The 115,343-nt window shown below is 38.4% G+C and carries 115 protein-coding genes, 1 tRNA gene and 1 pseudogene (1 of these 117 running past the window's edge); 56 read left to right on the forward strand and 61 right to left on the reverse strand.

Going from position 1 to position 115,343, the window contains the following annotated elements; translation table 11 throughout:
• Positions 1 to 201: 201 nt before the first annotated feature.
• Positions 202 to 663, forward strand: a complete 462-nt coding sequence (locus VB715_RS12510) for a hypothetical protein (RefSeq protein ID WP_323301551.1) — start codon at positions 202 to 204, stop codon at positions 661 to 663.
• A 143-nt stretch (positions 664 to 806) separates the two neighbouring features.
• Positions 807 to 1,187: pseudogene (locus VB715_RS12515) on the forward strand (IS66 family transposase); the annotation flags it as partial.
• 200 nt (positions 1,188 to 1,387) lie between these two features.
• On the opposite strand, the gene VB715_RS12520 reads toward VB715_RS12515, so the two are convergent.
• Positions 1,388 to 1,810, reverse strand: coding sequence for a DUF29 family protein (locus VB715_RS12520; protein WP_323301552.1), 423 nt, complete (start codon positions 1,808 to 1,810; stop codon positions 1,388 to 1,390).
• 280 nt (positions 1,811 to 2,090) lie between these two features.
• On the opposite strand from VB715_RS12520, the gene hemH reads away from it, so the two are divergent.
• Positions 2,091 to 3,254, forward strand: a complete 1,164-nt coding sequence (gene hemH / locus VB715_RS12525; RefSeq protein WP_323301553.1) for a ferrochelatase — start codon at positions 2,091 to 2,093, stop codon at positions 3,252 to 3,254.
• Here hemH and VB715_RS12530 read toward each other — a convergent pair.
• Positions 3,249 to 6,800, reverse strand: a complete 3,552-nt coding sequence (locus VB715_RS12530) for a HEAT repeat domain-containing protein (RefSeq protein WP_323301554.1) — start codon at positions 6,798 to 6,800, stop codon at positions 3,249 to 3,251. The two genes, hemH and VB715_RS12530, sit on opposite strands and share 6 nt — an antisense overlap.
• A gap of 282 nt (positions 6,801 to 7,082) precedes the next feature.
• Between VB715_RS12530 and VB715_RS12535 the strand changes: the two genes are divergently transcribed.
• The 5 genes from VB715_RS12535 to VB715_RS12555 all read left to right on the forward strand — a co-directional run bounded on the left by VB715_RS12535 (position 7,083) and on the right by VB715_RS12555 (position 10,045).
• Positions 7,083 to 7,283, forward strand: a complete 201-nt coding sequence (locus tag VB715_RS12535; RefSeq protein WP_323301555.1) for a hypothetical protein — start codon at positions 7,083 to 7,085, stop codon at positions 7,281 to 7,283.
• 435 nt (positions 7,284 to 7,718) lie between these two features.
• The gene (locus VB715_RS12540; protein ID WP_323301556.1) at positions 7,719 to 8,222 is read left to right on the forward strand and encodes a late competence development ComFB family protein; all 504 of its coding nucleotides are present in this window, start codon (positions 7,719 to 7,721) and stop codon (positions 8,220 to 8,222) included.
• 390 nt (positions 8,223 to 8,612) lie between these two features.
• Positions 8,613 to 8,891 (forward strand): hypothetical protein, encoded by a 279-nt coding sequence (locus tag VB715_RS12545; RefSeq protein ID WP_323301557.1) that lies wholly within the window; start codon positions 8,613 to 8,615, stop codon positions 8,889 to 8,891.
• A complete protein-coding gene (locus tag VB715_RS12550) occupies positions 8,891 to 9,739 on the forward strand; it encodes a prephenate/arogenate dehydrogenase (RefSeq protein WP_323301558.1) in 849 nt (282 codons plus the stop codon). Before VB715_RS12545 ends, VB715_RS12550 begins: the two co-directional genes overlap by 1 nt.
• Positions 9,740 to 9,835: 96 nt before the next feature.
• Positions 9,836 to 10,045 (forward strand): hypothetical protein, encoded by a 210-nt coding sequence (locus VB715_RS12555; protein WP_323301559.1) that lies wholly within the window; start codon positions 9,836 to 9,838, stop codon positions 10,043 to 10,045.
• 375 nt (positions 10,046 to 10,420) lie between these two features.
• Here the strand turns inward: VB715_RS12555 and VB715_RS12560 are convergent, their stop codons facing one another.
• The 3 genes from VB715_RS12560 to VB715_RS12570 form a co-directional block, all read right to left on the reverse strand.
• Positions 10,421 to 11,884: a glycoside hydrolase family 13 protein gene (locus VB715_RS12560; protein WP_323301560.1), complete on the reverse strand. Its 1,464-nt coding sequence runs from the start codon at positions 11,882 to 11,884 to the stop codon at positions 10,421 to 10,423.
• 156 nt (positions 11,885 to 12,040) lie between these two features.
• Complete coding sequence (gene argC / locus VB715_RS12565; RefSeq protein WP_323301561.1) at positions 12,041 to 13,099, reverse strand: N-acetyl-gamma-glutamyl-phosphate reductase; 1,059 nt, start codon at positions 13,097 to 13,099, stop codon at positions 12,041 to 12,043.
• A gap of 149 nt (positions 13,100 to 13,248) precedes the next feature.
• Positions 13,249 to 13,746, reverse strand: coding sequence for a DUF427 domain-containing protein (locus VB715_RS12570; protein WP_323301562.1), 498 nt, complete (start codon positions 13,744 to 13,746; stop codon positions 13,249 to 13,251).
• Between the two features lie 139 nt (positions 13,747 to 13,885).
• On the opposite strand from VB715_RS12570, the gene VB715_RS12575 reads away from it, so the two are divergent.
• Positions 13,886 to 14,320: a VOC family protein gene (locus tag VB715_RS12575; RefSeq protein ID WP_323301563.1), complete on the forward strand. Its 435-nt coding sequence runs from the start codon at positions 13,886 to 13,888 to the stop codon at positions 14,318 to 14,320.
• 75 nt (positions 14,321 to 14,395) lie between these two features.
• On the forward strand, positions 14,396 to 15,991 hold the full coding sequence (locus tag VB715_RS12580; protein ID WP_323301564.1) for a GTP-binding protein: 1,596 nt from the start codon (positions 14,396 to 14,398) through the stop codon (positions 15,989 to 15,991).
• A gap of 7 nt (positions 15,992 to 15,998) precedes the next feature.
• Here VB715_RS12580 and VB715_RS12585 read toward each other — a convergent pair whose 3' ends face one another.
• The 6 genes from VB715_RS12585 to VB715_RS12610 form a co-directional block, all read right to left on the reverse strand.
• The gene (locus VB715_RS12585; RefSeq protein ID WP_323301724.1) at positions 15,999 to 16,577 is read right to left on the reverse strand and encodes a Uma2 family endonuclease; all 579 of its coding nucleotides are present in this window, start codon (positions 16,575 to 16,577) and stop codon (positions 15,999 to 16,001) included.
• Positions 16,578 to 16,668: 91 nt separating this feature from the next.
• The gene (locus VB715_RS12590) at positions 16,669 to 16,896 is read right to left on the reverse strand and encodes a hypothetical protein (protein WP_323301565.1); all 228 of its coding nucleotides are present in this window, start codon (positions 16,894 to 16,896) and stop codon (positions 16,669 to 16,671) included.
• Positions 16,897 to 16,927: 31 nt separating this feature from the next.
• Entirely contained in the window at positions 16,928 to 17,542 is a 615-nt protein-coding gene (locus VB715_RS12595) for a pseudouridine synthase (protein WP_323301566.1), read from the reverse strand.
• 70 nt (positions 17,543 to 17,612) lie between these two features.
• Complete coding sequence (locus tag VB715_RS12600) at positions 17,613 to 17,876, reverse strand: type II toxin-antitoxin system RelE/ParE family toxin (RefSeq protein WP_323301567.1); 264 nt, start codon at positions 17,874 to 17,876, stop codon at positions 17,613 to 17,615.
• An 8-nt stretch (positions 17,877 to 17,884) separates the two neighbouring features.
• Positions 17,885 to 18,121: a hypothetical protein gene (locus VB715_RS12605; protein WP_323301568.1), complete on the reverse strand. Its 237-nt coding sequence runs from the start codon at positions 18,119 to 18,121 to the stop codon at positions 17,885 to 17,887.
• A gap of 47 nt (positions 18,122 to 18,168) precedes the next feature.
• The gene (locus VB715_RS12610) at positions 18,169 to 18,678 is read right to left on the reverse strand and encodes a hypothetical protein (RefSeq protein ID WP_323301569.1); all 510 of its coding nucleotides are present in this window, start codon (positions 18,676 to 18,678) and stop codon (positions 18,169 to 18,171) included.
• Positions 18,679 to 18,851: 173 nt separating this feature from the next.
• On the opposite strand from VB715_RS12610, the gene VB715_RS12615 reads away from it, so the two are divergent.
• The 3 genes from VB715_RS12615 (at position 18,852) to VB715_RS12625 (ending at position 20,178) form a co-directional block, all read left to right on the forward strand.
• Positions 18,852 to 19,421 (forward strand): hypothetical protein, encoded by a 570-nt coding sequence (locus VB715_RS12615; protein WP_323301570.1) that lies wholly within the window; start codon positions 18,852 to 18,854, stop codon positions 19,419 to 19,421.
• Positions 19,422 to 19,530: 109 nt separating this feature from the next.
• Positions 19,531 to 19,917, forward strand: coding sequence for a DUF6883 domain-containing protein (locus tag VB715_RS12620; protein WP_323301571.1), 387 nt, complete (start codon positions 19,531 to 19,533; stop codon positions 19,915 to 19,917).
• A gap of 15 nt (positions 19,918 to 19,932) precedes the next feature.
• On the forward strand, positions 19,933 to 20,178 hold the full coding sequence (locus VB715_RS12625) for a hypothetical protein (protein ID WP_323301572.1): 246 nt from the start codon (positions 19,933 to 19,935) through the stop codon (positions 20,176 to 20,178).
• Here VB715_RS12625 and VB715_RS12630 read toward each other — a convergent pair.
• The 5 genes from VB715_RS12630 to VB715_RS12650 form a co-directional block, all read right to left on the reverse strand.
• The gene (locus tag VB715_RS12630) at positions 20,175 to 20,432 is read right to left on the reverse strand and encodes a type II toxin-antitoxin system HicB family antitoxin (RefSeq protein ID WP_323301573.1); all 258 of its coding nucleotides are present in this window, start codon (positions 20,430 to 20,432) and stop codon (positions 20,175 to 20,177) included. The two genes, VB715_RS12625 and VB715_RS12630, sit on opposite strands and share 4 nt — an antisense overlap.
• A gap of 66 nt (positions 20,433 to 20,498) precedes the next feature.
• The gene (locus VB715_RS12635; RefSeq protein WP_323301574.1) at positions 20,499 to 21,083 is read right to left on the reverse strand and encodes a transposase; all 585 of its coding nucleotides are present in this window, start codon (positions 21,081 to 21,083) and stop codon (positions 20,499 to 20,501) included.
• Between the two features lie 131 nt (positions 21,084 to 21,214).
• Positions 21,215 to 21,466, reverse strand: coding sequence for a hypothetical protein (locus VB715_RS12640; protein WP_323301575.1), 252 nt, complete (start codon positions 21,464 to 21,466; stop codon positions 21,215 to 21,217).
• Between the two features lie 19 nt (positions 21,467 to 21,485).
• Entirely contained in the window at positions 21,486 to 21,878 is a 393-nt protein-coding gene (locus VB715_RS12645; RefSeq protein WP_323301576.1) for a hypothetical protein, read from the reverse strand.
• Positions 21,879 to 22,080: 202 nt separating this feature from the next.
• Complete coding sequence (locus tag VB715_RS12650) at positions 22,081 to 26,073, reverse strand: magnesium chelatase subunit H (protein WP_323301577.1); 3,993 nt, start codon at positions 26,071 to 26,073, stop codon at positions 22,081 to 22,083.
• A gap of 402 nt (positions 26,074 to 26,475) precedes the next feature.
• On the opposite strand from VB715_RS12650, the gene VB715_RS12655 reads away from it, so the two are divergent.
• Genes VB715_RS12655 through VB715_RS12670 form a run of 4 tightly spaced genes read left to right on the forward strand, consistent with a single transcriptional unit; the run spans position 26,476 to position 27,585 of the window.
• Positions 26,476 to 26,703, forward strand: coding sequence for a type II toxin-antitoxin system HicB family antitoxin (locus tag VB715_RS12655; protein ID WP_323301578.1), 228 nt, complete (start codon positions 26,476 to 26,478; stop codon positions 26,701 to 26,703).
• A 24-nt stretch (positions 26,704 to 26,727) separates the two neighbouring features.
• Complete coding sequence (locus VB715_RS12660) at positions 26,728 to 26,970, forward strand: type II toxin-antitoxin system prevent-host-death family antitoxin (RefSeq protein WP_323301579.1); 243 nt, start codon at positions 26,728 to 26,730, stop codon at positions 26,968 to 26,970.
• The gene (locus VB715_RS12665) at positions 26,967 to 27,353 is read left to right on the forward strand and encodes a type II toxin-antitoxin system VapC family toxin (RefSeq protein ID WP_323301580.1); all 387 of its coding nucleotides are present in this window, start codon (positions 26,967 to 26,969) and stop codon (positions 27,351 to 27,353) included. The genes VB715_RS12660 and VB715_RS12665 overlap by 4 nt, the downstream gene beginning before the upstream one ends.
• Before the next feature lie 25 nt (positions 27,354 to 27,378).
• Positions 27,379 to 27,585 (forward strand): HicB family protein, encoded by a 207-nt coding sequence (locus VB715_RS12670; protein WP_323301581.1) that lies wholly within the window; start codon positions 27,379 to 27,381, stop codon positions 27,583 to 27,585.
• Positions 27,586 to 27,780: 195 nt separating this feature from the next.
• Here VB715_RS12670 and VB715_RS12675 read toward each other — a convergent pair whose 3' ends face one another.
• From VB715_RS12675 to VB715_RS12690, 4 genes are all read right to left on the reverse strand, one after another.
• Positions 27,781 to 28,305, reverse strand: coding sequence for a lecithin retinol acyltransferase family protein (locus tag VB715_RS12675; protein WP_323301582.1), 525 nt, complete (start codon positions 28,303 to 28,305; stop codon positions 27,781 to 27,783).
• Between the two features lie 396 nt (positions 28,306 to 28,701).
• A complete protein-coding gene (locus tag VB715_RS12680) occupies positions 28,702 to 29,271 on the reverse strand; it encodes a Uma2 family endonuclease (protein ID WP_323301583.1) in 570 nt (189 codons plus the stop codon).
• 89 nt (positions 29,272 to 29,360) lie between these two features.
• The gene (locus tag VB715_RS12685; protein WP_323301584.1) at positions 29,361 to 30,806 is read right to left on the reverse strand and encodes a diguanylate cyclase domain-containing protein; all 1,446 of its coding nucleotides are present in this window, start codon (positions 30,804 to 30,806) and stop codon (positions 29,361 to 29,363) included.
• Positions 30,803 to 33,361: a CHASE domain-containing protein gene (locus VB715_RS12690; protein WP_323301585.1), complete on the reverse strand. Its 2,559-nt coding sequence runs from the start codon at positions 33,359 to 33,361 to the stop codon at positions 30,803 to 30,805. Before VB715_RS12690 ends, VB715_RS12685 begins: the two co-directional genes overlap by 4 nt.
• Positions 33,362 to 33,658: 297 nt before the next feature.
• Here VB715_RS12690 and psb34 point away from each other — a divergent pair, with 297 nt between their 5' ends.
• The gene (gene psb34 / locus VB715_RS12695) at positions 33,659 to 33,847 is read left to right on the forward strand and encodes a photosystem II assembly protein Psb34 (protein WP_323301586.1); all 189 of its coding nucleotides are present in this window, start codon (positions 33,659 to 33,661) and stop codon (positions 33,845 to 33,847) included.
• A gap of 98 nt (positions 33,848 to 33,945) precedes the next feature.
• On the opposite strand, the gene folE is transcribed toward psb34, so the two are convergent.
• The 3 genes from folE to accA all read right to left on the reverse strand — a co-directional run bounded on the left by folE (position 33,946) and on the right by accA (position 36,718).
• On the reverse strand, positions 33,946 to 34,659 hold the full coding sequence (gene folE / locus VB715_RS12700; protein ID WP_323301587.1) for a GTP cyclohydrolase I FolE: 714 nt from the start codon (positions 34,657 to 34,659) through the stop codon (positions 33,946 to 33,948).
• Positions 34,660 to 34,686: 27 nt separating this feature from the next.
• On the reverse strand, positions 34,687 to 35,415 hold the full coding sequence (locus VB715_RS12705; protein WP_323301588.1) for an SDR family oxidoreductase: 729 nt from the start codon (positions 35,413 to 35,415) through the stop codon (positions 34,687 to 34,689).
• 304 nt (positions 35,416 to 35,719) lie between these two features.
• Positions 35,720 to 36,718 carry an acetyl-CoA carboxylase carboxyl transferase subunit alpha gene (gene accA / locus VB715_RS12710; protein ID WP_323301589.1) on the reverse strand — a complete coding sequence of 333 codons (999 nt, stop codon included), beginning with the start codon at positions 36,716 to 36,718 and terminating at the stop codon, positions 35,720 to 35,722.
• A 116-nt stretch (positions 36,719 to 36,834) separates the two neighbouring features.
• On the opposite strand from accA, the gene VB715_RS12715 reads away from it, so the two are divergent.
• Both VB715_RS12715 and VB715_RS12720 read left to right on the forward strand, forming a co-directional pair.
• Positions 36,835 to 38,769: a serine/threonine-protein kinase gene (locus VB715_RS12715; protein ID WP_323301590.1), complete on the forward strand. Its 1,935-nt coding sequence runs from the start codon at positions 36,835 to 36,837 to the stop codon at positions 38,767 to 38,769.
• A gap of 368 nt (positions 38,770 to 39,137) precedes the next feature.
• Entirely contained in the window at positions 39,138 to 39,521 is a 384-nt protein-coding gene (locus VB715_RS12720; protein WP_323301725.1) for an alkaline phosphatase PhoX, read from the forward strand.
• Positions 39,522 to 39,638: 117 nt separating this feature from the next.
• Here VB715_RS12720 and VB715_RS12725 read toward each other — a convergent pair whose 3' ends face one another.
• The gene (locus VB715_RS12725; RefSeq protein ID WP_323301591.1) at positions 39,639 to 40,823 is read right to left on the reverse strand and encodes a lipid-A-disaccharide synthase-related protein; all 1,185 of its coding nucleotides are present in this window, start codon (positions 40,821 to 40,823) and stop codon (positions 39,639 to 39,641) included.
• Positions 40,824 to 40,975: 152 nt separating this feature from the next.
• On the opposite strand from VB715_RS12725, the gene VB715_RS12730 reads away from it, so the two are divergent.
• The 8 genes from VB715_RS12730 (at position 40,976) to VB715_RS12765 (ending at position 49,658) form a co-directional block, all read left to right on the forward strand.
• Positions 40,976 to 43,876: a glycerol-3-phosphate acyltransferase gene (locus VB715_RS12730; RefSeq protein ID WP_323301592.1), complete on the forward strand. Its 2,901-nt coding sequence runs from the start codon at positions 40,976 to 40,978 to the stop codon at positions 43,874 to 43,876.
• 27 nt (positions 43,877 to 43,903) lie between these two features.
• A complete protein-coding gene (locus VB715_RS12735) occupies positions 43,904 to 45,391 on the forward strand; it encodes an Ig-like domain-containing protein (protein ID WP_323301593.1) in 1,488 nt (495 codons plus the stop codon).
• Between the two features lie 77 nt (positions 45,392 to 45,468).
• Entirely contained in the window at positions 45,469 to 45,666 is a 198-nt protein-coding gene (locus VB715_RS12740) for a hypothetical protein (RefSeq protein WP_323301726.1), read from the forward strand.
• Between the two features lie 10 nt (positions 45,667 to 45,676).
• Entirely contained in the window at positions 45,677 to 46,447 is a 771-nt protein-coding gene (locus VB715_RS12745) for a cobalt-precorrin-6A reductase (protein ID WP_323301594.1), read from the forward strand.
• Between the two features lie 9 nt (positions 46,448 to 46,456).
• Positions 46,457 to 46,741, forward strand: a complete 285-nt coding sequence (locus VB715_RS12750) for a DUF2470 domain-containing protein (protein ID WP_323301595.1) — start codon at positions 46,457 to 46,459, stop codon at positions 46,739 to 46,741.
• 201 nt (positions 46,742 to 46,942) lie between these two features.
• Positions 46,943 to 47,278 carry a killer suppression protein gene (locus VB715_RS12755; RefSeq protein ID WP_323301596.1) on the forward strand — a complete coding sequence of 112 codons (336 nt, stop codon included), beginning with the start codon at positions 46,943 to 46,945 and terminating at the stop codon, positions 47,276 to 47,278.
• Positions 47,271 to 48,392 carry a HigA family addiction module antitoxin gene (locus VB715_RS12760; RefSeq protein WP_323301597.1) on the forward strand — a complete coding sequence of 374 codons (1,122 nt, stop codon included), beginning with the start codon at positions 47,271 to 47,273 and terminating at the stop codon, positions 48,390 to 48,392. The genes VB715_RS12755 and VB715_RS12760 overlap by 8 nt, the downstream gene beginning before the upstream one ends.
• Before the next feature lie 123 nt (positions 48,393 to 48,515).
• Positions 48,516 to 49,658, forward strand: coding sequence for a quinone-dependent dihydroorotate dehydrogenase (locus tag VB715_RS12765; RefSeq protein WP_323301598.1), 1,143 nt, complete (start codon positions 48,516 to 48,518; stop codon positions 49,656 to 49,658).
• A 25-nt stretch (positions 49,659 to 49,683) separates the two neighbouring features.
• On the opposite strand, the gene VB715_RS12770 is transcribed toward VB715_RS12765, so the two are convergent.
• Both VB715_RS12770 and VB715_RS12775 read right to left on the reverse strand, forming a co-directional pair.
• Positions 49,684 to 50,169 (reverse strand): hypothetical protein, encoded by a 486-nt coding sequence (locus VB715_RS12770; protein ID WP_323301599.1) that lies wholly within the window; start codon positions 50,167 to 50,169, stop codon positions 49,684 to 49,686.
• Positions 50,170 to 50,196: 27 nt separating this feature from the next.
• Positions 50,197 to 52,149 carry a dynamin family protein gene (locus VB715_RS12775; protein WP_323301600.1) on the reverse strand — a complete coding sequence of 651 codons (1,953 nt, stop codon included), beginning with the start codon at positions 52,147 to 52,149 and terminating at the stop codon, positions 50,197 to 50,199.
• A 159-nt stretch (positions 52,150 to 52,308) separates the two neighbouring features.
• Here VB715_RS12775 and VB715_RS12780 point away from each other — a divergent pair, with 159 nt between their 5' ends.
• Complete coding sequence (locus VB715_RS12780; RefSeq protein ID WP_323301601.1) at positions 52,309 to 53,601, forward strand: hypothetical protein; 1,293 nt, start codon at positions 52,309 to 52,311, stop codon at positions 53,599 to 53,601.
• Positions 53,602 to 53,651: 50 nt separating this feature from the next.
• Here VB715_RS12780 and VB715_RS12785 read toward each other — a convergent pair whose 3' ends face one another.
• The 3 genes from VB715_RS12785 to thiO all read right to left on the reverse strand — a co-directional run bounded on the left by VB715_RS12785 (position 53,652) and on the right by thiO (position 56,510).
• A complete protein-coding gene (locus tag VB715_RS12785) occupies positions 53,652 to 53,879 on the reverse strand; it encodes a hypothetical protein (protein WP_323301602.1) in 228 nt (75 codons plus the stop codon).
• A gap of 34 nt (positions 53,880 to 53,913) precedes the next feature.
• Complete coding sequence (locus tag VB715_RS12790; protein WP_323301603.1) at positions 53,914 to 54,480, reverse strand: glutathione S-transferase family protein; 567 nt, start codon at positions 54,478 to 54,480, stop codon at positions 53,914 to 53,916.
• Positions 54,481 to 54,542: 62 nt separating this feature from the next.
• Entirely contained in the window at positions 54,543 to 56,510 is a 1,968-nt protein-coding gene (gene thiO / locus VB715_RS12795) for a glycine oxidase ThiO (RefSeq protein ID WP_323301604.1), read from the reverse strand.
• A 151-nt stretch (positions 56,511 to 56,661) separates the two neighbouring features.
• Here thiO and VB715_RS12800 point away from each other — a divergent pair, with 151 nt between their 5' ends.
• The 6 genes from VB715_RS12800 to gmk all read left to right on the forward strand — a co-directional run bounded on the left by VB715_RS12800 (position 56,662) and on the right by gmk (position 61,642).
• A complete protein-coding gene (locus VB715_RS12800; RefSeq protein ID WP_323301605.1) occupies positions 56,662 to 57,063 on the forward strand; it encodes a DUF4332 domain-containing protein in 402 nt (133 codons plus the stop codon).
• Between the two features lie 134 nt (positions 57,064 to 57,197).
• Entirely contained in the window at positions 57,198 to 58,241 is a 1,044-nt protein-coding gene (locus tag VB715_RS12805) for a glucokinase (RefSeq protein ID WP_323301606.1), read from the forward strand.
• Between the two features lie 45 nt (positions 58,242 to 58,286).
• A complete protein-coding gene (proB, locus tag VB715_RS12810; RefSeq protein ID WP_323301607.1) occupies positions 58,287 to 59,408 on the forward strand; it encodes a glutamate 5-kinase in 1,122 nt (373 codons plus the stop codon).
• 21 nt (positions 59,409 to 59,429) lie between these two features.
• On the forward strand, positions 59,430 to 60,554 hold the full coding sequence (locus VB715_RS12815; protein ID WP_323301608.1) for a glycosyltransferase: 1,125 nt from the start codon (positions 59,430 to 59,432) through the stop codon (positions 60,552 to 60,554).
• A 243-nt stretch (positions 60,555 to 60,797) separates the two neighbouring features.
• Complete coding sequence (gene remA / locus VB715_RS12820; protein WP_323301609.1) at positions 60,798 to 61,067, forward strand: extracellular matrix/biofilm regulator RemA; 270 nt, start codon at positions 60,798 to 60,800, stop codon at positions 61,065 to 61,067.
• A gap of 23 nt (positions 61,068 to 61,090) precedes the next feature.
• Entirely contained in the window at positions 61,091 to 61,642 is a 552-nt protein-coding gene (gene gmk / locus VB715_RS12825; RefSeq protein ID WP_323301610.1) for a guanylate kinase, read from the forward strand.
• A gap of 279 nt (positions 61,643 to 61,921) precedes the next feature.
• Here gmk and rlmN read toward each other — a convergent pair whose 3' ends face one another.
• The 4 genes from rlmN to VB715_RS12845 form a co-directional block, all read right to left on the reverse strand.
• Positions 61,922 to 62,959, reverse strand: coding sequence for a 23S rRNA (adenine(2503)-C(2))-methyltransferase RlmN (rlmN, locus tag VB715_RS12830; RefSeq protein WP_323301611.1), 1,038 nt, complete (start codon positions 62,957 to 62,959; stop codon positions 61,922 to 61,924).
• An 87-nt stretch (positions 62,960 to 63,046) separates the two neighbouring features.
• Positions 63,047 to 63,247 (reverse strand): four helix bundle protein, encoded by a 201-nt coding sequence (locus VB715_RS12835; RefSeq protein WP_323301612.1) that lies wholly within the window; start codon positions 63,245 to 63,247, stop codon positions 63,047 to 63,049.
• Between the two features lie 409 nt (positions 63,248 to 63,656).
• Positions 63,657 to 64,094, reverse strand: a complete 438-nt coding sequence (locus tag VB715_RS12840; protein ID WP_323301613.1) for a DUF4079 domain-containing protein — start codon at positions 64,092 to 64,094, stop codon at positions 63,657 to 63,659.
• Between the two features lie 130 nt (positions 64,095 to 64,224).
• The gene (locus VB715_RS12845; RefSeq protein ID WP_323301614.1) at positions 64,225 to 64,608 is read right to left on the reverse strand and encodes a DUF1830 domain-containing protein; all 384 of its coding nucleotides are present in this window, start codon (positions 64,606 to 64,608) and stop codon (positions 64,225 to 64,227) included.
• A gap of 400 nt (positions 64,609 to 65,008) precedes the next feature.
• On the opposite strand from VB715_RS12845, the gene VB715_RS12850 reads away from it, so the two are divergent.
• The gene (locus tag VB715_RS12850; RefSeq protein ID WP_323301727.1) at positions 65,009 to 66,589 is read left to right on the forward strand and encodes a photosystem II high light acclimation radical SAM protein; all 1,581 of its coding nucleotides are present in this window, start codon (positions 65,009 to 65,011) and stop codon (positions 66,587 to 66,589) included.
• 99 nt (positions 66,590 to 66,688) lie between these two features.
• Here the strand turns inward: VB715_RS12850 and VB715_RS12855 are convergent.
• The 4 genes from VB715_RS12855 to VB715_RS12870 all read right to left on the reverse strand — a co-directional run bounded on the left by VB715_RS12855 (position 66,689) and on the right by VB715_RS12870 (position 69,104).
• Positions 66,689 to 66,760, reverse strand: a tRNA-Thr gene (locus tag VB715_RS12855).
• A gap of 202 nt (positions 66,761 to 66,962) precedes the next feature.
• Complete coding sequence (locus VB715_RS12860) at positions 66,963 to 67,622, reverse strand: response regulator transcription factor (RefSeq protein ID WP_323301615.1); 660 nt, start codon at positions 67,620 to 67,622, stop codon at positions 66,963 to 66,965.
• A gap of 120 nt (positions 67,623 to 67,742) precedes the next feature.
• A complete protein-coding gene (locus tag VB715_RS12865) occupies positions 67,743 to 68,270 on the reverse strand; it encodes a ferredoxin (RefSeq protein WP_323301616.1) in 528 nt (175 codons plus the stop codon).
• A gap of 57 nt (positions 68,271 to 68,327) precedes the next feature.
• The gene (locus tag VB715_RS12870; RefSeq protein ID WP_323301617.1) at positions 68,328 to 69,104 is read right to left on the reverse strand and encodes a tetratricopeptide repeat protein; all 777 of its coding nucleotides are present in this window, start codon (positions 69,102 to 69,104) and stop codon (positions 68,328 to 68,330) included.
• A 157-nt stretch (positions 69,105 to 69,261) separates the two neighbouring features.
• Here VB715_RS12870 and VB715_RS12875 point away from each other — a divergent pair, with 157 nt between their 5' ends.
• Positions 69,262 to 69,588 (forward strand): septal ring lytic transglycosylase RlpA family protein, encoded by a 327-nt coding sequence (locus tag VB715_RS12875; RefSeq protein WP_323301618.1) that lies wholly within the window; start codon positions 69,262 to 69,264, stop codon positions 69,586 to 69,588.
• A gap of 75 nt (positions 69,589 to 69,663) precedes the next feature.
• On the opposite strand, the gene VB715_RS12880 is transcribed toward VB715_RS12875, so the two are convergent.
• The 5 genes from VB715_RS12880 to VB715_RS12900 form a co-directional block, all read right to left on the reverse strand.
• Positions 69,664 to 70,632, reverse strand: coding sequence for a heme o synthase (locus tag VB715_RS12880; protein ID WP_323301728.1), 969 nt, complete (start codon positions 70,630 to 70,632; stop codon positions 69,664 to 69,666).
• Positions 70,633 to 70,665: 33 nt separating this feature from the next.
• Positions 70,666 to 71,598: a heme A synthase gene (locus VB715_RS12885; protein ID WP_323301619.1), complete on the reverse strand. Its 933-nt coding sequence runs from the start codon at positions 71,596 to 71,598 to the stop codon at positions 70,666 to 70,668.
• Between the two features lie 378 nt (positions 71,599 to 71,976).
• Positions 71,977 to 73,974: a molecular chaperone HtpG gene (gene htpG / locus VB715_RS12890; protein ID WP_323301620.1), complete on the reverse strand. Its 1,998-nt coding sequence runs from the start codon at positions 73,972 to 73,974 to the stop codon at positions 71,977 to 71,979.
• Between the two features lie 146 nt (positions 73,975 to 74,120).
• A complete protein-coding gene (locus VB715_RS12895; RefSeq protein ID WP_323301621.1) occupies positions 74,121 to 74,513 on the reverse strand; it encodes a hypothetical protein in 393 nt (130 codons plus the stop codon).
• Positions 74,514 to 74,603: 90 nt separating this feature from the next.
• Entirely contained in the window at positions 74,604 to 79,553 is a 4,950-nt protein-coding gene (locus VB715_RS12900; protein WP_323301622.1) for a hypothetical protein, read from the reverse strand.
• A gap of 86 nt (positions 79,554 to 79,639) precedes the next feature.
• Here VB715_RS12900 and VB715_RS12905 point away from each other — a divergent pair, with 86 nt between their 5' ends.
• From VB715_RS12905 to VB715_RS12920, 4 genes are all read left to right on the forward strand, one after another.
• On the forward strand, positions 79,640 to 79,903 hold the full coding sequence (locus VB715_RS12905) for a hypothetical protein (RefSeq protein WP_323301623.1): 264 nt from the start codon (positions 79,640 to 79,642) through the stop codon (positions 79,901 to 79,903).
• A 56-nt stretch (positions 79,904 to 79,959) separates the two neighbouring features.
• Positions 79,960 to 81,198 (forward strand): lipid-A-disaccharide synthase-related protein, encoded by a 1,239-nt coding sequence (locus VB715_RS12910; RefSeq protein WP_323301624.1) that lies wholly within the window; start codon positions 79,960 to 79,962, stop codon positions 81,196 to 81,198.
• Positions 81,199 to 81,267: 69 nt separating this feature from the next.
• On the forward strand, positions 81,268 to 83,010 hold the full coding sequence (locus VB715_RS12915; protein ID WP_323301625.1) for an ABC transporter ATP-binding protein: 1,743 nt from the start codon (positions 81,268 to 81,270) through the stop codon (positions 83,008 to 83,010).
• A 287-nt stretch (positions 83,011 to 83,297) separates the two neighbouring features.
• Positions 83,298 to 84,299, forward strand: a complete 1,002-nt coding sequence (locus VB715_RS12920; RefSeq protein WP_323301626.1) for a PEP-CTERM sorting domain-containing protein — start codon at positions 83,298 to 83,300, stop codon at positions 84,297 to 84,299.
• A gap of 90 nt (positions 84,300 to 84,389) precedes the next feature.
• Here VB715_RS12920 and rimM read toward each other — a convergent pair whose 3' ends face one another.
• A complete protein-coding gene (gene rimM / locus VB715_RS12925; protein ID WP_323301627.1) occupies positions 84,390 to 85,016 on the reverse strand; it encodes a ribosome maturation factor RimM in 627 nt (208 codons plus the stop codon).
• 144 nt (positions 85,017 to 85,160) lie between these two features.
• Between rimM and VB715_RS12930 the strand changes: the two genes are divergently transcribed.
• On the forward strand, positions 85,161 to 85,928 hold the full coding sequence (locus VB715_RS12930; protein WP_323301628.1) for a Tab2/Atab2 family RNA-binding protein: 768 nt from the start codon (positions 85,161 to 85,163) through the stop codon (positions 85,926 to 85,928).
• Between the two features lie 577 nt (positions 85,929 to 86,505).
• Here VB715_RS12930 and VB715_RS12935 read toward each other — a convergent pair.
• The 4 genes from VB715_RS12935 to VB715_RS12950 all read right to left on the reverse strand — a co-directional run bounded on the left by VB715_RS12935 (position 86,506) and on the right by VB715_RS12950 (position 89,946).
• Positions 86,506 to 87,156, reverse strand: a complete 651-nt coding sequence (locus VB715_RS12935) for an MAE_28990/MAE_18760 family HEPN-like nuclease (RefSeq protein WP_323301629.1) — start codon at positions 87,154 to 87,156, stop codon at positions 86,506 to 86,508.
• Positions 87,153 to 88,262, reverse strand: a complete 1,110-nt coding sequence (locus tag VB715_RS12940) for a DUF262 domain-containing protein (RefSeq protein WP_323301630.1) — start codon at positions 88,260 to 88,262, stop codon at positions 87,153 to 87,155. Before VB715_RS12940 ends, VB715_RS12935 begins: the two co-directional genes overlap by 4 nt.
• 108 nt (positions 88,263 to 88,370) lie before the next feature.
• Positions 88,371 to 89,573, reverse strand: coding sequence for an argininosuccinate synthase (locus VB715_RS12945; protein ID WP_323301631.1), 1,203 nt, complete (start codon positions 89,571 to 89,573; stop codon positions 88,371 to 88,373).
• A 178-nt stretch (positions 89,574 to 89,751) separates the two neighbouring features.
• On the reverse strand, positions 89,752 to 89,946 hold the full coding sequence (locus VB715_RS12950; RefSeq protein ID WP_323301632.1) for a DUF2949 domain-containing protein: 195 nt from the start codon (positions 89,944 to 89,946) through the stop codon (positions 89,752 to 89,754).
• A gap of 278 nt (positions 89,947 to 90,224) precedes the next feature.
• Between VB715_RS12950 and VB715_RS12955 the strand changes: the two genes are divergently transcribed.
• From VB715_RS12955 to VB715_RS12970, 4 genes are all read left to right on the forward strand, one after another.
• Entirely contained in the window at positions 90,225 to 91,328 is a 1,104-nt protein-coding gene (locus VB715_RS12955) for a TRAP transporter substrate-binding protein (protein WP_323301633.1), read from the forward strand.
• A 10-nt stretch (positions 91,329 to 91,338) separates the two neighbouring features.
• Positions 91,339 to 92,124 (forward strand): DUF6816 family protein, encoded by a 786-nt coding sequence (locus tag VB715_RS12960; protein WP_323301634.1) that lies wholly within the window; start codon positions 91,339 to 91,341, stop codon positions 92,122 to 92,124.
• Between the two features lie 64 nt (positions 92,125 to 92,188).
• A complete protein-coding gene (gene ftsY / locus VB715_RS12965; RefSeq protein ID WP_323301635.1) occupies positions 92,189 to 93,583 on the forward strand; it encodes a signal recognition particle-docking protein FtsY in 1,395 nt (464 codons plus the stop codon).
• 153 nt (positions 93,584 to 93,736) lie between these two features.
• Positions 93,737 to 94,228, forward strand: a complete 492-nt coding sequence (locus VB715_RS12970) for a DUF29 domain-containing protein (RefSeq protein WP_323301636.1) — start codon at positions 93,737 to 93,739, stop codon at positions 94,226 to 94,228.
• Positions 94,229 to 94,271: 43 nt separating this feature from the next.
• On the opposite strand, the gene VB715_RS12975 is transcribed toward VB715_RS12970, so the two are convergent.
• From VB715_RS12975 to VB715_RS13010, 8 genes are all read right to left on the reverse strand, one after another.
• Positions 94,272 to 95,216, reverse strand: coding sequence for a F0F1 ATP synthase subunit gamma (locus VB715_RS12975; protein ID WP_323301637.1), 945 nt, complete (start codon positions 95,214 to 95,216; stop codon positions 94,272 to 94,274).
• 71 nt (positions 95,217 to 95,287) lie between these two features.
• Complete coding sequence (atpA, locus tag VB715_RS12980; protein ID WP_323301638.1) at positions 95,288 to 96,799, reverse strand: F0F1 ATP synthase subunit alpha; 1,512 nt, start codon at positions 96,797 to 96,799, stop codon at positions 95,288 to 95,290.
• A 45-nt stretch (positions 96,800 to 96,844) separates the two neighbouring features.
• Positions 96,845 to 97,402 (reverse strand): ATP synthase F1 subunit delta, encoded by a 558-nt coding sequence (gene atpH / locus VB715_RS12985; RefSeq protein WP_323301639.1) that lies wholly within the window; start codon positions 97,400 to 97,402, stop codon positions 96,845 to 96,847.
• A gap of 2 nt (positions 97,403 to 97,404) precedes the next feature.
• Positions 97,405 to 97,941, reverse strand: a complete 537-nt coding sequence (locus tag VB715_RS12990; RefSeq protein ID WP_323301640.1) for a F0F1 ATP synthase subunit B — start codon at positions 97,939 to 97,941, stop codon at positions 97,405 to 97,407.
• A 29-nt stretch (positions 97,942 to 97,970) separates the two neighbouring features.
• Positions 97,971 to 98,402: a F0F1 ATP synthase subunit B' gene (locus tag VB715_RS12995; RefSeq protein ID WP_323301641.1), complete on the reverse strand. Its 432-nt coding sequence runs from the start codon at positions 98,400 to 98,402 to the stop codon at positions 97,971 to 97,973.
• An 85-nt stretch (positions 98,403 to 98,487) separates the two neighbouring features.
• Positions 98,488 to 98,733 (reverse strand): ATP synthase F0 subunit C, encoded by a 246-nt coding sequence (gene atpE, locus VB715_RS13000; protein WP_323301642.1) that lies wholly within the window; start codon positions 98,731 to 98,733, stop codon positions 98,488 to 98,490.
• Between the two features lie 261 nt (positions 98,734 to 98,994).
• The gene (atpB, locus tag VB715_RS13005) at positions 98,995 to 99,753 is read right to left on the reverse strand and encodes a F0F1 ATP synthase subunit A (protein ID WP_323290442.1); all 759 of its coding nucleotides are present in this window, start codon (positions 99,751 to 99,753) and stop codon (positions 98,995 to 98,997) included.
• A gap of 51 nt (positions 99,754 to 99,804) precedes the next feature.
• Complete coding sequence (locus tag VB715_RS13010) at positions 99,805 to 100,224, reverse strand: ATP synthase subunit I (RefSeq protein WP_323301643.1); 420 nt, start codon at positions 100,222 to 100,224, stop codon at positions 99,805 to 99,807.
• Positions 100,225 to 100,488: 264 nt separating this feature from the next.
• Between VB715_RS13010 and VB715_RS13015 the strand changes: the two genes are divergently transcribed.
• The 5 genes from VB715_RS13015 (at position 100,489) to VB715_RS13035 (ending at position 104,695) form a co-directional block, all read left to right on the forward strand.
• A complete protein-coding gene (locus VB715_RS13015; protein WP_323301644.1) occupies positions 100,489 to 100,800 on the forward strand; it encodes a hypothetical protein in 312 nt (103 codons plus the stop codon).
• Positions 100,801 to 100,943: 143 nt separating this feature from the next.
• The gene (locus VB715_RS13020) at positions 100,944 to 102,335 is read left to right on the forward strand and encodes a malic enzyme-like NAD(P)-binding protein (RefSeq protein ID WP_323301645.1); all 1,392 of its coding nucleotides are present in this window, start codon (positions 100,944 to 100,946) and stop codon (positions 102,333 to 102,335) included.
• Positions 102,336 to 102,376: 41 nt separating this feature from the next.
• Positions 102,377 to 103,159, forward strand: a complete 783-nt coding sequence (locus tag VB715_RS13025; protein ID WP_323301646.1) for a M15 family metallopeptidase — start codon at positions 102,377 to 102,379, stop codon at positions 103,157 to 103,159.
• A 1-nt stretch (position 103,160) separates the two neighbouring features.
• Positions 103,161 to 104,030 carry an SWIM zinc finger family protein gene (locus VB715_RS13030; protein WP_323301647.1) on the forward strand — a complete coding sequence of 290 codons (870 nt, stop codon included), beginning with the start codon at positions 103,161 to 103,163 and terminating at the stop codon, positions 104,028 to 104,030.
• A 137-nt stretch (positions 104,031 to 104,167) separates the two neighbouring features.
• Positions 104,168 to 104,695, forward strand: coding sequence for a hypothetical protein (locus VB715_RS13035; RefSeq protein ID WP_323301648.1), 528 nt, complete (start codon positions 104,168 to 104,170; stop codon positions 104,693 to 104,695).
• Positions 104,696 to 104,792: 97 nt separating this feature from the next.
• Here the strand turns inward: VB715_RS13035 and VB715_RS13040 are convergent, their stop codons facing one another.
• Positions 104,793 to 105,779, reverse strand: coding sequence for a flagellar biosynthesis protein FlgM (locus tag VB715_RS13040; protein WP_323301649.1), 987 nt, complete (start codon positions 105,777 to 105,779; stop codon positions 104,793 to 104,795).
• 529 nt (positions 105,780 to 106,308) lie between these two features.
• On the opposite strand from VB715_RS13040, the gene VB715_RS13045 reads away from it, so the two are divergent.
• Complete coding sequence (locus tag VB715_RS13045; RefSeq protein WP_323301650.1) at positions 106,309 to 107,121, forward strand: phytoene/squalene synthase family protein; 813 nt, start codon at positions 106,309 to 106,311, stop codon at positions 107,119 to 107,121.
• A 145-nt stretch (positions 107,122 to 107,266) separates the two neighbouring features.
• Here the strand turns inward: VB715_RS13045 and VB715_RS13050 are convergent, their stop codons facing one another.
• The gene (locus tag VB715_RS13050) at positions 107,267 to 107,503 is read right to left on the reverse strand and encodes a DUF167 domain-containing protein (RefSeq protein WP_323301651.1); all 237 of its coding nucleotides are present in this window, start codon (positions 107,501 to 107,503) and stop codon (positions 107,267 to 107,269) included.
• 42 nt (positions 107,504 to 107,545) lie between these two features.
• Positions 107,546 to 107,983, reverse strand: a complete 438-nt coding sequence (locus VB715_RS13055) for a pentapeptide repeat-containing protein (protein WP_323301652.1) — start codon at positions 107,981 to 107,983, stop codon at positions 107,546 to 107,548.
• 174 nt (positions 107,984 to 108,157) lie between these two features.
• On the opposite strand from VB715_RS13055, the gene VB715_RS13060 reads away from it, so the two are divergent.
• Entirely contained in the window at positions 108,158 to 109,816 is a 1,659-nt protein-coding gene (locus VB715_RS13060) for a cation:proton antiporter family protein (RefSeq protein WP_323301653.1), read from the forward strand.
• Here VB715_RS13060 and VB715_RS13065 read toward each other — a convergent pair.
• Complete coding sequence (locus VB715_RS13065) at positions 109,802 to 110,320, reverse strand: N-acetyltransferase (RefSeq protein ID WP_323301654.1); 519 nt, start codon at positions 110,318 to 110,320, stop codon at positions 109,802 to 109,804. The genes VB715_RS13060 and VB715_RS13065 overlap by 15 nt on opposite strands.
• A gap of 101 nt (positions 110,321 to 110,421) precedes the next feature.
• Here VB715_RS13065 and VB715_RS13070 point away from each other — a divergent pair, with 101 nt between their 5' ends.
• Together VB715_RS13070 and VB715_RS13075 are read left to right on the forward strand one after the other, a co-directional pair.
• Positions 110,422 to 112,122 carry a mechanosensitive ion channel family protein gene (locus VB715_RS13070; protein WP_323301655.1) on the forward strand — a complete coding sequence of 567 codons (1,701 nt, stop codon included), beginning with the start codon at positions 110,422 to 110,424 and terminating at the stop codon, positions 112,120 to 112,122.
• A gap of 167 nt (positions 112,123 to 112,289) precedes the next feature.
• Positions 112,290 to 112,607: a 2Fe-2S iron-sulfur cluster-binding protein gene (locus VB715_RS13075; RefSeq protein WP_323301656.1), complete on the forward strand. Its 318-nt coding sequence runs from the start codon at positions 112,290 to 112,292 to the stop codon at positions 112,605 to 112,607.
• A 54-nt stretch (positions 112,608 to 112,661) separates the two neighbouring features.
• On the opposite strand, the gene lipB is transcribed toward VB715_RS13075, so the two are convergent.
• On the reverse strand, positions 112,662 to 113,336 hold the full coding sequence (gene lipB / locus VB715_RS13080; RefSeq protein ID WP_323301657.1) for a lipoyl(octanoyl) transferase LipB: 675 nt from the start codon (positions 113,334 to 113,336) through the stop codon (positions 112,662 to 112,664).
• Positions 113,337 to 113,904: 568 nt separating this feature from the next.
• Between lipB and hpf the strand changes: the two genes are divergently transcribed.
• On the forward strand, positions 113,905 to 114,504 hold the full coding sequence (gene hpf / locus VB715_RS13085; protein ID WP_323301658.1) for a ribosome hibernation-promoting factor, HPF/YfiA family: 600 nt from the start codon (positions 113,905 to 113,907) through the stop codon (positions 114,502 to 114,504).
• Positions 114,505 to 114,565: 61 nt separating this feature from the next.
• Here the strand turns inward: hpf and VB715_RS13090 are convergent, their stop codons facing one another.
• Positions 114,566 to 115,343: the 3' portion of an adenosine kinase gene (locus tag VB715_RS13090; RefSeq protein ID WP_323301659.1), read on the reverse strand. Its footprint extends 212 nt past the window's final position; only the last 778 of its 990 coding nucleotides appear in the window; its start codon lies off the right edge, out of view; the stop codon is at positions 114,566 to 114,568.

The following is a 115,343-nucleotide window of genomic DNA, read 5'->3' on the forward strand; positions in this document are numbered from 1 at the left end:
ACGCTCACAACTTCCCCTTAGACTTAGCTTCTGCTGAGCCTATTTCTGCTCCTGCTATCAACGGTTAATTCCTTGATTACAACTAAATATTAGCAAAAAAGCACTCTCAGAAATGGGGGTGCTTTTTGCTGTTGAAATAAGGTTTGTTAGTTCCGAGAAAGTTGTGGGCATTCTAGCTTATAGATGTTCCGGTTTATTTTTATGACTAATCAGAGTATATCTATACATATTCATTCAGACGTTGAAGCCTTTTTAAAAGATTGTCAAGATCAGGCTTTGTACACAAGCACATGGGAGTGTATTGACAAAATTGCTCAAAGGCAATTTGATGGAGGATTAAGGGTCAAAAAACTCAAAGGGATCTCTAGAAAAATTTGGGAAGCTCGAATTACTCAAGCCAGTCGTTTACTTTTTACATATAGTCCAGAGGGTGTCATTATTCAAGATGTTTGTTTGGATCATGATGATGTTGCAAGACGGGCAAGAGCGAGAACAAAAGCTGATGACAGAGAGTTGTTAGATAGGATAGATGAAGAAATTATCGGAGATTTAGATCAAGATCGTGCTTCATTAACTGATGAAGAAAAAGACAAAATAGAAATGGCAAGAGAAGAAGACTTAAATCTTCCAGAAGATTTTGGCTCTCCCGACATCTTGGTATAAAATGTATAATCAGCTACAATACTTAAGATGGTGGGTTACGACGCGGATTAAAACTTATTAGTTTTTCATCAAAATCATAGCCGCGTCTAACCCACCCTACGAATTATAAGCTTTACTTATCACCACAAGTACGGGAGAGCCATTTGTTGGGAGAAAATTTTGAGGGTATATGGGGGAGCGATCGTTTAGGTAGTTACAACTGGGTGGATGTGAAGCGAAGACAGTTATGTTGGGCGCATCTAAAACGGGAGTTTCAGATGTTGAAGGTGGAAACAGCCTTGTGGTTATTTGTGGAAGTAGAAGATGTGGAACCGACTAATAATTCGGCGGAAAGAGCGATTCGCCCTGCTGTATTGTGGAAAAAGAACAGTTTTGGTTCTCAAAGTGAGAATGGCAGTATATTCGTGGCGAGAATGCTGACGGTGGTAAGTAGTTTGCGGTCTCAAAATCGTAGTGTTTTGGATTTTATCCGAGAAACCATCATCGCACATCGACAAGGATTTTCAACACCATCTTTAGTTCCAACAGCGATCTACTCTGAAGATCGAGAAGATGCGAGCGTTACTTCCAATCTTGAAAGAAAAGATGAGTCTATGCCTTTAGTTGCCTAACCCTCTGAACGCTTACAATAATTCAGATATTTTCCATTTTCAACAATCCTCTCATCTTTAGGTTCTCGGTAATTATTCATTATTCATTATTCATTGGTGAAAATTCTATCCCATTATTCCCAAATCAACCCCATCGCTTGATCAATAATTGCTATTTGATCAACCATAGCGGCAATTTCTTCTGCTTCATATTTACCATCTAAAGCCTCCTTTGCTGCACCTTTCAACCCCAATTCATAGGCATCCTCTAACGTCTCTCGCAATTCCTCCTTTGTTAGATATATTCCCCCCGTTTTGCGCCTTTTATTAGTGCGTTGAATCTCTTTGGTGGCATTAGCAATAGACAAATCCCATGATCTTGTTGTCCGCTTTTCTGCTGCTTGTTTAATCAGATGTAAGACCAAAATCTTACCAAAACTAAAAATTTTGTTAAGCTTATCATCTTTGCTCATTTCCGTCATTTCCTCTACTAGCAACAAAGCATCATTGATATTTCCCGCTAGTAGTAAATCCTTGAGTTCTAGTAATTCTTCCATTTTGCACCTTCTTCTCAATTTGTTAATTCTTCAGGTAAGAATTGTATCAATTTATTCTGAAGTAAATTACACGAATATTTTTTTTGCTAACGTCGATGACCGCTTTTAATATTAACACAATTGGCTAATTAATCTAATTAGGGTTGAATATCTTCACCTCAAGAAATTGGGGCCCCAGGAAATAAAAAATCCTCAGACAAAGCAAAGGGACGTGCATGGGGGCCATCAATCAGTTAAAATTAGTAAAGAATCACAAAATGTTAACTCTTTATTTAAAACTATGGATCGCGTTGGGATCTTATTACTCAATTTAGGGGGCCCAGAACAGTTAGAGGATGTTCGTCCCTTTCTATTTAATCTGTTTTCTGATCCAGAAATCATTCGTTTACCCTTTCCTTGGCTACAAAAACCCTTAGCTTGGCTCATTTCTACCCTAAGAAGTGGCAAATCCCAGGAAAATTATCGCCAAATTGGGGGAGGCTCTCCCTTAAGAAAGATTACGGAGGCACAAGGGGAAGCTCTAGAACAGCGACTGGCAGAAATTGGCCAAGAAGCCAGTATCTATGTTGGAATGCGTTATTGGAATCCCTTTACAGAAGAAGCCATCGCTCGCATTAAACGCGATCGCCTGCAAAAATTAGTAATTCTTCCCCTTTATCCCCAATTTTCCATCAGTACCAGTGGGTCTAGTTTCCGTGTTCTGGAAGAAATGTGGCAACAGGATTCATCCCTGAGACAAATTGAATATACCTTAATTCCCTCTTGGTACGATCATCCAAGCTATTTGGGGGCCATGGCGGATTTAATTGCTCAAGAATTAGACAAAATTGCTGACCCTGACCAAGTTCATATCTTTTTCAGCGCCCATGGGGTTCCTCAAAGCTATGTAGAAGAAGCGGGTGATCCTTATCAAGCAGAAATTGAAGCTTGTACGCGCTTGATCATGAAAACCCTGAACCGTCCCAACCCTCATACCCTCGCTTATCAAAGTCGGGTGGGCCCGGTGGAATGGTTAAAACCCTATACAGAAGACGCTTTACAAGAATTAGGGGAACAAGGAATCAAAGATTTATTGGTAGTTCCCATTAGTTTTGTTTCAGAACATATTGAAACCTTACAAGAAATTGATATTGAGTATCGAGAATTGGCTGAAGAAGCGGGCATTACTAATTTTCAACGGGTTCCTGCTTTAAATACCCATCCTCTTTTTATTGACTCTCTCGCTCAGTTAGTGGTGCATTCTTTGCAAGAACCCCCCATTACCTTTGATTGTGTCACTCATCCCAAGAAAAACATGAAAATGTATCCCCAAGAACGTTGGGCCTGGGGGATGACGACGGCCGCTGAAGTCTGGAATGGACGGTTAGCGATGGTGGGATTTCTGGGTTTATTAATTGAGTTAATTAGTGGCCATGGCCCCTTACATTTTGTCGGTATTTTATAGGGGTGAATGAACTTGTTTAGTCATCCATTCTAATAATGTGGGGATTAACTGAGGATCATCTGGGGAAAAAATCGGGATAGCGGACGATGTTTGCTGACTGATGACACCAATAACCCCTTTAAATTTACCCAAGATTTCTAAGAAATCAGTGGATAAATGAGGAGTGTGAGCATCATCATAAAACAATAAAATTAATTGAGTTTTTGATGAGTTTCGCTGTAAAAGATGCCAATAAAGACGTAATTTTGCTAGGTTTTCTGGCAACCCATGTTCAAAGGGTTGACATTGTTGTTCTAACATTTGATCGTAAATATCAATCGCAGGATTTCCTGGATCAATAAAGCGACTACTTTCAATCCACACTAACTTAATTGAATTGAATTGAGGAATTTTTTCTGTCTCTTGCCCTAATTTTTCAAGGACCGTTAAAGATGAATTGACAACAGGCGGAATAAGAGGTTTCGGGAGATTTTTAGACGAGAGTAAGGGAGTCGGTAAAGCCCGTTGATGCCAAGCTTGATAAAACTCTCGATAAGATAAATATTGGGCGCAATGCCACATTACTTTGTAACAAGCAGAGGATTCGGAATCAGGTTCTTTTAATAAAGAATCCCGTAATTGAATCACGATCTGAGGCATTTGTTTCAAGGGCAAAATATCGATTAAACTCTCAGCAATTTCTATTCCTAGATTGGAATTATTTACGGTTTGGAGAAGTTTCACAAAAACGGCGATCGCTTCTTTATTTCCTGGGGCAACTTTTCCCAAACTTTTAGCAGCACATCGGAGGTTTTCAAGATTGGTACTGGTTTCTAATAATCGAATTAAAGTAGCCATTGCCACCGGATTTCCTGGGCCAATATCTCCCAAACTTTCAGCCGCTAACCCTCGAATATCGGCATCATCCGTAGACTGAATCAGATTAACTAATACCCTCAACGCTTCTAAATTGCCTGGATTAATTTTACCTAAACTTGCTGCGGCTTGACGAAGGGTAAATTCATCCCGTGAGGTTTGTAAAATTTGGGTTAACCCATTAATAGCCCCTGGATTTCCAGGATCAAGCTTACCTAAACTTTCCGCAATTTCTCGATAGGTTTCCTCATCTTCCACCTGTTTCATTAATTCAAGAGAAACTTGCATAATGGCGGAATTTTTGGGAGCAATTTTGCCTAAACTATCTAAGGCTTCTTTACGAAGTAGTAAGGATTCCCCAGAGTGCATAAGGTTTTCTAAAATAGCGATCGCCTGTTCATTTCCTTCGCCAATTTTGCCTAAACTACTAATGGCAATCCAACCCAGATAAACATCATTATTTTGTTGTAAAAGAGTGACCAAAGCCATAATGGCCTGAACATTACCCGGACAAACTTCTCCTAAACTATAAACCGCCTCTTGACGAATGGTTGGGTTGTTAGCTGTTTCCAGTAATTGTACCAAAACAGTAATGGCGGTGGGATTGCCGGGATCAATTTTTTCCAAACTTTCGGCCGCTTGCCGTCGAATGCCAATTTCTTTAGTTGTCCGAATGAGTTGCACCAGAATAGCAATAGCTGTAGCATTGCCCTGGCCAATGATTTCTAAGGCTTGAAACGTCCGTCGTCTTAGGGAAGGAGAAGATTGACTGTGGAGTAAATGAATGAGGGCTTTGATCCCTTGAAGATTACCTTGGGCAATTTTTTCTAACCCTAAAAAAGCCATTTGACGAGTTTCGTCCGTTGTGGCAGTTTCTAGCAACTCAACAAAAATAGCGATCGCTTGTGCATTCCCCGAATCAATGGTTCCGAGGGTTTCCGCGATTTGCCAGCCAAGAGATGGAGAGGTGGCCGTTGTGAGAAATTGAGTTAAAGCCGCGATCGCCACAGCATTGCCTTTTGCCAGTCGCCCTAAAAATTGTAGTCTCTCTTTTTGTTCCTCTTCATCTGTAGAATTCTCAATTAGAGTGATAAGGGCAGCGATGGCCAAGGGACGATAAAGGGTATGAAGACTCTCTTTTGCTGCCAATGAGCGTAAACTTAAAGCAACAGTCTGAGAGGAAGATGGCACAGATGTAGTCTCAAATCCCCAATCCAGAAGTTGTTCCACCATTTGCGTCCCGTAGGAACAATTAGGAATTTCTCCTAATCCCGTGGTTGCGATGAAATAGGCCCTCAGTCCATAGAAATTGGCTGGGCCACATTGGTCATCAATCGTCATCAAGGCTTTTATTAAGGTTTCTTTGTCGTCTGTAGAAATATCTTCCCTTCCTAACCAAAAGCGAAAACTATTCTGCCATTGGTAGCTAAAAATGGGATAGGTCGTATTATGACTATTTAAAAAACACTGCCAGTCATCAATGGCGAGGGCAGCAAAGTAGTCTCGAAAGGTCTGATCGCAAAAAGTATAATAATTGTTCTCCTCATTTTCTGTGACCATTCCCACGGGAATCAGCCATTTTAATTGAACCGCTAAGGAAAATAGAGGAAGATTTTCCCCAAAACTATCCACAATCATCTCATAGTCAATGATCGAAGAAGTTTCACTGTGGGACTGATTTTTTAGAGCTAAGATAGCCAGTAAATGACTTAATTGTTGCTTTTGTTGAAGGGTTGTCGAGATGTTTTCTGCTTGCCATTGATAGAATTCATTGACTAACCCCTGATAGAGTTGCGCGGAGGTTTTAGGGAACTGATTGGGATTTTTCAGCCAAAAACGGCATAACAACGCTAAACGTTGCGGATTTTTCAGCCATCGTTGCAGGTGTTGGGTTTCGGGTTCCTCTAAAATCCGACATAATTGCTGATCTAAATGTTCTTTGAGGGGTTTTCGTTGTTCGAAGAGCAAGCTAGGAAGAAACCATTGCTGAATAAACTGTTTAATGTGATGGTGATTTTCTAAGGGTTGAGTTTGATAGACTTCAAATTTGGGTAAAAGACGGGGTTTATTTCCCCAGGTTTGGGTTTGACAGGTTAAGATGATTGGTAGTTGATCTGTCATGTCTTGGCGTTGTTCTATCAACCATTCCAGAGGAGAGGACGCAACCCGATCGACAGATTCATCAAACCAATAATCCATGCCATCGCACAATAACCAAACTTTTTGATGGGCTAATAATTGCTCAAATTCTCGTTGCCAAACTTCTCTGGGAATAGAGTCTTGGGTGCGGTAGCGATTTGACCCTTGAATCAGCCATTTTTCCCATAAATATTCCTGTAATTTGTTTTTTCTAAGTTGATGAGGCCCTATCCAAATGGGTATTTTATCCGTTTGCTCTAGTATCAGATGGGCAATTTTTTGTAAGAAAAGGGTTTTACCCATACCGGATTCTCCGATAATGGCAATGTTTTGCGGAAGGTTGTGAGCATTATCTGAGAGGAATATCTTTTGAAAAAATTGTTCTTGTTGGTAGATTCTATCCTTGGAAATATCAAGGCTTAAATCTGGGGATAAGTTTGTTCCTGGGGTTTGATGGGGAGGATAATGGGTAGAATCAGGTTCAAATCCCAGGGCTAAGGAAATCGATGCTTGTTGCTCATCTGTTCCCATCTCGTCAGGTTGGGTATTCATGGGATTGATGGGCAATGAATATTTAAGCATGACACGGCCAACTTCTCTCCAGTTAATACTGAACCGTGAGGAGGGAGGAAAAGACGTATCCTTCGGAGATAAGTGGCTTGGGGACATACTTATTGTTACCTGCTTTGACTATAATTTTACCAAAAATATGGATTTTTCTCATTTTCGATCATTGACTGAGTTTGAAAGTAACAGCAATGACAAAGGGTTGTGGCTTTCTTGAGTTAACATGATGACGGTTTGAGCCGGGAAAATTTGAAGGTAGAGCAAATTATGGAAAATTCCGTTAACTGTCAAATTGATTGTGTGAATGGTTGCATTTTAGGAGAACAATGTCCTCATCGAGAACACGCCGAAGAAGCGACAAAGTTTATTCAAGAAACTTCCTTAGATAAAATTTTGGCAATGGCCGAGGAAGCCAGGCGAAAGAAACTCACTCAGCCGCCTCAATGGGTGATTCCTGATGATTTTTAAGGCAATTAGTGGGGGTAATTCCTGAATTCCCCCTACCATCGCCTACCGATAGTTTAAATTTTTAAGGGTTTCTACTGAACTTCTTCAATAACTCTCCCAAAATTTACTGATTAATTGCGAAAATTTTCAGTTATTTTTTAATGATTTAGTTAGACTACTTAAGTATTTATTTAAAGTTTTGATAAAGTAAACTTTTAAAAAAATATTCGACAATTATCTTCTTTTTGCGTATAATTAAGGAGATTATATTCCTGAAACCTTGGCTGGCATCCGTGTTTTTCCGCTAGTATGGTCACAAACTAGACTAGGTGGTTATTATTCTGGGGTTTTGAAGAGGTTTTTTGGTGGTTAGTGTTTTATTTGCTTTTGATTAATATCGAGGATTTTCCCATGAGCAACACCAGAGAAAATGCGTCTCAGGTTCATATCAATATCATGGAATTATTGGTAAAAGAAGAACTGGAAAAACAACTCAAATTTTATCCTAAAAATCTCAAATGTTATCTTAACAAAATTGAAGTTTCAACCTATGCCCTTAATCGCCTACCGCCCCTTTATGCTTCTAGTGTAATTGGAAAAGAGCAACAAAAACGCATAGGAAAAGAAAAATATAAAGCACAGATTAATTTAGCAGTTCGTCGTGCTTTAGCAGCTATTGAACGTGATCCCTTAAGAAAGTCAATGCCATTGGTTTCAGAAACATCTGCTGAATATCAAATGGCTAATCTTGCACTAAAAAAATTACAAAATTTTCTGCAAGAACGTTCTTTATTGCCTGTAAATCAGACCCTATCTTGGCATAATCTGACGATGGTTATGCAGCAGGTTTTTAGAAAAGTTTCTGCTAAAAATTTTTCATATTCTCCAATTTCAGCAGCTAATCATGATCTGAATAATCAATTTTTAAATCTACCTAAAAGCCATAAAAAATCAGAATAAGCCTTCGTTTAATTTCAGACAAACTGATTTAAAGTTACTGGTTGACCACTTTTAGTTAGCCTTTTTTTATTAGAAATCAAAAAATTATGATCTAAAATTCTCCACAATTTCTTAATGTTAAGAGTTACAAAAAATCTGATTAAATAGGTGACTTTTAAGTAAAATAGGACTAAGTGGGAGTCCTATTTTCACCAATCAAATAGGCTCTATTGCCGGGCTATTTCATTCTCCCTGATGCTGACACCCTAAAGGGTTTAGCTATTATCGCCAAGCCCGTGAAGGCGGGCTTCGTTAGTATAACCCTAGGCTTTAGACTGAGGGAATGAGAAAGAATAAAATAGCCTTGGCTCTATGGCCATAACCAAAACAGTTCTAAACTCCTAGAAATCTGTGTTACACCTTCTCTACACCTCAAGGGAAATCCTACAGGGGATTCTTGTTCCCCTTTGCTTTATTACTGCTTGGACATTCCTGATCATGTTAGTATTAACCCTAGGGAGTGCCATTCAGGAAACAACAAATCGAGCTAAGTTAATGCACAAAATTCCCTGTAGCACCTGTCAATATTTCACGAATGATTATCGTCTAAAATGTCCTGTTAACCCTGATCAAGCGAATACAGAACAAGCAATTAATTGTCAAGATTATCACCCTAGATCAAATTATTAATGAAAATTGGTATTATTGGATTAGGATTAATTGGTGGTTCCCTCGGTCTAGATTTGCGCCATCTTGGCCATGAAATTCTGGGGGTTTCTCGTCAAGAAAACACCTGTCAACGAGCCAGAGAAAGAGGTGTGGTTGACCAAGCTGATACGAATATAAGTTTACTTGCTTCCACCGATATTATCTTTATTTGTACGCCTATTGGCTTAATTTTTCCAACTTTACAACAATTAAAACCCTATTTAAAGAAAGACACAATTATTACAGATGTCGGGTCAGTAAAAACGCCAATTGTCCAGGAATGTGCAGCTTTATGGCAAAACTTTGTGGGAGGACATCCCATGGCTGGAACAGCCGAACAAGGCATAGAAGCAGCGCAAACTAACTTATTTAAAAATGCTCCTTATGTCATTACGCCTATAGAAAATACACCAAAAGATGGAGTTAAAATTTTAGAAGATTTGGCTCAATCTCTGGGTTCAATTGTTTATCATTGTTCCCCGGAAAATCATGATCAAGCTGTTGCTTGGATCTCCCATTTACCCGTGATGATTAGTGCTAGTTTAATCGCTAGTTGTGTCAGAGAAAGTGATCCCATTGTCCTCAAATTAGCACAACAATTAGCCAGTTCTGGTTTTAGAGATACCAGTCGCGTTGGAGGGGGAAACCCCGAATTAGGGATGATGATGGCTCAATATAATCAAAGGGCTTTATTGCGATCGCTGATGACTTATCGTCAACAATTGGATCAGGTTATTGAACAAATAAACACAGAAGACTGGGACTCCCTAGAAAAATTACTCAACGAGACTCAACAAGGGCGATCGCCATTTACCACACCTCCCCATTAGTTCTGCTTTTTTTCTGGAATCTTTACGCAAAAATACTTACCTTGCTTTATAATCAAGAGAATTTAAAGAGTAGAGTTAACAACCATGAAAAATGAGATGACATTGACAACCCCCCACAAAGTTTTCTTTAATTTCAGCTTAATTATGTTAGGGGTTTGCGCTAATGGCGCATTTTTCTCGATCATGGCAACTTTATTAGTTGGAACAGCTATTTTAGGGTTTTTGAAAAATCAACCTGAGCGGGTTTTATTAACCCATGATCAAACCCTAAAAGGAGAGGAAAAATTACCAGTCACCCGTTTCTAAGTCTTCTCCTCATGACTCATAAAAAAAACGGCATTAGCTAGGTGACTACGCCGTGATTTTATATTTCTTGGGTTGGCTTTTCGGGGGCTTATTTGATAGCTTCTTCGATGTTAGAACCTTTTGTTTTGGCTGCCTCTAAATTAGATAAATTAATTTATATACTTGTAGAGATCAACGGTTGTTGACCCCTAGGATGTTTCTGAAAAAACCTCAAGAGTTGACCCTTGATTAATTGGTTCTACCGAACTTGCCATGTAAAATTAATAAATGAATACAGGCTAAAGCCTTATTCTATAAGCGCCAAGGCTGTCTACACAGCCTAATTTTAAGCCTGTAATTTTTAATGGTTTTACATCCTAGGTTCGGTAGAGCCGATTAATTAATAGTAATTATTAATCCAGAACGAGAAGGAATGGTTAAGCTTAAATAATCTTGACCCCATTCAATGGTTCCTTCTCCATACACAACTTGACTCGGTTGTAAAGCTAAAATTGATTGACAATTCTCGAATTCTGTTACTTTAATATTATTAGCTTTCTCTCCTTTATTTAGAGCAATAATGAATATTTGATTGTCTAAAATACGAGCGAAACTATAAATATTTCCTTGAGCATATAAAGTGTGATATTCTCCCGTGCGTAATGCTGTATATTTTTGACGTAATTGTATTAATTTACGATGATAACTTAATACTTCTTGATTCCAATTTTCTGGAGAAGGAAATCCATAACGACAGTCAGGATCATGACTTCCTTCTAAACCGATTTCATCCCCATAAAAGATATTAGGAGTACCAGGAAAGGTAAATAATAAGAGAGTCGCTAATTTAACTAAATTATGATCGCCTCCTGCCATGGTAATTAATCTGGCTGTATCATGACTATCTAACAGGTTTAATTGGGTTAATTGAATTTCCCAAGGATGGCGTTTTAATAATTGATTAATTTCTGTGGCATAATCAGCCGCATCTAGGGCAGGATAGGGTTTATAGAAACCAGGAACGGCTGTTTTGTCCAAGCGATCGCCAACAATAAAAGCAATAGTTGCGCGGCCAAAAGGATAATTCATTACCCCATCAAATTGCTTTCCATCTAACCATTGAGTGGCATCAAAAGCAATTTCTCCAACAATATAAGCATCAGGATTAATAGCTTTTACCCGTTGCCGAAATTCTTGCCAAAAACCTGGAGTTTTGATACAATCTGGTACATCTAAACGCCAGCCATCAATTCCCTGTTTTAACCAATATTCACCCACCTGCATAATATATTCCCTGACGGCGGGATTATCATGATTAAACTGGGGTAAAGCGCGATAATCAATCCAAGAAACATAATTGGCGGGAAGACTGCCATCATAGGCGGAAAGGGGCCATCCTTCAATTTTAAACCAATCTAACCAGGGGGAATTAGGGCCGTTTTCCAAAATATCATTAAAGAAGAAAAAGCCCCGACTAGCATGATTAAAAACCCCATCTAAAACCACTTTAAACCCTCGTTCATGGGCCGTTTTTAACAAGATATCAAAGGCTTTATTTCCCCCTAATAAGGGGTCAATTTGATAATAATCATGGGTATGATAACGATGATTACTAGCAGAACGAAAGATCGGGGTAAAATAAAGGGCCGTTACCCCTAAATCTTGTAAATAATCTAACTTATCGATTACTCCCCAAAGGTTTCCCCCTTTATATCCTTGATAAGTGGGGGAAGCATCCCAGTTTTCTAAGGGGATATCCAATAACCATTGTTGGTGAGAGGGGATGCTTCTAGCGAAAGCATCGGGATAAATTTGATAAAAAACGGCGTGTTTTACCCAGTCGGGGGTTTGAATTAGCATGAAATTTCTCAATGATTCGGTTATCAGTCATCAGTCAGAAGTAAGGGCGCAAGGCTTGCGCCCCTACATTCATCAGATGCGGGGGAGGCTTTCATCTTGCTGGCAGTGATTTCATAATATGAAATTGAGATGGGTATTACCTTATTTTCGTTAATTTTAAGGGTAGAAACACAAATTCGGTAAACCGAGGGTTTCCTCCCATCCCATCATCAGATTTAAACATTGTATCGCCTGACCTGCTTGACCTTTAATTAGGTTATCAATGGCCGAGAGAACAATCACGCGATCAGTGCGAGGATCGGTTTCGATGCCAATGTAGCAAAGATTTGTGCCAGCAGCCCATTTAGTTTGTGGATAAACCCCATTAGGCAAGATTTTGACAAAAGGAGAGGAACGATAAAAGGCACTGTAAATGGTCAAAATATCGTCTCTAACTAACCCAGGATCTCTTAAGGTTGCGTAGACGGTGGCAAGGATACCTCGTACCATAGGCAGTAAATGGGGGGTAAATTGTACCCTGACTTCATGACCGGCTAATTCAGAACAAACTTGCTCAATTTCTGGGGTATGACGGTGTTTTCCTACCCCATAGGCCCCAAATGATCCTTCTGCTTCCGCTAACAAAAGGTTAATTTTTCCCTGTCTACCTCCCCCTGAAGTGCCTGATTTTGCGTCAATAATCGCGGTTTCTGGCACGATTAATCCTTGTTTCAGTAAGGGGGAAAGGGCCATCAAACTCGCCGTAGGATAACACCCAGGACAACCAATAAGAGAAGCTGATTTAATCTCCTCACGGTACAATTCTGGCAGTCCATAAACTGCTTTTGATGCGGTTTCTGTGTCTTTTCTTTCTGTATGATACCAACTACTATAGGTTTGTAAGTCTCTAAAGCGATAGTCAGCAGAGAGATCTAAGACTTTACAGCCTTTTTCAATTAGTTGGGGGGCCAGATCGCAAGCGAGGCCATTGGGAAGACCTAAAAATACTACCTCACAGCGAGCCGCGATCGCATCTGTGTCAATGGGTTCAATGGTCAAATTAACTTGATGCCCTAAATGGGGATACAATTCAGCGTAGGGCTTCCCGGCACTGCCTTTCCCTCCCAAATACACCACTTCTGCCTTGGGATGTTCTTGCAGTAATCTCACTAACTGTACACCACCGTATCCCGAAGCTCCGATAATTCCAACTGAGATTTTTTCTGACTCACCCATATAAGTTACTTCCTAACCCTTTTTTTCATCAATCTAACGTTGGCCGAATTGTAGTATTAAATCTTAACTTTGAATCAGAAGCTTTTGTAAAGTCTCTTATGTTGATGGGGTAATAAGAAAATTTTCTCCTCATCTCCTCACTGAAACCGTTACCACCCCCAACTCCCTGCAACACCCTTAAAGGGGCCAACAATATCAGAGGTGATCCAACCGCCATAAAAACCGCCAGGTTGAGGGGTTACTTTTTCTCCATTGACCAAACATTCATCCATCGGACTCACATAAAAAGCCAGATAATCTTTAATGGGGGCAAACTCTGGAGTTGGGTTAGGATAACACCAAGCCACATTAACCGCTTGTTTATCCCCAACCATTATAGTGTAATAATTTGCGGGCCCTTTCCATTCACAAAAAGACTGTTGATTTGTCGGGTGTAAATATTCCATTTTAATATCTTCGGGAGGAATGTAATAAGATGGGGGATGACTGGTTTCTAAGACTCGATAACTCCGCCGACTTTCCACTAGAGTGATCCCATTAAAAATAATGATAATTTGTTGATCACAGGGTTCTAAACGGGGAGGACGGGGATAGTCCCAGACAGACTCTTGACCAGGTAATGGTGCAATAGGTTGGGGTCGAAACATAGAAGATAGTATTTATAATTGAGAGGTAAACAGTAACACAGCCTTCTAGACTGTCACAAATAAGATACTTATTGTAATCAATCGGTTATTACTCAAAGATTATAGCAATGTTCATCAAACTTTGGTAGCTTAGTAAATTATGACAATTCGACCCTTTCATATTGCTTTCCCTGTAACTAATTTGGCTGAAACTAGATATTTTTATGAAACTATTCTAGGTTGTCCTGTTGGTAGAACTTCTGAGACATGGATTGATTTTAGTCTCTTTGGCCATCAAATTACTGCCCATCTTTGTTTAACGGAGTCTGAAACAATACCCGTTAATACTGTGGATGGAAAACAAGTTCCGGTCAGACATTGGGGGGTTATTTTAGAGATGAAAGAATGGGAAACTTTAGCCGATCGCTTAAAACAACAAGGAATTGATTTTGTCATTGAACCTTATCTTCGGTTTAAAGGAGAAGTTGGAGAACAAGCAACGATGTTTTTTCTTGATCCAAGTGGCAATGCGTTAGAATTTAAAGCGTTTAACAATGATGAAATGATCTTTCAACCCACAAGCTTTGAGCAATAATTGATAAAATGGTGAATGAGGGCATTTTTAGGAATGCTGAAACTCATAAATAAGTTAAGGGTTAATTGCTGATCTATGCCGCTTCCTCGTCTAATGATTTTGGTTATTGGTCTTAGTATCATTCTAGGGCTAATTATTTGGTTAATTAATTCTATTTACAGACTTTATATTCAAGTTTCTTTTACGGCCCCTCTTCTCGCTAATTTTTTGATTTTTCTGATTATGGGGTTGTTAGGTTTATCAATTTATGGGTTTATTTATTATTTTAATTTAACCACATCTCGGAAATCTCGAAAAAGTAAACGTCGTCAGCTAAAATTACCTGAACAAAAAACCGAAGCAGCAGAAGAAAACTTAAAAGCTGTCCGTCGTCAAGTCCAACAAATTCAGGATAAAGTTGCCCAAAAAGCACTATTAAATCGTTCCCAAGAAATTGCACAAAGTTTAATCAGAGGTGAGTTAAAAGTAATTGTTTTTGGGACAGGTTCAGCCGGAAAAACATCTTTAGTTAATGCTTTAATTGGGGAGATTGTTGGTCAGGTAGATGCTACTATGGGAACGACTAAAATTGGGGAAACTTATCATTTAAAATTAAAGGGAATTTCACGAGAAATTTTAATTACTGATACCCCAGGTATTTTAGAAGCAGGAATAGAAGGAACGGAACGAGAAACTCTAGCTAGACAGTTAGCAACAGAAGCAGATTTATTGTTGTTTGTGGTGGATAATGATTTGCGTCAATCAGAATATGAACCTTTACACATTCTGGCAGATATTGGTAAGCGATCGCTATTAATTTTTAATAAGATTGACCTTTATACCGAAGAAGAACAAGAGCAAATCATGCAGCAGTTACGGCAAAGAGTTAAAGGATTTATTGCTGCTTCTGATGTCATTTCTATTGCTGCTAACCCCCAACAATTTAAACGCACAACGGGGGAAATTATGCAACCTGAACCTGATATTATTCCCCTCATTAAACGCTTAGCTGTGGTATTAAGAGCAGAGGGAGAAGATTTAATCGCTGATAACATTTTACTACAATCACAACGCTTAGGAGAAGAAGCAAGAAAAATTATTGATCGTCAACGCAAAAGACAAGCTGATCAGATTATTGATCGTTATCAATGGATCGGTGCAGGTGTCATTGCTGTTACCCCTTTACCTGTGGTTGATATGTTAGCAACTGCCGCAGTTAATGCTCAAATGGTAGTAGAAATTGGTAAAGTTTATGGGTGCGAATTAAACAGTGATAATGGGAAAGATTTAGCCCTTTCTTTAGGCAAAACTTTAGTCAGTTTAGGAGTAGTTAAAGGGGCCGTTGATTTATTAAGTAGGGTATTACAATTAAATATGGCAACCTATCTCATTGGTAAAGTCATTCAAGGAGTAACAGCAGCTTATTTAACTCGCATTGCTGGCAAAAGTTTTGTTGAATATTTCCGTCATGATCAAGACTGGGGAGATGGGGGAATTACAGAAGTTGTACAAAGACAGTTTCAATTAAGTCGAAAAGATGAATTTATTAAGGGATTTGTTAAAGATGCGATCGCTAAAGTAGTGCAACCTTTAACAGATACTTGGGAGGAAGAAACAGAAGAACTTCCAGAAGAATTTAAACAACCACCCATTCAACAAAAAGCAGTATTAGAAGAAGAAGATGACTGGTAAGATAAATTTACCAAATTGATGTTAAGTCTAAGATAAAATCAGGTAAGATATCTTCTCCTGATAATGTCTTGGGATTATCTAATATTGCCAAGTCTTTTCCTTGTCTATAAATCTCTACTTTTTTTGTTTCTAAATCAATTAACCATCCTAAACTTGTTCCGTTTTCTAGATACTCTCGCATTTTTGCTTGTAACCGAGATAGTTTATGCTGTTTTGACTGTAATTCAATGATAAAATCAGGAGATAAAGGAGCAAATTTTTCTCTTTCATTTTGATTTAATGCTTCCCATTTTTCTTGTTTTATCCATGCAGCATCAGGGGAACGAACTGCACCATTAGGTAAAGTAAATCCGACATCTGAACCAAAAACAATACCTAATTTATAATTTTTATTCCAGGTTCCTAATTGATATGTAATATTACCATTAATATTACTGGTTAATGCACCAACTAATGGCATTAAAACCATTGTTCTGTCTGCATTTCGTTCAAAGTTAACTAATTCGTGTTCTTGACAGAGTTGAAAAAATTGCTCATCAGTTAAATTAATCAAGGAACTAAGATCAAGGTTAACAGAGTCCATTATGGGTATAACATTGGGTATCTTAATTAACTATTATAGGTGATAAATGGGTTCAACAACCATCTTATATACAATCTTGAACTAGAGATCTTTTTTAAATAGACAATTCGCTGACATATTGATCTTCATAATTTTCAATTAATACCCCTATTACTTCCATTAATGAAGCTAAGGGATGAGATTCATCCTCACCTACAATATCAATTAATTCGTCAAGAATCGCCACTAATTTTTTATATTCTGCTTCAGTATGAGGAACGAAAATATTATCTTCAAGATTAGACCAAGAATTAACCGTTTGATTTAAGTTAGTTGTCAGCATATCTTATTCCTTTAGAATGTTTCAATTGTCATTATTGATAACTTAGATTTTCTAGGCTATGTCTTTCTAGTTTAGTTGCTTCGCGCCATTCTCCAGGTTTTAAGTCTCCTAAACTCAATTTTTCTAGGGTTTTACCTGTTTTAAAACCGATAGAAACCCGCACTAATCTTAAGGTAGGATAGCCTATAGCAGCAGTCATCCGTCTAACTTGTCGGTTTCTTCCCTCAGTTAAGGTTATTTCTAACCAAGAGGTAGGAACGGTTTTACGGTAGCGAATAGGGGGGTTACGGGGGGATAAATTCGGGGGAGTTGCTAACAGTTTTACTTGGGCCGGACGAGTACAATAATCTTTAATTTGTACCCCTTGACGTAAATGATTCAGTGTGGGTTCATCAGGAATGCGTTCTACTTGTACCCAATAAGTGCGAGGATGGGCAAATTCTCGATGGGACAAACGATGTTTTAGAGGGCCATTATTCGTTAATAATAATAACCCTTCACTATCAAAATCAAGTCTTCCGACGGAATAAATATCAGGAATTGGAATATAATCTTTAAGGGTTGGACGGGGAGTATTTGGGTTATCTTTATCAGTAAATTGACATAATACTCCATAGGGTTTATTGAACAAAATATATTGATTCATAATATTTGAGATAGGATATTTAAGGGATAAAAAATGTTTTCAGATAGATTTTAAATTATGATTTCTCCTTTTATTGTTTATAAATTTTACTACGATGGCCAATTTTAATTACTAAAACAACTAAAGTATTATTCTCGACCCTATAAATAATTCTATAGTCTCCTATTCTTATTCTTAATCTGCCATCACCATTTTTGAGTTGTTTAACATCAGGAGGATAAGGATTAATTTTTAACGTATCAATTTTATTTCTGATTCGTTCCTGAATGTCTCTAGACAGTTTTGACAGTTCTTTTTTAGCTGTTTTTAGGAATTCAATTCTATAATCTGTCATAACTTAGATTATAATCCTAACTCTTGTTTAACATCTTCCCAGGAAATCCGTTCTTGATTGTCAGGATCGGTTTCAGCTATGATAGCATCTCGTACATCTAATAAGTCTTCTAATTCTTCTGTATCAATTATGGTTAATTTTCCTTGACTGATTTGTTCTAAGAGTTCATCTACAGACAAGTTTAATTGATTCGCAAGTTGAGTAATACCTGTGATAATGTCTTGGGATAGGGTTACTTGATTCATAAGAGTTTCAGGATGTTGTAATTAATTTTAGCTTAACAAAGAATATTCTATTGCTGACTGGCGATAATTTTACTAACTTCTTGAATAGATAAGTCTAAAGCTTCAGCAATTTGTTCTGCTGTTAATCCTAATTTAACTAAACGGGGAATAGTTTCTCGTTTTGTTTTCTTCTGGATAGGGTCAATTATAATTTGATCATCGGGAATAATATCATTATTTTCTTCAATATCAGGATAAGAATTAGGACAAAAATTAAGTTTATCAATTTGAACAATATTACCAACAATCTTAGAATTTTTACCTTTTATTCTTTCAATAGTTGCACGTAAATTAGACTTATTAATATCTTCACCTAATGTATCAGAAAGAACTTGCCAAAGTTTATAAGCTTCATCTTTTGCGTGACCCGTGCTAGAATTATATTTTTTTGCAATATCCGTATATTTTTGACCATTTAAAACCCCTTTTAAAATAGCCGTTTGTAAACTATCAATATGTTTTCCTGTTGAGGAGAATATCAACTCATCTAAATAGCTTACTAACTCTTGGGAATTCATAGGTATTTAACCGTTTATGCCAGTCTTTATCCGCTATTATCCGCTAAAAGCTGTCTTTTGTAAAGATTATTTAGAAAAGTCCCGTTTTTTTCCGTCTTGATGAGACTATTCATACTAATCCTTAATCAATTTTAATTAAAGAAAAGACTTGAGTTTGTAGAAAAAGGACAATTATGAAAAAACTCTATTTAGCAACCTTAATTGCTGTTGCTTTTACGGTTCCGACAATTAGTGTATGTTTGTCTAATATCCCACCAGCAATCGCGGGATGTGGTTGGGGAGATATTACTTGTAATCCTGATGATTGGACTTGTCCACCAGGGGGATGTCCACCAACGCCGCGTCCTAATCCTAGAGCGCAACAGACTGGACAGCCTATCTCTATTAGTTCTACTAATTATGTAGTTTTTATTGGAACAGTTCGTAATAATACAGGATACCTCACAAGAATAGCAGGTGACACTATAGCTTCCGTTGGGAACGCAAAATGGGATACCTGTCCTCAAAACACACAATTATTGGGACATGATTTTCAGCAAAACGGATTTTGGATCTGCGCTAGTCCTCAAATAGCTCAAGGAACTTGGTACTTTGGTAATGTAGTCAAGGACAAGGGGTACTATTGGGAAATATCCGGCGGAAAAGCTAAGGCTGCAGGTAATGTTAAATGGGATACTTGCTGGAGTGGTAGTTTATTAGCAAGGAATTTTCATTCCAATGGTTATTGGGTTTGTTCTCCTTAGTGCGATGCTTATTTTGTAGGGTGCATTACACTTCGTTAATGCACCTTCTTTAAGGGTTATTATGGTAAGATCAAAAAGGGTATAAATAGTATTCTAAAAGCCTATCAATATGGATCAAAATTCGCAATCTAGTGATCCCTTACCAATGGCGAGATATGCCGAGATTGATCCTCGCAAGTTTACAGAATATTCTATGAATCCATCCAACCCTAATAATCAGGGAAAATCGAAAGCCTTTCAAGCACTTGGTTATAATATAGACAGTCCCCAAAGTCGTCAAATAGCAGTTCAATTGATTATTAATCAAATACGTTCAGAATTAGAACAGATTTCAGCTATTTTGGATGAACCGAGTCCATACGGGACTAGATTTACTGTTATTATATCTATAACTGGTCTTAATAATCGTAAGGGTAAATTAGTAACAAAATGGCAAATTGACAACAATCAAACTATCCCTAGATTAATCACAAATTGGCTGGAAGTTCTTAAATAAAAGGATTAACATAAAATGAAAGCAAAACTCTATGATGGAATTATTACCTTAGTAGATATTAAAACTAATTCTGCTAGAAATGTTATCCCTAAAGGAACACAAGGAAGCATTGTTGAATGTTATGAAAATCCTGAAGGATATGCAGTTGATTTAGCTATTCCTGATAATAGTTTAATAACAGATTATGATTATGAAAATGTGATTCTTTATCCCGAACAATTTAGGGTAATTAATTCGATTAATGAAACGGTTGCGGTTTAATCGATATTATAGCGACTTTTTTTCATTTTTCTTGAGGGTAAAGGAATCTCTTTTTTGCCACTATAATAAACGGTTTCTATCCATAATTCTCTTGCTTCCTCAATATTAATGACAACTTCTTCTAATGTCTCTCCTTGCGTTATACACCCTGGTAAATCGGTAATTAAAGCAGTATATCCCCCCTCATCTTCAGGGTAAATTGAGATAGGATATTTAAGGGATAAAAAATAGTCTAAAGACGGACGTTCTAACATAAAGGAAGATCTTGAAAATAATATAACTCCTGAAAGTATCTCATAAAAATTTAAAAAATTACTAATTTATATCCATAAATTTATAGGATTATTTTTATCTTCTTCCCATTTAATCGGATTATTAATAATATATTCTCTGATTCGCTCTAATGATCCATCATTACGAATAATATGATCATAAAATCTAGGTTGCCAGGCAAAATTGTTATATTTATTTTGACCACACCAACGGGTAACAGCAGATTTATAGGATCGAATTATGGTACTTAATGACCCTGCTTTGGGTGATATTTGTGACATGACTTTAGGTAAATTATATTCATCATTAATCATGGTTTGTGTAGAGACGTTGCCTGCAACGTCTCTACATCTGGATTTAGGATTTTCAATAATGATAATTCCATGAATATGATTAGGCATAATAATAAAAGTATCAATAAATATATTCTGATGGTGTTGAGGAATTTCTACCCAATATTGCTGTGCAATGTCACCTATTGGCGATCGCTGCATTTTAGTATTAATAATATCGCCAAAATAATTAATTTTTTTATAAGTACAAATTGTGACAAAATACCATCCATTTTGAGTATAGTCTCTATTGGGTAATCGAATAGACTTAGTACGATATTGGTTTTGATATAAATTCATAGAAATTTTGCCAATAAAGCTAATTGATATTTAAAATGCCCAAAATAATCAATAAATTTACATTTTTCCCCTAAAACCCTGTAGAGACGTTGCAGGCAACGTCTCTACGCGATTAATTATGTAAATTTATTCTAGTTGTTTTTAGCCCATTGTACTCCTTTATAAATACCATAACCTGCTAATCCAGCAAAAACAACAACACCTGCTACTGGAACAGCAACAGTCGTTGTTGTTGTAAATCCTATTGCTCCTAAAATACCAGAAGCAGGAGCAGTGATTTCTGCAACTACAATTGCATCAGCAATAACATTTGCAGCAATAGCACCAATAGCACCAATAGCAGCAATAACTTGAGCGTCATTGGTAAATTGAACGTCATCCATAATTTTTCCTCCTAAAATACTATTTTTTGTCAAAAAGTTTTTTTAATCCATAGCCAGCGAGTCCTACGACTGCCCCTACTGCTGCAACGGGAGCCATTCCTACACCAACTGCTGTTCCTGCGACAGCTAATCCCATTCCTCCTACAATGGTTGACACTCCTGCGCCTGTTACTGCACCTGCAGCTACTGCACCTAAAGCGGACAAATCTTGATTGTCAATAGCTTTTTTGGCACCATAAGCAGCAGCACCAACAACAGCACCCGCAGCAGTAACGGGAGCAGCACCAATGGCTACTCCCCCAAATCCACCAACTAACCCCATACCGCCAATAGTGGCAGACAAACCAGCACCCGCAGCAGTTCCACCAGCGACTAAGGCTGTCCCTTCTGCTTTGTCTTTAAAGTTCGTCATATTTGGTTTAACTTCCTCAGCAATAACACCAATCTATTATATTCTTTAAAAAACTATGATATTAGTGATATTAATCACAACATTAGTGTGATTGAATTCATTGACAAATGATATTAGATACGTACTTTTTTATGGTTCTTTACCCAAAAAAGTAGAGACGTTGCAGGCAACGTCTCTACAGTCAGTTATTAAGGATTAGTTTCTACTCTACTCCTTCAATTCTGTCCTCAACCTCCTGATATAATTCCTGTAACCTGTCTAAGTTTTCTTCTGAGGTTTCCCAGTAACCTCGGCCATTTACTTCGAGTAAAGTACCGACCATTTTACGGAAAGAATTAGGGTTTAAATTCATCAGACGTTTACACATTTCCTCATCTTGAATAAAGGTTGTGTTAACATCTTCATACACCCAATTATCTACTGCATCAGCAGTTGCAGACCATCCCATTGTATTGACTAAACGCTTAGAAAGTTCCCGTACACCTTCATAACCGTGAGATAACATTCCTTCATACCATTTAGGGTTTAATAACTTGGTACGCGCATCTAAACGGACGGTTTCGGATAATGTACGAACTTGTGCGTTAGCAGTTGTTGTATCCGCAATATAAGCAAAAGGTTTTTTACCATCTTCCCGTAAACTAGACACTACTTTTGTCGGGTCAGAGTCGAAATAATGGGAAACATCCGTTAAACTAATCTCGGAAGAATCTAAGTTTTGGAATGTCGCATCAGCCGTTTTTAACGCTGCTTCAAACACTTTGCGGTTATCATTCATGACTCCTGGGTTATCAGAGTCGAAGGCGAAACCTTTGCGGTTGAGATACATATTTTGTAACTCTTTTTCTTCTTCCCAACTGCTGTTTTCTACCGCTAAGTTTACGTTAGAAGAATAGGAACCAGAAGCATTAGAAAAGATACGGGTTGCTGCTTGACGCAGGTTAATTCCCATTTCGTCTGCTTGTTGTAATGCGTGTTTACGAACATAGTTCATCTCTAAGGGTTCGTTCGCTTCTGCTGCCATTTTAACCGCTTGATCTAAAAGGTTCATTTGGTTAATAAATAGGTCACGGAACACACCAGAACAGTTGACAACTACATCAATACGAGGTCTTCCTAATTCTTCGAGGGAAATTAACTCTAATTTATTGACCCTTCCTAACGCATCGGGTACAGGTTTAACCCCTACCATCCACATGATTTGTGCGAGAGACTCCCCATAAGTCTTGATGTTATCGGTTCCCCATAATACACAAGCAATGGTTTCAGGATAATTGCCTCCGTTGTCAATTTTTTGACGGGCTAACAGGCGATCTACCACAATTTTAGCAGACTTAACGGCGGCTAAGGTAGGAATAGATTGAGGGTCTAACGCATGGATGTTTTTACCAGTAGGTAAAACGTTGGGGTTACGAATAGGATCACCACCAGGGCCAGGTAATACATATTCCCCTTCTAATGCTTTCAGTAAACCCCCTAATTCATTATCTGCACAAACTTGTTCTAAACAGAATTCGAGGTATTCAAACAGGGGTTTTAAGGCATCTTGATCGACTTTAGGATAACCTAAATTATGTAAAGTATCTACCCAAGGTGTCTTTTTACCCATGTTAAAAAAGTTGAGTTTAGAGACAAAAGAAACTCGTCCTTCTGCATCTATTTGTTCTTTAACTAAAGCAGAAACTGCTTCACGGGTTGCTAAAGTTATTTGTTGTAGTAACTCTACATCTTCTAAAATTCCGCGATCGCTGTTTTGATAAATTTCCTCAATGTTTCGTCCCAAACTGTTAGCAATAATGCGAGGTAAAGCGAGAATTTCTTCTTCTTCCCGATCTAAAGCAGCAATATTTACTAAAGTTGCGATCGCTTCTTCTGCGGTGGGAGGTTTTCCAATGACATGAAGTCCACAAGGTAATAAACGGGACTCAATTTCCATCAATTTTCGGTAGGCCAAACCGACAATATTATCCCGTTCTTCTTGGGTCATATCTTTAGCATCCGTATCAGGTAATTCAATATCCTGATCCAAATTGACTATCCGACATTGATCCATGATGGTGTTAACAATGGGAACACCGCGACCACTATCTTTTAAGGTTTGATAAGAACCAATTAACTCACTTAATTCTTTTAATCCCTTATATAACCCTGCATTCTCAGCAGGAGGAGTCAAATAAGAGATGGTTTCTGCATAGCTGCGACGTTTAGCAATAGTTGCTTCTGAGGGATTATTTGCCGCATAATAATACAAATTGGGAATCATACCAATGAGAGTATCAGGGTAACAGTCCCCGGACATTCCCATCTGTTTTCCTGGCATAAATTCCAGTGATCCATGAGTCCCAAAATGTAACACCGCATCCGCTTTCCAAACTTGGTTTAAATAGGTGTAATAAGCAGCAAACCCATGATGAGGACTCGCAGATCTCGAAAACAGTAACCGCATGGGATCACCTTCATATCCAAAGGTAGGTTGTACCCCAATAAATACATTGCCAAACTGTTTACCATAGATCAGTAAATTTTGTCCGTCACTGTTCAAATTTCCAGGAGGTGGCCCCCAATTTTCCTCTAAACGGACGGAATATGGCGTTAAGCGTTCATATTGCTCCACAGACATCCGATAAGCTACATTTAACTCAGGAGAGGCATATTGAGCCTGAGCATCATGGATCACCGCTTCCATCAATTCTTTAGGAGATTCAGGTAATTCTGGCAGATCATAGCCATTGCCTCGTAAAGCTTTCATTACCTCGTAAATAGACCCAAATACGTCTAAATACGCGGCAGTTCCCACATTTCCCTTATCTGGTGGGAAACTAAACACCGTAATAGCGACTTTTTTCTCTAATTTCGGTTTTTTCCGTAAATTAGCCCATTTCATCGCTCGTTGGGCCACTGCTTCGATCCGATCTTGAAGTGCGATCGCCCGTCCTGTATTACCGTCCCGTCCTGATAAGATAATAGGTTCAATGGCCCCATCTAACTCAGGTATGGCTATTTGTAGCGCAACTTGGATCGGATGTAACCCTAAATCACTTGCTTCCCATTCCTGGGTAGTTTGAAATACCAAGGGTAAGGCGCACATATAGGGACGGTTGAGGCGTTTTAATGATTCTATCGCTTTGGGGTGATCTTGACGCGCTGGCCCCCCAACTAAGGCAAACCCTGTTAATGATACTACCGTGTCTACAATCGGAACAGGTTCAACTCCTTTAACCGTATTATCTAAGAAATAAGCTTCTACGGGTTTAGAAAAGTCTAACCCTCCCGCAAAAACGGGAATAACCCTTGCGCCCATGCACTCTAATTCTTGTACCATAGCAACATAATGAGCATCATCTCCTGTTACTAGGTGAGTCCGTTGTAATATTAATCCCACACAAGGGGCCAAAGGATCTTTTAACTCATCAGAAATATCAGTCCGACTGTTATACCAGTTCAAATAGGAGGGGACATCTTCAAACATTTTCATGGATAAAGGATGCCAGATTCCCATATCAAGATAGACAACAGGATCTTTATATTCAACCTTTTGATCCTTGAGTAATTCTTGATAGGAATACTTATGGGCCAACATTAACAGAAAATTCTCTAAATTCTCCGATGAACCCCCTAACCAATATTGGAAACTTAACATGAAATTGCGAGCATCTTGGGCTTTTTCTACCGGAAGATACTTCAACACTTGAGGAAGTGTTCGCAATAACTTTAACATCGCATCTTGGAAACCGGCCCCAGAATTTTCCTTCCGTTTCCGCATAAATTGGGCGATCGCACTTTTGGACTGTCCCAACTGTGCCATGGAAAAGCTGCCTAATTTATTAAGACGCATTACTTGGGGCATTGAGGGGAACACCACCACCGCATCTAGGTTATCACGATGGGGTTTAACCGCGTCTACCACTTTATCGGCCAAGTCTTCAATGAAAATGAGAGAAGCAATAAATAAGTTTGCTTCTGCCACATCTTGTTTAAATTCTTCGTAATTTTCGGGGTTTCTCAATTCTTCTATGAGATAACCACTAATTTCGATGGCTAAATTGGGATTATTCTTATTGATAGCATTAACGGCCGCCGAGAGAGAACTCTGATATTGAGGTTCTAACACGACATAGACCACCTTGAGCAAAGAACGACCATTTATTGCCTCTGGAACGATATGGCGAATGGTGGACTTGACGTGAGTAAACATCTATGATAATGCTCCTTAATTTTGATGATAGCCTAAACAGGTTATAAACAGTGCAACCCCTTAGAGGAGTTGGCAAAAAATGAAATAGGACTCCTCTGTGTTTGTAGCAGAAAATGACACCCGATTGATGGTTTAATCGATGATTTGACACATTTTGTAAAGAAACATGAAATATTTCGTTACAAATTTTGACAAATTGCCTGAGTGTATAGTCCAATTTTGCTTAATAAAAGTTATTTAATTAAATATTGACAAAAAATACATTAAGTGTATTTAAAATAATGCTGCTATAATTTTGGTTAAGATTAGCTCAGTTATGATACAAAAATCAACGTCATTGATTTAATGCAATAGATAACATAGATTTATGATGGATATTGATGAAGCTATAGGGAGACAATCATGATTGATATTAATTATTACGTTAAAAATTATTCTTATCTCGTTGAATTTTCGTCAGAAGATGAAGATTATTTAGCGAAATGTTTTGAATTGGGAATTATGGCACATGGAGATAGTCAAGAAGAAACAATTCAAGAAATTAAAGAAGCAGTTATGGTTCATTTATTGATGTTAATTGAAGATGGGGATGAAATTCCTGAACCTCAATCAATTATGGTAAACTTATAATTAATGTAAGCATATAAATAAAAAATGGAGCTAAATTTTATGCAAAAACTTTACTTAAAAGAAGCAAATAATCAATTAGAGGAACTAATTAAAAAAGCATCTCAAGGAGAAGAAGTGATTATTATTAGTGATGATGGGGAATGTTTTCAAATTCTACCTCTGAAGTCAAAAAAACCTCGTCCAAAATTTGGAAGTGCTAAAGGTTTGATTGAAATGTCAGATGATTTTGATGAACCTTTAACAGATTTTGAAAATTACGAACCATGAAATTATTACTTGACACTCATACTTTTCTTTGGTTTATTGATGGAAGTTCAAATCTGAGTCAGACAGCAAGACAGTTAATTGAAAATAAAGATAACCAGCGTTTTGTAAGTATTGCTAGTTTATGGGAAATAGCAATTAAAGTTAGTATTGGTAAGCTTAAATTAGGAGTATCATTGCCTGATCTAGTAAAGCAACAGGTCTATGATAATGATATAGAATTGCTTGCAATTAGTCCTGAGCATTTAGATATATTAAGAAAGCTAGATTTTCATCATAAAGATCCCTTTGATCGCTTGATCATTTCACAAAGTATAGTAGAGAAAATGACAATCATCACTAAAGATACTGCGTTTATTAGTTATTCTGTTCAGATTTTATGGTGATTATTGGTATCTGAGGGAAAGAACAATGATAAATATCTCAGAGTATATTAAAAATTATTCTTATCTTGTTGAATTTTCGTCAGAAGATCAGGTATATTTAGCAAAATGTATAGAATTGGTAATTATGGCGAATGGTGACAGTCAAGAGGAAGCAATTCAAGAAATTAAAGAAGCAGTTAGGGTTCATTTATTGATGTTATTAGAAGATGGAGATCAAATTCCTCAACCTTAATCAATTATGGTAAGATTATAGTTATTTTTTTTAATTTGTCAACTTATGGACTCAAAAAATAATCCAAAATTATTATTCAAACAGGTTAGATTTTAGAGAGTAGGGGTAGGGCGAGAAAATTTAGGTAATTTAACCTTTTCATGAGAAATTATATTCTTTTTCCCACCCTACAAAAGCTTAAAATTACTCTATTTCTTAATCAGAATTGTCCAATGCTTTTAAGCCTAAATAGCCTAGCCCTGCTACTAAACCACCGAGTGCAATAGTAGGAGCAAGAGCGACAGCAGTAGTAGTAACACCAACTAATCCAAGAATGCCACCAGCCGAAACTGTTGCAGTTACTGGAGCTAATCCAGCTACAGTCATACCAAGTGCTAATGCACTACCTCCATTTATTACTTGCGGACTATCAGGTTTACCTTGAGTGCAATCATACGCAAAATGTTCACAGTTATTAAATATTAGATTATAGCCTTCTTTATAAGAGTTTTTTAATCTAAATTCTGCTCTCTGAACTATTAAATCAAGAGAATATTTATTTTCGTACGTTTTAACCTTAATTGATTTTCCATTGGCAAACTTACTCTTGGAGTCCCTAACTATTTTTTTTGTTCCTCCTTTAATAGAACCAGAATAATGAATCACTGTACCATCACCACAATCTATGCCATGATGATCATAACCAAGGCATTGAATATAAATATGATCCCCTTTAGCCATAAGAAAAGCTCCAAATAAGTAACTATATATTCCCCTTTAAATCATATATTTGTCTGTGATACTAATCATATTTTTCTGTGATTAATATCACAATTAATATAATTAGTAGTAAGTTCTAGTGCGATCGCTGCTCTTGTAGGGTGCGTTAATGAAATGTAACGCACCTTAACTGATAGATTCTAGCCCATTTATTGGCAAATTCTTACTCAATAAGTAATAACAATAGCAATGAAACAATTAATGAAACAGCCGTCATCTTGGCTACCCAATGGAATAACCCTGAACCCATCTGATCAATATCGTCCTTTTTCCTTTACTGAAGAATTACAAATAAGATTAGAGTGTGATTCTCATAAATTCCTGCACGACTCACCGCATAATCCGATGGTTAAAGAATTATATAACAGGTATATCTAAAATAAAATCAGGTAACACATCTTCCCCCGATAAATTAGCAGGAAGAGATACAATTTCTTTATCTTGATTTAGGCGATAAATTTCTACTTGTTGCTGTTGGGGATTAATTAACCATCCTAACCGTAATCCTGCATCAAGATATTCCGCCATTTTCTCTTGTAAGTCTTCTAATTTGTCGGTTCGTGAACGCAATTCTAGCACAAAATCAGGGCATAAAGGAGGAAATTTTTCTTGTTCTTCGTCTGTTAAACTATCCCATCTTTCTAATTTAACCCATGCCACATCAGGGGAACGTTTTCCCCCATTAGGTAAACGAAAAACAGTTGAAGAACTAAAGACGATTCCTAATTTTGTTTGTTCATTCCATAACCATATTTTACTAATTAATCTGGCTTCTCGACTACCACTTTTTCCACCTAATGGGGACATAATCAATAATTCTCCTTTAGACGTTAATTCCAATCGCCATGCTTGATTGACTTGGCAAAGTTGATAAAATTCTTCATCGGTGAGTTGAACGGGTTTTACATTAAGCGTGATGGTGTTCATTATTGAATTATTAATTGTGAATATCAATAGCTATTGTTCACAGTGCTATTTTAGTGTATTTTTACAAATTGAAAATGATTCAAAACTAATCAAGAAAGTCTAGCATTAACCACTTGATCACGTCCTTGTTTTTTCGCTTTAAATAAAGCATCATCTGCACTATCAATTAAAGATTTAAGATCTAATTCTAAAGAAGGAATCATCGTTGCTACTCCTAAACTCATGGTGACATAAGGTTGAACATCTGAGGCTTTATGAGGTATATTTAAAGCGCGAATCCCTTCTAAAATGCGCTGGGCCACTTGTGTTGCCCCTTCATGGGGAGTTTCGGGCAAAATAACCGCAAACTCTTCTCCACCATAACGAGCGACTAAATCAGCAGGACGTAAGGCTGTATTAGCGATCGCCTTTGCCACTTTTTTCAAACAATCATCTCCCCCTAAATGGCCATAAGTATCATTGTACCGTTTAAAATAGTCAATATCTCCTAAAATCAAGGATAAGGGTTTTTTCTCCCTTGCTAAACGTCGCCATTCTTGTTCTAAGGTTTCATCAAAACAACGACGGTTAGCCACTTCGGTTAAGCCATCAAGATTGGCTAATCGATGTAATTTATAATTAAGATCGTGTAATTCCCTGTTCATTTTGTTCAGAGATGCTTCATATCTTTGTTGTTCTTCTTCTGCTCGTTTTCTGGTGCTTACATCAGTTTGTACGCCAATATAATAAATGACTTTTTCTGATTCATCAAGAACGGGAGATAAAGACACTTCATTCCAAAATAAAGAACCATCTTTTCGATAATTTCTGAGGATAACACAGCAAGCTTTCCCCTCTGCAATACGGTGATGTAGTTGTTCTATTTGGGGTTGATGGCGATCACTTCCTTGCAAAAAACGGCAATTTTTTCCTTTAACTTCTTTTAAAGAATACCCTGTCATTTTTTCAAATCCAGGATTAACATACATAATAGGATAATCAGGATGAGTGGCATCGGTAATAATAATTCCATTATGAGTTGCCGCCACCGCTTGATGCAATAAGTAGGCTTCAATTTGGGGTTGAGAATAAAATTGTTGGGCAGCTTCTGTTAATTTTAATTGTTGTTTTAGCTGACTATTATTTCCTTTTAATTGTTGACTGGATAAACTGATTTTTACTTGATTTTCAACCCTAGCTAAAACTTCCTCCAGTTGATAAGGTTTTGTAATATAATCTACTCCTCCCATTTCAAAAGCTTTCACTTTTTCCCCAATTTGATCGAAAGCACTGAGAAAAATGACCGGAATTTCAGCCGTATTCTTTTTAGCCTTTAATTGCTGACAAACCTGATAACCATCCAATTGAGGAAGTTTAATATCTAATAACATTAAATCAGGGGGTTGAGTTTCCGCCGCAAGTAAAGCCATTTCTCCATCAATAGCTTGTCTAACTTGATAGCCTTGATCTTGAAGAATATTAGAGAGTAATCGTAGATTGTCAAGTTGATCTTCAACGATTAAAATATTGGCTTGATAGGGAGTTTCTGTCTTCATGATTCATTCATTAAAGGTTGAGTAAGTTCTCGGATTTGACGAAAATTAAAGTGATTAACTAACTCAGTCATCCCGATAGCAACAGCAATCTGTTGATGGGGTATTTGTTGAATTAATTTATACAAACTTTGACTATCTCCAGCACTCGCCGCCCAAGACACTTGATTAATCCAATCCAGGGGCATCATCTCTAAAGATGACGGGGTTAAATGAATCGATAAATTCTCTTCATTCTTTATTTCCCTTTCTTCATTTTCGTAATCATAGTTCACGCCTAAATGTAGTTTGATTTTATGGAGTAATCGCTCAATTTCAAAAGGTTTATACAAAATGTCATCACAAACTGAAGCTAATCTATTAATGTGATCATTTTCTAACGTACCTGACGAAATTGCAATAATAGTTGTCTTATTTTGTTGAGTTAAATCCTTAATTTGTTGAATGGCTCTATAGCCATCCATGATTGGCATACGAGTATCCATAAAAATTAAATTAGGTCGCCAATTATACCAAATTTCTAAGGCTTCTTGTCCATTATTAGCTTCTTGGAGTTGAAAGCCAATAGGCTGTAAAAATTTCATTAATAACTGTCTATTTTCTAAGTGATCGTCTACAATTAAAATTCGATATTCTTGTTGATTGGGAGTAAGTCTAATGATTTTTCGATTCGCCCCAATTTGGCTGACTTCAGGCTCTTCAGGCAGAATAATAGGCAAATAAAACTGAATAATTGTTCCTTGATTGACTTGACTATTTAAGTAAATTTTTCCTCCCATTAAATGCACTAATTTTTGAGTAATGGATAAGCCTAATCCTGCCCCTTCCGTGGGAATTCCTCGAAAAAAGGGTTCAAATACTTTTTGTTGTATGTCTAAAGGAATTCCACAGCCTGTATCCTCCACTTCAATCCAAATAATCTGTTGTGAAGAATCATTATTATTGCTAATTTCATCCAATGTCCATGATTGATTATTACTGACTAATCGTAAGGTAATACTGCCCTTATCTGTAAATTTTATTGCATTGTCTAAAAGATTAATTAATATTTGTCTTAATTTATTTTCATCGGTTTTAATATAGGTAGGAACTTCGAGATCAATATCAAGGATTAGCTGTAAATTTTTGCTCTGAGCTTTAAGCTTTAACATTTCAATAATTGGCTCAATTAGTTTTTTCAAATTAAAGGAAGTTGGATTAACAAAATCTGAACCGACTTCTAATTTTGAAATTTCTAAAATATCGTTAAACAAGGTCAATAAATATTCGCCACTCCGACGCATAATGGTTAAATTTTCTTGTTGTTCTAGGGTCAAGGTGCGATCTCGGTTCAGTAATTCTAGAAATCCCAAAATAATATTGAGAGGAGTACGCAATTCATGGCTCATTTGTCCTAATAATTCATTTTTCCCTTGATTAGCAGCTTCTAATTGAGCCGTTCTTTGCTTTACCCGTTCTTCTAATTCTTCTGTGGTTTTAATCAATTCGGCAGTTCGTGCTTCTACTAATTCCTCAATTCGCTTTTTTTCTACTAAAGTTTTTCCTATATAAGCAGTAACCAAAGCTGTTAATCCTAGTCCAAACATCAAAATTATTCCTGATTTTACGACGATAGGAAATAACTTAATATTAGGAGTTATTATTAATGACCATTTACGATCAGCTACTTTTAGTGTTCGCTGACAATTTAATAATTGTTGACAGCTAGATGGCAGATTTAAGGTTATATTTTTAGACTTCTTAAACTGTTTAGATTGAGCATCAAATGTCAAAAAAATATCGTTATTTTTAGTTGGTTCTTGCTCAATTAAATAAAAGCTAAGCTCGTAATTAGGTAAATGCTTCAACGTCATTTTTATTAAGTCTTCAAGGCGATAAACTGTATAGGCAGTTCCCCTAAATTCTTGATGGCGTTGTGAGTCAGTATTTACCGTGCTACCACGACGATAAATGGGGTAATAAAGAATAAATCCTATCCCTCCATTAATTAAATTAATTGGCTCACTTGCTGTAATTTTTCCCGTATTTCTTGCTTTTTGTAGCGGAATATTTAAGCTTTCCGTTGACCCCAAATTTAAACCGATTACTGATTGATAAATGGCTTTTGGTTCTCCATAAGTAACTGGAAAATATTCACTGTTATTTTCTGGATTTTTACCATCTTTTTCCCAAATTGTAAAATCAGGAAAGCCCTCAAATTTCATTTTTTTTTCATAAAGAGGACGTTCTTTTTGAGAAATTCGAGGGGCCCATGCCATGCCCAAAATGCCTGAATACTCCTCTAAAAAAGGTGTCGTAAAAGCTCGAAAATCTTCACCAGTTACTTCATCAGATGCCTCATAAAAAATCCCTAAAGCATTCGTCACTTGAATATATTCTTGAAGATGTTGTTGAATATGTTGGGCCAAGTGATCTCCTTGTCCTTCAAATACCTTCTTAGCTTGATTTAATTCGAGATTCCAACCCGTCCAAGCAGCGATGACTGAAATTCCCCCCCCGATCAATAAACTAATACCTAGGGGAAGATAGGAATGAAAACGGGAGGACGGATCTGTCATTGAAAAGAACCACAGCCTTAAAAATTAAGAAAAGAGTCAACTATCGCTCTTGAGTGAAACCTTCCCAATGCCGACAATCAGCAACAATCAGGGATATTCTGTAGATTAGCTCAGTTTGGTGGGTTATTGCTTAGGCAATCTTGCGGATCTCTTTTACTGTTTTTTAGCAAAACTCTGTGCATTTACTGTTCTATTTTGTGTCTTGCTACTTTTGATGACTGACTTGTTTGTAAAGATTTTTTATATTATATTAAGAACAGTGACTAAAATAAAAAATTTAATGTAGAGGAATTTTTCATGCCCTATACAACAGAAGAAGGCGGACGTTTAAATAACTTTGCGGCAGAGCCAAAAGTCTATGAGGCCGCTCCTCCCACCAAGTCTCAACAACGTAACTACATTATCATGGGAGTTGCTGCTTTGTTGTTAATCGGTGGTTTATTGACTGTTGCGGTATATGCCTCCTCTAATGTGGGTGTTAGCTAACGAAGCTATCCCAACTCATCATAACAAAAGCCACCCCTTAATCTATTATAGAGGTGGCTTAATTCATTGTTGTGATCGCCGTCAAACTTTTAGACAGCTTAAAAGAATTTGGGTTGATGACGGATTAAATTGAGGAATTCCTCACGGGTTTTTTGCTCTTCTTGAAAATCTCCCAGCATGGCACTGGTGACAGTCCAAGAGCCAGGTTTTTGAACGCCGCGCATAACCATACACATATGAGTAGCTTCCATCACAACAGCTACCCCACGAGGTTCTAAAATTTCTTGAATGGCCTCAGCAATTTGACGGGTGAGACGCTCTTGTACCTGCAAACGACGGGAATACATTTCGACGATCCGCGCTAATTTGCTCAGTCCAACCACTTTCTGGTTAGGAATATAAGCGACGTGGGCCTGGCCCATAAACGGCAACATATGGTGTTCACACAAGCTAAAGAAATTAATATCTCGAACTAACACCATTTCATTGTGTCCCTCGTCAAAGATCGCCCCATTGACTAATTCTTCGAGAGACTGATCATAACCTTGGGTGAGAAATTTCATGGCCTCTGCTACCCGTTTCGGGGTTTTGAGCAACCCTTCCCGCTCCGGATCTTCTCCCACCGCTTCTAACATCGTGCGGACAGCATCCATCATCTTCTCGGTACTAACATCAGAAGGGGTCTGAATTTTAGCTTGCTGTCCATTGTGGGTATTGCGATCAGGCCGAGTCACTACTACTCGCTCCGTTAAATTAGGGTTAAGGGCATTGGAGTTAAGGCGATTGGAGCCGTTGGAAGAAGCTATTGTCATAGTTAAAGTAAAAACGCTTATCGGGGATTAAAGGGTTCCAGCACTGGGTAAAATGGTGATCTCTTCCATGACGGCTTCTGCTGGCAAGAGGGCCGCCTGAAGGATGGTTTGCGCCACAAGCTCAGGCTTGAGCATAGCAGCGCGATCAAAGTCGGCCTGTACCGTCTCCGTGTCCCAAATCGGTGTATTAACTGCACCAGGCACAATGGTCACGACACGAATACCATGGCTTCGCTCTTCCGCCGCTAAGACTTTGGAAAAAGATACCAAACCCGCTTTACTGACACAGTAGGCTCCCCAGCCCGCAAAAGGCTGAGTGGCGGCAATAGAGGCGACATTAATAATGGTTCCTCGGCGGCGATCGCGCATCTGGGGTAAGACCCCTTGAACACATTGAAAGACACTGGTTAGGTTCAAATCCATGACCCGTTGCCAGTCTGATAGGGATGTCTCCCGCAACAAATTGGTGTACCCCATTCCTGCGTTATTGACTATAATTTCAATGCCATCAAAATCAGCGACAATTTTTTGGATTTTTGCTGGTATTTCTGATAGCTGACTTAAGTCAATCCCATAGGCTTTGGCCTTGACTCCCTGTTCTCTAGCTGTTTGAGCCACAGCTTCGAGTTCAGCAAGGGAACGGCTAACCAGGGCAACGTCAATCCCTGCTTGGGCAAAGGCTAAACTGGTTGCCTTGCCAATACCACGACTTGCGCCTGTGATAATTGCTTTGGGTTGATTTGATGAAGAACTCATGGTATACTCATCTTTCTATATAAACCGCTAGCGAGGGGAAAACGCTTTCGGTAATCAGGGGAATTCTCAGATAGGGTTTTCTTGGCGGTCAAGACAACAGACTATCGATTGTCTTAGCTCCGGTTTCCTGGACTTGACTAAGTGACAACCTCCCTTGGGCAAAGCAAACGTAACATTTCAAAATCTAAGAAATTGTTACAAAAGTTCACTTTGAAATTATAACATTCTCTGGGGACAGTTCACGGTTAAGGATCTTGAAATCCAATGATTGTGGGACTGATCCCCGATACCTTTCTATCATGAGCTAGTGGGTTGCGGTTAAAGCGGGTTCTCGCTCTAAAAAGACCCCAATCTTCCGGAATTTCTGATACCGCAAGGCTTTGCGCTGTTCAGGGGACAACATTGATAATTCTTCCAGATGTTTTAATAAGGTTTGTTTGAGAAGGGCCGCAGCTTCTAGGGGTTTAGCGTGGGCTGCCCCAGAGGGTTCGGGGATGATTTCATCAATAATTCCCAACTCTTTTAAGTCGCTGGAGGTGATTTTGAGAGCAACAGCGGCCTGGGGAGATTTTTTCGCATCTTTCCAGAGAATGGCCGCACAGGCTTCGGGGGTAGCAACGGTATAAACGGCGTGTTCTAGCATCAGTAATTGATCGCCGACTCCAATCCCTAAAGCACCGCCTGATCCTCCTTCCCCGATCACAGTACAGATAATGGGGACATCAAAACTAAACATTTGACGAAGGTTAAAGGCGATCGCTTCTCCTTGACCTAATTTTTCTGCATCTACCCCGGCCCAAGCCCCAGGGGTATCAATAAAGGTAATAATGGGCATCCCAAATTGGTTAGCGTGTTCCATGAGGCGAATGGCTTTGCGATAACCTCCAGGGGCCGGCATTCCAAAATTACGGGCGACATTATCCTTCGTATCCCGTCCTTTTTGATGGCCTAAAATAAGGACAGGACGACCCCCTAAACGGGCCACACCTCCCACTAAGGCCGGATCATCAGATCCCCCGCGATCGCCATGTAACTCAAACCATTCATCGGCGATCGCCTGTATATAGTCGAGGGTACTGGGGCGACGAGGATGACGGGCTAACTGGAGACGTTGGGAGGGGGTTAATGCGGTAAAAATCTCTTGACGTAGGGTTTCGGCACGATTTTCCAGTTGAGCGATTTGCTCGGAGACATCGACATTGTTTTCTTCTGCTAATTGCCGAATTTGCTCAATGCGGGCTTCCAACTCCCATAAAGGTTTTTCAAAGTCCAGCAGAAAGGTTCGGCGTTCGTTTTTGCTCATGAAATCCCCAATAGCTCATCAGGCAGGTCTGACATTATATTATACCCTTTGAGGTTATGCTTGGATTTTCTTTGATGGGATACAATCATAAAATTGTAATAACCTGGCAATTGTCTATGGATACTTGGTTACAACCTGACGCAACGGTTAATCATCGCTATCAGATCCTACGTCAACTCGGACAAGGAAAATTAGGACGGACATACTTAGCTGAAGATCGTCATCGCTTCAAGGAACTTTGTATTCTGCAAGAATTTGCCCCTGATGTTCATGATCCCCAGGCTTTACAAAAAACCGAAGAACTCTTTCAACGAAAAGCCCAAATTCTCTACACTCTTGAGCATCCTCAAATTCCTCGTTTTCGTGAATTATTTCCCTTCAAACACGAAGAAAAAATCAGTTTATTTTTAGCACAAGATTATATCGAAGGGTCAACTTATCGTCAGCTATTAAATCAACGTTTAAGTCAAGGACAAGTCTTCTCAGAAGCAGAAGTGACCCGATTTTTATTAGATATTTTACCCGTTCTCATTTATCTTCATGGCAAGGGGATTATTCACCGTGATTTAACCCCTGATAATATTCTTGGTCCTGATGAGGATAAATTACCGATTCTTATTGATTTTGGCAGTGTTAAACAACTATCTGCTATTGCCACAACCTATTTTAAAGAACCTCAATTACTCACCGCCAAAATTCTACAAATTGGTCAACCAGGATATGCCCCCCAGGAACAGATTAATCAGGGAATCGTCTCGGTTTCTAGTGATTTATACGGGTTAGCTGCCACTGCTCTTGTTTTGCTGACGGGTAAGGAACCTCTAACCCTAATTGATCCACACACATTCCTTTGGCATTGGCCCTCAGAATTGTCTTTAAGCGATTCTTTGACCCATATTTTACAAAAAATGTTGGCTCAAGATCCCGGCGATCGCTATGATTCGGCCCAAGGGGTGATTGATGCCCTAACTAATCTTACTCCTCAACTCACCACCCCCGCAAAATTAGTTGTTAATTCTAGAGAGAATCCTGTTATAATTTCTCAGATTTCTACTGGAAAAAATTCTAATCAACCAACCTCTGAAATACAAACCAATATGACATTGACTAGCAGTAAAAATAGTCCGCTCACTGGCTGTTTAGGTAAGCTTATTTTAATTTTGAGCCTAGTTCTAGGCTCAGGAATGATTGGATGGTGGGCAGGAAAAGTCTGGCTCTCTCAGGTACTAGCATCTAAGAAAAATCATGAGAATGTTTCTGTTTTTTCTAACGAAGAATCAACGACAAAAATCAGTGATAAAGAGTTACAACGTAAAACGGAATTACGCACTCGTCGTCGTCAATTAGGGCTGGATCAAAGTTGGTTTGTCAATGTGGTTGATGAGATGTTTAATGATCAGTATCCTTCGGAGAAAGGACGGATCTTGAGTAATGGGAAAGATGATGCTTCTTGGCGAGAAAAATGGGATCAAACGGCGGCTAATTTGTTAGATACTCTAGAAGGGTTAAGTGGGGAAGCAATGCAAGGAATCGGCAGTTATACTCAAGAACAACGAGATAGTTGGAAGTTACGGGTTAATAATTTACATTTGAGTAGTCGAGCGTTATATGATTTAGTGGATGGGCAATTTTTGTCGAAGTTTCCTGAACAGATAAACCAGGATTTTTTGGATAAACCTATTGGTCAAGTTTGGAGTGCGATGGTGTTAGATACCTTAACAGCTTTACAGTCAGGAACTGTCTATGAAAAGCTTTCTTTAGCATCAGAATTTCCCACAATTGAAAGAGAAGAAAGGTTAGAAGTTGGGGCAGGAAAAGCCTATGTTTTACAATTAAATGCCTCAGAAAAAATAGAGGTAAAGTTAGAAGGTAATCGCCATTTATTGTTATCGATTTATTCACCGACTGGCAATAATAATCTATTAGAAGATTCTCCAGAACATCAATGGTCAGGAGAACTCCCCGAAAGCGGTTATTATGAGTTTACAGTGGTATCTAAAGCGGATAAACCTGTTAATTATAAGTTGAATATTACGGTTTCTCAAGAATAGAATTATAATGTTTTTGATATCAATTTTTATTTTTAATGAGAATAGGAAAAATAAAAACAATGTTGATTTTCACCAATCTTAATTTTTATTTAAAGAAGTACGAAAGTAAGCTTCTCAACCCTTTTATTCCCTGCCAGATAAGGGATTTTAGGTAATCACAATCCAAATATAATCTATCCATAACTCTATCTTAAAAAGTGTCTGGTAAGCTGCGTATGTGAATTTATGAGACTCATTAAAAATATCCAACTCAGCATTTAATTTTCATTAACTGTCAATTATTAACAGTCTAACCTAGGGATGATGCTTTCTCAATTCTCCTAAATGGTAACAATGCTACGGTTAATCAATTTGTCAGCCAAAACACCATCGACGAAGCAACGGGCTTAGCGGTGGGGAATGTTTTCAACAATCCAGATAACTTGGCGATCGATTCTAAAGGCAATATCTACATTGTCGAAGATCAACCTGGTGGCGATGCTGATATCTGGTTCGTGCGTGATGTCAACCGTGACGGGGTGGCTGAGTCAATCGCACGTTGGGCAAGTATGTCTACTTTAGGGGCTGAACCAACTGGTTTGTATTTCGATCCGTTTAACCCCAATGTAGCCTATGTTAACATCCAACACGCAGATAGCGATGTTGACCGCACCATCAGGATCACAAGCGTTCCTGAGCAGGGAACATCTGCCCTTAGCTTGGCGGCTTTTGGTTTAGTTAGTGCGGCTTTACTCAGACGCAAACGCAAATAGCTCAAATTTTAAGCTGAAACTCATTAAAATTCCCTCAGTCTCAAGCCTGGGATTATACAAACAAAGCCCGCCTTCGCGGGCTTTGACCTTATAGCTGAACTCTTAAGGGTTCAGCTTCTAAATAAACTTAGCGATCGCCTCAGCAATGCCTTGAGATCCCCCTGGTTTTCCGACTCTTTCTTGACCATTTTTGACACAATTTTCTAAATAAGCATTATCTTTTAAAATTCTTTGAATTGTTTGAGCAGCTTGGGTAAACATAGCAGGATTTTTATAATTGTTGCCAATTGTGGTTATAGAATTGCCTAATAGTCGCATTTGGGCTTCAGCAAATTCATAGGTAAATTGGGGGCCTTTTCCTGGTAATTGAATGACGGGTTTTCCTAAGCCTACTACTTGTTCAACGGCGGTTCCTGCCATGCCAATTGCTAAATTACATTGATAAATAATATCAGAAAAAGCATTATAATAACCTTGAATAATTATTGTTTTATCTGTTGATTTTTTGGTGAGTATTCCTGGGAATTGATAGTGCCATCCTTGTTTTTTCGCCAAATTTTCTAAGTCTAATTCTGTAATACTTTTCACCAAAGCAACCCGAAATTGAACTGTTTCTAAATCAGCTAATATTTCACAGACTTGTAATTGTAATTCTAAGTTATGAATAGCTTCAGGAACCCGACTACCTGGTAATAAAGCAATCATAGGAATATTAGGGTTTAAATGCAAATCTTGACCGGTTGGCGTGAGAACATCCATGATAGGATAGCCCGCAAAAATTGCCTTTTTCATCCCTTGATTTTGTAAGTCTTTTGCAGTAAAATTATCTCTGGTAAAGATAGCTAAACATCGGGGCGATCGCAAACCTAAACGGGTTAACCAAGGAAGCTGTAATTTTCCTTCATAAAAGCTGGATGTAGACACCAAAAAAGCCACATAGGGACGACCAGAAATATAGGCCATGGTGACGGGAAAAATATCCCCAACAGCCACAATTAAATCATAATTAGAGCTAGATTTTAAGAGGGTACGAATTTGATAGATAGTGAGTCCAATTAACCCGGCACTTAAATCCTTCAGTAACGTGAATATATTCATATAAAAAATGCCGCCAGATGGCAAATTTTGGGGTTTGCCGACAATAGAAATATCTAAAGAATGGTAAGCGTTGCCTTCCCCAACCAAAGGCATTCCTGCTACAATGATTTGAGGAGCAATTTTTACTAATGCCTGGAGAATGAGACTAGCATTAAGGTCTTCTCCATGCCCATTACTCATAAATAATACTTGTTTTTTGAGCATGATTGATGTTGACAAAAGCATTCTTTGTTAAGATAACATAAATTTAGTTTAAACCTTGGCAATTAATGGCTAAAATCGGAGAACACCTCTTAAACTTAAAATTTATAGATTGATAAATAAAAAATTATATTATCTTAATTCCTAACTTTATTATGACATCAATTTGGGGTTCTCTAGTTATTTTTTTCTTTTGTCCTCTCCTTGGGGGACTGCCTATTATTGAGTGGTTAACTTATATTTTTACTGGACAAAAATTGTCGCAACTAGGAACAGGAAATGTCTCAGTTTCTGCTGCTTTTTATCATGGGGGAACCTTTGTTGGAATTTTAGCGGCTTTATCAGAAGCAGGAAAAGGAATTATTGCTATTTTATTAGCCCGTTATTTTTTTCCCGTGCAACCAATATGGGAATTAATGGCATTAATTGCCCTAATTATGGGACGATATTGGATGGGAAAAGGTGCCGGAACCACTAATTTATTTTGGGGCATGATAGCCCATGATTGGCAAGCAACCTTTTTAACTGCATTAATAGGTGGGGGCAGTTTTACTATTTTTCGTGATCGTAGCACAGGCCGTTTAGTGGCATTATTCTTATTAGCTTTTATCCTAACATTGAGACATCCTAATGATTCAGGATATATTGCTATGGCTTGGAGTTTATCAGGGTTAATGGCTTGGATTTTTAGCAAAATTCCTGATGATTTAGAGTTACCAGAAACAGGGGTTAAAACTTCTTCTAGAAAAATGTTTAAATTCTTCCGAGGCGAGAAAGCGATTGTTTCCTTAAATCATCAATTAGAGGCGACAAAAGTTGGGCAAAAAGCAGCGACTTTATCCTCTCTTAAGGGTTTAGGGTATCAAGTTCCTGATGGTTGGATCTTCCTTCCTGGTGATGATCCACAGCTTTTAATAGATTACCTTGATCCGAGTCCCATTCACCCCCTTGTGGTGCGATCTTCTGCTATTGGAGAAGATAGTGAAACTGCTTCAGCAGCAGGGCAATATTTGACAATTTTAAATGTTACAAATCAAGCTGAATTACAAGCTGCTCTTTTAGATTGTTTGGCATCTTATAATCATCCTCATGCCATTAAATATCGTCGAGATCAAGGACAAAGCGATCAAGGTATGGCTGTCTTAATTCAAAACCAAGTTAAAGGGCTATTTTCTGGGGTTGCTTTTAGTCGAGATCCGGTTAATCCTCTTAGTAATTTTGTTGTTATAGAAGCTTTGCCAGGAGAAGCTAATCAGGTTGTATCAGGAAAAATTACACCTAAACAATATCAAGTCGAAGTTTACCATAACAACGAAACTGATGCAATTAAAATCAACAAGTTAGAAGCTCAAAATACAGGAGATGTTCCACCACAACTAATTGAAAAAGTGGCAATTTTGGCGAGAGATTTAGAAGCCTTATATCATGGAATTCCTCAAGATATAGAATGGAGTTATGATGGGGAGCAATTATGGTTATTACAAACCCGAACAATTACCAATTTACGACCAATTTGGACGCGGAAAATTGCCTCAGAAGTAATTCCAGGGGTAATTCATCCTCTCACTTGGTCAATTAATAGACCCTTGACTTGTGGGGTTTGGGGGGATATTTTTACTCTAGTTTTAGCTAAACAATCTCAAGGTTTAGACTTCGACGAAACAGCGACTTTACATTATCAAAGAGCTTATTTTAACGCAACCCTATTAGGAGATATTTTTCAACGAATGGGCCTACCTCCAGAAAGTTTAGAATTTCTCACTAGAGGGGCAAAAATGAGTAAGCCCTCTTTAATTTCTACTCTCATTAGTTTACCTGGTTTATTACGTTTATTGAGGAAAGAAGGCAAGTTAGAAAAAGACTTTAAAAAGGACAATAAAACATTATTTAAGCCTCATCTGGATAAATTATATAATCAATCGCTGCCTGATTTATCTCCCCAAGATTTATTAAAGCGAATTGAAAGCATTTTATTATTGCTAAAATCAGCCACTTATTATAGTATTTTAGCTCCCTTAAGTTTAGCTTTACGACAAAATTTATTAAAAGTTCCTCCTGAAACCCTAGATAACCAAGAAACTCCAGAAATTGCTTCTTTACAAGCCTTAGAAAAGTTAGCTTTTCAGACGAAAGCTTTAATTAATGGTCGTATAATTGATAATTGTGATGCTTTATTTGAGGAAATTAGTCATCATCCTCAAGGACAAAAAATAATCCTAGAATTTAATTCTATTTTAGCAAAATATGGTTATCTAAGTGATGTGGCTACGGATATTGCTGTTCCTTGTTGGCAAGATAATCCTCAAAGTGTTAAACTATTATTTACTCAGTTGGTTTTAAAGGATAAACCTGTAGAAATTAATAGCAAACAAATTACTAAAAACTGGACAACTAAACAGGTTCAAAAAAGATTAAATCTCAAAGGAAAAGTTACGGAAATTTATTCTCAATTACTCGCTCAATTACGTTGGAGTTTTCTTAGTTTAGCTGATTTCTTAATTAAACAAGGCATAATCTCACAAACTCAAGACATCTTTTTCTTAACCTATGATGAAATTTTTGAAATTATTTCCCATCAAAATGTAGCCTTAGAGTCAAATATTTCGGCACAAATAAAGCGACGAAAAGCAGAATTCAGCCAAAACCAAAACCTTGTCACAATTCCCTATATTGTCTATGGTAATATCACCCCAACTCTTAATCAATTTGAGCCTTCATTATCAATAATTAATCAACAAATAAAAGGAATTGGGGCCAGTTTTGGTCAAGCGGAAGGTTGGATTAAAATTTGTAGAAATTTCCAAACTTTGGCAGAAATCCCCCCAAATACAATCATTGTTGTTCCCTATGCTGATTCAGGATGGGGCCCCTTATTAGCCCGTGCTAGTGGTATCATAGCAGAAGTAGGGGGTTCCTTGTCTCATGGGGCAATTGTTGCCAGAGAATATGGAATTCCAGCAATTATGGATGTTCACCATGCGACTGAATTATTGAGAGATGGCCAACGAGTAAGAATTGATGGACAGCAAGGAATTATTGAACTTTTAGAAAGTTAATTTATTAACAATTAAAGCGTTATAACTATGGAAAATAAACCGAACAAAAAAGCCTGGCACCAAAAATTAAAACAATTTGATTGGATAGTATTAGGATGTATTATTGTCCTTAGTTTGCTCTTAGGTAGTTTGTTAGTAAGGGGTGAACAAGTTCCTTTACAAGTCAGTTATTTTAGTTGGGAAGGGAAAAAAGTAGGGGTACAGGATAGAACCTTTAATCTCAAATTTAATCGTCCCGTAAATCAGGATAGTGTTGAAAAGAATTTAACCATTGATCCCCCCCTTCCTGGAAGAATTACCTGGCAAGGAAAAACCCTAATTTACACTTTAAATGATCCCCCAATTTACGGAACAAACTATCAAATTAAGCTGCAAAATGCTCAAAGAAGCTATGACGAAAACACCATAGAACCTTTTGTGAGTTTGTTTACTACCCGTGATCGGGTTTTAGCTTATATTGGCATTGAAAAAGAAGAAAGAGGTCGCTTAATTCTGTATAATATTACCGATATTAATCAACCCAAAAAGACCATTTTAACGCCCCGTGATTTAGTGGTGACAAACTTTAAAATTTACCCTAATAGTGAGCAAATTATTTTTAGTGCATTTGAACCTAGTCTTCGGACTCAAGGAATTACTAAACAAGAACTTTATGCAGTCACCACTGGGTTTAATATTTCTCCCTCAATAAACCCTTCTCAAAGAGCAGGAAGACTTAAACGAATTTTAGACGCAAACGATTATCAGAATCTCAGTTTTGACCTTTCAAAAAATGGGAAAACTATCATTGTTTGGCGGATTAATAATAAAAATCAGGCTGACTCTAGTTTATGGATAATTCCTGAAGAAGAAAAACCTAGATCCCTAGGAATTCCTGGATCAAATTTTGTTATTTCTCCTGATGGTAAACGTTTAGCTGTCGCACAACAAGGAGGAATCAGAATTGTCCCTTTAGGATCTGATGCTGGTTCTTCTCAAATTTTATCAAACTATGAAAAAACTTTGGGATTTTCTCAAAATGGAGAGAAACTTTTACTGGTAAAAGACAATGTTGATTACACTCGTTCTTTAGTTTTGATCAATAAAGATGGAGAAAAACAAGAACTCTTGAGAACCCCTTATCCCATTATTGATTGTGAGTTTGAACCGAGGGAAAAACAAAATATTTATTGCTTGAAAACTGACCTAATACAAGGGGAAAATGGACAGTATCACGAAGAACCTTTTCTGTCAGTTGTTAACTTAAAAACCAAGACAGATTTGCCTTTATTAGCTTTACCAAATTATCGAGATGTCGTCTTGAGTATGTCCCCTGATGGAGTTGCCTTATTGTTCGATCAAGTAGTAACAACTGTCCCCCAATCTGAGTATGATTTATTAACATCTGAAAAGCAAGCGATCGCCGATGGACAACTCTGGTTACTTCCCCTACCTGAATTAGAAGGAGCGAAAAAATCGATTAAAATTCAACCCCAAGAATTGACCACAGGATTTAAACCTCAATGGCTACCCTAAAAAGTCAAGGGACAACAGGGAATATATAGGTTAAAATTGAGAAATAGTTGACTTAAGTAAACATCAAGAGGGTTAAGATCGTGAATTTTATCTCTATCATTATCTTAGGAATTTATTTGGTTGGTATCTGGAAATTTGTCTTAGGATACAACAACACTAATTTTAGTCGTCAATTACCAACAAAATTAACCCTAGCTTTGTTATGGCCAGCCTTATTAGTCATTAATTCCTCCTATCGTCAAAACTTTACAAAAGCCTTAAAAGGAAGGAATTAATACAAGTTTAATGGCGAAAAAATCTGGGAAAATTTGGTTAATTGGGGGGACAGGAGACAGCGTAAATATTGCATCGGCGATCGCCTCCCATAAGTTTTCTTGCCTTGTTACAGTCACCACCCCTACGGCTCAAAATCTTTACCCGATAAGTCCCCAAATAACCGTCAAAGTTGCTAAATTAGAGGCAGGAGAAATCAAACAATTATGCCATGAAGAAAATATTAAAGGAATTATTGATGCGTCTCATCCTTTCGCCGTGAATATTTCTCAAAAAGTTCTAGAATTTTCTCAAAACAACTCTATCCCTTATTTGCGCTATGAAAGGCCTAGTTTAAATTACCATTCTGAGATGATTGAATTAGATAATTTTGAGACTCTCATTAAGGGTAATTATTTGTTAAATAAACGAGTTTTACTAACCATAGGATGTAAAGCTTTACCTCGATTTAAACAATGGCATGATCGGACTGTTTTATATGCTCGTATTCTCCCTAAAATTGACTCCTTAGATATGGCATTAAAAGCGGGATTTAGTAACAATAGAGTGATAGCTTTACGTCCTCCTATTACCCTAGAATTAGAAAAAGCATTATGGCAACAATGGAACATTAACTTAGTAGTAACAAAAGCATCAGGAAGACAGGGAGGAGAAGACATTAAAGCAACAGTTGCTAAAGAATTAGGCATTCCTTTAATTGTGATTAAACGACCCCAATTAAATTATCCTCAACAAACAGAGCAATTATCTGATATTATTGAATTTTGTTATCAATATTGTTAGGAATCAATCATGTCTGAATCAATTACCCCTGCTATTAGCGATCGCATTTGTAAACACATGAATGAAGATCACACCGATGCCATTATTTTGTATGCCAAAGTCTTCGGAAATACCCCAGACACCGAAACAGCAAAAATGGACTCAATTGATCCTGAAGGAATGAATTTATCTGTAGAAGTTAAGGGAGAAACGATTCCAGTTAGAGTGACATTTGATCATTTGTTAAAGGATGCAGAAGATGCTCATCATACTTTAATTGATATGATCAAACAGGCACGGATTTCTAAACATTAATTCGATAATTGTAAACTTTTCAGAACAAGCTTGAAATAATCTTAAGAACTTGATTGGCAAAAATTCTCAAGCAATACACTATATATAGTAGTTTTGTACATTATTTTTCTATATATAGCGTATTTCTTTCCCAAATTCCATTTTACTAACTTAAAATAGTATTAACCCCTGGGGTTAATAAAATCACGATAATGATGTAAGATGGATATAGTTTTTCAAGATCCCAAGTTAGAGAAGGAATGTAACAATCAAAAACTCTTACAGCGAAAGCATGGTCAAGATCGAGCAAAACGCATTAGGAGAAGACTTGATGACTTAAAAGCAGCATCTACCCTTGAAGATATGCGAAATATCCCAGGACGCTGCCATGAGCTAACAAATAATCGTGCTGGTCAGTTATCTTTAGATTTAGACCACCCTTATCCATTGATATTTGAACCCGCAAATAATCCTATTCCCAGAAAACCTGATTGGGGACTTGATTGGACAAAGATAACGACAATTAGAATTATTGGTGTAGAAAATACCCATGAGTAACGTCCTAGAAAATAGATATAAACCTGACTATGTTTCTCCCCCTGGTGAAACAATTGAAGATATTTTAGAAGAAAGAGGAATGACTCAATCAGAACTTGCTGAACGAATGGGTCGCCCTAAAAAAACTATTAATGAAATCATTAAAGGTAAGGCTGCTATTACCCCAGAAACCGCCTTACAATTGGAATTAGTTCTCAATATTCCTGCGACTTTTTGGAATAATAGAGAACAGCAATATCGAGATTATTTAGCTAGAAAGGACGAAAATGAAAGGTTGAAAGGGCAAATTAAAGGGCTAAAAAAAATTCCTTACAAAGCTATGATTAAACTCGGTTGGATAAGCGAATTTCAGGATGAGATTGAGCAATTAAGGGAAATTTTTAATTTTTTTGCTGTCACTTCTTTTGAACAATGGCAAGGAATTTGGGAGAAAAGTTTATCTGTAGATTTTAGAAAATCTGAAACATTTGACATTGACGATTCTGCATTAACGGCTTGGTTACGCAAAGGACAAATTGAAGCGGCTAAAATTAATTGTGCTGAATATGACGCTAATAAATTCAGAGAAATACTGCAAGAAATAAGATTATTAACGATTGAATCTCCCAACATATTTAAACCAAAAATACAATCATTATGTGCTGAAGCTGGTGTTACTTTCATTTTAGTGCCTCAACTGCCAAAAACACGGGTTAGTGGTGCTGCTTATTGGTTAAATCCTAATAAACCTTTAATTCAATTAAGTTTACGTTACAAAACTAATGATCATTTTTGGTTTAATTTTTTTCATGAGGCTGGACATATTCTTTTACATGGGAAGCGAGATGTATTTCTTGAAACCTTTGAACAACAAGAATTTGAAAAACAAGAGTTAGCAAGACAAAAAAAAGAAGAAGAAGCTAATAAATTTGCCTGTAACACTCTAATTCCGCCAAATGAATGGAAAGATTTTTTAGTTTCTTTTTCAAAAACGGAGGATTATATTATTAATTTTGGCAACAAGTTAAGAATTTCTCCTGGAATTATTTTAGGTAGACTACAGCATGAAAAAGTTTTGAAATACACCTATTTTAATGACTTGAAACAACAACTAAATTGGGATGTGATTAATTAGGTATTTTTGTTAATAATGTTTAAGATTTAAGAAAATCATACCTAATTAATAGTTTCTGATTTGATTTAGCGTTATGCTGATATTGGGTTTTATTGTTTAACTCAATCGATCTTTGTTATTATTATGTTTAACTTCGCTCAACCTGTTTATCCCTTAATTCTCGCTGCTGCTAAAAACAACCCAGAAAACGCCCATCAGCAACTTCTAAAAACCCTCAACTATCTTGATAGCAACCGTCACACTTTTTGGGGACAATGGGTACTCTCTCAGATGGAGAGTTCTTTCTGTTTCCATGATCTCCGTCTTCAACAAACATTATGGGGGTTAAACTTTAATAACCCCGTCGGGTTGGCCGCAGGATGTGATAAAGATGGAATTGCCGCAGGTATCTGGAGTCATTTAGGCTTTGGATTTGCAGAAATTGGGGCTGTAACCCTCCATTCTCAACCAGGAAACCCGCTACCTCGTTTATTTCGTTTACCCCTGGATAAAGCCGCTTTAAACCGCTTAGGGGCCAATAATCAAGGGGCAGAAATTATCGCCCAAACTTTACAAAATACCTGGCAACGTCAACCCCGTCAAATTCCTATTGGCATTAATTTATGTAAGTCAAAAATTACGCCTTTAGAGGCAGCAGCAGAGGATTATGTAGGGAGTTTTTGTTATCTTGAAAACTGGGCAGATTATTTTGTGGTTAATGTGAGTTCTCCCAATACTCCTGGACTGCGATCGCTACAAGAAGGGGAACAATTAAACCTTATTTTAGACGCATTACAACAAGCAAATAAACAACATAAACCCCTCTTTGTTAAGATTTCTCCTGACTTAACTTGGGAAGGGATTACCATTATTATTAACTTAGCTAAAACCTACCAATTAGCGGGAATTATTGCGACTAATACCACCATAAAACGGGAAGGGTTAAAGACAAATATTCTTGAAAAAACAGGCAATTTAATTGAGCAAGAAGCGGGGGGAATTAGTGGCCAACCTATTCGCCAACGTTCCACTGAGGTGATTCGATTTATTTATGAACAAACTCAAGGAAAATTGCCTATTATTGGGGTTGGGGGAATTTTTAATACTGACGATGCTTGGGAAAAAATTACCGCAGGAGCCAGTTTATTACAATTATATACAGGTTGGATTTATCAAGGGCCTTGGATGATTCCACAAATTAATAAAGAGTTAATTACTAAGTTAGAAAAACACGGATTTTCCCAGATTTCAGAAGCCGTTGGCACTTCGGTTATTAAAATAGGTTAACGTAGAGACGTTGCCTGCAACGTCTCTACAGGGTTTTGTCTTCTATAAGCTGTAATTGATTTCGAGGCAGGGTATAGTAAATTTTATTATCTTCGAGTCTAACCCCTTCTGGTAAGTTGTCATTGGGAATTTTTCCACCTAAAAAGGTTTTCCACCCTGCGATTAGATAACGGTAAACAATAGAGTCAGTTTGAAATTCAGGGGATGTTAATAAACGAAGCTGTCCTTCAATACAATCTTCATGAAGGGTGATTTTCTCCGGGGTAAAATGTAGTTTTACTTGAATTTCTTTATGTTCTATAGTAGCAATCAGTCCTTCTGATGAGTGAGGTTCTAAACTTTTTAATTGTTCAACTCTAGAGACTGCTTGTTGACAGAGAAGTAAAACAGTTTTTTTTCTCAAGGTTAATTGTTTAGTTTCTGAATTAAACAGAATATAGTCTTTAAGAATTCCTTTTAGGATTTGTCGGGAATCTTGAACAGTGGCTTTCAGTTTGTTAAATATGCTCATAGTTAGCTCATTGAATAAGTTGATAGATTAGAAATCATTTACAAGCTGCTCGATTTGCTTGCTAAATTGTTGTAGTTCTTGAGATTTTTGAGTAATCATAGTTTTGTTGGTTTGACGTTTTTCTATGGTTTCTTGATAGAGTTTTTCTTGTGCCTCTAACATATTTTCATAAAGAGATATGAATTCTGTGATAATGCTATCTGCTTTTTCCACTCGCTTATCAATAGTTGAGAACACTATCTCATCAAGTTTCTTTTTCATAGGGTCTAGGGATTTTCTAAAAGACTTCCACCCTTGCTCAAAAACTTTGTTTTTAAGTTTTATTTCCTTGTTTTTATCATGTTTTCTACTTAAACCATCTATCACAAAACCTAAAATTACTGGAGTTAAAATAATAACAAACATAGGCAATAGAGTTTCTAGTAGTAATAAACCTACTACACACGCACCTGATAAACCAGCACTTATTCTTATTTCTTCTCCTAAAATAAACTCTATTTCTATAGACTCAAGAATTGTATTAAGTTCGTTAGTTAGATCACTTTTTATCTGCTGCTCTATTCCATCTATACCTCTTTTTATCTTTTCAAACTCTAGCTTTAACTGTTGATCTAGAATGAGACAATTCTCTTTAATTAGAGGAATTAATTTGTCTTTTTCAAACTTAGTTATTTCACATTTTAAATCTTCAGAAAATTGCTGTTGATAATCTTTAATAACAGCTTCTTGTTCCTTTTCTAATGAATGTGAAGAAGACCAATGAATAACTTTATCAGTCAATCTATCTTTTAAGTTTTCTTTTCCCCAATTGTCTAAGGCTTCGTGAAGCTTCTCTTTGATTTGTTTGGAAGTTTCAGAAGCAAGTTTGTTAATTCGTCCATGACAACCACTTATTTGACCTATTTGTTCTATCATTTTTTGCTTTTCAGCTTCAGAGCTTTTTAACTTTTCTTCAAAGTCTTGGTCTGTTTGTCCCAATTGTTTTATACTAACTTCAACTAAATTATGTATTTGATTAGGAACTTTCTGAAATTTTAGTAAACCCCTATCTTTAGCCAGGAAAGTCTCAAGAGACTGGGTAAAATATTGAAAATTATCTAAATGTTGGCTATCAGATTGTTCAATAATTGCCTTTAGAACTTTTTGAGCAGATAAAAAATGAATTCTGTTTTCACCAGAGATTAGAGCAGTTTCTCCCAAACAAATCAGTTCAATTCGTTCTTTAACGTCTTGACGTTCTTGTTCTTCTTCATCATCCAAAAGATCCCATTTATTAACAACAAGAAAAAGATTACTAGCAGGTTGATCTGAAATTCCTCCATTGAGAGATATTTTTAATTCTTGAATCAGTTCTATTTCTGTTTGTTTTAAGCTGTCAGAAGAATTTGTTAAAAAAATAATAGCATCGATATCTTCAAGCAGTTGTTTCGTAACAGCAGTACGCTCAGGATGTTCATTTAACCCTGGAGAATCAAGAATGGTTACTCCATTCTTACATAATTCTAAATTGGGATGCTCAAAAATAATTTCCTTAATTGGATTTTTCTTCAGTCCTTCGCTGAACCTGCCTTTAGCTATATCTTTATCAATAGATGCTTTTTCTTGATACTGTTCTAAGGAAATTTCTTCTTGTTTGCCATTTTTATACACACAAGTTACTCGCTTTTGTGTACCATATTTGAGAACACTTATAGTTCCAGTACAAGGAATTGTTCTAACAGGTTGAATTTTTTCTCCTAGTAAGGCATTTAATAAAGTTGATTTCCCTTTGCTATACTCCCCGACAACAGCCACTCGAAACGCCTCCGAATTTAGGAATTGAGAAATTGTTTCTAGCTCTTTAATCTGCTCAAAACTAAGAAACTCATTTTCGCAACAATCTTTGAGAATGAGAGTAATCTGATGAAATAGGTCTTCAATTTGTTGCCGATAAACTTGAAACTTTTCTAATTCTTTATAAACTACGTTCGTTTTATTCATGGGGATCTGTTTATCGAGTGGGTTTCTGGATCTAACATTCCCAGATTTAATACTGAAATTAATAATATTCCCTAAAAATACGTAAAAATGCGGATGAGTTAGCCAACTTAAGCGATTAATCTAGACACAGATAGTTCTTTACACCAGGAAAACAGCAAAATGTTGTTTCAGTTCTCTCCTCTCATTCAAGCAGGAATCGAAGCAGGTCAATATGCGCCAGTCTTTTCTTCTGGGGTTCCCATTGGTCTTGCCAGAGATGCAGCCACAGGGCAGTTTGTTGGTCTTGCCCAAGGTTTGCTCAATAGTGCAGGAATGCCACTTAACCCCCTAACCTCTCCCATACAACTGCTGTCCAGTGGCGCACAAATGTATCAAAATCACAGAGGTTTTCAAGTCGTGCAACAAGGGCTTCAATCTATCCAAGCCAGTGTAGGAGTCTTGCAAGCTACTACCGCCGTCATTGGGGTAGGAGTGGCCGCAGGGGTTGCGCTTTCTGCTGTCAATCTCTATCACACCCTAAAATTAAGAAAAGCCGTAGAGAGATTAGAAATAAAAGTAGAAAACGGCTTTATTGACCTGAAACAAGCTTTGAAAGACCAAGGACGAGAAATTATTCAACTAATAGAAGAAGTCGCTCAAGATATTAAATTTGAGCAACATCGTTTAATCTTAGTCAAAGCCTATGGTTTGTTTACAAAGGCAATAAATCGTTTGCGTTCAGCCCTTCAAATACAAGATATTAGCCGCAGAAATGCTGAAATCGATGCAGCACGAGGAATGTTATATGAAGCTCTAGCAGACTATACTAACCCCCAATTACTTGAGGAAATATCAGCCCCAGGAATCCTTCGCCGCGACGAATGCGCTTGGGGTATTGAACAAACCATTATCTCAACTTACCAAATGCAAGGGGAGTTATCCGTTGTCAGCGATCGCCTTAAGTGTCTCCAAGGTAAGATCCGCCAAGATACGGTTAAAGTCGTTAAATCTTGTGAAACTAAAGACGAGTTTGATTTTCTTTTTCCTGAAATCAGCCGAATTCGTTATCATGATCTAGTCGTCATAGAGTCTTGGCAAACTCAAAATGATTGGATAAAGTCGCTTCCTTCTGAAGACCTAAAATTACTTCAAAGTGCTGATTTTAGCCAAACAGATGTTTCCCATAGTGCTGATCAAAAAGACATTCCACTTATCCCCTCAGAACCATTAGAACTTTCGCTTTATAAAGAGTTACAAGAAAAGTCTCATCCTGGTTCTCTACGAGATCAGTTATTCTTTATGATGGACTCTAATTTACGTCAAAACGCTGAATTATATATTAGTCAGCAAGCTAATTTATCGGCACACAAAACTTTAGCTTCATCGAATTTACAAATCGCTTCAGATTTAACCGTTGCTAATCTTTACTGGTATTTTAAATTAAGAGATGATTCAGAGGATATTTTAAAGTAGTAAAAGCCGCATAGAAAAGGTGTTATAAATCCGCCAAGGGACGGTTAAAGTTAGCGAGATTTATTTAATTCATGTTCTTTGTAAGCTTTAGCAGAAGCTTTTATCCAAGTCGTCGCAGCTATGACAAAGGGAACAAACATCACAATAAATCCCGTGAATAAAGGATGTTGACGACCAAAAGAATTATTCATTAAAAAGGCAATAATCAGCCCACAATACACTAATCCCACTAAGGGTAAACCGATCACCAATAAGGCAAATTTTGTATCTTTATCCATGATTAACACTCCTCATTTTTTACCAGAATATCGGTTAATTTGTGGGGTTTGGCTGTCCCATTACCTTTGCAAAGACGGGACGTTCCATCATTCGCTTAACATATTCTGCCACAGCAGGATATTCATTAAAGTTCATCTTTAACATAAATTGAGCAAAGGTAAGAACTGACCCCACAGCAACATCAACAACGGTAAATTCATTGTTCATTAAGTAGGAATTATTAGCTAAAAATTGCTCTAAAGCTGATAATAATTTAGGAGTTTCTCTTTCTCTGTTTGCTTCCACAAATAACCCAGTTGCTAAAGAAGAATTGGCAAATAATACCCATTGATAAACAATACTTTTTTCTTCGATAGATTGGGGTAATTTACCGTATTTTTCGGCTAGATAAAGTAAAATTGCCCCAGACTCCCACAGGGTAAAATCCCCATCGACAATGGCCGGAACTTTGCCCATAGGATTAATGGCTAAAAATTCTGGTTGACGATGTTCTCCTGCTTGCATATCTAAGAGAACAAATTCATAAGGAATTCCTAATTCTTCCAAATACCATTGAACAATTGTTGCTCGTGAAATTTTCCCACCATAAAGTTTTAACATGACTTATTTTTCTCCTGAATTAACCATCAATATAGGGATCAACTACTGTTGACCCCTAGGAATTAAACAACCGTTCCCGTTAAAGGAGAACTAGCGATCGCATATTCTTTAACGGGTATTCGTCCCCCTAAATAAGCGAGTCTTCCTGCTTCTGTAGCCATTCCCATCGCTTTAGCCATGATAACGGGATTTTGGGCTAAGGCGATCGCACTATTAATTAACACCGCATCTGCCCCCATTTCCATTGCTTGGGAGGCTTCACTTGGGGTTCCGATTCCCGCATCAACAACGACGGGAATCTTCGCTTCTTCGATAATAATGGCAATATTAGCCTGATTACGAATGCCTTGGCCCGAACCAATAGGCGAACCTAATGGCATCACCGTAGCACATCCTACCTCTTCTAACCGCTTGGCCAAAAGGGGATCGGCGTTAATATAGGGAAGTACAGCAAAACCCTCTTTAACCAACTTTTCAGCAGCTTCTAGGGTTCCTATGGGGTCAGGTAACAAATATTTAGCATCGGGTATCACTTCTAACTTGACAAAATTATTGTCTTCCTGGCCCAATAATTTCGCCATTTCTCGACCTAAACGGGCCACCCTGATGGCTTCTTCTGCTGTCTGACAACCAGCCGTATTGGGCAACATCCAAATTTTACCCCAATCTAACGCTTCTGCTAACCCTTCATGGCCAGGGGCGTTAGTTTGGACTCTCCTCACTGCTACGGTAACGATTTGACACCCACTGGCCACCACACTTTGCTGCATAATGGGGATGCTAGGATATTTACCCGTCCCTGTCATCAACCGCGAGTGAAATTTGCGCCCCGCAATGATTAAATAATCATCAGTAGCAGGAAGGTGAGAGGTTCCGTTATTGCCATTCATGGCTTTAGGAACCGCATAATGGTTAAAAGTGGTCATAGATAGGGGTTGGGGGGAAGGTTGAGTATAGAAGCGATCGCCTTTAAAATTATCGAGTAAGGGATCAGCTTTTTGATTAATGACTAAATCAGCAATCAGAGATGCTGTCACAGGGGCCAATAAAATACCGTTGCGATAATGGCCAGTGGCTAAAATTAAGTTATCACAGCCATATTGACCTAAAATGGGCAATTCATCGGGAGTACCGGGACGATAACCCCACCAAAATTCTTCGATGGGCCAATCTGCCATTTCAGGATACAATCTCGTGGCCCGTTTAATCAAGGTTTCGATCCCTTGGGGGGTATTATGGGGAGTCCATCCCACATCTTCAGAGGTGGCCCCGATGATCAAACGTCCATTCTGTCGGGGTACTAAGTAGGTTTGTGGCCCGTATAAAACCCTTTGTAGGGGATAGGGTTCATTGGGGTGTTGCGGCATCCTCACGGCTAACATTTGCCCTTTGATGGGACGCACGGGCAGGGGTAAAATTTGACTAGCCCAAGATCCACTGGCAATAATGTAGGTTTTGCCTTCTAATTCCCCTTGGTTCGTTAAAATACTGGTAATTTTGCCCTGTTTTTGTTGTAGGTTATTAACGGTTACGCCATCACGAAGATCAACCCCTAATTGTTGGGCTGCTTGACGTAGAGCTTGAACTACTTGGCGGTTGTCTACTTGTCCATCTTCAGGATACCACCAACCTCCTACCACATCATCCCCTAACCCTTGTTGATAGAGACGAATGGCGGTTTTATCTAGCCATTGGGACTTAGAATTGTTGCGTAATTCGACAGAGGGTAAGTCATAGACAGGGGCCAAGATACCACAAGGATTGTAACCGAGATCGAGTCCGGTGAGATCTTGCAGTTTCCGCACCCATTCAGGATATAACCAACGGGACTTTAAACATAAGTCTAACAATGGGCCAGAGGGTAATTCTTCCGCATAAGGGGCTAACATTCCTGCTGCTGCTACGGAGGCAGTTTGGGGGAAGTTACGGTTACAAACAGTGACAGAGGCCCCTCGCAGTTTCAGATCCACTGCGATCGCCATTCCGATGATGCCACCGCCTATGATGATAATATCGTTTGTTGCGTTCATGGTTGCTCAGTAATTTCACCCCACTCTTACCTTACCGTGTTTGGGGTCTGGATTAGGAGCGATCGCTGTTTTGAATTGGGAAATTTTAATTAAGAGTAGGGATAATTCATGAATTGCCCCGATCATCAATCTAATTTATTCATCTGATATTATGAAACCTTCTTATTGGAATATTGAACAGTTACCAGGATTAAGTAAATCAGAACAAGAGCAATTAAAAGCCCTAGGAATTAACACAACTCAATCTTTACTTAATCATGCCAAAAACCCAACAGAAAAACAAGCCTTAGCTAATCAATTAAAATCTCCCGTACAATTAATTAGTAAATGGGTAGCCTTAGCAGATTTAGCGAGGGTTCCCACGGTAGGATGCAATTATTGTGGACTTATTTTACACTCAGGTATCATCTCAACCAAACAGTTAGCAGAAACCCCTGTTTCTTTCTTACACCGACAAATTCTGAAATTACAGGTTGCGACTCTACAACGCAAAGATTTATGTCCGTCTCCTGATATGATTCAAGCTTGGATTAATGAAGCAAAGAAATTATGAATTATTAATTGATTCTAAGATTGAGGCTACCCTAGTTTGATTTTGTGATATTTAGAAAGTAGATAAGGATTATTTTACCAAATAATGCTAATTTAATGATACGAATAAATATGAAATAAGGAGTCTAACCAATCATGACAATGATCCTAGCGGGAGACATTGGGGGAACAAAAACTATTTTACGTCTTGTTGTTCTAGAAACATCAACAAACGAGTATAATTTACCCCAATTAACTACTTTACATCAACAATCTTATCCTAGTCAAAAGTTTCCAGATATTGTCCCGATTGTACAACAATTTTATACCAATGCTCAGAAACAATTAAATCAAGAAATATTCGTTAAAAATGCTTGTTTTGGAATTGCCGGCCCAGTGGTTAATAATACTTCAGAATTAACTAATTTAAACTGGTCATTAAGTGGTGATCGCTTACAACAAGAACTATCTTTAAATCAAGTAAGTCTCATTAATGATTTTGCTGCCATTGGTTATGGTATTCTAGGCTTAACAAAAGAGGATTTATACACCCTACAAGATGTTCAACCAAACCCCAAATCTCCTATCGCTGTTTTAGGAGCAGGAACCGGGTTAGGGGAAGGGTTTCTTGTCCCTTTATCCACCGGAAAATATGAGGTATTTTCCTCAGAAGGTTCTCATGCTGATTTTCCTCCCCGTACTCCCTTGGAATTTGAATTATTAACCTATATTCAAGACAAATATCAATTATCTAGAGTATCAGTAGAACGGGTTGTTTCAGGATTAGGAATTGCCGCAATTTATCAATTTTTACGCCATAAAAACCCCGAACAAGAATCACCCATTTTAAAACAAATATATCAAACTTGGGCAAGAGAAAAAAGTCTTGATCTTTCTGCTGAAGTTGCCAAAGCTGCCCTAGAGAAAGATGATATTTTATGTCAACAGGCGATGAAAATATTTATTGAAGCTTATGGAGCAGAAGCAGGTAATCTTGCCTTAAAATTATTACCTTATGGGGGACTATATGTAGCGGGAGGAATTGCTGCTAAAATATTACCTTTGATGAAAAATGGAGACTTTATGAGAGCATTTCAATCCAAAGGTCGAATGACTCCCCTATTAAATCAAATACCTGTTCATATCATTTTAAATCCTGATATTGGTCTAATTGGAGCAGCTTTACGGGCAGCAGAATAATTATAATCTAAAACCCTTTTTATTATAGACTTTTTCCCGAATAGCATGAATAATAAACCTACCCTTGTCGTTAAAATTGGTACTTCTAGTCTGACTCAACCAGAGACAGGAAAATTAGCTTTATCCACCATTGCATCTCTAGTGGAAACCTTGACCCAATTACGGCAATTAGGTCATCATTTAGTGTTAGTTTCATCCGGTGCTGTTGGGGTTGGTTGTGGTCGTTTAAATTTAAAAGAAAGGCCCAAAAAAATTGCGGTTAAACAAGCGGTTGCGGCTGTCGGCCAAGGACGTTTAATTCGCGTCTATGATGACCTTTTTAGTACATTGGGACAACCCATTGCCCAAGTTTTATTAACCCGACGAGAATTAATAGATCGGAACTGTTATGTTAATGTTAAAAACACCTTTGAAGCTCTCTTAGAATTAGGGGTAATTCCCATTGTTAATGAAAATGATACAGTGGCAATTGAAGAGTTAAAATTTGGGGATAATGATACCCTTTCTGCTTTAGTTGCTAGTTTAATTAAAGCTGATTGGTTATTCTTATTAACGGATGTAGATCGACTTTATTCTGCTGATCCCCGTGTTGTTCCTGATGCTAAACCTATTGACCTGGTGAATAGTAGCGAATTTGCTCAATTACAAGTAAAAGCAGGGGATAAAGGGTCACAATGGGGAACGGGAGGAATGTCCACTAAATTAACAGCGGCCCGCATTGCCACAGGAGCAGGAGTAAGGACGGTTATTACTCATGGCAAATACCCCGAAAATCTACTTAAAATTATCCAAGGGGAAAATATTGGTACTCAATTTGAACCTCAACCTAAACATGATAATGCTCGCAAACGTTGGATCGCCTATGGACTTTTGCCCACAGGAAAACTATACTTAGATAAGGGAGCCGTTCGCGCTATTTGTCAAGGAGGTAAGTCCTTATTAGCGGCCGGAGTTCTCCAAGTAGAAGGAGAATTTGAAGCGTCAGACTCTGTGGAATTATGTAATGAAACAGGTCAAGAAATTGCCAGGGGTATTGTGAATTATAATAGTGGAGAAATTGATAAAATAAAGGGAAATCATTCTGATAAAATTCCGCAATTATTAGGGTATAGTGGAGCAGAAACTATTATTCATCGAGATAATTTAGTTATCAATGAAATTTTTTAAAGCTTTTTTAAAATGTTAAAAATGTCTAATCCTGATCATTACAGTTTTGTTTTCTTAGAAATCTTCTCCCAAGAAGGGGGAATACAAGCTTATGTTAAAGATATCTTACAAGCTTACTTATCTTTAATTAAGCAATCATCAAAACTAGCAAAAACCGATATTTTCTTATTAAGAGATTCCCCAGATTGCCATAATCCTTTTAGCACTGAATTAATTAATTTTCACTATCTCAAAACCCTTCCTCCCTGGAAAGGAAGGATAAAACTAGCCTATACCTTACTGATTCATTTAATTCAGAAACGTCCGAAAAAAGTTTTTTGTGGTCATATTAATTTAGCCCCACTAATTCAATTCTTTTGTCAACCCTTGGGTATTCCCTATACAGTTTTAACCTATGGCAAAGAAGTCTGGAAACCCCTACCTCCACAACAACAAAAAGCTCTACAAAATGCTGAGGCAATTTGGACAATTAGTCGCTATAGTCGAGATTGTTTATGCCAAGCTAATAATATTGATCCCAAAACAGTTGAGATTTTGCCTTGCATCGTTGATGGTAATCAATTTACCCCAGGAAAAAAACCCATTGAATTGATAGAAAAATATGATCTAAAAGATGCTAAAATACTAATGACAGTGGCGCGATTATGGTCAGGGGATATTTATAAAGGGGTTGACGTTACCATCAGGGCATTACCGAAAATTTTACAATCTTTTCCTAATATTAGGTATCTGATAATTGGTCGAGGGGATGATCGCCCTCGCTTAGAACAATTAACCAAAGCTCTAGGAGTGGGCGATCGTGTTATCTTTGCGGGTTTTGTCCCTAACGAAGATCTAGCGAACCATTATCGGGTTGCCGATGCCTATATCATGCCTTCACAAGAGGGATTTGGCATTGTTTATCTCGAAGCCATGGCCTGTGGAATTCCCGTTTTGTCAGGAGATGCTGACGGTTCAGCTGATCCCCTGCAAGATGGAAAATTAGGCTGGCGAGTTCCCCATCGTGATTCTGATGCGGTTGCCCAAGGATGTCTCGAAATCCTGCAAGGCAATGATCAACGGTGTCACGGGGAATGGTTACGACAAGAGACGTTAGACCAGTTTAGTCCAGAAGCTTTATCTCAGAAATTAGCGCAATTGCTTTAAAAACGGTTTAAAATCCATAAGTTAAAGCAACCACGGAGGGTTTATCCCTAAAGTCTTGGTCGATATCTTCCCAGATGTATGGACAAGTGTAGACAATCGTGGAAGAAATATGAGAAAAAGCTGAAAAGAAACTAAAAAATAGAGGGTTATTTGAGTTTTAACGTTGTAAGTCTTGATTTTAAGCGATACCATAGGAATGGTAGTTACTTAATTACTTCTCACACGGCATAGCCGCTAATCATTATGGAAAGTATACAACTCATCAATATTGGGTTTGGTAATATTGTGTCTGCGAATCGGGTCATTGCAATTGTTAGCCCAGAATCAGCCCCGATTAAACGGATTATCAGCGATGCCCGCGAACGCGGACAGTTGATTGATGCCACCTATGGCCGTCGTACCCGTGCGGTGATCATGACTGATTCTAGTCATGTTGTCTTATCAGCTATCCAACCAGAAACGGTGGCCCATCGTTTTGTGGTTAGCAAGGAAGCTACTGCTAATAGTAACTAATTTACTAATTCACTGGTAATCTCATGGCATCGGGAAAGCTTATTGTATTAACTGGGCCGAGTGGTGTGGGTAAAGGGACGTTGGTTCGCGCTTTATTGGCGCGTCACCCTGACTTATATTTGTCTGTCTCTGCAACTACTCGTTCTCCTCGTTCTGGAGAAATTGACGGGAAAGATTATTATTTCCTCCCTCGTGCCGATTTTGAAAAAATGATTCAGCAAAACGAATTACTCGAATGGGCTGAATATGCGGGGAATTATTACGGAACACCCCGCGCCAAGGTTGAATCACAAATCAACCTAGGGAACACCGTACTTTTAGAAATAGAAGTAATCGGTGCTAAAGCCATTAAACAAACATTTCCTGATGCTTTGAGAATCTTTATTTTGCCTCCTTCTTTTGCTGAATTAGAACGCCGTTTGAGGGGTCGAGGAACGGATTCAGAAGAAGCAATGATGGGTCGTCTTGATCGGGCTAAAGAGGAGTTAGAAGTAAGTCAAGAATTTGATAAAACGATTGTTAATGATGACTTAGAAACTGCTTTAAAACATCTTGAATTAGCTATTATTTCCTGATATTAGTGAGAATTTCTTGAGTGAGTAACTTTTGCTTTTCTTCATCAGTCAAAGTCGATAAATAAAGTTCGATAGCTTCTTGGATATTACTTTTCACTTCTTCTAAAGAATAGCAGTAGCACGGAACTTGCCATGTAAAATTAATAAATGAATACAGGCTAAAGCCTTATTCTATAAGCACAAAGGCTGTCTACACAGCCTAATTTTAAGCCTGGCTACCCAGGCTTAGTTCCTATAGCTTAACCCTTAAGGGTCGAAGACTGTTCGACCCTACAAATTTTATATGCTTCCAACTTCATGACGAGATGTGCGTAATTGCCCACAAGCAGCATCCGCTTCTAAACCCCTCGAATAACGAACACTGGCGGCAATTCTACGCTCTTGTAAGAGTTGCATAAATTTTTGAATACTGTGTTCATCTGGTCGTTGATAATCAGCTTCTGCAATGGGATTATAGGGAATTAAATTCACATGACTTTGAAACCCTTTGAGGTGATTTGCTAATTCAATGGCGTGTTCTGGTAAATCATTTACCCCCCCTAATAAAACATATTCAAATGTTACCCGTCGCCCTGTAATATCAACATATTTTCGACAGTCTGCTAACAATTTTCCCAGGGTATAATGTTTAGCCCCAGGAATCAATTCTTCCCGTAAAGCTTGGTTAGAAGCATGAAGACTGACAGCAAAAGTTATTTGTAATTGATAATGAGCAAGTTGTAAGATTTTTTGGGGAATACCTACCGTAGAAATAGTAAGCGATCGCTGGCCAATTCCCACATCTTGATTGATTATTTTGACAGCTTTCACTACATCTTTGATGTTTAATAAAGGTTCTCCCATTCCCATAAAAACAACATGACTTACTCTTTGTTGAAAGTCTTCTTGAACAGTTAATACTTGATCGACGATTTCGGCACAGGTTAAATTTCTTTCATATCCTCCTTTTCCTGTTGCACAAAAATCACAATTCATCGGACAACCCACTTGGGAAGATACACAAACTGTTAAGCGTTTTGAGGTGGGAATGCCAACCGCTTCAATGATTAAACCATCTGCTAAACTTAAGAGGTATTTCCTTGTACCATCAGGGGCAATGGTTCGGTGAGCAATTTTTGATCGTCCGATGGGATAATCACTTAATTCTTCCCGCCAAGTTTTGGGGAAGACAGAGATTTCTGTCAGCGATCGCGCTCCTTTTTCATACAACCATTGATGGAGTTGTTTGCCTCGATATGCGGGTTGTCCCTGTTGTTTTACCCAGGTGGTTAATTCGTCTACAGATTTTCCTAATAAGGTTTCTTGAGTGAGTGGCATTGAGATTAATGATAAGTGTAATTATTTTTATTTTAAGGCAAATAACTAAATAGAGCGCAAAGCTAAGGTTTAGTAAGTATTCAGCCGTCAGCGTTCAGTATTCAGCTTTTGAATGAAAGCGGTAAGCATTCGTTTAATCTCAGTCACTTTCGATGATAGGGATTCATCGTTTTTGGCTTCGAGTAACTTAAGATCATAAGCAAGTAACAGGTGATATTCAAGTTCACTGACAGATAAAGTAAGCTGATGAGCTTTTTCCCACACTTTCAATTCTCTAAAGTTTCTCAATGTTAAATCCTCCTTATCTTTGCGTTAGTTTTAAGCTGATGGCTGACGGCTGATAGCTGAATGCTTACAAGGTTTAAGATTTCCTCCTCGAACTAACCAACGAATAAAACCGCTAACATGAAAAGAGACAATTATGTTAGAATAAGCTCCTAATCTGCCTAAATAAAACCAGATAAAATCAGTTACTATGAAAAATATAGATAAATTTACCCTCATGGGAAGTTCATAAACTCGTCAAACAACTCTGGAATGAAAGAAAAATTAGTAAAGTATCTGGAAATATTTTGTATAACCTTTTACCTATTTTAAAGGAATTATTCCCCGTCAAGACTTACCCGAAGTTTTAAAACAGTTTAACTTACCTTAAACGTTTATTGATAAATATTTTAAACAGTCTTAAGCTTCAACTTTAAGGTAAATATTTCTGAACCACAGACCAACCTGATAAACTAACTAAAGCAAAGCTTAAAAATAAAATAATATTAGTGCCAATATGTACCATTCTCATTCTAGGACGTTCTGGACTAATTTGGCTGGCTGCTGTGGCAGAAATTAAGACTAAAATAACCGTAACTAAGCCAGCAATTAAATGATAAGAATGACCTAAACTACCATAATGACCTAATGTTCCAACTAAACCAATGACTAACAATAATAACACTAACATAACCATAATCGCCCCAATCACATAATGAACAGGGCGCAACCATAAAGGAGGAGAACTTTGAGTCTTTCGCCGATAAAACATCCATCCTCCTGATATTCCTAATAAAAGGTATGCAAATAAGGATAAACCCATTGACCAAGCTGCAATTTTCCAAAGCCATAAAAAAGAAGGTAAATTCATAGTTGATAATTAATAGTTAATAGTTATTATTGTACACCAGTTCCTTTTTACTTCTGACTAAAAAAAATTGCCCCTATAGGGGCAACCTCAGCTAGATTTTGTCAATGATTGATTGTCGTTATGCGACTTTCTAAACTAATGCAGCTTTTAAAGTAGAAACTTTGTAATGAGTGAATGTATCACTCGTTTGTATGGTTTGTTTCTTATCAGTGGGGGCAGAAACAGTCATCGCTTCATCTTCCATTTCTTCATTACCCCCATCATTTATGCAAAGACGTTCACAAGGGATAGTATCAGAAAGAATAGCACTAGCCATCATTCCTGTATGAATTTCTAATTGTGCTTTTGGTAAAGTTTCAAACACAAGCCGTTGTCCGGGAAAAACAACACGCTCAAAATACCACTTAGGAAGATTGGTAATCCGAACAACTTGAATTTGATTCGTTGCGTTTACATAGCAGCAAAGGAGTGCATTCCTTTGCCCAGTTGGGATGGGATCAAGGATCTGAGCCATAGTAATTGAGGCAATGTGAGTTCTGATTGTTCATTTCCTCTATACCCTAACACTCCGTGATCCCCGTTAGCTGTAATCAATATTACATTCAATATTTTTCTTACAAGAGATGCAATATTACGACGTAGTATGATACAATGGCCAGAAAATATAAGGCTCAATCAGGTTTAGTCAAAAATATCTAAAAAGTATATGAGTTGCCACTAAACCCCGATCATCTCTTCAAGCATTCCCTTGCGAGTCTTTTAAAATCTCGTTAAAGTTAAGATATATTACAAATTCTCAGTTAACTGAGAAAAGAAAAATAAGTTTACAAAAGCGGGGATCGCTCTCTAGGATTGTAACAGAACTCAAAGCGATCGCCTTTTGACAAGACCATCTGGCCCATCACACTCTTAAGATAACCATGACCACAGCACAGCGCATTCTCTACTGCCGCCTTCCCTGTAACCCCATTTTTCCCATTGGTGTTGTTTATCTCTCGGATCACGTTCATAAGTTATTTCCCGATATTGAGCAAAAAATCTTTGATTTAGGGACAGTTCCCCCCTTAGACTTCAAAAAAGCTTTAGATAACTGTATTGATGAATTTAAGCCCACCTTACTCGTTTTTTCTTGGCGAGATATTCAAATTTATGCGCCAGTGGGGGGACGGGGAGGCAACCCCTTACAAAATGCCTTTGAATTTTATTACGCTCATAACCCCTTAATTCGTCTCAGAGGTGCTTTAGGTGGTTTAAAGGTGACAACAGCTTATTATGGCGAGTTATGGCGTAACTTGGGGCTAATTCGACGAGGACTAACCAGGGCGAAACAATATCATCCAGAAGCGCGTTTAGTGGTTGGAGGTGGGGCTGTGAGTGTGTTTTATGAACAGTTAAGAACTCAGCTACCTAATCAGACAATTGTATCAGTAGGAGAAGGGGAAACTTTACTCGAAAAATTATTACGGGATCAAGATTTTTCTGACGAAAGATGTTACGTGGTCGGGGAAAAAGAACCTCGTAAGCGGCTAATTCATGAAGCCCCAACCCCCTTAGAAAAGACGGCTTGTAACTACGATTATATCGAAAAGATTTGGCCAGAATTTAGTTATTATTTCCAAGAGAATGACTTTTATATTGGGGTACAAACCAAGCGCGGCTGTCCTCATAATTGTTGTTACTGTGTTTATACTGTTGTTGAGGGTAAACAAGTTCGTATTAATCCGGCTGATGAAGTTGTTAAGGAAATACGGCAACTTTATGACCGAGGAATTCGTAATTTTTGGTTTACGGATGCTCAATTTATTCCCGCCCGTAAGTTTATTAAAGATGCAGAGGAATTATTAGAAAAAATCCTTGAGTCTGGGATGACCGATATTCATTGGGCAGCTTATATTCGGGCAGATAATTTAACCCCAAATTTGTGTGATTTGATGGCAAAAACGGGGATGAATTATTTTGAAATTGGTATCACTAGCGGCTCACAAGAATTAGTCCGTAAGATGCGAATGGGCTATAATTTACGGACGGTTTTACAAAATTGTCGGGACTTAAAAGCAGCAGGATTTAATGATTTAGTTTCAGTCAATTATTCCTTTAATGTCATTGATGAAACTTACGAGACTATTCGTCAAACCATTGCTTATCATCGAGAATTAGAATCGATTTTTGGGGTGCATAAAGTTGAACCTGCAATCTTCTTCATTGGGTTACAACCTCATACCCATTTAGAAGAATATGCCTTTGAACATAACATCCTTAAACCAGGATATGACCCCATGAGTTTAATGCCTTGGACAGCGAAAAAACTCTTATGGAACCCTGAACCCTTGGGATCATTTTTTGGGGAAGTTTGCTTACAAGCATGGCAACAAAACCCCAATGATTTTGGACGAGAAGTGCTAAAAATCTTGGAAGAAAAGTTAGGAAAAGCCGACCTAGAAGATGCTTTAACTGCACCCCTTGAAGACAAGAAAAAGCAGTTAGCCTTAGCATAATTGGGAGGGTGGGTATTGCCCACCCTACTATCACTTAACTGTTCTCTTTACTTTTTACTGTTTTATGTAAATACTTGCATGAGAAATGTAACAAATTAAAGCTGGTGACGGGATTTGAACCTGCGACCGGCTGATTACAAATCAGCTGCTCTACCACTGAGCTACACCAGCATCAATACTAGAATAGCAAATTTTGTCACTATTCGTCAGACTTCTTGCAGAAGTTGGGTTAACTTGTCCCTTGAAAATAAACAATACAGCACCACACATTAAGATGAGGATATGGGTGGAGGCAAGTAGTGGTCAACAGCCGTTGACCCCTACTTTTGCCTTTTCCATGGGGTATACTTTTGCAAGAAGTCTATAATTATCCCTAAGCCATATTACTTTCAATCGCCCAACGGGCCAATTCTGTCCGGTTGTGAAGATTGGTTTTGTTAAGCATATTCGAGACATGACTTTCAATGGTACGTTGACTCACGCTCAATTTTTCAGCAATATCTCGATTTGATAACCCTTGGGCCACTAACTGAACCACTTTTAACTCCGTTGGGGTTAACTCAACATTACTAGGAACTTGAATTCTGGTACTCTCATCAAAAGAAATTGTGTTTCTATGGCGCATCAGTCGGCTTGCTTGTTTTAGAGATGACTCAACTTGGGCTACTAATTCTTCAGGTTCAAAAGGCTTGACCATATAGACATCAGCCCCAGTATTTAAGCCTTTCACCCGATCTTGACTTTGGCCTTTTGCCGAAAGAAACATGACCGGAACCCAACTGGTGCGGGCATCTTGTCTGATCTTTTCAATTAAAGCATAACCATCCATTTCTGGCATCATCACATCACAGATGATCATATCAGGAACTTGTTTGCTCAAGAGATCTAGGGCTTCTTGACCATTTTCGGCTGTGGTAACTTCATACCCTTGAAATTCGAGATAATCTTTCACCAGCAAAATCAAGTTAGGATCATCGTCAACTAACAGTAAATGTTTATTATCTTTTTGGGAGTTTTCTTTAAGGGGTGACATTCGTTTTCTCAGTTAAACTTATGATGGAGATTCTGGTAATAGAATTGCTTGAGGAGTAATTAAGGGGGTTAAGACTATGTTAAATCAATCTTGACCCGTCATTGTTGTTTTGGTAAAGCTTTATGAATTTTCCTGGTCTTTTCCCTCATAATCCAGAGACATTGACTTAATTTCCAGGGTTTCTGACTCAGACTCCTTGAGAATTGCTTCTGGTAGTACATGAGTCAAAAAAGCATATTCCTTTACTATTTTATTGCCAATGAGATGTTCCTGGATAATTTTTTCAATGACTTCTGAGGTGGCTTGACGATACCAAACCCCATCAGGATAAACCACCAAGATTGGCCCGGCCATGCAAACCCGTAAACAATTCGCTTTCGTGCGAAAAATACAGCTAGGTTTTTCTGGAGTGACTTGATCGAGTCCTAATTCTTGCAAGCGGCGTTTAAGATAGTCCCAAGCTTCGAGACTAACATCTTTTGGACAACATTTGGGTTTTGTTTGATCTGCACAGAGAAAGACATGGCGTTGAATCTGATTTAACCCCAAGGTTTTAATACTTTCTGTTAACGCATCTTCAACGGGATTTGACCGAGATTTGATGATTTCTACGGTTTCATCGGAACAAGGGGTAACGCTTTCAGTCATTGACCTCAATCAAGGAAATATCCATTCTCTATCTTACCCCCTTGTTTCCCAACTATTTCAAGGGGTTTGAGATGAATTATTTACGCTTTTTAGGGCGTTAATTTGTTCTAGTGCCGCTTGAGCCGAGGTTTCCTCTCCTTGTTCTTGCCAAATTTGGGCAGCTTTTTGAAAGTCGGCGATCGCCTGTTGAGGAAGGCCGAGATCGACAAAAGCTAACCCCCGATTAAAATAGGCTTCTCCGTAGTTGGGATCAAGGTTAACCGCTTCAGTAAAGTCAATTTTGGCTAATTCGGGACTTGCTGAGTTGAGGTGAGCGAGTCCTAAATTATTTTGAGCAAAGGCATCATTGGGGTTGATTTTTAGGGCTTTTTCGTAATCAGCGATCGCTTTTTTATCTTGGCCTAATTGTAAATAGACATTGCCTCGGTTGACATAAGCTTCTCCCATTTGGGGATCTAATTTCAGGGCTTGACTAAAATCAGCCAAGGCTTTGTCAAATTCTCCTAAACCACTATAAACATAACCTCGATTATAGTAAGCGTTAATATCTTGGGGATTTTCGGCAATAACTTGATTAAAGTCGGCTAAGGCTGCTTTATAATCCCCCTGACGGCTTTTTTCAATTCCCTGTTGTACAATTTCTACCGTATCCCCTGTCATGATTGATGACTCAATGGGAACAGAAGCAGATTGATGATGACAAGCAATCATAGAACTCATTGCCAAAACGGATAAACCCAAAAATGGCAGGCGAGAAGCCTTAAAGGTCTTTATGGTAACTAATTTATGATATAGAGAGGGTAAATGGGAGATTTGCGTTAAATAATTAAACATTGGGCTAATTTTAGGCTTTTAAAAAAAGGTTTGATGCACTCAATTAAAAGATTAGGTTGAAGACAAAATCAGGGTTGAACAAACAGTCAACTAGACAAAAATGAAATAACTAGGTATATTAGCCTAGACTCAGTTGTGCCGTGAGGAGTTTAATCTCATGAAAAAGTTTTACCTAGCCACCTTGATGATAGCGTTGACAGCTATCCCTGCACAGGCTCAAACGGCCACTTATTATTCTTCTGGCCATCATGGACAAAAAACAGCGTCAGGAGTGCGCTTCAGTAATCATCAACCCATGGCGGCTCATCCCTCATTGCCCTTTGGTACTAAAGTGAAAGTTACAAATCGAAGAACAGGAAAAAGTGTGATTGTCCGTATTGTAGACCGCTGTCGTTGTAGTATTGATTTGTCTCAAGGGGCGTTTAGAGCGATTGGTTCTTTAAAATCGGGCAGAATTCCCGTTAGTATTCGAGTTCTCAATTAAGGAAATTTTAATATATTACTCTGTTTCTGGTAGGGGCAATTCATGAATTGCCCCTACAGTTTTTTCTGTTACCCATTATAGGGGCAGCAAACTCACCAAGGTGTTGAAATGGCCTCCCATGGCTGTAATCACGTGATGAGTCACGGGGAGACTATCTACCACCATTCCTGTGCATAACAGCATCAGATAGAGGATCGAAAATTTAAACAGCGATCGCGCTTTATCTTGATCAAAGGGAGCTTGTTTCAATTGCCAGGTTTTTTTGAGGAACATGACCCCTAACACCAGGGCAATGATACCATAGATACCACCGGAAACCCCCAGAGGATAGACCAAAAGAAAGGTACAAGGGATAACTAATAAGGTATACACCCAAATTTGGCGCACGGTAGATTCTTCCCCTTCTACCACAGGCATCATCGGCACATTGACTTGAGCATAATCATCTTTGATCATCAAAGCCAAAGCCCAAAAATGGGGGGGAGTCCAAAGAAAAATGATGGCAAATAAGATCCAAGGGGCCCAGCTTAAATCTCCGGTAACGGCGGCCCAACCAACCAGGGGAGGAATGGAACCTGCGGCCCCACCAATAACAATATTTTGGGGACTATTGCGCTTCAGTAGGTGGGTATAAACCAGCATATAAAAAACAATGCCGGACATGGCTAATAAGCCACTGAGAAGATTGATATAAATGAGAAAGAGGCTAAAGGAAAGAACCCCTAAGATCATGGCAAAAATGAAGGCATGACGGGACTGGACGCGGCCTGAGGGGATAGGGCGGGCCCGAGTCCGTAACATTTCATAATCAATGTCTCGGTCATAAATACAGTTCATTACTTGGGCCGAAGCGGCAGCCAGGGTTCCCCCAATCAGGGTAATAAACAGTTGAAAGGAGTCTACTTCGCCTTTCGCAGCAATCCACATAGAGGCTGCGGTGGTGATGAGTAAGAGAGGAATAATCCTCGGTTTGGTCAGTTGATAGTAACTTTTGACCACTTGTAGAAAGTTTTCGTTACGACGGACAGCATCAGTCCCAATCATTAAATTCACACCAAATTCTGTTAGTTGATCAAGTTAGGAATTACCAAGGGATTGAATGTTCCTTGATGTATCGCGGATAGCTAGGGTTGTCAAGGCGACTAAGGTGCCAAATAGGGCGGCCCCGACGATATGGTGGGTGACGGTTAAGGGTTCAACTTGTAAGTGTAAATAGAAGGTGGCAACCCCTAACAGCACTTGTAGGACAACCACACCACCCACAACCCAAGCTAATTTTCTGAGGTGGGGATGAAGGGCCGGAGTACGCCACGCCAGAAAAACAACCGTTAAACTGGCGATCGTTGCGGGAAAAACACCGATAATGTGGCTATTCATGACGGCGCAGAGTTGAGAGTCCCCAAAACATTGATGGAGAGCCCAACGGGAACCCACTAATCCCCCTAATAAGCACTGGATATAAACTAAAATAGCTGCTGTCATCCCTACCCATCGCAGTTTTCCGGCGGTGGCTGTTCCTTGATAGGGGGTAAGACACAAGGCAATAACCACTAGGGTGGCAAAGAAAAGGAGGGCAGTACCAAGATGGGCGGTGACAATATCAAACCTCAACATCTGGGTAACGGTGAGTCCCCCTAAGACTCCTTGGAATAAAATTAAGCCTAAAGCCCCAACGGCTGCCCAAGGAAGCCATTTCGGGAGTTCTTTGCGAAACCACCAAGAGAGTCCCACAAAGGCTAGGGTACTTAACCCAATGAGGGACGCATCAAGACGATGAAACCATTCTAAAAAGACTTGGAGATTCATCTGTTGAGTGGGAACTAACTGACCGTAACACAGGGGCCAGTCTGGGCAAGCGAGGCCCGCATTCATGACTCTGGTGGCACTACCAACGGCCATTAATAAGAGGGTGGCGATGGCAATTTTCCAGACGAGAAGACCCATCCATTTTTGGATTTGAGGGCGATCTCTTGAGGTTTTTAGTTGTCCCTGAAGTACAGATTCTGTCATAGCATCCTATTACTTTATTAAACACATTTTGCTGTTAACGAATTGTTGACTTCGCTACAAAATTTTGGTTGCATTAAAGCAGAGCTAGTCAGATTCTACTTAAGAGTTTATGGTTTGTGCATTAATTCCTAGTAACTTTGCTAGATCTTTTAGATTCAGTTAATCATTACTTTACATTACTTAATAATACAATGCTATAATTTTATTAACTCTTAACAAGCCTTTTATAAATCTTTAGTTTTAGCTAAGATCAACAAAATAAAAATGTATCAAATTTAACTTATAGCTAAATTAATTGTTATACACCCCTAAGTAGTCGGACATATTTAAAGTAGGGGTCAACGGCCATTGACCCCTACTATGAAAAGTTCAAGTCTATTATTTTGTCAAACGAGTTAACACTTGATTTGACCGTTCTACAAAGGATTTCATTCCCTCAGCATCGAGTCCTTTTTGTGCCATTAAAGCTAAATCGTAGACGTGCTGACAGAGCATTTTAGCCATTTCTGCGGAAGGAGAATCACCCCCTGCTTGGATAATACTTCCCTGACTTAATTGATAGATATTTTCGATCAAAGGATGGGTTGTATTAATCACTAAAACGTGTTCTTCGGGAAAGTCCATAATTTGTTGTTGAGACATCGCCATCATCTCCCGAAATCGTCTCATCGCTTCTGGTAATAATACCATCGCTGCGGGAGTATTTTGGGGAGTATCTGACTTTAGTGCTTCAGTCTTGATGTTGACTTGGGGTTTATTTAAGGCGATTTCAAACAGTTCCTTAATTTGCTCGCTACGGGTTTTGTTGGTGGTGGGATCAACAATTTCATTACTCTTATCTTCCTGTAACAATGTGTTGTCTAATTCAGAATCAACACGGGAGAATTTAACCTCAGAATATTCTTTTTCTAGGAAGGGAATAAAGTAATTTGTGTCAATGAAAGAGTCCATAAATAGAATCTCTATTCCCTGATTTTTGTAGAGTTCCACATAGGTTGCTTGGGTCTGGGTATCGGTGCAATAAAATACCCGATTTTCATGACGCTCTTTGTTCCGTTCTAAGTAATCAGGTAAGGTGGTATAACCTGCTTTTTCATAGTTAAATTTTCCCTGATTTTCTGTATTTTCTTTTTCGACATCTTGCCAAACATCCCCTTCTGCTTCAACTTGAATTTCTGGGGTTTCTGTTGCAATTTGTGGGGCTGTTTCTTCAGCTTTATAAGTCGTTTTGTAGATCAGAATATCTTCGACTTGCTTTTTAAACTTTTCGTCTTTGAGAGAACCATATTTAACAAAAGTTCCTACATCTTGCCAACATTTAATGTATTCTTCAGGAGTCTCTGTATAGATAGAGTTGAGACGATCTGCAATCTTTTTGGCGATATGATTGGCAATACTGCGAACTGTCCGATGATTGGTCAATGCGCTTCTGGACACATTTAAGGGAATATCAGGACTGTCAATAACTCCCCGTAATGGCATTAAAAAATCGGGGATAATTTCTTCACAGTGATCGTTAACAAAGACTTGGTTACAAAACAGTTTAATATGTCCCTGGGAAACATCTACATCAGGACGCAGTTTAGGGAAATATAAAATGCCATTGAGTAGGTAAGGATAATCGGTGTTTAAATGTACCCAGAGTAAGGGTTCTTCTTGGAAGGGATGAAGATAACGATAAAACTCTAAATAGTCCTCATCAGTGAGGTTTTGGGCTGATTCTTTCCAGAGGGCTTTTTGTTTGTTAATGGACTCATTTTCAAACTTAATGGGAACAGGAATAAAATCTGAATATGTTTTCACTAACTGACGAATTCTTTGAGGTTCTAAATACTCTTCTTCCTCATCCATTAAGGTGAGAGTAATAGTTGTTCCTACCTGAGTTCGAGAGGATTCTGTTAATTCAAATTCAGGGGAACCATCACAAGACCAATGAACAGCTTGGGACCCTTCTTTATAAGATAAAGTGTCAATTTCTACCTGTTTTGCTACCATAAAAGCAGAATAGAAACCTAACCCAAAATGTCCGATTAATTCATTGGCATCTTTTTGATATTTTTGGATGAATTCTTCTGCACTAGAAAATGCTACCTGATTGATATATTTCTTGATTTCATCAGTCGTCATTCCAATTCCATTATCAGAAATTGACAGGGTTTTATTGCTTTTATCAACTGCGATCACAATTTCTGGTTCAGCTATTTCTCCTGATACTTCCCCCGCTAAAGATGCCATTTTAAGCTTAGAAATGGCATCCACTGCATTGGAAATTAACTCCCTTAAGAAGATTTCATGATCGGTGTAGAGAGACTTCTTAATAATGGGGAAAATATTCTCGGTGTGAATGGTAATGTTGCCTTTTTCAAGTACCGTCATAGCGTTTTAAGTTAGAAAGGGTTTATATACTATCGTCTCTGATTATCTCTGATGTTAGCTAAATTTTCACCTTGGGATTGTCCCCCCCTCAAGATTCGGATTTCCGTACTTTATAAGTATATAACAATAATGAACAATTCAACTTATTAATAAGTAATTAACCAAAAGGCTTGTTTTCTAATATATAAAGGATTGTCAATTGAGGTAGCAGGAGCAATCATTTTGATTTGTTTATCCAGGGGATTATGGACAACCGTCCAGTTAACATAATCTAAGGATTCATCACTATCTTGATGGGGACAAGTATGAGTAACTTTAGTAATTTTATTTTGTGTTATTTGAAAGATTCTGCCGCAGTTTTGTGGTAAAATAATAATGACTAATAATTGATTTTTCTTAGGGTATAAAGTAACGGTACTGGGTTGATTCACTCCGTTGGCAATTCGTCCCCAAAATTGCGCTTTAGCAGGATAATATTTTTGAATTGTGGTAATATTTACTCTCCCTAATTCCCAAGATAATGCTTGACTCCCATTCATCTTAAAGCAGAGTAGCAAAGGGATTATTAAGAATATTTTTGTTTTCAAATAGATCATCTTTTTACTTATTACTTATTAAGTAGCTAAAGCTTAATCCCATGCCTCAAATTCCCTAATCCAATGACGAATTAAGGTACTAAATTGACTGCGTCGATTTTCAAAACTTGCTGCAATCCAAATAAACATTAAACCGACGAATAAACCGATAATCCATTTTAACAGAGGATAGGTCAAACTTAACACCACTAATTGATAAAATCCATTGATTAAAAAAGTAATCGTTCCGGTAAATAAAAAAGCACGAATTTGTAAAGACAAACCGAGAAAAATCAAAATAATGCTCATAATTCCTGGTAGAATACCTATTTTACTATAAAACAAGAGGGAAACTACACTAATAATTCCTGTACCAGTTAGACGGAGAAAATGTCTTAATTCTTTGCCTTCTTCTCCTTGACAATTTGGTTCGATCCAAATAATTGATAAAAGAGATAATCCAAACAAAATACTATAACTAGATATTGAGAATTGATAAACTAATTTAAACCCTTCAATAATTGCCCCATTAACTAAAATTAAACTTAAGTAAAGTAGACGGGGTTTGTAACTCATTTTAGCTAAAATACCGTAACAAATAGCAGCAACTAATAAAGTAATTGAATTAAGAGAGGAAAGGTTGGTAATTACCCCAATTAAAGGTAAAGAATAAGCTAACAGATTCCAGGGTTTTTTAGACCATCCCCATTGTTGCCAAGGTAAACTATAAACCACGACTCCAAATAAAGCAATAGCTGTTCCTATCCATCGTTCAAAAAAGTAGTCTAAATAGTTAGGAGATGGTATCGTTAAGGCGGCATAAGCAGCAATTGTCCCTCCTTGTATTAATCCTAAATAGACCCATATTTCTCCATAAATAGCATCACTAAATCTTCGCCCTTCTAAGATAGCATATTGGCTTAAAAATATTCCCGCTCCTAACCCAATTAATTGATTAGTTGTCACCGGATATAAGAGAGATATTCCCAGAAATATAGTACCTAAAATCCAGTGTAAATGAGCAATAACTTTTAATTCTTGTTGGCTAAGATTAAGATAACTTGATAAACCCGCAGAAGTGAGGCGATAAACATACATAATTGTGGTTGCTAATGCTGCCATACTTAACAAGTTATCGCCTAATGGTAAGGGATAAATTTGATACCATAATAATTCATAAGCAGACCAAGAAAAGACAGCAATAGCAACATAGATTAAGGGTTTAAATCTTGCTCTACGTCGTCCAATTCCCATAATAATTAAGGCTAAACCAAGGGACGTTAAACCAGTAAAACTACTAAAGAAATTCCATCTTAAAGCTGTTCCTAATGCCCCATATAATAGGGGTAAAATATGCCAACTACTGAGCAAGTTTTGCTCTCCGGTGTGTCGGTGCCACCATGCTCCTAAAAATTGTATACAAAGTCCTAAGATTATATTAGCAATAGCTAGAATAAAGAGAGAGCTTTCTAGGAGTCCTAATACTTCTATTGTTAATAATTCTAAACTCCATCCTAGGGTATAAATTGTCCAATTAGTGGGATGGTGCCAACTGCGATAAATAATCGCTCCTAATAATAAAAATGCTGCTATTATTGACCCCAGAGAAGGAGATAAATATTGCCAATAAATAGCGATAGAATGTAAAGTCAAAGCGACTAGACCAAAACTACATGAAATGATACCCCACCCATCAATTGCTGTTGTATAAATTCTAGCCAAAGGGTGAGATTTTTGTTTTAAATAACTCCACAGTAACCAAAGGCTTATCAGAGTCAAAATATTGACTAATAACCAGATAGAAACTGAATTAATTTGCCATTCTTCCACCCCTTGCCATAAAGTTAAAATCAGGCAACTTAACCCTATACCAACGGTTAAAAATGCAGCAAATATTTTCTTTAAATACACAGTATGAATAAAGAGTAATCCTGTTCCTATTCCTAGGCTAATAATTCTGATCAATCCCAGATTAGGCATCAATACTTGTACAAGTAAAATTGTGATGACACTGAGCCATAATAGGGGAGAAGTGCGAGGAGTTTGCAAACTTCTGTAAGTAGTTCCTATCATTATTAATCCTAATGTTAATGCTAAAATTACAGGATTATTTACTGGTTTATTTAAGAGGGCAATGGTACTAAAATCACAGATAAATAAAGTCATTGCCCATCCATCTAAAGCAGGATTATAATAAGTTGCAAATGAGACTTGCTGACGATTAAATAAATGACGAATACTCCACAGCAAAATAATTGTAATTGCTCCTATTAATAACCAATTAATTGAAAATTCATGGTAAAATATTAACCCAATACTCTCTAAAAAAGCTGAAATCAATCCTAATCCTAATCCAATCGTAATGGCTGCGGCAATCACTTGTTTAATTAGTTGGGTTTGAATAATCATTAATAGGGTAGCGATCGCTAATTCTATCCATCCCCATGAGGGTAATGTTAGGGCAGGAATGGGAGCAATAATTAAGATTAAAACACTATACCAAAGGGGGAATTTATTAGACGTAGAAGATGGTTGCCAACTCCGATAAGCAGCAGTTATCATCAACAAAATAGAGCTAATAAGATTGTTTGTCGTGGAAGGATCAGGAGAAGCAAAATAAATAAAGCCTCCTAAACAAGTTAGAGACAAACTATATCCCCAAGTATCAAAAACTTTAGTATATAAAAATGCCAACTCTTCAGAATTATCAGCTAAACTATGACGAATCAACCAAAGAATACCAGTGACAATTACGCCTGAAAGTATCCAGAGTTGCGGTGATAATTTCAAGGGATATAAACAAACAGCGATGACACTTAACCCAAAGCCAACGGTAAATGTTGCTGATACCCAATGACGTAAATATCGGGTATTAATAAACATTAATCCTGTGGAAGTTATTACCCCAATTAAACGAGTTTGTGGGAAAAATATAGTTAGTCCCTGCATCATTGATAAAGCAACTACACTTAACTCACTGGCCAGTTGTCGTCGGGGAAGATACCAAGTAGCGATCGCAGTTAATAATAAGGGAACAATTAACCAACTTAAACCCCAAAAAGGAGAGACAAAGGGGAGATTATACCAGAATAAACTATAAGAAACACTACTAAAAACAAGACTGATTCCCCAAGCACTTTTATTTAATAATGAGAATAATGAATTATCAGGAAAATTGCTGAAAGAAAATAGGCTTTCTAGGAGCATTAATCCCAAGAAAATTATTCCCCATAAACTAATAGTTAGGGTGGGTAAGCAATAGCTTATAATAGAAAGTATTCCTAGTAATCCAGTGCTATGAGTTGTTAAGGCTAACAGATTTGCAGAAGCTCGATGTCGAGGTATTTGAGTTTGGGTGACATAACCTAATATCAAGGTAGAAGCCACTAAATTAAGAGTTCTAAATAGAGGATTAACTAAACTAATTATGGTTAAACCAATTCCTAAATATAAAGCAATTTTGCCGCTAAATTGAGACAGATTATTTTGCTGAATCCGAATAAAAAACTTTCTTGACAAAACTATCAAAATTAGGTAAGGAAAAAGTCCTAAACTAAGTAAAACCAAAGAATTGCTTTGGGTTCCCGTAAACTGGGTAATTCCCTCAAAAAAACCCGATAAGAAAGATAAACGACCGATTAACCAAGGAATTTGTAAACCGATCAGAAAAATCAAGCCAAAATCTCGTCTTAACCAACTGTTTTTTAAGCGTTTTCCTAACCAAAGTATGGCTAAAAAACTAACTGCGATCGCTTGTAAAGGATAAGTAAAAACCGATAATAACCACCCTAAACATAATAAACTACTGCCCACCCATTTCCAAGGCGTTTGAGGGGGAGATCTCCACCCCATTAACCAACCACAAAGGGCCACGGCTAATCCTAACTGAAAAATATTAACATGAGCCATAAAAATTGCCCGAATTAACAGAATAACTAAAGCATAAATAATAATTGCCTCGGTTAAACTAAAAGGCAAAAATTTCCGAGTTGGTCTGGTATCATGGGGAGAAAATAAGGTGAGAATAGTTGTTCCAATTACCCCAATATAAGTCGCTATTAAAGGAATTCCTGGGAGAGTCCAGCCCCAATGTAAATAAGTTAAAGTTAAATGATTTAATAAAGGTAAAGGTGTGTTTGAAGACTCAGAATTTGTCTGAAAAATTTTCAAAGTCAAGGCAGTTAATGATAAACTACCTACCATCATTCCTAATAATCCCCAAACAGTATACCAAAGGGGAAAACTGTCCATGGCGAAAAAATTAATCGGTACTAATAATAAAGTAACCGTCCGTAAAGCTTGAGTTGTTAATCGTAAATTGGCTTGTTTTCCTGTCCACCAACTTCCTACCCCAAAAGCTAAGGTATATAACCACAAAATCCCATACTGTAAGACAGCAGGGAAGGTTTCCCACCAACTGGCCGCAAGTACCCCTGAAGAAATCACCACCATAAAAACACCCAATAACAGCAACCAAATGACGCTTAATTCTGCCATTAAAGATTGCACCATTTGCCCAATTCTGCGGGTTTGTCGGCGTTTTTTTCGAGGTTTTGAAGGTTTTGGAGTAACAGGGAGAGGAGAGGGGACAGGGGGTGATATGTTTAGGCTAGGAACCACAACAGGGAGAGGAGAGGTCAAATATTGCTGAGAAAGTCGTCTTACCTCAGCATGGTTTAATAGTCCCCGTTGCAACCATTGATCTAACCCCGTTAATAAAGCAGGATGAGAGGCTTTAACGTTGACAGTTAAAGCAATTTGAGTATTATTAGATAAAAGTCCCGCAGTTTGCCAAGTTTGCAAACTGGTTAAGAGATCTGTAGCTTGAATGGTTGTGGTAAGATTTAGCTTAAATGTCGAATGAAGTCCGTTAATTTGGGTATTAACATCAAGCTCAGAAATTAACCCCAAGTCTAGCCAATCTTGCCATCCTTGTAATAATTCAGAGATAGCATTATCCGTCGTTAGTTTAAGAGGAATTAGGCGATCGCTTGACAATGACATTAAAGAATTCCCAATACTTCACTATCTATCAGCATAAGCAACAATTGGGCATAATGTAGATTACAGCTAATCAGGAATTAACAAAGATGGATGCTTTTAGTCCCCTTCCCCCTGCTTGGACTCAGACGGCTATTCATGGGTTACAATTTTGTTGTCCCCGTTGTCATGGGGCTGCGAGTCAGGCCCAAAAAGTCTGGATTAATCGACAGTCTCCAGTGATTGGGGAAGACTATCGTCGTCGCTGGCAAGAATTTTATCACTGTGACTGTGAACAAGTATGGTGGGCCTGGAGTAGTGATCGCCCTCCTTCTGATTTGACGAAAAAAGATAGTGAGGCTAATGGTATTTAACCCTGAGATTTAGGGTTAAATATTAACTATTGAAAATTCCCACAGGAAACCAGCTTATGTCGTCACCGTCTAAACGAATATTATTTATCAGCAATGGCCATGGAGAGGATAACCACTCTTCCTATGTCATTGAAACTCTACTGCAAATGTATCCTAATCTAGAGGTGGCGGCTATGCCCATTGTGGGAGAAGGTAACGCCTACCGTCGCTTAAATGTCCCCATCATTGGCCCCACCCAAAATATGCCTTCTGGGGGGTTTTCCTATATTAATCGTTTTCGTCTGCTCACGGACTTAAAAGCCGGGTTAGTTGGCTTGAGTTGGCGACAACTCCAAGCGGTTTGGCAATATGCCCCTAGTTGCCATTTAATTATGGCTACAGGAGACACGGTTTCTCAAGGGTTTGCTTATTCTACTGGTTATCCCTATGTTTCCTTTATTTCCTGTTTATCCGCACTGTATGAAGGAAAGTTAAATATTGGGCCCTTTATCGGGACTTTTTTGCGATCGCCAAAATGTGTTACCGTGTTCACTAGAGATCCTTACACAGCCAAAGATTTACGTCAACAAGGCATCACAAAAGCACAATTTGGGGGTATTCCTTCCCTGGATAAATTGCAACCCACAGGCAAAGATTTACAACTAAATTCTGATGTTCCGATGGTTGCTTTATTGCCAGGATCAAGATTACCCGAAGCGGTTCGTAACTTTAAATTACAACTCAATCTGATTTCAGAAATTGTCAAAGTGATGTCTCCTGAGAGCGTTCAATTTCGGGCCGCTTTGGTTCCCAAAGTGATGCAAGAATTAGGGGAAATTGCTAATAGTCAAGGATGGCAAGCTGAAGAAGGAAAACTTACATACCAGACAGAGAAAGGAACGGTTCAAGTCTTATGTTATGGTGATGCTTTTAGTGATATTTTGCATAACTGTACCCTGATGTTAGGTATGGCAGGATTAGCGGTTGATCAAGGTATTGCCCTAGGAAAACCCGTGATTCAAGTACCAGGGGAAGGGCCTCAATTTACCTACGAATTTGCTGAAGCACAAACGCGCTTAATCGGCAGTTGCGCCCAAACTATCGGCAAAGGCCCTGCAACCCCCGAAACCTTGCGAGAAGCGGCTCAATGTGTGGCTAAAACCCTCGCTGATACCGATTATCTCGCTGATTGTCTGGAAAAAGGGAGCAACCGTTTTGGCCCCCCTGGAGCTTCTGTCAGAATTGCCCGTTTTTTGTTAGGTTATTTGGGAATCAATGAGGAAGACTTAAGGAACGTTCAGTTCAATCAGCCCTAATTCTGTAACGAACGTTCGGTTCAATGCCTCTCATAAATTTAATCAACAGATGATAACTAAATAATTGATATGAAACAACGCTCAAATTGGTGGCAATTATTACCTTATCTTTGGAGAGAATGGCCATCATTAATTAAAGGTTTTTTGTGTATTTTAGGGTTTGTTGCGGTAACTTTATCCTTACCCTTTTTAGCGGGACGAGTCTCTTTATATATTGGCCAAGGCAATCTTCAAGAAGTTGCTTATTGGTTAGGTTTCGGAACATTAGCTTTTTTGGTGAGGGGCATTTTTCAGTATGGACAGAATATCTTTATGATTGATGCTTCTTTGGAAATGGTGTTAAATGTTCGCCAGGGAGTTTATGCCCATTTACATCGATTAGGATTAGATTATTTTGAAACAGCAAAAACAGGGGATTTAACTTATCGTTTAACTGAAGATATTGATAAAATTGGAGAAATTGTCGATAAATTATCTCATCAATTTGTTTCTAACGTACTGCAATTAATTGTTATTCCCGCCTATATGTTTTATTTGAACTGGCAGTTAACCATTGCTAGTTTAATTTTAGCCCCATTGATGGCCACTTTAGTTGGTCAGTTTGGGGAAAAATTATTAATATTATCTCGTCGCAGTCAAAACCAAATATCTAACCTTTCATCCTTATTGACTGAGGTTTTTAGTGGTATTCGTGTAGTTCAAGGCTTTGCCGCACAAGACTATGAAGTCAAACGTTTTTCTCAAGAAGCTAAACAAAATCGTCACGCAAGATATAAAGCAGAAAAATTAAAAGCGACTCAATATCCGGTGGTAGGATTTTTAGAAGCAGTCAGCATTCTCTCTCTCTTTTTTATTGGAGGATGGCAAATTTCTCAAGGCAATTTAAGGTCAGAAGAATTTGTTAGTTATTTAGCTGCTGTTGCTATCTTGCTTCATCCTATTGATTTAATGACCAGTAATTATAATGAATTTAAACAAGCAGAAGCATCCGTTGACCGTATCTTTGAATTAATGGCAGAAACCCCAACAGTTGTCGAGAAAGAAAATGCCTTAATCTTGCCACAAGTGATCGGAAAGGTTGAATATTCTGCTGTTAGTTTTGCTTACAATTTAGATAAACCAGTCCTGAGAAATCTCAGTTTATTAGCACAACCTGGTCAAATTATTGCCTTAGTCGGTTCATCAGGTGCAGGGAAAACAACCCTAGTTAATTTACTCCCTCGTTTCTATGATCCTCAAGATGGACAAATCTTAATTGATGGGATTGATATTAAAGATGTTACCTTAACAAGTTTACGTCGTCAAATTGGTATTGTTCCCCAAGAAACCACATTATTCTCAGGAACTATCGCCCAAAATATTGCTTATGGACAGGAAGAATTTGATTATGAAGCAATAGAAAATGCCGCAAAAATTGCCAATGCCCACTCATTTATTGTACAGTTATCCCAAGGCTATCATACTTGGGTCGGAGAACGAGGAGTCAACCTATCGGGGGGACAAAGACAAAGAATTGCGATCGCAAGAGCAGTATTATTAAATCCTCGTATTATGATCTTAGATGAAGCAACATCAGCCCTTGATTCTGAGTCAGAAGCATTGGTACAAGAAGCATTAGAAAGGGTGATGGAAAATCGCACGGTTTTTGTTATTGCTCACCGTTTAAGTACAGTGCGTCGTGCTGATTGTATTTTAGTATTAGAAAAGGGACAAGTCGTTGAGTCGGGAACCCATGATGAATTGTTAGCAAAAGAAGGGCGTTATGCCAAGTTTTATAAGCAACAATATGCTAAAGGAACAGAAGAATTTTAGGGTAAAATTAGCTAATCAAGAGATTATTTACCAAGCACGGAACTGGCAAAACTCTTTAAATAAGAAATGCAAATACTTGGAAAAACTATGACATTATTGAACAATTTTATTCCCAAAATATAAGATTGTCTATTAAGGTCTAGTTTTTTTGTTTTTTGGGTAATTTGACGGATTTAGGGATTGATGTTAGAAGTTCATCAATGGGTGATTTATCTAAAAACTGCTAAGTATTCACGTAAAATAACTTACCCAAAATAATTTTTTAGTTTTTTCTGTACGAAAACCTTATGAATCAACATCACTTATTACAGAACCTGGCGATCGCTGGGATAATTGGGATGACCATCGCCCAGGGTAATGCTCAAGGGGCGATATTTGAGGATGGAGATGTTATCGCCGGTGTTGGTAATGGTTTGATAAAAGTTTTTGATAATAGGGGAAGTTTAAAAACCATACTTGATACAGGATTCATCGGGGAGACAACTGGCATGGCTTTTGATGCCAACGGAAATCTTTATGTGACGCTTTTCTCAGGCCAGCAAGTGGTGAAATTCGACCCGGATGGAGTCCTGCTCGGTACTTTTGGCAGTGGCTATAATGCGAATCCTGAATCCATTGTGTTTGATAAGTCTGGCAATGTTTATGTAGGTCAAGCTGAGGGAACAAGGAATATTCTTAAATTTGATTCCGATGGCAACTTACTAACTAGCTTTGATCCAATAACGGGGCCACGTGGAACCGATTGGATTGACTTAGCGGCTGACCAATGTACGATGCGCTATACCTCAGAGGGAACAACGATAAGAGCCTTCGACGTTTGTACTAATGCACAGCTTCCAGACTTCTCTACGGCATTAAGCAAGTCTTTTGCCCATCGCATTCTTCAAGATGGTGGAGAATTAGTCGCTGATAGTATTACAAGTACGGCAAAACGATTAGATAGAGAGGGAAATATTGTTCAAACTTACACAACACCCAGAACTGAGTTGTTGTTTGCCTTAAATTTAGATCCCGATGGAACATCTTTCTGGACAGCTAGCATTACGAGTGGAAACATATTTCAATTTGATATTGAGACAGGCAGCATCCTTCAATCATTTAATGGGGGGATTTTAGGAACAAGGCTAACAGGTTTGACTATCGTAGGTGAGATCACACAAGGTGGAGGTGGCCCCCAATCTGAACCGATTCCTGAACCTAGTGCTATTGTTGGCTTCCTGGCACTCGGAGCCATTAGCGGAGTTTCAACCCTCAAGCGCAAATTATACCAAATCCGGTTATCAAAATAGATTAACGTAGAGACGTTGCCTGCAACGTCTCTACTGGGTTTTGTTGGTTTTAATAACTCTACTTTTTAAAGCGGATTTGGTATCACTTGCCTATTTAGCTAATTCTAATAATCCTTTGGGGGGATTAATTTCTATTCTTTTATTATCTAAATCAACCACCGGAACAATTTCATAGACAAAGGGAATTAAGACTTTGTTTTGCTTGGGTTTATCTTCTGACTGTTGCTGAGTATTGGTGAGTTCTGAAGGTTGAACTGAGGCATCTTCTTGATTTAATTGCACTTCCAATAAATCATTACCAGCCCCAAAAATATCCGTTACGATACCGATAAATTCTCCCGTTAATTGATGATAAACTTCTAAATTAATTAATTCTGATACATGATATTCGTCATCTTTTAATTGAGGACGATCACTACTGGGAACCAATAATTTATGACCCCTTAATAACTCAGCTTGGTCTATATTTTTTATCCCTTTTAAACGGATAACATAAAGATTTTTACCCGGAATATATCGCCCACTGATTAAGTCAACAGGTTCAGGAGATAAGCCTTTTGGAGACTGTAACCATCGTTTTCCTGGTTCTTCAAATCTCTCAGGAAAATCCGTACTCGGCAGCACTTTTAGTTCCCCTTTTAATCCCTGTGGGGCGACAATTTTGCCTATTTCTAACCAACTTTCCTTGTTTTCTTCTAGGGGGTGAGAATTGCTCATTTGATGACCTTATTGTTGATGCTTATCTTAATGATAAGATTTCTTTAACGATAAATTGGGGATTTAATGTTTAAGAATTTTGTATTCTTCTTCAATTATGTTACAATAAGATGAGCCTAATAAAAATTAAATAAATAAAAATTAATGAGGATTTGGCAAGCAGATTTTTATAAACATTCTTTAAATGATCGAGACAATAGTTCTCAATGGGAACTGATTATTTGTGATTCTCAAGGACAGATAATTCATGAGGCAACTTGTCAACAATCTGAGGCGAATTCAACTTGGTTGATTAATCAACTAAGGTCAATTATTGAGCAATATAATCCTAATCTTATTCAAGTCTTTCGTCCTCAATCTTTAAGTTTATTAACCTTAGCAGGGGCGGCATTAAACATTAAAGTGGAACCGAATAGACGCACAGATCAACTCAAAGAAATTTTAAAAAAACGCCATCCTAACGCCATCAAATTAGAACAATTTCCCCCCCAAGCATTACCAGAAAATTTATGGGGAGATCAATGGCATTTTGCTTCATTTAAAGCAGGGGATATTATTGATTTTTTTGGTGATCGCCCTATTCCTATTCTAGATTTTCCTGACAGTCTCAAACCCATTAATCTTGGTATTCCTTCCCAGATAAATATTCCAGGAGTGGTTATTTATGGGGGAAGAAAATCTATGTATTTAGCCCGTTGGTTAGCAGAAAACAAACCTGTTGCTTTAACTTATATTCCCACAGAAATTGGTAAATCTGGAGGCTTAATTTTAGACGCAGGATTAATAGATCGTTGGGTTTTATTGACCTTTGAGGATTTACAAATGGCAAAAGCGGCTCAACAGTATGAACAACAACTGCAAACCTTAAAAGAATTAAAACCCTTAACAATTTTAGAAAAAGTTGCTAAATAATTTATTAATTATGCTGGTCTAAGGTTAAAAATGCTATCGATTTATACGGAATAGAGAAAACCCTGCTTGTAGTATGAAGTGGAGGGAACCTAAACCATTCTTTTTCGTCGAGAGTGTTTAATTTGAAATTTTCTGTTACAATTTGTATCTAATCGGGAACCAAGACTAAAACAAGGGGAAGACTAGGACTATAAAGGAAAATCGCTCTTATCCTCAGAATCAGATGTCATTTTATTAAATTTTTGGGGGCTTACCCATGGACGTATCATTAACTGTATTAAAATGTTTTTTAGTGATGTTAGAGTTTGTGGAATTTTTAGCTACACCATTAGGACTGGGTGCTGGTATATTGCTGGTATTCTGGAGTCATCTGATGATCTCAATGTGATCACAATGTCCCAAAGATTAAGGGCATAATAGTATTATGCCCTACGGTAATCATGATAATTTGTAGGGGTTTAACAAAATTAAACCCTTTCAGATACTTTAACCACTTCTTTGTTACCTGAATTTAGTTGTGTTATTCAGTAATTATTTCAAGATTGATAAAATATAATAAATTTTAGTATTATTTTAACTAAGATGAATTTCGTTTAAAATCTTCATTAATAGCAGCATTTTCTATTTGATTACGAAATGTCTCAAGCATTCCTATGACTTCTGTGTGTAACTCTATATATTCGTCTCTATCTATCAGCAAATAGTTACCGTGTGCAATTTCATTTCTTGTTTTTAACAGTTTTTCATCGATCAATTTTGACTTAGTAGAATAAATAGAAAAATCTATTCCTAAAATATTAGTAATTTCTTGAAAAGTCTCAGAAGAAAGGTTTGATGCTGTAGAAATTGCATCTTTAGGGAGAGAACATTTCTTATTTAACTCAACAAGAAAAAAATCACAAACAGGTATATATAATGATGGTTTATTTGTCTCTTTTGCTTCCTTAAGTTTATCTTTCATTGCTAAAGCTAAAAAGTTACTAGAAAGTTGATCATAGCGAATTTTTTTAAGTCTAACATATTCTAAGTAAGAATTAGCTGCTAATTTAACAAAACCCTCCCAATGGGAATATAAAATACAAACTCCACTACGAATAAATAGCTGATGTCTTTGATCAGAAATATCTTTTCTTTCTACTAAAGATTTAACTTCAGAAAGTTCTTTTTTTCGCCAAGCAATATCATCGGAAAGTTTATCACTTAACTGTTCAATATTTCGGAGCTTCATGAGTTAAAAAATACCTCTCTACCAAGGGGGACAAGATAAGGTAAACGACTTTCAGCCCTAACGCCCGTCCCTGATCGTTTTTTATAAGTTTCATCTGACCAAATGCTTTTTATGATATCAGGTATTTTATTATTTACAGGTAGGTTTTTATAATTATATCCTATTCCTAATGCAACAACTTCAAACGCAGATAAGAGGAAACCGCCTAAAAATCTATCTTGTTCTGGTTTATATTTTTTAAAGCTATTATCTACTGTTGTTTCATTAAGAACATCAAAAGTTTTTTTGAAAGCCTTTTCTATCTTATCATAATCTAAGTCTTTTTTAGCTGCTATCTCTCGCATTTTTTCAGTCAAAAAAACGTTAACATCTCCTCCTAATTTTTTGATACTTTGCTCATCTTTATCGAACAAAATAATGAAACGTAATACTAACTCCATATCATACTGTTCTTCATAAAGTCTATCGCTCAAAGCAATACAGTTTTTGAATGATTCATAATCAGCAAGTGAACGAATTAATTTATATAAATTTTTATTTAACATCAACAGAATACAATTTCTGATTTCTTGATGTGTAGCGACTGATCCACCTGTATTGAGTCGTTGAAACAACTCATATTTAATCATTTTATCGCTTTCTTTTTCAACAATATTGACCGCAATTTTTGCTCGCTTAATTAATAAACGTTGTGTCTGCGTCAGAGAATTTTCTTTATCATCAGGATCATCCCATTTTTTACCTTCCAAAGAAGGTAAATATGTAGTTCTTTGTAAAGCGACAGGATCGTTATTATTTTCTTCCTCATTTTTATTTAAAATACCAACAAATTCATAGATAGTTGATAGTCTCTGAACACCGTCTACTACATCCCAAACCCCATCATCTCTTTGACTAACAAAAATAGGAGGAATGGGTATTCCTAATAAAATTGATTCTATAAAAGCTGATTTTTGATAATCTGACCAACGAAAAAACCGTTGAAACTCTGGATAAATATTAACCTCATTGTTCTCATAAAGACTAATCCATTCGCCAATAGACATAGAATAACCATCAGTCCGAATTTCTTTTCTTGTGTCGTCAATTTCTTTTTGTAGAGACATAATGTGCAATAATCTAAATATTGTTTGTATCTACAATAATTTTATACTGTCATATCCTAAAAAAATAAGGATTGGGGCTTAATATGATTAAACCCCAACCTTAAATCATTAACCTCTGGTTTTTTCTGCCCAAACTCTGGTAGGCAGTCCCCAAATATAAATGAACCCTTCTGCTGCTTTATGATCAAAGCGATCATCTTCCCCATAGGTAGATAAATGGGGACTATAAATAGAGTAGTCAGACTGACGGCCCACAATGGTTGCATTGCCCTTAAATAGCTTAATGCGTACCATCCCCGTGACCCGTTCCTGAGTTTGGTCAATTAAGGCATCGAGGGCTTCTTTTAGGGGAGAATACCATAAACCCCGATAGATCAAATGACTGTAGGTTTCCTCAACCCCTTTCTTATAATGAGTGACATCAGCAGTCAAGGTCAGACTTTCTAAGTCGCGGTGGGCATCAATTAACACCAATAAAGCAGGGGCCTCATAAATTTCCCGTGATTTAATACCAACCACACGGTTCTCAATCATATCAAGACGGCCGACCCCATGTTTACCCACGACCTCATTTAGTTGAGTAATGAGGGCAACAGGATCAAGGGTTTGACCATTGAGACTAACGGGAATACCCTTTTCAAAGCCAATTTCAACATATTCGGGACTATCAGGGGTATCAGCGATCGCCTTAGTCATCAGATAAATTTCTTCGGGGGGTTCCGTCATCGGATCTTCGAGGGGCCCCGCTTCAATACTGCGTCCCAATAAATTGCGATCAATACTAAAAGGTGAAGACTTCTTAACCGGAAATTCCATGCCACAGCGTTCCCCGTACGCAATGGTTTGTTCCCGACTCATATTCCATTCCCGGGCCGGGGCCAACACCTTTAAGGTAGGGTTCAGGGCTAAAATTCCCAGATCAAAGCGTACCTGATCGTTACCCTTAGCGGTACAACCGTGGGCCACTGCATCTGCCCCATATTTTTCAGCCGCTTCTACTAATAATTTAGCAATGAGGGGGCGGGCCAAAGCGGTAGAGAGGGGATAACGACTCTCATAGAGGGCATTGGCTTTAATAGATTTAAAGGCATAATCTGTGACAAATTCGGCGGTAGCATCGCTTACTAAGGACTCAGAAGCCCCAAATTTTAAGGCTTTGGCTTGAATGGGGCCCAGTTCATCTCCTTGGCCCAAGTCAGCAGCGAGGGTAATGACTTCATCTACTCCCCATTCATTTTTAAGATAGGGGATACAAACAGAGGTATCAACCCCACCAGAATACGCAAGAACGACTTTATTAGCACGACCCATAAAACTTTATCTCTGGCATACAACTAAAGGGTTATTGTACTTTAGACAACCGTGTTAAGTCATTAGCATGGGTCAAGAATACAGAACAATTTTCTGATCATAAATACTTCCTAAAAATTGGCAGGGTTTTGGAAAGCCATCGAGATAATGAGACTGGGATTAAGCACAGATGAAGCTTTTATAAAAGATGATCGTCTAACCAGTCAAAAACAGATTCTAATTGTTCTTTATTGACTAAGCCATATTGCCAGAGAATCATGGGAAAATGATGGGGCATGGCTTGTTCATCCCGCAAGGCTAAGTCAATTGATTCGGCAGGAATCGCCAAATCTTGTTGTAAAAAATCAATGAATTGGGTTGCAGTAGGATTCATACTTAAAAGGTGTTCAGAGCGTTTTAAAAAGTTTATTAGAGGGATTTTGTGAGAAAAACTCCATTACATTAAACAATCTCATTGTGTCAATGGTGTGTCAAAAATGCGTAAAGAGAGTGACAATTTTATTTCTGACCCTTTTTTGATGAGATAGCTTGCTTTAAGACAGGAAAACGAGAACAGGGTTAAGTTTTCCCTTTGGGCTAACCTGTGTCATCATGGGAACTTGAAACTTTAAGAAACCATCCTTAACCCAGTAACGTCTCAAAAAGTCACGAATGAAACGAAGATATTTTATTAGCAATGGGACATTAGGAGTGACTGCGGCCGCTGTCCTCAGTTCTTGTCAGTCTCAAACTCAACCCATAGATACGGGTTCCTTGCCTTCTCTGCGCTGGAAAATGCAGACCAGTTGGCCCAAATCATTAGATACTATTTTTGGTGGGGCCCAAACTATTTGCGATCGCGTAGAAGCCATGACTGGGGGAAAATTTACCATTACTCCCTATGCGGCCGGAGAAATTGTACCAGGGTTAGAAGTCTTAGATGCCGTACAACAAGGTACAGTCGAATGTGGCCACTCTCCCAGTTATTATTATGTGGGCAAAAATCCGGCCTTAGGCTTTGGAACAGCTATGCCTTTTGGGTTGAATGCCCAACAACAAAATGCTTGGCTTTATCATGGCGGTGGTTTAGAAGCCATGCACAAAGTCTATAGTGATTTTAATATAATTAGTTTCCCGGCGGGCAATACAGGCACTCAGATGGGAGGATGGTTTAAACGAGAAGTTAAGTCTGTTAATGACCTTAAGGGCTTAAAAATGCGAATTCCTGGGTTGGGTGGCGAGGTAATGTCCCGTTTGGGAGTTAATGTGCAAGTATTACCAGGGGGAGAAATTTTTCTGGCCCTGGATACGGGGGCCATTGATGCTGCTGAATGGGTGGGGCCCTATGACGATGAAAAATTAGGCTTAAATAAAGCTGCATCCTATTATTATTATCCTGGTTGGTGGGAGCCAGGAGCAACTTTAGACTTACAAATTAATAAAACAGCTTGGGAAAAATTACCCAAAGAATATCAGGCTATTTTACAAGCGGCAGCGATGGAGGCTAATTTGAATATGTTAAGTCAATATGATGCTCAAAATCGTATCGCTTTACAATCTTTGTTGAAAGGGGGAACAAAATTGATTCCCTATTCTGAGGAAATTTTAAAGGCTGCACAAAAAGTATCCTTTGATTTATATGCAGAAAATGCCAGTAAAAATCCTTCTTTTAAAGAGGTTTATGACTCTTGGAATAAATTTAGACAAGAAATTTTACAGTGGAATTCTATCAATGAATTAAGTTATGCTAATTTTGTGGCAAAATCTCCTAATTGAATTTTGAGTTATGCGTATTTTAATTGTATTTTTGGCATTTATTATTATATTGTTGGCAAATGTTTCACCAAGTCAAGCGGGGGAATTACTTGAGCATATTCAGACTTATCCTGACTGGAATAAACCTTTAAATTTAAGTCAAGCTCAAGGAGATTTAGTCTATCCTGATTGGATGGAGGGAACCTGGAATGTTACCAGTATTTTGTTAGATCAAGTGGCTCCTTTAGCCCCAGAAATTGTTACTCCTGGCTTTAAAAATAATCAACGTTATCTTAATCAACCCTTGCATTTTCAAGTTCGTTTTCAAAAGCAATCTTCCCCTATTCCTAATATTTTTGCTTTAGCTTCTTTTATCTCTTCTCAATTACCTATTGTGGCAAATCGAGAATTTAATGGTTATCAAATTGCTAAAGCTTATCTGGGAAAAGATGCAACCATATCTGTCAAAAACGATCCGAATAATCCTAATCGTCAAATTACGTTTTTATCCCAAAATAATCAACTAATTTCTACAGTAACCGAACGGCAACAAGAACGGCCCAAGGTTCAAACATTTGTCGCTACAGAAATTACACAGCAAATTTTTCAAAGACCTTCCAGTATTTATATTAATGAAGTAGAAACCACAACTAATTATCATTTAATTGCTGATAATAAAATAGAAGCCGAACAAATTACAGCCATTTATTTATCCCCTAAAGATCCTGATTATTTCAAAGCTATTAATCGCCCCATTGCTCTATATAAATATCAGTTAAACTTGTCTCGAAACCTTAATATAACTAATATTAAATGAATTTAGATAAAACCCCTTACCATAAGTTAAAATAGTTAAGTTATTATTATAAAAATATTTCCCTATGTTTAATTGGTTCCGTCGTAAAATAAGCCAACCAGAGCAAGAACAACCAGCAACCCCGGCCCCAGAAACCACTTCACCCCCAACCTCTGAACCCGAAACTGTAACCGAGGAGAAGACACAAGAAGACTATCTAACTTGGGCCAAAACCGCTTATAAAAATATTCAACAACGGAAAGATGAATCTCAAACTACCGAGGCAGTAGAGACATCAGAAGTCCCCTCAGAAACTGTTACCGAATCCCAACCCGTTACGGAAGAAGAACCTGTTACCCCAACAGAAACCTCCTCAGAAGATGTTCCCGTTTGGATGCAAAAATCTGATCGTCTAGAAGTTCTTAAAGAAACAGCGATCGAAACTGCACCTCCCCCAGAAGAAACGCCCTTAACGTTTGATGAAGAATTTGTTTGGTCAGCGAAAGTTTTAGCGGCCCAAGGCCGGGCCCCTGAAGATATATCTGAAGACGAAATTAACTGGTTAAAACGTCTCCGTCAAGGGTTAGGAAAAACCCGTCGCGGTTTAGTTAACCAACTAAAATCAATTGTTGGTCAAGGGCCTCTAAACCAAGATGCAGTAATGTCAATTGAAGCCCTATTATTGCAAGCAGATGTCGGAGTTGAAGCTACGGATCATATAATTAGTACCTTACAAAAGAAACTATTAGAAGAATCTTTGCCTTCAGAACAAGCGATTGAATATCTCAAAGGTATTTTAAGGGATATTTTAGATCGTCCGTTACAACAGGTAAAAAATCCAGGATTTGCCCCCGAAAAAGACACCTTAAATATTTGGTTATTAACCGGAGTAAATGGGGCGGGAAAAACCACCACCATTGGCAAACTAGCTCATTTATCTCAACAGTCTGGTTATAGTTGTATTATTGCTGCGGCTGATACTTTCCGGGCTGCTGCGGTGGAACAGGTGAAAGTTTGGGGTGCAAGAAGTAATACTCCTGTTATTGCCAACCCAGGAAAAAATACTGACCCTGCTGCTGTGGTTTTTGATGGGATTGCTGCGGCCCAAGCTCGTCAAGTTGATCTATTATTAGTGGATACGGCAGGACGCTTACAAAACAAAAAGAATTTGATGGAAGAACTCGCAAAAATTCGCCGTATTATTGATAAAAAAGCCCCCGATGCTCAAGTAGAATCTTTATTAGTTTTAGATGCGACTTTAGGGCAGAATGGACTACGACAGGCGGAAGTTTTTTCTCAATCAGCTAATTTAAGCGGAGTAGTTTTAACTAAGTTAGATGGAACAGCAAAAGGCGGAGTTGCTTTAGCAGTGGCCCAACAATTAAATTTACCCATTCGTTTTATTGGTGCAGGAGAGGGAATTGAAGATTTACGGCCTTTTTCTAGTTATGAATTTGTCGAAGCTCTATTAAATGGTTAAGAAGCATATAAACTAAATTTTAAGGTAGGTAAAAGTCTTCTTAATGGTGGGTTGAGGTGGATAATCAATTAATAGATTAGCTGCATAGCAAATCGCCACCTAACCCACCCTACGCAATCATTGAATTTTTGTTTATAAATAGGCTCTAAGGGTATGACAATACAGACTCATTTATCAACTCAAACCTTATATAACCAAGATTATTATCTTTGGTTACAAACCACCATCAAACAGTTAAAATCTGGTCAGTTTTCTACCTTAGATGTAGAAAACTTAATTGAGGAGTTGGAGAGTATGGGAAAAAATGATCGTCGTGCCTTAGAAAGTCTCCTAACCCGACTCTTAGAACACTTACTTAAGTTAACTTATTGGCAAACAGAACGGGAATACAATCAAAGGGGATGGAAAAATGAAATTCGGAATTTTCGCTTACAAATTAAGAAAATTTTGAAAGATAGTCCCAGTCTCAAGCCTTATCTCACTGAGATTTTAGGTGAGTGCTATGATGATGCGAAAAACCTATTTATGGACTCCTCTGGCATAACTGCTTCTATACTACCCCAAACCCAGATAGGAACTGTTGAACAAATTTTAGATGAAAATTGGTTTCCTGATTGTTTAGAGAATAAAAAAGCGTCTAGATAAATTCTAAACGCTGATAATTCTTGACAAAAATTACCTCGAAATCTTACAAAGCATTCGCACCAGCAACTACTTCCATCAACTGTTGGGTAATGGCAGCCTGACGCGCTTTGTTATAAGATAAGGTCAACGTCCCAATGAGTTGACCTGCATTCTCACTGGCATTACTCATGGCAGTCATCCGCGCAGCTAATTCACTAGCGGCTGATTCTTGTAAAGCTCTGAGTAACTGGTTATTGATATATAAAGGTAACAAAGAATCCAGAATTTGCACCGGATCTTGTTCAAAAATCATGTCTTGGGGAAATGTACTCATCGTCTGAGTTACGGTTTGCCTTTCTACCTGTAATTTACCTTCACGGGTAATCAAGCGGAACATTTCATCATCTTCCACTTCTAACCCTTGCATAGTCAAAGGTAACAAAGTTTGTATCACAGGACGAGAACTAATTAGGGAGACAAAACGAGTATAAATTAACTCTACCCGATCTACCGTTTCTGATAAAAACAAAGATAGTAATTCATCCGCAATGCTTCCTGCCTCATCAGCAGTGGGAATTTGGTTCAACCCAGTATATTTTTTCTCAATGGGGGCTTCCCGACGAGAAAAATATTGAGTTGCTTTCCGTCCTACCGTTACTAAACGGTAACTAATTCCTTGGCTCTCTAATTCCTTGATCCGCTGTTCAGCACGACGGATGATGTAATTGTTGTAGCCTCCACATAAACCGCGATCGCCAGAAACCACCACAAGGGCCACTGTTTTCACGGTTCGTTGTTGCAGTAGGGCGAGGCTAACATCCCCGAATTGTAAACGGGTCAGCAAATTATAGAGAACGTTGGCCAAGGCATCAGCAAAAGGCCGAGTAGAGATAACTTGTTCTTGGGCGCGACGCACCTTCGCGGCAGCCACAAGACGCATAGCTTCAGTAATTTTCTTGGTATTTTTGACCGACTGAATGCGATCGCGGATAGCTTTAAGATTGGCCATAATGTTCCAGTGATCGATTATCCGTTATTCTTTTATGCTGTAGGGGCGAAAGGTTATTCGCCCCCAGTTAATTAAGCAGCAAAAGCCTGTTTGTACTCCTTAATGGCTTCTTTGAGCAAGGTTTCTGCTTCATCGGTGAGTTTCTTCTCACTGTTGACGATTTCAGCATATTTGGGCTTGCTGGTTTTGATATATTCCCGAAGTCCAGAGGCAAAGTCAGTGGCTTTATTAACAGGAATCTCATCAATATAGCCATTGAGTCCCGCATAAGTAATTGCCACCTGTTCCCACACCGCTAGGGGTGAGTTTTCAGGCTGTTTGAGAATTTGACGTAACCGCTGACCCCGTGCTAACTGCGCTTGGGTAGCAGCATCTAAGTCAGAAGCAAATTGAGAGAAAGCTTCTAATTCAGCAAACTGAGCTAGTTCTAGCTTTAACTTACCAGCCACCTGTTTCATGGCTTTAGTTTGGGCCGCTGAACCCACCCGACTCACGGAGATACCTGCGTTGATGGCAGGACGGAAACCAGAGTTAAACAAGTCACTGGACAAGAAAATTTGTCCGTCTGTGATGGAAATAACGTTAGTGGGAATGTAGGCTGATACGTCACCCGCTTGGGTTTCAATCACAGGTAACGCCGTCATACTACCACCACCAAGCTTATCACTCAGTTTAGCCGCCCGTTCCAATAAACGAGAGTGGATGTAGAATACATCTCCAGGATAAGCTTCCCGACCTGGGGGACGTTTCAGCAACAAAGACAATTGACGGTAGGCTTGAGCTTGCTTAGATAGGTCATCATAGATAACCAGAGTAGCCTTACCTTTATACATGAAATATTCCGCTAAGCTGGCTCCGGTATAGGGGGCCAAATATTGAAGGGTTGCGGGGTCATTGGCGTTAGCAGCAACCACAATGGTATAGGCCATGGCTCCTTTTTCTTCCAGGACACCAATCACCTGAGCGACGGTAGAAGCCTTTTGACCAATCGCCACATAAACACAGATTACGTCTTCTGACTTCTGGTTAATGATGGTATCAATGGCGATCGCAGTTTTACCCGTTTTCCGGTCACCAATGATTAATTCCCGTTGTCCTCTGCCAATGGGAATCATCGCATCGATAGCCGTAATCCCTGTTTGCATCGGTTCACACACAGATTTACGAGCAATAATACCAGGAGCAGGAGATTCAATTAAGCGAGTTTCGGTGGTATTGATATCGCCTTTGCCATCTAAGGGACGACCCAAAGAGTCAACCACCCGACCAATCATTGCGTCCCCTACGGGAACCTGAGCAATTTTTCCGGTAGCTTTAACGGTACTGCCTTCTTGAATATCTAAGCCTGTCCCCATTAACACGGCCCCTACATTGTCCTCTTCTAAGTTAAGAGCAATGCCGATGGTTCCGTCTTCAAATTCTAGGAGTTCACCAGCCATAGCCTGTTCTAAGCCATAAATGCGGGCGGTTCCGTCTCCAACTTGCAGAACAGTTCCCACGCTGGAAACTTGAACGCTTTGGTCATAGGACTCAATTTGCTGGCGAATAATGCTGCTGATTTCGTCGGGTCTGATACTAACCATAGTGAGATCTTTTCAGAAATTAAATGGATTACAATGAGAAACAGTTTAAGAAGCACCGCCAAGAGTGAGGCCGATGCGGCGTAGTTGTCCACGAAGGCTGGCATCAAAGACTTGGGAGCCTACCTTGATGATGACACCCCCAATTAAATCAGGGTCAGCATAGGTCTTCATTTCAACGGAACGGGCCCCCGTTAAGACTTTAATTTTATCGCTGACAGCCCGACGTTGCTCGTCGTTTAATTCTGTTGATGCTGTCACCTCAGCTAAGACAGTATTGGTCAATTTTCTGAGTAGGGCTAGATATTGCTGACAAATATCTTCTAGGAAGGTAATTCGTCGCTTATCAACCAAAAGCATGACAAAGTTCCGCAAATAATGATGGATATCCCGTCCGAGTATCCGAGTTAATACGGCTCTTTTATCCTCTTCTTTAATGATGGGAGAGCTAACAAATGCCCGTAAATCTGAGCAATCTTCCAACATTTCCAGAATCGCGCGACAGTCTTCGCCGATAGACTCTGTAATGTGGTGAGACTCAGCAAGAGACATGAGGGCTTGAGCATAAGGCTCAGCAATTTCTTTACTTAACAGTGATCCTTTCACAATTAACCTCCTAACTGAGCGATACTGCGATCAATAAGGCGTTGTTGTGCGTCATAATTAACCCGTTCTTTGAGTAGACTTTCCGCTTTCACCACTGCCTCTTCCGCAATTTGCTTTTTCAACTGAGCGATCACTCGTTCTTGCTCAGAGGAGAGATCGGCTGCAGCCGTTTCTTGGAGACGAGCAATATCTTGTTCACTTTGGGCGGCAATTTCTGCCGCAATGACTTTGGCTCTTTCTTGGGCAGCTTGGCGAATCCGTTCCCCTTCTGCTTGTGCTTGGGTTAATTTTTTCTGTTCTGAGGCTAAAGCGGCAACAGCTTTGCGTTGTCTTTCTTCAACCTCTTGAATGGCCTGGGCAATTTGGTTACGGCGATCGCTGAGAATTTTTCCTACAGCTTTGCGGCCATAAAAAAACAAAACGCCCACCAGAATGGCCAGGTTAAAGATGTTGCTTTCTAAGAAGTCGAAGTGAAACCCGATCAGGGCTTCCCCTTCTGCGTGACTTTCTGTAGCTAATAATAAAAAAGAATCGATCATACCGGTTTATCACTCAACAGACGGCATCGTTAATTTACAAATTCAGACCCTAGGAGTTTTTCTAGAATTTGACGGCTTAAGGCATCAACTTGTTGTTCTAGATTCCTTAGAGCATCTTGGCGTTGCTGCTCAATTTCTTGGGCAACAGCTTCTTTCTTGGCCTGGGCTTGTTTTTGGGCAGCGGCCATGGCATCAGTCGCAATTTTTTTGGCATCGGCTTGAGCCGTCCCAATAATCTCTTGAGACTGCTTACGAGCGTCTGCCAATTGTTGCTCGTATTCTTGGGCAAGCTTTTTAGCTTTGGTCAGCTTTTCTAGCTCATCTGTCTCTTGTTTACGGATGTAGTCAGCCCGTTCATCTAACACCTTATTTAAAGGCTTGTAAAAAATTGCGTTGAGGATAATCGCCAACACAACAAACTGCAATGCCATCATCGGCAAGGTTGCATCAAAATCAAACATTGTTCACCCATCCACGTCCAATCTAGTTCTAGCTTTGTTTTCGGTGGAGACAGCCTCAAAGCTGTCTCTACCACCCGATTAATTCTTATGCGAAGGGGTTAGCAAATAAGAGAACGAGAGAAATAACCAGACCATAGATGGTGAGGGATTCCATGAACGCTAAAGTTAACAGTAAGGTTCCGCGAATTTTACCTTCAGCTTCGGGCTGGCGAGCAATCCCAGAAACAGCCTGACCGGATGCGTTTCCTTGACCAATACCAGGGCCGATAGCGGCTAAACCTACAGCTAGAGCAGCAGCGATAACAGAAGCAGCAGCAACAGTTGGATTCATGTTAATTCTTCCTCGATTTTATTGATAGAACAAATTGCAAGCTAGTTGTCAGCTTAAGAATTTAGGAGCGCGAAGTTTCCAAGCAAGACTGCGGATTTTGACTTCTGTATTTAGAACTCCCACCAGGTAAGTACCTGAGTTGTCCAGAAGAGTTTCAGGTTTTATTGCCTCTCGGACTTCTCTGTTATTGTCTTACGTTTTGGGCATTTTTGTTCAACAGATCTTTATTCCTTTTATTGTCTGCTTTTGATGATTTTTTCCTTACCCGTGTTCTTCTTCTTCTTCCGACTCAATGGCCTCATGAATATAGGCCCCGGCTAAGGTGGCAAACACTAGGGCTTGAATGGCACTGGTAAATAATCCTAAGGCCATTAGGGGTAATGGCACCAATAAGGGGACTAAAAATACAAGAACGCCCACCACCAGTTCATCAGCTAAGATGTTACCAAACAGACGGAAGCTTAGGGAGAGGGGCTTGGTGAAATCTTCTAAAATTTTAATGGGTAGGAGAATGGGAATGGGTTGGATATAGTTGGCAAAATATCCTAATCCTTTCTTACTCAAGCCCGCGTAAAAGTACGCTAGAGAGGTAAGCAGTGCCAGGGCAACAGTTGTATTAATGTCGTTGGTTGGTGCGGCTAATTCCCCTTCAGGAATCTCAATCAGTTTCCAAGGAATGAGGGCCCCTGACCAGTTGGAGACAAAAATAAACAAAAATAGCGTCCCGATAAAGGGCAACCATTGCCGATAGTGCTTTTCTCCCAGTTGGTTTTTCGCTAAGTCCCGCAAAAATTCTAGAACGTATTCCATGAAATTTTGCATTCCACCTGGAACCATTTGACCTTCTTTCGGCTTGGCAGCAAGGGAGGCGATGACCAACAGGGCAATGACAAACCAGGAGGCGAGAAATACCTGCCCGTGTAATTTTAAGTTGCCAATTTCCCAGTACCAGTGCTTACCTACTTCTAAGGCAGCTAGGGGTAAGGTATCTAAAATGCGTGAACCATCTAACATTGTCATTGGGTAAATTTTACCGATTCTGGTGACGGAAATCAACGATTTCCTCTTGTTTTACTCGCTTTTTGGCTCTGGAGCCATAACACTTTGTATTGTGTAGGCGATGATGGCGACTTTATAGGTCAAAAATCCCAGGAAAACTGGGACGATGTGCAGTTCTTGCCATTGACTAGCTACAATGATCATGGCGGCGACTAAAGCAAGTCCTTTACCGCCAACCCTTTGACCTGATGTGCCGATTTTTTCCACTTCTCCGGCCAGCAATTTCAAGTAAATAATGCCGACACAAGCCCCCAACAGGTAATTAAGAGCTAAATTAAGAGAATAGAAGATCCAGACGCAGATAAAAATAATTCCGGTGAAAACCAAGCTCAACAGCAACAAAGTGCGTTGTAGCTGATAGTAGTCTTTCATGGAATCAGTATCGTCTGAAACCGTTTCGGCTGTTTGGGTTTGGGATTCAGTCAATGGCATACAGTCACAGGGTTCGATTAGGCTAGGTTATCCTTGATTAAGGTTCTAACTAATCAAGTTATTTGGCTGACATTGACACTCGTGAACTCAGCCGAAGGTATAATATCACGTTGAGGCGACAAGATGAACAGTCGGCGGTTGAGTTCCTGTCAAGGACTTCAGATAATTTTAGGGGTTTAGGGGTTCAAATGTTTAAATAGTATCCTTGTCAAATAGAATTAGGTCAATAAAAATACTAATTTTAGGTAGCCTATAAATTTAAAAATGACAGTACAAGATGATGCCAGAGAAAATGAATTGATTAAGCTTTTTCAACTTGAACAACCACCCAATCGAGGAAGAAGTGATACCGACGCTTTGTTAAAATACAAAGGTCAAACATTCTATTTTGAACTTAAATCAACCACGAAAGATTCTGTGACAACAGTTAGAGATTTTGGCCCAGTTCATATCGAAAAATGGAAAAATAAACATTGGATTATTGGTTTTTATGATAATCAAGCTAAGTTAAAATACTCTCATTACGCTTCACCTGAAGATATGTCAAACTGGATACGAGAAAAAGAAGAATCTTGAAACAAATGGGAAGTCTGAGGCAACAGGTACAAGGTTTCGGTTTAATGGTAGTGGTGGCGACTTTGGTCGTGAACAACACAGATACTACGCCCAAGTCTCGATGTTAAGTATTGATCTGTCTTTATCTGAAGCTCAGGAGTTAAATGGCCAATCTCAACCCGAATGCAAGTTATAGCCTCGCGTTAAGCATTGAATTACCTAATATTGCTGGAACCCTCTCCAATGTTACCCAAGCGATCGCTGGAGCAGGGGGAAGCTTAGGGCAAATTTCTCTGATTGAACACACCCTAAAAATTACCCGCAGAGAAATTACCATCGATGCTTCGAGCGAAGAACACGCCGAGAAAATTGTCTCAGCAGTTCGAGAAATTCCCAATGTTAAAATTATCAAGGTTTCTGACCGTACCTTTGAACTCCATCGTCAGGGAAAAATCACCGTTAATAGTCGTCTTCCCTTGACCTCCCAATCTGATCTGGCTATGGCCTATACCCCAGGGGTAGGACGAATTTGTAAAGCGATCGCCAGTGAACCTTCCAAGGTCTATGAACTCACCATCAAAAATAACACGGTAGCTGTCGTCACTGATGGCAGTGCGGTCTTAGGCTTAGGAAACTTAGGCCCCGAAGCTGCTTTACCCGTCATGGAAGGAAAAGCCATGTTATTCAAAGAATTTGGCAAAATTGATGCTTTTCCTATCTGTTTAGCTACCCAAGACACGGAAGAAATCATCGAAACGGTGAAACGCATTGCCCCAGTCTTTGGAGGCGTTAATCTCGAAGATATTTCTGCTCCCCGTTGCTTTGAAATTGAACGAAGACTCAAGCAAGAATTAGATATTCCCGTCTTCCATGATGACCAACATGGGACAGCTATTGTCACCCTAGCTGCCCTATTTAATGCCCTAAAATTAGTCCAGAAGTCCCTAGAATCGGTGCGAATTGTGATTAATGGGGCGGGGGCTGCAGGAGTGGCCATTGCCTCTTTATTGCGGGCTGCGGGGGCAACCACCATCTGGTTATGCGACTCTAAAGGCATTCTTTCTAACTCCCGCACCGACTTAAACCCCCAAAAACAAGCCTATGCTGTTAATGCCAGTGGCTCTTTAGCAGATGCGATGAAGGGGGCAGATATATTTTTAGGAGTGAGTGCGCCTGGAGTTGTCACCCCAGAGATGGTCAAGTCGATGAACAAAGATCCCATTGTCTTTGCTATGGCTAACCCCATCCCTGAAATTCAGCCAGAATTGGTCACAGATGACGTGGCAGTCATGGCAACGGGACGCAGTGACTATCCTAACCAAATCAACAATGTGTTAGCCTTCCCTGGGGTATTTCGGGGGGCCCTAGACTGTCGGGCCAAAACCATCACCGAGCATATGTGTTTAGAAGCAGCCAAAGCGATCGCCTCTTTGGTAACATCAAATAACTTGGATCGAGAACATATTATTCCTTCGGTCTTTGATGAACGGGTTTCCCCTGCGGTGGCCAGTGCGGTACAACTAGCCGCCCGTCAAGATGGGGTCGCCACTCAGTAGAATATTAAGAGGAGAAAACAGGGAGAAGGATTAAAACATCAATGAAAAATGAGCAAAAAACCATCGGGCAACCAGACCCCATCGATGACATTCCTGAAGCCTTACGAGATAGCCCAAGCCATTCATCTCTATCACAACCAAAACTAGGGTTAATAATCTCAGGAATGATTGGGGTGGGGGTGGTGGTTTTGGCCAGTTTCTTGATGCTACGTCCTTCCTCCCAACCTTCAGTCACTTCTTCTGTGACTCCCCCTGTTAAAGCGAGTCCTTCTCCTGAAGCGATCGAAAATATTTTAGGTCATTTACCTTATCAAGAAGCTCCCCCATCAGAATTAAAATCGATTACGACTGATGGACGGATTAAATTAAGAAGTAATGCTGCCGAAAGTTTTCGGAAAATGCAGCGAGACGCGAGAGCAAAGGGCGTTATTTTAACCCCTATTTCTGGATTTAGAACTGTTGCTGAGCAAGAATATTTATTTTTTGAGGTGAAACGTCAACGCAATCAAGAAACTCGTAAACGGGCGGAAGTGAGTGCGCCACCAAAGTATAGTGAACATCATACAGGGTATGCCATTGATATTGGAGATGGTAATGTTCCGGCCAGCAATCTTAGTCAGAGTTTTGAACAAACGGCGGCCTTTCGTTGGCTAGAAAATCATGCCGCACAATACAGCTTTGAACTCTCTTTTCCTAAAAATAATGCTCAAGGCATTAGCTATGAACCTTGGCACTGGCGATATGTAGGCGATCCTGATAGTTTAGAAATGTTTTATAAGGCGAGAAATTTACCAGCAAAATCTTCTAATCAGGGAGCTAATTAAAATGACAAGAGCAGATTTATTAAATAATCAAGATCCGAATTTACCTCAACAAGAATGGTGGGTGCAACGTTGGTTAGAATTATTAGATTCTTATCGGTTTAAAAAACGGTTGGAAAGGGCGAGAATTTATGCTAGAGAAGGCAATGTTCTGAGTATTGAGTTTGAGGGAGCGCAAGTTTTAGCGAAAGTTCAAGGCAGCGAAGTGGAACCCTATCAAGTTTCCCTTTCCCTTGCTCCTTTTACTGATGAAGACTGGAATTATGTGATGCAAACTTTATCAGAAAAAGCGATTTTTTCCGCCCAACTTTTAGCGGGAGAAATGCCGAATAATATTGAAAGGGTTTTTACCCAAAATGGCTTAAGTATTTTTCCTTTTCAGTTGTCTGATGTTAGATCATATTGTACTTGTCCCGATAAAGCAAACCCCTGTAAACATATTGGGGCAATTTATTATCAATTAGCTGATCGTTTTAGTGAAGATCCCTTTGTTATTTTTCAATTAAGAGGCAGATCAAAAGCGCAAATTTTAGAAGGTTTACGGGAATTACGTTGTCGTCAGATAGAAGAAACTGGCAGTAAGATAGAAGAAACCTATCAAAAAGAAGCTAAGAAAAGTAACAAAAAGACTAAAATTACTGAGCCATCTCATGAGTTAGATCTAAGAGCATTTTGGCAGTATGCTCAACCTTTAGATCCCTCTTTAGTGGTTATTGTTCCGCCTTCAGATGGCCAAACAGTTTTAGATGTTTTAGGGCGAATTCCTTTAGCTCATGAGGAGGCAAAAATTGTTAAAGATCATCTACAACAAGTCTATCAAACTGTTAGTCAACAGGCAATGATAGCAGCTTTAAATGTTAATAGTGATCATTAAAAAGTTATCAAAGAGAGGGCGTATGCCATACGCCCCTACGTCCCAATTTGTCCACTTGTAGGGGCGCAAGCATTGCGCCCTCTAGCTTATCCTAATGTTCGTAAACTGGTGTTTAATTAAATTTTAGGTGATGATTATTGTATTTAATTTGTCCTGGTATTCATGAGCTAGAATTAACTAATCAATTTATTAACAACACTTTTAATAAATCTGATAATTTATTAGTATTTCCCATTGACAAATATCCCGCTTATTCTGGGTTTCATATTTTACAATTTCTCCAAGAAAACTGTAAAAACACCTCTCAGGAATTAATGATAATTAGTTTTAGTGCGGGGGTAGTTGGTGCGATTAATGCTGCTTGGTTATGGCAATTAAAAGGGGGTACAATTAAGGGGTTAATTGCCTTTGATGGGTGGGGGGTTCCTTTAATCAGTAATTTTCCCATTTATCGCGTCAGTCATGATGAATTTACCCATTGGAGTTCTGCTATATTAGGAACAGGAAACCTGAGTTTTTATGCAGATCCATCCGTTGAACATTTAGAGTTATGGGGTTCACCCCACAGGGTAAAAGGTTGGATGGTAGAAACCAATTCTCATGGTAAAAAGTTCTTATCTGCGATGACATTAATCGAGTTTTTAACTTTAATTTTAAAGGATTAGACAACTAAATTTTAAACCTGCGTAGGCAGGTTTTGTGTGTATAGTTTAACCCTTTAGGGTTCAAACTAACCCCCTTTGTAATAGAGATTTAGGGGGATCAAACCCAAAATGCAAAAGCAGCTAAAGCGGTGAATAACAAAGGAACTAACCAGCGTAACATTGCATCAAGAGATAAGGCTAAATCATGATAGCCTTCTGCCACTAAATTAATACTGGTAACAGATTCTATTAAGGCAAGAAAAACTAATAACATTGAGCCAACAATTACCTTATCTTCGGCGGTTAAATAAGCCATTCGGGGTAATTCTTGACGCAGCACAAATTGATAAGTAATTAAACTAACCATGGTGGCAGTTGCTAAAGTAATTTGAGGAATAATTTGGCTGGGTTCCAACCAAAAAACCAAGTCAGACATAAAGACAATTAAAGCCACTGGTAACAGGACACGCCAAGCATAAAAACTAGAATAGCGTTTGACTTTTATTTGATAATCAAACTGGGCATAATTTCGTTGTTCTGGTTGAATATAATGGGAATGAATATGGGTACTAATGTCTTGAACAGACCAATTAACTAAGGATATTTCATTATTAATCCCATTCAGGGCATCTGCCCCTAAAAAGTTAATTTCTTCTGGAGAATAGCTGAAAGAAATTAGTTCAATTTTGATTAGTTGTTCATCAAAAGGAAAGCGTTTCAGATCGAGAGTTGTGGCTAATTCTCCATAAAATCGCTGTCGATAGGTCACAATTCCTTCGGGATTAACATGAACAATTTCATCGAGTTCTTTGGTTAATTGACGTTGGTTAATAATATGAATATTGGGATGCCAAACTTCATCAAGATTTCGTTGATAAATGGGTAAAGACTGATTATAGAGTTGGGGATCTAGACGCGGATCATGCCATTGTAATCCTAAATAAAAGTCGATATAAAATGTTTGTTCAACTTCATTAATTTTTGCCAAATCAAGGGTATAAATGCCCACTAAAATTTGAGTGGGAACTTGATCAGTACCAGGTCGAAGAATGTTTCTTTGACGAGGAATAAGCCAATGATTGATCTTTTCTTGGGTGAGATCCATTTGGGTTATTAGAAGGGGAGGTAATTGTTATGAATTCTTGATCTGACAGCTAAATAAACATCAAGAATAATTGATTATTATTATCGCTTCTAATTAATATCATAACGGTTAAATTGCTCAAGGCTTAAAATCTTTATAATCCTTTAGTTAAAATTACTTTAGGGATTTTTGGCAAAAAATATCTATGATTAAGGCCTAAACTTGCCGAGGAAAAAACAAGACAAAATCTTGAGGATCTGCTAAATTCAGGAAAACTGTATAAGAAGTTACAATAATTTAGCTAATCAGTCAGGAGTAAATAAAATCCTATCTGTTCCCCTGTCTCACCAAAGGAAAATCAATAATTGCGGCAAATTTTGGCGAACCATAATACAATGGACACCATCTTTATGAAAATCTCGTCCTAATCTCTAACTAGCATGGTAAAACCCAAAACTTCCGTATGTCAGGAACTTCACAATAGTTTAGTGGGATCTCACAAATAAGTAAGTGTATGCTAATGCTTAAGTTGGCGTGAGGAGTTAAATGAATGAATTTACGAAATAATGCCCTGAAGACCCTTAAAGAAACGAGTCGAACCTTCTATATCCCGATTAGCCGTCTTCCAGATAGCTTACAGGATGCCGTTGCCTCTGCCTATCTGTGTATGCGTGCTATTGATGAAGTCGAAGACAACCCTGACCTCAATAACTTTACCAAAGCTAAAATCCTGCGCCAAATGAGCCTTAATTTACAGGCAGCTAGGGAAAACTCTGGGGTAGAGGATTTTTCGGCGGGATTGATGCCTTATAGTCATTGTCTACCAGATGTGACGCTACGGTTAGGACAATGGGCCTTACTGGCACCAGATTCCATCGCCCCCCGGATTTGGGATGCTACGGCGGCCATGGCCGATCGCATGGCCTATTGGGCCGAGAATAACTGGACAATCCGTACGGAAGCTAATTTAGATCAGTATACCTTCAGTGTGGCCGGGGCTGTTGGACTACTTTTATCCGATTTGTGGGCATGGTACGATGGCACCCAAACCAACCGAACCTATGCTATTGGGTTTGGTCGAGGATTACAGTCTGTTAACATTGTCCGTAATCATCGGGAAGACTTACGCCGTGGGGTGAACTTTATTCCCCAAGGATGGCACATTGAAGATGTTCATCAATACGCCCGTCGTAATCTCAAATTAGCGGATCTCTATACCAAATCTTTGCCCCCTGGCCCGGCTTTAGATTTCTGTAAAATTCCTCTAGCTTTGGCCTATGGAACTCTGGAAGTCATGGCCTTAGGGAAAGAAAAACTCAGTCGAAGCGATGTGATGGCCTTGGTACAACAAGTTACTCGCTAATTATTACCAACACTGATTGTTTTGTTAAGTCTCTCTTCGGAGAGATTATTTTTTTTTATGGGATATAACGCTACGGATCAGGCAACTGTAGGGGTCAACGGCCGTTGATCCCTACTTTATTTTGTGTTCTCCGTTCCCTGTTCCCTTAAATCTCTTCATTTCGTGTCTCAATATCAATCAATTTATGACGAGAAGATGCCCCAGATTTAATTAAAATTTGGGATTTAGAAACATTAAACCGTTTGGCTAAGATTTCGATTAATTCACGATTCGCTTTGCCATCAACAGGGGGAGATTTTAAAGAAATGATTAAACTTCCATCAGCAGATTCTTCAATTTTTTGCTGTTTGGCGTTGGGTTTAACTTTGACTTGAAGTTTCATCGTTTTGGGGCAAGCATAGAGGCATTGCCCCTATAATCACAATTATGGTTCTTCTCCTCCAATACCAATCCCCGTATTGTAGATTTGAGCATTGGTAATATTGAGATTTTCCATTGATGCTCCTGTCACATCGGCATCATAGATCATGGCTTGAGTAAAGTTAACATTATCTAGATTAGCGTCATTAAGGCTGGCATTAGTCACCATTGCCCCTGTTAAATCAGCCCCTTTCAAGTTGGCTCCCGTTAAATCAGCCCCTTCTAGGTTAGCTTCTGTGAGGTTAGCTCCTTGTAGGTTAGCATCCCTTAAGTCTGCCCCGATTAAATGAGCATATCTTAAATCTTCATTAGACAGATCACAGGCTTTACATTGCCCTGTCTCTAACAATTTTTGCACCTGGGCTGGATTGCCGGCCATCACTGGGCTGGCTAATATGAGGGGAGTAACGATTAATAATGTGCTTAAAATGTTGCGTTTCATGGTTGATCCTCCTCGCATCCCTTGTTCTCTCTATTCCTAATGTACTTAACAAAAAGGGGAATACCCTCCCCCTATCGGGTTATTTTTTGGTTCCAATTTTGAAAGCCAATCATCGAAAAAGCTTATAACTTGATTCTACAATTAGATTAAAAACAACTATCAAAAGATTTTATTATGATAAGTTTCAGCAATGTCTTTTCGGAAATTGCCTGTATTTTGGCGATCGCTACGGTTGTGGGTGCTTTGGCCCTTTGGCTGCGTCAACCGCTAATTATGGCGTTTATTATTGTCGGTATCCTCATTGGGCCGGCCGGTTTAGGGTTAGTGTCTGCTAATCAAGAGGTAGAATTATTAGCAGAATTGGGTATTGCTTTATTATTATTTGTGGTGGGATTAAAGCTTGATCCCCATGAAATTCAAGCGGTTGGCCCTGTGGCAATAATTGCCGGAATGGGGCAAATTTTGCTCACGGGAGGCTTGGGTTATTTATTGGGGATTCTTTTAGGCTTTACAGGTATTTCAGCGTTTTATATTGGTCTTACTTTAACTTTTTCTAGTACCATTATTGTCGTTAAATTATTATCGGATAAACGAGAAATTGATGCTTTACATGGTCGCATTGCTTTAGGGGTTCTCATTGTTCAAGATTTGGTTGTGGTTGTGGCTATGATTCTTTTAACGGCCTTTAGTGAAACCTCTAATCAGTCTTTAGGGCAAGAAATTTTGACGGTTTTTCTTAAAGGAAGTTTCTTTCTATTATGTATTGCTTTATTAACTCGCTATGTTTTGCCTAAGTTACTGCATAAGTTGGCTTATTCTACCGAATTATTATTGATTTTTGCTATTGCTTGGGCAATTAGTTTGGCGGCAATTGGAGATAGTTTAGGATTTAGTAAGGAAGTAGGGGCATTTATGGCGGGAGTGGCCTTAGCTTCTACATCTTATCGGGCAATTTTAGGGGCAAAATTAGTCAGTTTACGAGATTTTTTATTGCTCTTTTTCTTTATTAATTTGGGGATTCATATTAATGTTGAACATTTAGGAACTGAAGTTTTCTCAGCTATAATTCTTTCTCTTTTTGTTCTATTAGGTAAACCTTTAATGGTTATGGTATTAGTAAGTTCTATGGGCTATCGTAAATATACTAGCATGATTACCAGTTTATCCCTTGGTCAAATTAGTGAATTTTCTCTGATTATTGCCACATTAGGGGTTAGTTTAGGTCATATTAATGAGAATGTTTTAGGGTTAATTACTTTGGTGGGATTAATTACTATGGGGGTGTCTACTTATATGATTATTGATTCCCACACTATTTATGAATGGTTATCTCCTATCTTATCTAATTTAGAACGATTAATCCCCCATTCACAACAAAAATTAGGGGATTTAGAGGGGGTTGATCTTCCTCCTGTTGATGTTATTTTATTCGGATTAGGACGTTATGGGGGTAGTTTAATTAAAGATTTACAAGGGGAAGGATTAAAGGTTTTAGGAGTGGATTTTGATCCTGAATTAGTTAGGGTTTGGCGTAGTCGAGGAATCTTGGCATTTTATGGGGATGCTGAAGACCCGGAATTTGCCGCTACTCTCCCTTTAAATGAGGCAAAATGGGTGATTAGTACCCTACCAGGAGAACGCATTGGACTAACTTTATTACATACATTACAACACCGAAAGTTTGCCGGTAAAATTGCCTTAACCAGTCATACTAAACGGGAAATGGAGATTCTTGATGACAAGGGTGCAGACTTGGTTTTATTGCCGTTTAGAGATGCAGCAAAAGAAGCCGCAAGAACCTTGATTTCTCAGATAAATTTAGACCGCTTCTGAAAATTCAGGTTGATATTTTGCTATCCCTGAAATCCCTTTTAATGCTTCTATATCAAACTCTAAAATCATCAATGCTTCTTGGGGAATATCTTGATATTCAGAGATGATATTATAATGATAGGCAGGGACAAAACCAAAACGAGAATAATAACTTGGTTCTCCTAACACTATTACAAAAGGATAGCCTTTATTTTTGATAGATTCTAAGGCAATTTTAGTTAAATTCGAACCAATTCCTTGACCTTGAAATTCTGGAATAACTGCTAAAGGAGCAAGTCCCATTCCTGTGAGAATATTCCTTGAATTTTCAATGATAATAGGGGTAAAAAGAATATAACCTACTATCCTTAAATCTAAGACAGCAACAAACGCAATTTTTTGACAAGAAGATTTTGTTCTTAGACAATCAACAATATCAGCTTCTATTGTTTGTCCAAAAGCTGATAAATTGACCTCTCTAATTCCTGCTTCATCGCCTAATTGTTCCTCTCGAAATATCAGCATAGAAGTCGTGGGGTAGAAAATATTAAACTAATATATCATACTTATAACATAAGTATGAGGCGAATGTTATAATATTAATTAATGGCTCATTATTATTGTTCATGTTGTTTCCCACAAATCGTCATCTTTGGCCTATCTTTAACTCTGCGATCACCTGGCTTTTAGTTTTATTAATGACTCTGGCAGGAACAGGCTTAATCATGCCAATTTTAGCACAAGAAAAGCCAACAGCACCCATTATCCTAGAAGGAAGAACCCTCTTTTATGTGAGTGAATCAGGTCAATATACGGCTGAAAGAAGAGCGAATGATGCTAATAATCAACTGCAAAAAATTCTCGCTCAAAACCAACCACCTATTACCGTAAATCTTGATACGACTAAAGATGTTCCTGTGATTCAAATTCAAGGAGCTTATTTAATTTCTGTCACCTCAAATGATGTACCGACAGGTCGTACTTTACAGGAACAAGCTATACTATGGAAAAACATCTTAGAAATATCTATTAGAAAAGCCGAATATGAACGCACACCCCAATATTTAATCAAGTCTACTATTATTGCTATAGTAGTTCTTTTTATTACTTTTATTATCTCCTGGAAATTGGGAGTATTTTGGCAAAGATTTCTGAAGCCATCAGAGAAAAAAGATGGGGCAACCAGTCCATCTTTAACTCCTCCTTCTACCCAACCATTAACAGCAATTCCTCAGACAACTTCTTCCAAGATTAATCTGGGATTTTTGATACTCTTAATCGTAATTCGTGGCATTATTTGGATTTGTTCTTTGTTCTATATTAGTCACCTTTTCCCTCAAACAAGAGAATGGAGTCAAGATGTTATTGAAATTCTAAAAGTTAGTTTGATCACAGATATCTTTCCCCTAGGAAATGATAGATATTCAGTGCTTGATTTCTTTATTTTAGCAGGATTATTAGTCGGTTTGGTTCTCTTGACTCAAACCGTTAGTCGTATTCTTAAATCCAAGTTATTGAGTGCCACTGGATTAAACCGAGGGGTACAAGATACCACCGCTTTAATTGTTAATTATACTCTCATTTTTTTAGGCACTATTGTAGTATTACAAGTTTGGGGACTTGATCTTAGTTCCTTAACAGTTTTTGCCAGTGTTTTAGGGGTAGGAATTGGCCTAGGACTTCAAGGAATTGCTAAAGAATTTGTCAGTGGTTTAGTCTTAATTTTTGAACGACCAATTCAGATTGGTGATTTTGTTGAAGTTAGTGGATTAATGGGAACTGTAGAACGTATTGGTGTCCGCAGTACAGAAATCCGAACTTTAGATCAAGTTTCGGTCATTTTACCTAATTCTCGATTCTTAGAATCAGAGGTGATTAACTGGAGTCATTATAGTCCAATTTCCCGCTTAAAAATTCCCATTGGTGTGGCCTATGGTTCTGATTTAGAGAAGGTCAAAGAAGTTTTAATTGAAACCGCTAAAAGTCATCGGGAAGTCCTATCAATGCCTTCTCCTCAAGTCTTTTTTGTGGAATTTGGCGATAGTTCTCTCAATTTTAGTTTATTAGTTTGGATCAGTAAACCTTATAAACAATTTCAGATTAAAAGCGATCTTTATTTCCAACTTGATACAAAATTTAGAGAAGAAGGAATTGAAATACCTTTTCCTCAACAAGACTTAAACATCCGCTCTAGTGAGCTACCCCAAACTATTTCCCCTGATTTAATAGAATCTCTGGCTAAGTTATCTGATAGTTTAGCAACTTGGTTAGATAAAAATTCTCAGAATTCTAATCCTCAAGATCAAGTCAAGAAAATTGATGATTAATTTATCTTAGTTCGTCGTTGGGGCTTTAGCCCTAGAAATCAGCCTTAAAAGGCTTACTACAAACTCATTAACAGTGATTGTTAACTTCCTCCCCAGTTTTGGGAACTCTAGGGATAGACGGGTAAATCCTGCTGTTATTCAATATCCAGTGAAGGATCGTAATAAATATGACTAATCACCAAAAAGAGTTTTCTGTCACCTTGATCAACCCGAAAAATCAGTCAAAACAGACAATTATGGTGTCTGGGAATCAAGTTATTCTCGATAAAGCCAAAGAACAGGGAATTGATCTTCCTGCTTGTTGTTGTGCGGCTGCTTGTACCGTATGTACGGGAAAAGTCTTAGAAGGAACTGTCGAACAAACAGCCCAAGCGGTTCAATTTTTGGGATATCCTTTAGTGGATGCGGGTTATGTGCTTACCTGTGCGGCTTATCCAACTTCTAACTGTACTATTTTAACTTATCAAGAAGAAGAAATATTTTAATAACTTTAACTTCTGTCGGGGTCAACGAACGTTGACCCCTACTCAAGAATGAAATCAATTATTCTCAATCAATTTAACCTGAAAAACTTGGGCAAATTCTTCAGCAATCTTTTGACGAATTTCTTCTAATTGAAGATGAGGGATAAATTGGGCTAAACTCCCCACAGGTTTGTCTGGAATACCACAGGGAATAATGGCTTGAAAACCTGTTAAATCAGGACAAACATTGAGAGAAAATCCGTGCATTGTAATCCAACGTTTGACTTTAATTCCGATGGCAGCAACCTTATAACCATCGACCCAAACTCCGGTGAAACCTTCCCTCCTTTTTCCGGGAAGTTGATAATTTTTTAATACCTGAATAATCACTTCTTCCAGTTGCCTTAAATACCAATGTAAATCCGGTTGATAATAACGTAAATTAAGGATAGGATAACCCACTAATTGACCAGGACAATGATAGGTGACTTCCCCTCCCCTTTCAATGCGATGGACTTCCCAAGGGGCAGTTACTGGGTCAAATTTAAGAAACTTTACATCCGCCCCCGTTCCTAAAGTATAAACGGGGGGATGCTCTAATAATAGTAAAATATCGTCTAAACTGGGATCTTGAATCCTCTGTTCAACTAGCGATCGCTGTCTCTCCCAGGCGACTTGGTAAGGCGTGATTCCTAGGACTTGAAGCAGACATGGCCGTTGTCTATGGGGGGTAGGAGTTGATCGAGTCATTGGTTAAGTTTATTCTTAAATTATTAAGAAATATAAAGAGATGCAAAGGAACATGAAAAGAAATCCAAGAGCTATGTTTAGGACAATACAAAGTGTTAGTCTAAAAGTATAGAAAGTTTGCACCGGAGAAAGCTGTTGAAAGAAACGCCGCCAAAGACAGTTTTTTTCTAGCAGATCCCTCTCCTAGTTAACCAACGAACCACTAAAGTTGGGAGTTTCTTAGGAGTACAAGGAACGATGAGCTTTCTGACTGATAAAACTGAGTTGATCAAGGAGGGATGATCGGGTTTAGGAGAGAAACATTAGGATCAATTGAGAGGACAGTGCATCCTAATCATTTTATCATTAACGAATCTTAATGGAAGACAATTCAGAGAAAATTTGATGTTCATTAAGATTGCTGAAAAGAGGTCAAAAAATCTAATGAATAGACGGAAGTATGCTACTCCATTGCTATTGAATCAATCTGGTTAGCTGATCAAAGTTTCTCCGAGGGGAGGGAATCACATTTCCTTTTTTTTTGCTCTTTGAATTTTACAACAATGAAACTGAGAATGGAGTATTGAGTATGAAGCTTTTAATTCAAGGCAATAATATTGATGTCACGGAAGCCATTCATGATTACGTGCAGCAAAAGCTAGAGAATGCGGTTAAACACTATCAAACTTTAACCACTAAAGTTGATGTTCATCTATCAGTGGCGCGGAATGCTCGCATTTCTGATAAGCATAAAGCAGAAGTAACTGTTTATGCCAATGGCACCGTAATTCGCGCTCAAGAAGGGAGTGAAAGTCTCTACGCGAGCATTGATTTAGTGTCTGATAAAATTACCCGTCAGCTTCGTAAATATAAAGAGAGAATTAGCGATCATAAAGCTCAACCTTTGGCGAAAATAGGAGAAGTGATTCCTGGGAAAGAAATTGATGGGGATTTAATCGGCGATCGCCAGCCAGAATTGCCCCCTGAAGTGGTACGGATGAAATATTTTGCCATGCCACCGATGTCTATTGAAGAAGCGAAACAGCAACTACAATTAGTCGATCATGACTTCTATATGTTCTGCAATCAAGACACCAATGAAATCAATGTGATCTATATGCGAAATCATGGGGGTTTTGGGGTTATTCAACCCCGCGAATCTAATGGCAATGGCAGTGAAAATCACTGATTTTTAGCCTGAAGTGAGGGGGTGATGGGAAAATCTTCCCATCACCCCTAGAATCTGATTTTTAGGTGTTGAGCAGGGCTTTCAAGTCTTCTGTCGCTAAACGTGGCCCATAGCTAGTAACAATCTGAGAAGAGGCACGGGAGGCTAAATCTCCGGCTTGAGCATAGGTCAGTCCGTGGGTGATACCATAGAGGAAGGCTCCGGCGTACATATCCCCCGCTCCAACGGTATCAACCGCTTTCACAGGGTAGGCAGTGATTTCCAGAATTTCTTGGCCATCGAAAATAATAGACCCCTGAGAGCCGCGAGTAATGGCAAACCCTTTTGCTAAGGTTTTGAAATGGGCGATCGCTTCAGAAAAATCCGTTGTGTTGGCCATTTTTAGGGCCTCAGCTTCATTCGCAAAAATCACATCTACCCCTGAGCCAATAATGTTTAATAATCCTTCTTTAAAAAATTCCACCATATTGGGATCGGAGAGGGAAAAAGTAGTTTTTACTCCCGAATTTTCGGCGATTTCTCGCGCTTTAATCGCAGCAGTTTGGGCAGTAGGAGAAGTCACTAAATACCCTTCGAGATAGAGATATTCCGAGTCTGCGATCGCTTCTGGGACTAATTCCGCTATGGAAAGACCGCTGCTAATGCCCAAAAACGTATTCATGGTACGATCAGCGTCAGGAGTAACCATGACCAAACATTTTCCCGTAGTTCCGATTTCCTCATTACCATTGTGAACATTGGTATCTAGTCCACAGGTTTGTAAGTCTTTTAAATAGAAAATTCCCGCCTCATCTGGAGCGACTTTACAAGAGTAAAATCCTTTGGCCCCAAACTGACTA

The organism is Crocosphaera sp. UHCC 0190 (assembly GCF_034932065.1).
GTDB lineage: Bacteria > Cyanobacteriota > Cyanobacteriia > Cyanobacteriales > Microcystaceae > UHCC-0190.

Bases quoted from the DNA above. Each gene is read 5' to 3' on its own strand.
- hemH (WP_323301553.1), top strand. From the start codon at position 2,091: ATGGATCGCGTTGGGATCTTATTACTCAATTTAGGGGGCCCAGAACAG.
- VB715_RS12900 (WP_323301622.1), bottom strand. From the start codon at position 79,553: ATGTCATTGTCAAGCGATCGCCTAATTCCTCTTAAACTAACGACGGAT.
- VB715_RS12625 (WP_323301572.1), top strand. From the start codon at position 19,933: ATGAAAGCAAAACTCTATGATGGAATTATTACCTTAGTAGATATTAAA.
- VB715_RS12620 (WP_323301571.1), top strand. From the start codon at position 19,531: ATGGATCAAAATTCGCAATCTAGTGATCCCTTACCAATGGCGAGATAT.
- accA (WP_323301589.1), bottom strand. From the start codon at position 36,718: ATGAGCAAAAACGAACGCCGAACCTTTCTGCTGGACTTTGAAAAACCT.
- VB715_RS12935 (WP_323301629.1), bottom strand. From the start codon at position 87,156: ATGAAGCTCCGAAATATTGAACAGTTAAGTGATAAACTTTCCGATGAT.
- VB715_RS12615 (WP_323301570.1), top strand. From the start codon at position 18,852: ATGAAAAAACTCTATTTAGCAACCTTAATTGCTGTTGCTTTTACGGTT.
- VB715_RS12880 (WP_323301728.1), bottom strand. From the start codon at position 70,632: ATGATTGGGACTGATGCTGTCCGTCGTAACGAAAACTTTCTACAAGTG.
- VB715_RS12760 (WP_323301597.1), top strand. From the start codon at position 47,271: ATGAGTAACGTCCTAGAAAATAGATATAAACCTGACTATGTTTCTCCC.
- VB715_RS12590 (WP_323301565.1), bottom strand. From the start codon at position 16,896: ATGCTGACAACTAACTTAAATCAAACGGTTAATTCTTGGTCTAATCTT.
- VB715_RS12860 (WP_323301615.1), bottom strand. From the start codon at position 67,622: ATGTCACCCCTTAAAGAAAACTCCCAAAAAGATAATAAACATTTACTG.
- VB715_RS13055 (WP_323301652.1), bottom strand. From the start codon at position 107,983: ATGAAACGCAACATTTTAAGCACATTATTAATCGTTACTCCCCTCATA.
- VB715_RS12605 (WP_323301568.1), bottom strand. From the start codon at position 18,121: ATGAATCAAGTAACCCTATCCCAAGACATTATCACAGGTATTACTCAA.
- atpE (WP_323301642.1), bottom strand. From the start codon at position 98,733: ATGAATCCAACTGTTGCTGCTGCTTCTGTTATCGCTGCTGCTCTAGCT.
- VB715_RS12735 (WP_323301593.1), top strand. From the start codon at position 43,904: ATGGAAAATAAACCGAACAAAAAAGCCTGGCACCAAAAATTAAAACAA.
- VB715_RS12940 (WP_323301630.1), bottom strand. From the start codon at position 88,262: ATGTCTCTACAAAAAGAAATTGACGACACAAGAAAAGAAATTCGGACT.
- VB715_RS12800 (WP_323301605.1), top strand. From the start codon at position 56,662: ATGAAACCTTCTTATTGGAATATTGAACAGTTACCAGGATTAAGTAAA.
- VB715_RS13010 (WP_323301643.1), bottom strand. From the start codon at position 100,224: ATGCCATTGACTGAATCCCAAACCCAAACAGCCGAAACGGTTTCAGAC.
- VB715_RS12755 (WP_323301596.1), top strand. From the start codon at position 46,943: ATGGATATAGTTTTTCAAGATCCCAAGTTAGAGAAGGAATGTAACAAT.
- VB715_RS12645 (WP_323301576.1), bottom strand. From the start codon at position 21,878: ATGACGAACTTTAAAGACAAAGCAGAAGGGACAGCCTTAGTCGCTGGT.
- VB715_RS12840 (WP_323301613.1), bottom strand. From the start codon at position 64,094: ATGAATTTACCTTCTTTTTTATGGCTTTGGAAAATTGCAGCTTGGTCA.
- VB715_RS12730 (WP_323301592.1), top strand. From the start codon at position 40,976: ATGACATCAATTTGGGGTTCTCTAGTTATTTTTTTCTTTTGTCCTCTC.
- VB715_RS12725 (WP_323301591.1), bottom strand. From the start codon at position 40,823: ATGCTCAAAAAACAAGTATTATTTATGAGTAATGGGCATGGAGAAGAC.
- VB715_RS12665 (WP_323301580.1), top strand. From the start codon at position 26,967: ATGAAATTATTACTTGACACTCATACTTTTCTTTGGTTTATTGATGGA.
- rimM (WP_323301627.1), bottom strand. From the start codon at position 85,016: ATGAGCAATTCTCACCCCCTAGAAGAAAACAAGGAAAGTTGGTTAGAA.
- folE (WP_323301587.1), bottom strand. From the start codon at position 34,659: ATGACAATAGCTTCTTCCAACGGCTCCAATCGCCTTAACTCCAATGCC.
- VB715_RS12635 (WP_323301574.1), bottom strand. From the start codon at position 21,083: ATGAATTTATATCAAAACCAATATCGTACTAAGTCTATTCGATTACCC.
- VB715_RS12745 (WP_323301594.1), top strand. From the start codon at position 45,677: ATGGCGAAAAAATCTGGGAAAATTTGGTTAATTGGGGGGACAGGAGAC.
- VB715_RS12970 (WP_323301636.1), top strand. From the start codon at position 93,737: ATGACAATACAGACTCATTTATCAACTCAAACCTTATATAACCAAGAT.
- VB715_RS12870 (WP_323301617.1), bottom strand. From the start codon at position 69,104: ATGTTTAATTATTTAACGCAAATCTCCCATTTACCCTCTCTATATCAT.
- VB715_RS12715 (WP_323301590.1), top strand. From the start codon at position 36,835: ATGGATACTTGGTTACAACCTGACGCAACGGTTAATCATCGCTATCAG.
- VB715_RS12630 (WP_323301573.1), bottom strand. From the start codon at position 20,432: ATGTTAGAACGTCCGTCTTTAGACTATTTTTTATCCCTTAAATATCCT.
- VB715_RS12915 (WP_323301625.1), top strand. From the start codon at position 81,268: ATGAAACAACGCTCAAATTGGTGGCAATTATTACCTTATCTTTGGAGA.
- VB715_RS13040 (WP_323301649.1), bottom strand. From the start codon at position 105,779: ATGGATCTCACCCAAGAAAAGATCAATCATTGGCTTATTCCTCGTCAA.
- VB715_RS12640 (WP_323301575.1), bottom strand. From the start codon at position 21,466: ATGGATGACGTTCAATTTACCAATGACGCTCAAGTTATTGCTGCTATT.
- VB715_RS12750 (WP_323301595.1), top strand. From the start codon at position 46,457: ATGTCTGAATCAATTACCCCTGCTATTAGCGATCGCATTTGTAAACAC.
- VB715_RS12815 (WP_323301608.1), top strand. From the start codon at position 59,430: ATGTCTAATCCTGATCATTACAGTTTTGTTTTCTTAGAAATCTTCTCC.
- VB715_RS13025 (WP_323301646.1), top strand. From the start codon at position 102,377: ATGAAAAATGAGCAAAAAACCATCGGGCAACCAGACCCCATCGATGAC.
- ftsY (WP_323301635.1), top strand. From the start codon at position 92,189: ATGTTTAATTGGTTCCGTCGTAAAATAAGCCAACCAGAGCAAGAACAA.
- atpA (WP_323301638.1), bottom strand. From the start codon at position 96,799: ATGGTTAGTATCAGACCCGACGAAATCAGCAGCATTATTCGCCAGCAA.
- VB715_RS12575 (WP_323301563.1), top strand. From the start codon at position 13,886: ATGACAATTCGACCCTTTCATATTGCTTTCCCTGTAACTAATTTGGCT.
- VB715_RS12845 (WP_323301614.1), bottom strand. From the start codon at position 64,608: ATGGCTCAGATCCTTGATCCCATCCCAACTGGGCAAAGGAATGCACTC.
- VB715_RS12600 (WP_323301567.1), bottom strand. From the start codon at position 17,876: ATGACAGATTATAGAATTGAATTCCTAAAAACAGCTAAAAAAGAACTG.
- VB715_RS12805 (WP_323301606.1), top strand. From the start codon at position 57,198: ATGACAATGATCCTAGCGGGAGACATTGGGGGAACAAAAACTATTTTA.
- VB715_RS12685 (WP_323301584.1), bottom strand. From the start codon at position 30,806: ATGAAGACAGAAACTCCCTATCAAGCCAATATTTTAATCGTTGAAGAT.
- VB715_RS12775 (WP_323301600.1), bottom strand. From the start codon at position 52,149: ATGAATAAAACGAACGTAGTTTATAAAGAATTAGAAAAGTTTCAAGTT.
- VB715_RS12960 (WP_323301634.1), top strand. From the start codon at position 91,339: ATGCGTATTTTAATTGTATTTTTGGCATTTATTATTATATTGTTGGCA.
- VB715_RS13020 (WP_323301645.1), top strand. From the start codon at position 100,944: ATGGCCAATCTCAACCCGAATGCAAGTTATAGCCTCGCGTTAAGCATT.
- VB715_RS13030 (WP_323301647.1), top strand. From the start codon at position 103,161: ATGACAAGAGCAGATTTATTAAATAATCAAGATCCGAATTTACCTCAA.
- VB715_RS12560 (WP_323301560.1), bottom strand. From the start codon at position 11,884: ATGCTAATTCAAACCCCCGACTGGGTAAAACACGCCGTTTTTTATCAA.
- VB715_RS12535 (WP_323301555.1), top strand. From the start codon at position 7,083: ATGGAAAATTCCGTTAACTGTCAAATTGATTGTGTGAATGGTTGCATT.
- VB715_RS12570 (WP_323301562.1), bottom strand. From the start codon at position 13,746: ATGTTTCGACCCCAACCTATTGCACCATTACCTGGTCAAGAGTCTGTC.
- VB715_RS12950 (WP_323301632.1), bottom strand. From the start codon at position 89,946: ATGAATCCTACTGCAACCCAATTCATTGATTTTTTACAACAAGATTTG.
- VB715_RS12930 (WP_323301628.1), top strand. From the start codon at position 85,161: ATGAGGATTTGGCAAGCAGATTTTTATAAACATTCTTTAAATGATCGA.
- VB715_RS12910 (WP_323301624.1), top strand. From the start codon at position 79,960: ATGTCGTCACCGTCTAAACGAATATTATTTATCAGCAATGGCCATGGA.
- VB715_RS12550 (WP_323301558.1), top strand. From the start codon at position 8,891: ATGAAAATTGGTATTATTGGATTAGGATTAATTGGTGGTTCCCTCGGT.
- VB715_RS12595 (WP_323301566.1), bottom strand. From the start codon at position 17,542: ATGAATCAATATATTTTGTTCAATAAACCCTATGGAGTATTATGTCAA.
- remA (WP_323301609.1), top strand. From the start codon at position 60,798: ATGGAAAGTATACAACTCATCAATATTGGGTTTGGTAATATTGTGTCT.
- VB715_RS12705 (WP_323301588.1), bottom strand. From the start codon at position 35,415: ATGAGTTCTTCATCAAATCAACCCAAAGCAATTATCACAGGCGCAAGT.
- VB715_RS13050 (WP_323301651.1), bottom strand. From the start codon at position 107,503: ATGAAACTTCAAGTCAAAGTTAAACCCAACGCCAAACAGCAAAAAATT.
- VB715_RS12580 (WP_323301564.1), top strand. From the start codon at position 14,396: ATGCCGCTTCCTCGTCTAATGATTTTGGTTATTGGTCTTAGTATCATT.
- VB715_RS13065 (WP_323301654.1), bottom strand. From the start codon at position 110,320: ATGCTGATATTTCGAGAGGAACAATTAGGCGATGAAGCAGGAATTAGA.
- VB715_RS12955 (WP_323301633.1), top strand. From the start codon at position 90,225: ATGAAACGAAGATATTTTATTAGCAATGGGACATTAGGAGTGACTGCG.
- VB715_RS12530 (WP_323301554.1), bottom strand. From the start codon at position 6,800: ATGAATACCCAACCTGACGAGATGGGAACAGATGAGCAACAAGCATCG.
- VB715_RS12655 (WP_323301578.1), top strand. From the start codon at position 26,476: ATGATTGATATTAATTATTACGTTAAAAATTATTCTTATCTCGTTGAA.
- VB715_RS12885 (WP_323301619.1), bottom strand. From the start codon at position 71,598: ATGACAGAATCTGTACTTCAGGGACAACTAAAAACCTCAAGAGATCGC.
- VB715_RS12520 (WP_323301552.1), bottom strand. From the start codon at position 1,810: ATGGAAGAATTACTAGAACTCAAGGATTTACTACTAGCGGGAAATATC.
- VB715_RS12995 (WP_323301641.1), bottom strand. From the start codon at position 98,402: ATGTTTGATTTTGATGCAACCTTGCCGATGATGGCATTGCAGTTTGTT.
- VB715_RS12670 (WP_323301581.1), top strand. From the start codon at position 27,379: ATGATAAATATCTCAGAGTATATTAAAAATTATTCTTATCTTGTTGAA.
- VB715_RS12675 (WP_323301582.1), bottom strand. From the start codon at position 28,305: ATGGCTAAAGGGGATCATATTTATATTCAATGCCTTGGTTATGATCAT.
- VB715_RS12690 (WP_323301585.1), bottom strand. From the start codon at position 33,361: ATGACAGATCCGTCCTCCCGTTTTCATTCCTATCTTCCCCTAGGTATT.
- VB715_RS12650 (WP_323301577.1), bottom strand. From the start codon at position 26,073: ATGTTTACTCACGTCAAGTCCACCATTCGCCATATCGTTCCAGAGGCA.
- VB715_RS12865 (WP_323301616.1), bottom strand. From the start codon at position 68,270: ATGACTGAAAGCGTTACCCCTTGTTCCGATGAAACCGTAGAAATCATC.
- VB715_RS12785 (WP_323301602.1), bottom strand. From the start codon at position 53,879: ATGGATAAAGATACAAAATTTGCCTTATTGGTGATCGGTTTACCCTTA.
- VB715_RS12540 (WP_323301556.1), top strand. From the start codon at position 7,719: ATGGAATTATTGGTAAAAGAAGAACTGGAAAAACAACTCAAATTTTAT.
- hpf (WP_323301658.1), top strand. From the start codon at position 113,905: ATGAAGCTTTTAATTCAAGGCAATAATATTGATGTCACGGAAGCCATT.
- VB715_RS12555 (WP_323301559.1), top strand. From the start codon at position 9,836: ATGACATTGACAACCCCCCACAAAGTTTTCTTTAATTTCAGCTTAATT.
- VB715_RS12945 (WP_323301631.1), bottom strand. From the start codon at position 89,573: ATGGGTCGTGCTAATAAAGTCGTTCTTGCGTATTCTGGTGGGGTTGAT.
- VB715_RS12680 (WP_323301583.1), bottom strand. From the start codon at position 29,271: ATGAACACCATCACGCTTAATGTAAAACCCGTTCAACTCACCGATGAA.
- VB715_RS13075 (WP_323301656.1), top strand. From the start codon at position 112,290: ATGACTAATCACCAAAAAGAGTTTTCTGTCACCTTGATCAACCCGAAA.
- VB715_RS12770 (WP_323301599.1), bottom strand. From the start codon at position 50,169: ATGAGCATATTTAACAAACTGAAAGCCACTGTTCAAGATTCCCGACAA.
- VB715_RS12990 (WP_323301640.1), bottom strand. From the start codon at position 97,941: ATGATCGATTCTTTTTTATTATTAGCTACAGAAAGTCACGCAGAAGGG.
- VB715_RS12790 (WP_323301603.1), bottom strand. From the start codon at position 54,480: ATGTTAAAACTTTATGGTGGGAAAATTTCACGAGCAACAATTGTTCAA.
- atpB (WP_323290442.1), bottom strand. From the start codon at position 99,753: ATGACAATGTTAGATGGTTCACGCATTTTAGATACCTTACCCCTAGCT.
- psb34 (WP_323301586.1), top strand. From the start codon at position 33,659: ATGCCCTATACAACAGAAGAAGGCGGACGTTTAAATAACTTTGCGGCA.
- VB715_RS12765 (WP_323301598.1), top strand. From the start codon at position 48,516: ATGTTTAACTTCGCTCAACCTGTTTATCCCTTAATTCTCGCTGCTGCT.
- lipB (WP_323301657.1), bottom strand. From the start codon at position 113,336: ATGACTCGATCAACTCCTACCCCCCATAGACAACGGCCATGTCTGCTT.
- VB715_RS12660 (WP_323301579.1), top strand. From the start codon at position 26,728: ATGGAGCTAAATTTTATGCAAAAACTTTACTTAAAAGAAGCAAATAAT.
- htpG (WP_323301620.1), bottom strand. From the start codon at position 73,974: ATGACGGTACTTGAAAAAGGCAACATTACCATTCACACCGAGAATATT.
- VB715_RS12510 (WP_323301551.1), top strand. From the start codon at position 202: ATGACTAATCAGAGTATATCTATACATATTCATTCAGACGTTGAAGCC.
- VB715_RS12610 (WP_323301569.1), bottom strand. From the start codon at position 18,678: ATGAATTCCCAAGAGTTAGTAAGCTATTTAGATGAGTTGATATTCTCC.
- VB715_RS13070 (WP_323301655.1), top strand. From the start codon at position 110,422: ATGTTGTTTCCCACAAATCGTCATCTTTGGCCTATCTTTAACTCTGCG.
- VB715_RS12905 (WP_323301623.1), top strand. From the start codon at position 79,640: ATGGATGCTTTTAGTCCCCTTCCCCCTGCTTGGACTCAGACGGCTATT.
- VB715_RS13045 (WP_323301650.1), top strand. From the start codon at position 106,309: ATGAATTTACGAAATAATGCCCTGAAGACCCTTAAAGAAACGAGTCGA.
- thiO (WP_323301604.1), bottom strand. From the start codon at position 56,510: ATGAACGCAACAAACGATATTATCATCATAGGCGGTGGCATCATCGGA.
- proB (WP_323301607.1), top strand. From the start codon at position 58,287: ATGAATAATAAACCTACCCTTGTCGTTAAAATTGGTACTTCTAGTCTG.
- VB715_RS13015 (WP_323301644.1), top strand. From the start codon at position 100,489: ATGACAGTACAAGATGATGCCAGAGAAAATGAATTGATTAAGCTTTTT.
- VB715_RS12895 (WP_323301621.1), bottom strand. From the start codon at position 74,513: ATGAATGGGAGTCAAGCATTATCTTGGGAATTAGGGAGAGTAAATATT.
- rlmN (WP_323301611.1), bottom strand. From the start codon at position 62,959: ATGCCACTCACTCAAGAAACCTTATTAGGAAAATCTGTAGACGAATTA.
- VB715_RS13060 (WP_323301653.1), top strand. From the start codon at position 108,158: ATGATAAGTTTCAGCAATGTCTTTTCGGAAATTGCCTGTATTTTGGCG.
- gmk (WP_323301610.1), top strand. From the start codon at position 61,091: ATGGCATCGGGAAAGCTTATTGTATTAACTGGGCCGAGTGGTGTGGGT.
- argC (WP_323301561.1), bottom strand. From the start codon at position 13,099: ATGGGTGAGTCAGAAAAAATCTCAGTTGGAATTATCGGAGCTTCGGGA.
- VB715_RS12975 (WP_323301637.1), bottom strand. From the start codon at position 95,216: ATGGCCAATCTTAAAGCTATCCGCGATCGCATTCAGTCGGTCAAAAAT.
- VB715_RS12875 (WP_323301618.1), top strand. From the start codon at position 69,262: ATGAAAAAGTTTTACCTAGCCACCTTGATGATAGCGTTGACAGCTATC.
- VB715_RS12780 (WP_323301601.1), top strand. From the start codon at position 52,309: ATGTTGTTTCAGTTCTCTCCTCTCATTCAAGCAGGAATCGAAGCAGGT.
- VB715_RS12920 (WP_323301626.1), top strand. From the start codon at position 83,298: ATGAATCAACATCACTTATTACAGAACCTGGCGATCGCTGGGATAATT.